Origin of the sequence: Sagittula sp. S175 (assembly GCF_049800975.1) — a bacterium.
Taxonomy (GTDB): Bacteria; Pseudomonadota; Alphaproteobacteria; order Rhodobacterales; family Rhodobacteraceae; genus Sagittula.
In genome coordinates this window covers 14,911-109,275 of record NZ_JBNAGB010000003.1, presented here as the reverse complement: position 1 = coordinate 109,275, position 94,365 = coordinate 14,911, and the positions used below count along the sequence as shown (strand labels likewise).

Below are 94,365 nucleotides of genomic sequence, written 5' to 3'. Positions count from 1 at the left end.
TGGCTGGGTGTGTGCCCGCGGCCCCCCCCCCCCGGGCGCCCCCCCGGGGGGGGCGCCCGCGATTGGGGGAAGCTCTGCTTCCCCCCAATCCCCATCGCGGTATTTTCGTCAAGATGAAGCAGAAGGGCCATCGCCCTGGTCAATTGGCCCAGCCTTCATTTCTGCAACAGCCGTTGCCAGATTGCACCCGCTCTCGCCTGCGTGTTATCGTTTCGCCTGATCCAGAGGCAGAGCAGCGCCCGCATGACCGCATTGACCAAGTTCCAACGGCTTGAGGCCACTGGCCTCTGGCGCCCCGATACCGAGGCGCAGCGCCGCGAGGTCATTGTCTCGCTGGGCGATGCAACCCTGACAATGACATCGACTGCCGGCGAAGTGCTGGCGCATTGGTCGCTGGGTGCCGTTACACGCGCCAATGGCACGCAGCTTCCTGCGATTTATCATCCTGACAGCGCCCCGGAAGAGACCCTCGAACTGGACGAGGGCGAGACCGAGATGATCCAGGGGCTCGACCGCCTGCTGAAGGCCATCGACCGCCGCCGACCGCGACCTGGCAAGCTGCGTTTTCTCTTGTCTGGCGCCGCCGTTGCGACGCTGGTCGGGCTGGCGGTGTTCTGGCTGCCGGATGCGCTGGAGCGTTACGCCACGACCGTCGTCCCGCCGGTCAAACGCGCTGAAATCGGGTCGCGCCTGTTGACCGAAATCACGCGCCTGACCGGACAAGCCTGCATGAGCAATGATGCACGCGAGCCTTTGCGCCGCTTCGCCCTGCGCATCCAGCCCACAGGCAGCGTTGTGATCCTGCCCGGCGGCGGCTTTACCAGTGCGCATCTGCCCGGCAAGATCATTCTGCTGAACCGCAAGGTGGTGGAAGACTACGACGATCCGGACGTTGCCGCGGGCTTTGCCCTGGCGGAATCCACCCGCGCCATCGCCACTGATCCACTGGGCGAACTTCTGGACAGCGCCGGTCTGATGGCGTCGCTGCGGCTACTGACGACAGGCGAGCTGCCAGAGAGCGCGTTGACGGCCTACGCAGAACACATCATGACCACGCCCCCGGCGCCGCTGTCTCCGGCCAGCCTGTTGCCGGCGTTTGCAGCGGCAGAGCTGCGCAGCTCGCCCTATGGCTATGCCGTGGACGGGACGGGCGAAAGCACCCTGCCGCTGATCGAGGCCGATCCACGGAGGGAAGAGGGCTCACGCATGGTTCTGTCCGATGCCGATTGGGTGCGTCTGCAATCGATCTGCGGCTCCTGAGCCTTGCTTTTCATTCAAGCATGAAGAAACCCGCGAGCCGAGGCTGCGGGTTTCTTCGTTTCGGTTCTGATCAGTGTCAGCGGATGTAGGCCTGCGTGTATCCAGTGCGATGCACCGCTGCCAGGGCAGCGTCCACGGCCGTTTCGGTTCCGTAGGGGCCGACCCGCAGGCTCTGCATCGCTGCGCCGCCACGGGTCACAGAGGCTTGCTGCACAGGAAACCCTGCTGCCGCCAGACGCGCTGCCGCCGCCTGTGCCTTGGCCGGAGTGGAGAAAAGCCCGATCTGGACATAGCCTCCGCCCGAGGTCGTGGTCGAACTGCGGGTGGAGAGCACGTCGGTCCGGTACGGTGCCTGCGCCGCGTAATCCCGTTGCACTTCGGCAGGCGGGTACCCTTCGGCTGCGCGGTAGGCAATCACCGGCTCCTGCACGGAATGCTTGTACTTGCGCGTCCAGAGATTCGCGGGGAAGCGCTTCTGCTTTTCCGCCTGGTTGATCAGGCGGCGCGGCACCTGATTGGTCCAGACCTCCTGAGTCTCCATGAAACCGGCAACGGTCTGGATGGCTCGGTAGGGGTTCAGGCGATCATCTTCCCAGGCCGGACGGTAGCCGGCCGGCACCGTGGCCACCTGCGTGTCGCGGTTCTCGTAAACGTGGCGCGGCACGATGCGCGTCTGCGGCGCAAGGTTCGAATCCTGCCAGGAACTGCGATTGTAGTGGACGTTCTTGCCCGGGGCGGGCGCTTCGCCACGGCGCACGATGGTCACATGCGGCTGGGTCTGCGGTCCACAGCGGACCTCGACACGGGTGTTGCCGACCATGCGGTAGGCCTTGCCCGACTGGCAGGCATCCCGCGAGGGGATCCGCACGGTGGTCGGGGCAGTGACCGAAGGCGTGACCGGAACCGGACGTAGAACACGCGGCGGTTCGGCTGCGACCGGCTTGGAGGCAGGGGCCATGATGACGCGCGGCGCCGCGGGCACGGCCACGCGGGGCGCGTTGGTTGCCGCCGTGCGCATGACCGGCTTGGGTGCCGTACGCACAGGCGCCGGTGCGGGCGCAGTCGGTGCAAGAGTAATCTGAACGGGGGCAGCCGGCGCAGCAGGTGCGGGAGCCGGTGCAGGCGCCGCAGCACGCGGAGCAGGCGCGGCTGCGGCGGTCACGGTTCGGCTACCACCAAATGTCGGCGTCTGGCCGCAGATCGCCTGACGCTGGCGGGTCACGCGCGGCACCCAGGTCACATGGCCATCGAACCCGGCACGTACAAAGACACAGCCCGCGTTATCCACAAACTGGCGACCCGTGTAATCGGCGGGTGGGAAGTTTGTCGGAATGGCCGTCTGCTGCGCAGAGGCAGGCTGCGCGAAACCGACGAAATAAGTCATAAATGTGGCGCACAGCGCCAGGTTCTTCATCATCATATCTGCCCCCACAGATGGTCAACGCACCATGCCGCACCAGCTTTAGCCTGTAAAGCTTTGAAAAAACACAGCTTGCCTAGAATCCTCTGGACTCCGGGCGTGAAACAAGCGGTGGTAGCCGCCCGCCTTAGAATCGCCTTATTTTGGGGCCGAGATAAAGATGGTTAATGGAAACGGTGTATTTCTGGGGGCGAATTGCGCGGCAATAAACGCGCCAAAAAGGCCGTTTCGCCAGCGGGAGCGATTCTCTGAAGCGATGTGGCACCGGGGGAAAACCTGTCCCGGGAATCACCCGGGCCCGGGCATTTTCGTGCCCGCCCGGGGCAACTTCAGGACGCCGGGGCGACGGCAACGGCCTCCCAGAGCCGGGCGGCGGGTGTCCCTGCAAAATCGGCCATGCGGGTCTCCAGATCGACGAGCCACGGCCCGGCAAACGCCTGGGCATCGGCGATGGCGCGTGCGAAATCTGCCCGCGCGGCATCGTCGCGGCCCAGCTGGGCCTGTGCAATGCCACGTTCAAGATAGAGAGAAGCGCTCCGCGCCCTCTCCCGGGCATCGAGGCGCGTCCACCCGCCCAGCGCCAGCGAGATGGAGCAGTAGCGCAGCTTGGCCGCGCCCTCGTAGCGATCCTTTCGGCAGCCCGCGCCGGTCAGGCCGGAGGTCATGGCCAAGGTCCAGGCGGTCACGAACAGTGCCGCCCAAATCCCGATCAGCCAGCGCTTTGCGCGTGGGCTCACTTTGTCCCGAACATCCGGTCGCCCGCGTCACCCAGACCGGGCACGATGTAGCCCTTCTCGTTCAGGTGATCGTCCAGCGAGGCGGTGACCACGGGCACGTCGGGGTGCGCTTCTTTCATCCGCGCGACGCCCTCGGGCGCGGCCAGCAGGCAGAGGAAACGGATGTCCTTTGCGCCCGCCGCCTTCACCAGATCGATGGCCGCCGCCGAGGAATTGCCCGTTGCCAGCATCGGGTCCACGACGATGGTCACGCGGTCCTCCATGTTGGCGGGGAGCTTGTTATAATATTCCACCGGCTGCAAAGTCTCCTCGTCGCGGTACAGCCCGATGAAGCCCACGCGCGCCGCCGGGATCAGTTCGAGGATGCCGTCCAGAAGCCCGTTGCCCGCCCGCAGGATCGACACCAGCGCCAGCTTCTTGCCCTCGATCATGGGGGCGTCCATCTCGCACAACGGCGTCTCGATCTTCACGTTGGTCATGGGCAGCGAGCGCGTGACTTCGTAGGCCAGCAGGTGCGAGATCTCGCGCAACAACTGGCGGAAGGACGCGGTCGAGGTGTCCTTGTCGCGCATGATCGACAGCTTGTGCTGCACCAGCGGGTGATCGACGATTGTCAGGTGTTGGTCGAGATCGGTCATGTCTGCTCCAGTCGTTTCAGAACCGCCTCGCGCGTGGCCGCATCGCAGAATGCGGCTTCGATGGCGGTCTTGTTCAGGTCCCTGAACACCTCTTCGCCCCACTGGAAGGTGCTTGCAAGGTCTTCGTATTCCTTGTGCATCGTGGTGTGGAAAAACGGCGGATCGTCCGTCGAAACGGTCACTTTGACGCCGCGCTCGCGCAGCTTTGCGATGGGGTGGTCTTTCAGCGAAGGGAACACGCCAAGGAAAACGTTCGAGCCGGGACAGACCTCCAGCGTGATCTCGCGTTCGGCCAGCATGTCCAGCAGCGCGAAATCCGTATGCGCCCGCACGCCGTGGCCGATCCGCTCGACGCCAAGGTCCTCGACCGCCTCGCGCACCTCCTGCGGCCCGTTCCATTCGCCCGCGTGGGTGGTCAGCCTCAGCCCCGCCTCGCGGGCGCAGTCAAAGGCCCATGCGAAGTCGCGCTGCTTGCCCTTCTTCTCGTCGCCGCCCATGCCAAAGCCGGTGATGAAATCGCCCACGGTTTCGGCGGCACAGAGCGCCGTGCGCCTGGCCTGATCCGGCCCAAAGTGACGGATGCAGGTCACCGTGCCGCGCAGAAGGATGCCGTGATCGCGCTCCGCTTCGCGCGCAGCGTCCTGGATGGCGTGCAGGTATTCCTTCCAAGCGCTGACGTCACCGCCGCCGCAGAAATCCGGAGACATGAATGTCTCGGTATAGATCACGTCATTCGCGGCGCTTTCCTCCAGCACCGCCGTGCACAGCCGCGCGAAATCCTCGGGGCTTTTCAGCACCGAGGTCGCTGCCTCGTAAACCTCGAGGAAATGCCAGAAGTCGCGGTAGTCATACGACCCGTCGGGGCGAAAGATCTTCGACAGGTCGACCTTCTTTTCCTTGGCCAGCCCACGGATGAAGGCAGGGGGCGCCATGCCTTCGAAATGGGTGTGCAGCTCCACCTTGGGCAGGCGCGAGATGTTGTGGATTTCCTCTTCGGAAAGCGGTTCGTTCGGGTCACGGTCGGTCACAGAAAGCTCCTCCCCGGCCCTTGTGCCGGGACATTCAGATGTGCGGCGATGGAGGCAGCGACGTCGGCAAACGCCACCTGCCCCAGCGACCCGGCCCCTGCCCCGTGCACCAGCACTGGCACCCGTTCGCGCGTGTGGTCTGTGCCGATCCATGTGGGATCGTTGCCATGGTCGGCGGTGATGACCAGTAGGTCGCCGTCGCGCAGACGTGGCAACAGGCGGCCCAGTTGCTTGTCGAACCATTCGAGGTGACGCGCGTAGCCCGAGACATTGCGGCGATGGCCATAAAGGCTGTCGAACTCGACGAAATTGGCGAAGGTCAGCGATCCCTCGGGCATGTCGTCGACCGCCTCGAACAGGTGGCGCATCAGGTCCACATCCGCGCCCTTCACCACCGTGTCGATGCCGGACATGGTAAAGATGTCGCCGATCTTGCCGATGGCATGGACCTTGCCCCCGGCGTCCTGCACCCAGTTCGTCAGGATCGGCTTGGGCGGCGTGATGGCATAATCGTGGCGATTGGTCGTTCGGGTGAACCCGCCCACATCGCCCACGAAGGGCCGCGCGATCACCCGCCCGACCTTCATGGCGTGCAGCATGGGGGCCAGCCCCTCGCAGAGGTCGTACAGCTTTTGCAGGCCGAAATGCTCCTCGTGCGCGGCGATCTGGAACACGCTGTCGGCGGAGGTGTAGCAGATGGGCCGCCCCGTCTGAACATGCTCCTCGCCAAAGCGCTCGATCATCACGGTGCCCGAGCCGTGGCAATTGCCAAGGATGCCGTCGCTGCCCGCCAGTGCGCAAACCTTCTGCACGACGTCATCGGGAAAGGCCGGCACTTCGTCCGGGAAATAATGCCAGTCCCACGGCACCGGCAGCCCGGCCAGTTCCCAATGCCCCGACGGCGTGTCCTTGCCGATGGAGGTCTCGGTCGCAGCCCCCCAACGGCCCGTGGGCGCGCCACTGGCCCGCGCGGCACCGCTGGCAAGGTCCGCCGCGCGATACAGCCCCAGCCCGGCCATGACGGGCAGGTCGAGCGGCCCGCTGCGCCCGTCCTCGGCCGTACCCGCCGCGCAGGCATCAAGGATATGTCCCAGCGTGTCCGCCCCGGTGTCCGGGTGGCCGTTGTTGAAAAACCGGTCCGCATCCGGCGCGCCGCCGATGCCCACCGAATCCATCACCACCAGAAATGCGCGCATCAGGCGACCCTTTCGATGACCAGAGGCACATCCTTCGGCGCCTCGCCATAATGAATGGCCGCGCGGACTGCGGCGGCGGCCCGATCTGCCTGCCCCTCGCGCGCCGCGTGAACCCGCGCGAGCGGCTGGCCTTTTTCGACCCGGGTGCCGACCCTGACCACCTCGGTCAGGCCGACCGCCGGGTTCACTACGTCGGTCTCGACCCGGCGTCCGCCACCAAGGTCGACGACCACCAGCCCCAGCGCCTCGCCGTCGATGCTGGCCACCGTGCCGGCGTCCACCGCCGTGACCTCCTGGATCACCGGGGCCTCGGGCAGGAAGCGCCGCCAGTCCTCGGTGAAACTCAGCGGCCCGCCCAGTTCATAGACCATCTTGCCGAACCGCTCCGCCGCCGCGCCGCTATCCAGTGCCTGCTCCAGCTTGGCCGCGCCATCGGCGATCCCGGCGGTCTTCAGCAGTTCGACCCCAAGGTCGATGCTGAGCTGACGCAGCGGCCCCTGCCGCGCGCCGGTCAGCACCTCCATGCAGAGGTCGACCTCCAAGGCATTGCCAAGCGAAGGCACCAGCGGCTGGCTCATGTCGGTGATCAACGCCGAGGTCGGGCACCCCGCCGCATTCGCCGTGCCCACCAGCGCCTGCGCCAGCGCGCGGGCGTCATCGACCGTCTTCATGAAGGCACCCGATCCGCATTTCACGTCCAGCACCAGCGATTGCAGCCCCGCCGCCAGCTTCTTGGACAGGATCGAGGCGGTGATCAGGTCGAGGCTCTCGACCGTCGCCGAAATGTCGCGGATCGCGTACAGCCGCTTGTCCGCAGGCGCGATGTCCGCCGAGGCGCTGACAATGGCGCAGCCCACCTCGCCCACGATCTGCCGCATCCGGTCCTCGTCCGGCGACACGGAATAACCCGGGATCGCCTCCAGTTTATCCAGCGTCCCGCCGGTATGGCCAAGACCGCGCCCCGAGATCATCGGAACGTAGACCCCGCAGCAGGCCAGCATGGGCGCGAGCACCAGCGACACGCAGTCGCCGACGCCGCCCGTGGAATGCTTGTCCACCACCGGGCCGTCCAGGTCCCAGTCCAGCAAATGCCCCGAATCCCGCATCGCCAAAGTCAGTGCCACGCGCCCCGCCTCGTTCAGGCCGCGCAGGCAGACGCCCATGGCAAAGGCCCCGGCCTGCGCCGCACTGACCTGCCCGTCGGCGAGGCCTTGCGCGAACCACGCCAGTTCCTTGGGCGACGGGTCCTCGCCGCGCCGCAGATGCGCGATGACCGTGCGGGCGTCCATCAGCTGCGGTCCATATGCTCGGTCGTAAAGGCGCCGGGCAGCAGGTCGCCCACCGTGGTGACCAATTCCGCGCCGTCCACCGTGGCCAGCGTGACCTTTGCGCTGGATTTCGCGAATTCCATCAGCTTCTGGCGGCAGCCGCCACAGGGGGGCACCGGGTGCGGGCTGTCGGCGATGACATAGGCTTCAGCGATCTCGGTTTCGCCCGCCGCGACCATGGCCGCAATCGCCCCCGCCTCGGCGCAGGTGCCTTCGGGGTAGGCCACATTCTCGACGTTGCAGCCGACGTAGACATTGCCCGCAGGGGTCAGCAGCGCCGCGCCCACCTTGAAATGCGAATAGGGAACATAGGCGTTCTCGCGCACCGCGCGCGCGGCGTCTGACAGCGACATGGGAGTCTCCGTGGCTATAGGGTTCGGCCATCGTGCGAGTCCGATACGCCATTTGCAAGCCCGTCCTCGGGGAAAGCGGCCCGCCTGCTCCCCATCGGCCTGCTCCGCAACGGGCTTGATTAACCTCTTTCGGGCGCAGACCCTCTATCCAGAGGAGAATCGCCGCCACCGCCCGCGAAATATCGCTGCGTTAGCGCAATCAAACAGACACACCCTTGGCAACGCATGGCCCGCCCTGCTATCGCCGCGCCAGACGCTTTTACATGATAGTTTAATGCTGAACTATCGCCGCACCGCCACGCCGGAGACCCGCCAGATGACCGAGACACCCGCCGACAAGGACACCCTGCGCGACGCCGCGCTGTTCTACCACGAGAACCCGAAGCCCGGGAAACTGGAGATCCGCGCCACCAAGCCCATGGCCAACGGCCGCGACCTGTCGCGCGCCTATTCCCCCGGCGTGGCCGAAGCCTGCCTTGAAATCCAGGCCGATCCGGCGAACGCGCGGCGCTATACGACCAAGGGCAACCTCGTCGCCGTGATCTCTAACGGCACCGCCGTTCTGGGCCTCGGCAACATCGGCGCGCTGGCGTCCAAGCCGGTGATGGAAGGCAAGGCCGTCCTGTTCAAGAAATTCGCCGGCATCGACTGTTTCGACATAGAGGTGAACGAACCGGACCCGGTCAAGCTGGCAGAAATCGTCTGCGCGCTGGAGCCGACCTTCGGCGCGGTGAACCTCGAAGACATCAAGGCGCCGGATTGCTTCATCGTTGAACAATTGTGCCGCGAGCGCATGAACATCCCCGTTTTCCATGACGACCAGCACGGGACGGCCATCGTCGTGGGGGCCGCGGCGGTGAACGCGCTGCACGTGGCGGGCAAGGCGTTCGAGGACATCAAGGTCGTCTCCACCGGCGGCGGCGCGGCGGGCATCGCCTGCCTCAACATGCTGCTGAAACTGGGCGTGAAACGCGAAAACGTCTGGCTGTGTGACATTCACGGGCTGGTCTACGAGGGCCGCGCCGAGGACATGAACCCACAAAAGGCGGCCTTTGCCCAAGCCTCCGACAAACGCGCGCTGGACGAGGTGATCGACGGCGCGGACCTCTTCCTGGGCCTGTCGGGACCGCGCGTCCTGAAGCCGGAACATGTGAAGAAGATGGCCGAGCGCCCGATCATCTTTGCCCTCGCCAATCCCACGCCGGAAATCATGCCCGACCTCGCCCGCGAGGCCGCGCCGGATGCGATCATTGCCACGGGCCGCAGCGATTTTCCCAACCAGGTCAACAACGTCCTGTGTTTCCCCTTCATCTTTCGCGGGGCGCTGGACGTGGGCGCAACCACCATCAACGACGAGATGGAGGTCGCCTGCGTCGAGGGCATCGCGGCGCTGGCCCGCGCCACCACCAGCGCCGAAGCGGCCGCCGCCTATCGTGGTGAACAGCTGACCTTCGGCGCGGATTACCTGATCCCGAAACCCTTCGACCCGCGCCTCTCTGGCGTCGTCTCCACCGCCGTGGCCAAGGCCGCGATGGAAACCGGCGTGGCCACCCGCCCGCTGACCGACCTCAAGGCCTACAAGCAGCAGCTCGATGCCTCGGTCTTCAAATCCTCGCTGTTGATGCGCCCCGTGTTCGAGGCCGCCGCCACCGCCTCGCGCAAGATCGTCTTTGCCGAGGGCGAGGACGAGCGCGTGCTGCGCGCCGCGCAGGCGATCCTCGAAGAGACCACCGAACAGCCGATCCTCATCGGCCGCCCCGAGGTCATGGAGGCGCGCTGCGAACGCTTTGGCCTGAAGGTCCGGCCCGGCGTCGATTTCCACGTGGTGAACCCGGAGAACGACCCCAGGTATCGCGACTACTGGGAGACATACCACAACATCATGGCGCGGCGTGGCGTGACGCCTGACCTTGCCAAGGCGATCATGCGCACCAACACCACCGCCATCGGCGCGATCATGGTGCATCGGGACGAGGCCGACAGCCTGATCTGCGGCACCTTCGGCGAATATCGTTGGCACTTGAACTATGTCCGGCAGGTGCTGGGCACCAAGAAGCTGCACCCGCAGGGCGCGCTGTCGCTGATGATCCTCGAGGACGGCCCGCTGTTCATCGCCGACACCCATGTGCACAGCCGCCCCACCCCGGAGGAACTGGCCCGCACCGCCATCGGTGCCGCGCGCCACGTCCGCCGCTTTGGCCTGAAACCGAACATCGCCTTCTGCTCGCAGTCCTCCTTTGGCAACCATGTCGAAGGCTCGGGCCAGCGGCTGCGCGAAGCGCTGGAGATCCTCGACGCGCAGGATTGCGACTTCTGCTATGAGGGCGAGATGAACGTAGACGCCGCGCTCGACCCCGATCTGCGGGAACGTCTGCTTCCCGGAAACCGCATGAAAGGCGCGGCCAACGTGCTGCTGTTCGGCCATGCCGACACGGCCTCGGCGACGCGCAACATCCTGAAAATGAAGGCCGGTGGCCTCGAAGTCGGGCCGATCCTCATGGGCATGGGCAACCGCGCGCATATCGTGACGCCCTCGATCACCGCGCGCGGGTTGCTGAACATGGCGGCTATCGCGGGCACGCCGGTGGCGCAATACGGCTGATCTACTGCGGCAGGGCGGGGGCCAGTTCCCCGTCCTGCAACGCCCAGACCTGCTGGCATTCCCCCGCGCCGATCCGCCCGCACAGCGAGCCTTTGAGTGTCAGGCGCAGCGCGCCCGGCCGCTCCGCCGCCACATCCTGCACGGCATTCAGGAAAACGCGGGTATAGCCGCCCTCCTCCTCCGCCTGCCAGACCGAGGTCAGGCACCCGGCCGGACCGCAGACCAGATCGTCGACGGTGGAGCAGCTCAGTTCACCATGCCGCAGAACCAGATCCTCGGGGTTCACGCCGTCCAGGTCGATCGCCTCAGTATAGCGCGCTCCTTCCGTGACCTCGCCGCCCAAGGCGGCACAGGCCGCGCGCATATCCTCCAGCACATGCGACGCCGGATCGCGCAGGGTCAGCGCCGCGCGCTCCTGCGCGTCGAAATCCGGCAAGGGACAGGCGGCCTCGACCGCGGTGATGGCCTCGCGCGACCCTTTCAGCGAAAGGAAACGCCGCACCGGCATGTCATCGGCTGTCTCCCAATAAAGCACCTCCATCTCGACCCCGGCCTTCAGCCGTTCGATCCCCCGCAGCGCGTCGCGGGTCAGCTTTGCCTCGAAGGTGCCCGGCCCGATGCTGCGAAACGCCAACGGCGGCAGGGCCGTCCCGCCGACAAAGACCAGCGCGTCCAGATCGGGTCGCGCGGCCAGATCCGCGTCGTCCTGCCCGCTCAGCCCAAAGCCCAGCGGCCCACCCGCATCGCAGGACAGACCGACGCAGAACCCCTCGTCGCAGATCCACGCCGCGTTGCGTCCCGGCTCTGGCCCCTGCTGGAACGTCCATTCCTGCGCCGTTCCGGGCGACGCCAACATCATGGCCGCCGCGATCACCCATCCTGCCCGCATGCCCACTCCTTTTTTTGACAGGACACACCGACCAGCAGGTAGCGTCAAGCGTTGCAGAGGCGACTCAGCTGCTTTGCAACAGGGTCATGGCGAACTTTGCAAACCCGCGCCAAGTTTGCAGATAACCTCCGTTAATTCGGACGGTTTGCAAATATTTGCAGGCCGATTCTCTTCAAATTCGCAAACTTCCTGCGATAATCTGTCCTTGGCAGCGCCAACACACTTGCGAGAGCGACCTGCCTCGCCCTAAGCCCTGAGGCGAGGGAACATGAGGAGGGACCCATGGGGTACAAGGACGTTTACGACAGCTGGAAAGCCAACCCGGATGCATTCTGGATGCAGGCGGCCGAGGCCATCGACTGGGAGACGAAACCCTCCAAGGCGCTCTTTGACAAGGGCGAGAACCTGTACGAATGGTTCGCTGACGGCATGGTGAACACCTGCTGGAACGCCGTGGACCGCCATGTCGAGAACGGTCGCGGCGAGCAGACGGCAATCATCTACGACAGCCCCATTACCCATACCAAGCGCGAGATTTCCTACGTCGAGCTGCGCAACCGCGTTGCCATGCTGGCCGGTGCCTTGCGCGCCAAGGGTGTCGAAAAGGGTGACCGCGTCATCATCTACATGCCGATGATCCCTGAGGCGCTGGAGGCGATGCTCGCCTGCGCCCGTCTGGGGGCCGTGCATTCCGTGGTCTTCGGCGGATTCGCCGCGCACGAACTGGCCGTCCGGATCGACGATTGCAGCCCGAAGGCGATCATCGCCGCCTCCTGCGGGATGGAGCCGGGCCGCGTCGTCCACTACAAACCCTTGCTGGACTCCGCCATCGAGCAGTCCACCCACAAGCCCGACTTCTGCGTGATCTTCCAGCGCGAACAAGAGGTTGCACAACTCATCGAAGGCCGCGACTACAACTGGCACGGCTTCCAGTACGGCGTGCAGCCCGCCGAATGCGTGCCGGTCGAGGGCAATCACCCGGCCTATATCCTCTATACCTCCGGCACCACCGGCCAGCCCAAGGGCGTCGTGCGCCACACCGGCGGCCATCTGGTCGCGCTGAACTGGACCATGAAGAACCTCTACAACGTCGAGCCAGGAGAGGTCTTCTGGGCCGCCTCCGATGTGGGTTGGGTCGTCGGTCACAGCTACATCTGCTACGGCCCGCTGATCCACGGCAACACCACCATCGTCTTCGAGGGCAAGCCCGTGGGCACCCCCGACGCGGGCACCTTCTGGCGCGTGATTTCCGAGCACAAGGTGAAGAGCTTCTTCACCGCCCCCACCGCCTTCCGCGCCGTGAAACGCGAGGACCCGAAGGGCGAATACGTCAAGAAATATGACCTCAGCGGGCTGCGCGCGGTCTACCTGGCCGGCGAACGCGCCGATCCCGCGACCATCGAATGGGCGCAGGAACAGCTGAAGGTGCCCGTGGTCGATCACTGGTGGCAGACCGAAACCGGTTGGGCCATCGCCGCGAACCCCGTGGGGATCGAAGAACTGCCGATCAAACTCGGCTCGCCCACCGTGCCGATGCCCGGCTACGACGTTGTCATCCTCGACGAGGCAGGCCACCCGGTTCCGGACGGCGAACTCGGCGCCATCGCGGTGAAACTGCCGCTGCCTCCGGGCACGCTGCCGACGCTGTGGAACGCCGAAGCGCGGTTCAAGAAATCCTACCTCGAGCATTTCCCCGGCTACTACGAAACCGGCGATGCGGGGATGAAGGACGAAGACGGCTACGTCTACATCATGGCGCGCACCGATGACGTCATCAACGTCGCGGGCCACCGCCTGTCGACGGGCGCCATGGAAGAGGTCCTTGCCTCTCATCCGGACGTTGCGGAATGCGCGGTGATCGGCGTCACGGACGACCTCAAGGGCCAGCTGCCCATGGGCTTCCTCTGCCTGTCCTCCGGCGTGAACCGCCCGCATGACGAGATCGTCAAGGAAGCTGTCCGGCTGGTCCGTGACCAGATCGGCCCGGTCGCGGCGTTCAAACTGGCCTGCGTGGTGGACCGCCTGCCCAAGACCCGCTCGGGCAAGATCCTGCGTGCCACCATGGTCAAGATCGCCGACAGCGAAACGTTCAAGATGCCCGCGACCATCGACGATCCGGCGATCCTCGACGAGATCAAGGAAGCGCTTCAGGGCCTCGGCTACGCCAAGTAAGGCAGGACCCCGGACAAACAGAAAAGGCCGCGTCAGCATATGACGCGGCCTTTTTCGTTCCAACCTTCGGGCCGCTCAGATATCGACCTCTTCCGGCACCACCCGCAGCGCCTTTTCCTCGTCGAAGAAGCGCACCGCCTCCTCGCCGTCCGGGATCGGTGTGCCGTCCTGCATCGTCGTCACCGACACGTAGCCGCCCGCCTCCAGCTCGTAATACGAGGTGCACAGCGTCCCGAGCGATTCCAGCATGGCCATCAGCTGGCTTTCGGCCATCTTGTTCATCTCGGGATCAGGGCTGTCGAAGGTGAAGGTGACATTCTCGGGGGCCATGCAGATGCGGTTGCCATCCAGCACCCCTTCTCCGGTGATCGTTCCGGGAAATCCTTCGGAATACAGCGCCTTGCCCGCGCCACCGATCTTGTCTCCGTCCACTTCGAGAACGGTCAGCACCTCGCAGGTGTCACTGTCGTCGGCGTAATTCGAGCACTCGAAGGGCGTTTCCGCGATGATCTCCTTCAGCTCCTCGCTGGTGACCAGCCGACGGTCGGTGGGACCGTCAATATCCTGCGCCACGGCGGCGCAGGCGCTGGCACAAAGGGCAATACTCAGGGTCAGGGTCTTCATGGCGGCTCTCCTGTCTGTCTGACAGAAGAACGCGCCGCGCCCTACTCCGTTCCCTTTTTCGCAACCGGAGACCCGATCGCCGGGGCGAACCACAAGATCACCGACCCCGTCACCGCCGCCGCCGTCGAGGCCAGAAGGACCGCCAGCTTCACCCCTTCCAGCTCGCTGCCCGAAAAGGCCGCCGAGCTGATGAAGATCGACATGGTGAACCCCACCCCGGCAAGGAACCCCGCGCCGATCATCTGCGTCCAGCTGATTTCCGACGACAGCTTGGCCCAGCCCAGCCGCGTGGCGATCCAGACGATGCCGACGATCCCCAGCGGTTTGCCGATATAAAGGCCAAGGATGACCCCCAGCGACTCCGGTGCCATGGGCGAAAAGGTCGATCCGAGGATCAGCAACCCGGTGTTGAAGAAGGCAAAGAGCGGCAGGATCAGGTAGTTGGAATAGACCTCCAGCGCTTCCTGCAAGTGGAACCCCGGCTCGCGCAGACGTTCGACCGCATTGGTCAGACGGCGCACGGCGGTGTCGCCCATGTGCTCGGGCTCGTCCTCGCCCTCGACGATGGCCACCGCCTGCGCCGCCACGCTGCGCCCGTCCGCCGGGCGGCGCGAGGGCAGCATCGCCGCCGTGATGACCCCGGCCAGCGTCGCGTGCAGCCCGCTTTCGTGGATGTAGAACCACAGCACCACGCCAAGGAACATGTAGGGCATCCGGTTCCAGACCTTGCCCCAGTTCAGCAGCCCCATCACGGCGACCACGGCCACGGCGATCAGGAATGGTTCCAGATGGAACCCCTCGCCGTAGAACAGCGCAATGACGAGGATCGCGCCAAGGTCATCGGCAATTGCCAGCGCTGAGACGAAGATCTTCAGCGATGTCGGCACTTTGGACCCGAGCAAAGCCATGATCCCGAGGGTAAAGGCGATGTCGGTGGCCATGGGCACACCCCAGCCGTGGATATACTCGCCGCCCCAGTTCACCCCCGCATAGATCACCGCAGGCACCACCATGCCGCCCACCGCGCCGATGATCGGCAGGATCGCCCGGTCCCAGGAACTGAGTTCTCCAAAGATGATCTCGCGCTTGATTTCGATCCCCACCAGCAGGAAGAACAGCGCCATCAGGCCGTCGTTGATCCACATCTCCAGCGGCAGGGCGAAACTGTGTTCGCCGAAACTCAGCGCGAAGTCCGTTTCGCGGAAATGCTCGTACTGGTCGTGAAAGCCGATGTTCGCCACCAGCAGCGCCAGTAACGTGGCGAGGATCAGCACCAGCCCCGCCGAAGCCGCCCAATGAAAGAAATCCTCGGAGGCCAGTGACAGCCGCACGCCCAGCGGCTTCTCGATGGCGTCGAGGATTGCGTCCTCGTCCCAAGCCCCGTCATAGAACCGCCCGTCGATGAAGATCAGCGGCATGTGCAGGTGCGTCGTGTCGCCCAGGGACCGGCGGTCGAACTCAAGCTTCTCGTCCGTCTCGTCCGACGCCATGTCGGCCCGGAACTGCGCCACGTCCAGACCCATCTCGGCGGCCAGCGCCTCCAGCCCGTCCTGCGAATAGTCGGGCCGCTGCTCGAACAGCGCGGTGTTCATCTCGCTGAACCGATCCTGCCGCGCTGCCGCGATGGCCGCCCGTGCCGCAAGTTCCGCGCCCTGGTCGTCGTTGTTCGGCAGGATGAAGCGCACCACGATGGCGGTACTCTGCGCGCCGAACCTTTGCGGCGAGCGGCCAACGATGTCGCGGATTCGCCGCGTGTGGCGGCAGGTGTAATCCACGTACCAGATGATCTCGACCCGGCCGCCGCCGTCCAGCAGGAAATCGCGATCCGGCACGTAGGTGCAGTTCAGGTGTTGCGCCATGCGCGGGCCTCTTCGTCGTCCGGGCGTCTCAGGGCCCTTTGACGGAAAGATGACGCAAACCACGCGGGGAGCAACCCCGACCGGCCCGCATGACGGTCATGCCGCAGTCGATTGGCGGGAAATCAGCCGCTGGCCTGTTGCGCATCGCCCTCGGACACCCGCGACGGCACCACCAAAGGCATCCGGCATCGCATCGACCGCTCCACCAGCTTCTCGGCCTTGCGCATGGACAGGACCGGCAAGGCCCGCGCCATGTCCTTCATGCTGAACTCCGTCCAGCCCAGCGTCTCCGCCAGCTCGATACGCTGTTCGGCACCCAGTTCCTGTATCGCCAGCGGCTCCGGCAGGATGCTTTCTACCCCGGCGCCCTCGGCCACCAGCAGAACATGGCGCGCGCAGGCCACGTGCACGTAGTCCAGCCCCGGCAGCGACGGCATCATCCGCACCCCCGGCAGGCCTGTCAGCGCCAATGCGGGCACGAGCGCCTCGTGCTGCCCGGCAAGGCGGCTGACCTGCGGCGAACGCACCAGCACGCGATGCTGTGGCGAGATCAAAACCGCCCGCGACGGCATCCCCGGCCCCAGCGCGTCCTTGCCGATACGGATCGGGCGCTTGCGCGGATTGCCCATCTGCTCGGCCCAGCTGATCCGGGACGTCCCGACCCACAGCACCGGCTCCGCCCGGCCCGACATCGTCGTCACCAGGTCACCGGGGCGGATGGCCTCCACCGTCCTTGGCCCGCCGGGCGTTGCAATCAGACATCCGGTCACGAAACACATCGGCGCCCCCTTTGTGTGCATCACCCATGGCCACGGGACCGCCTTGCGCGCCCCGCCCAGGGATTGCGCCGGACTATCCGTCAGCGGGGTAAACCCGAAGTCAACGCGCCCCGATTTTTGCGTCCTCAAACGCAACAATCTGTCTCAGGGTAAAGACATGCTTGCCAGATCGGGATCAATCCGTGAACACGACCGACACCTTGGGATCGCCCGGCAGGCCCGCGTAGGTCACGCTGGCCCCGCCCCCGGCCTTCGCAGGCGGCAACAGCGGCCCGATGGAGCCGACGGAGATCAGATCCCCTGCCTTCATCTGGTAGCCCGCCTGCATCAGCCACAGCACCGAATTCGCCGGGTTGCCCAGAACGGACGCCCCCGGCGCCTCCGCCATGACCTCGCCCGAGGCCGAGCGCACCGTCACCTGCATCGCGCCCAGCGCCTCCAGCATGGCGGCGGGGTCCTCCACGGCGATCTCTGCCCCCATGACGCCCAGCCGGGGCGCGACGCCAATCGCCGTCAGCGTCACGCCGTTGATCGGCTGATCCTCTGCCAGCGTCAGGTCCGGCAGCTCGATGAAGGGCCGCACGCCCGACACGTGCTGCATCACCTCTTCGGGCGTGGTCGCGCCATTCACCGCGTCATCACCGATCACCAGCAGCAGGTCCGCCTCGAACAGCGGTCGCGCGCCAAAGGCCGCCGGAACCGAGGCGCCGTCCTCCAGCAGCATCTTCTCGTACAGCACGCCACCCACCGGTTCCGTCACCCCGAACCGGTCCTGCGCGGGTTTCGACGTCAGCCCAGCCTTGTAGCCCACCACCGGACCAAGGTTCACCTGCATTGCTTCGGACAGCTTCTCCTGCGTGCACAGCGCATCGTCCATCGTGCCACCCGGCACCAGCGCCTGCGTCGGCACCTTGGCCTGGAAATCCGCGACGAATGCGGCAATCGCCTCGTCGCTGGCGCAGTCCGCGCCCGCCGCCCCGGCCATCCCGGCGCAGATCACCGCCTCACAGGCCATCGCCAAGATCATCTGCAACTTCATCCATCCAACTCCCTGAAAAGGCGCGCTGCAGCAGCCCAGCCTGACCACCGGACACAACCATTGCACTACCAATCAACCTCCAAAACAATCAAAAAAAGGAATTGCCTTGCGATATTTGGCGTCTCGTGGTCTCGTACGCCAAAGTCAATTTGATCGGTATTGCCATGGCCATTCGTACCTTGCAGTTCTCAGGCAATCACGTGGGCCTTGTCGTTCGGGGAAAGACCTCGGCAGATCACAAGCCCGGCGTCATGGAGCAGCACGCCGATTGCATCCTGTCCAATGGCGCCCCCATGGGATTCTTCGGCGAAGGCGGCGGCAATCTCTCCAGCGGCAGCACCAGCAGCAGCCGGGGTGGCAGGTCATCCGGCAGCCGGCCCTCCTCCGCCGACAGCAGCTCCAGTTCATCGGGCGGCAGCGTCGGCATGGGCCTGGACGGCGCAGTCTACGATTTTCAGGAAATGATGCAGAAACGGCCCTACTACGTGAACGACCAGCAGGCACAGACCTACAAGGTCATATCCGCGGTCATGCGCATTCCCGTATCCGCAGCCGCAGCCAAGATCTTCGACAGCTACTGGACCAACCTCGACAAGAATCCGGACACTTTCTATATCCTCGGCGGCAATTGCTCGACCCGGGCCTCCGGGGCCTTCATGGCGGCAAACCTCCTGGCCGGGGGTATACCGGGGCTGGACACGCCCTCGAACCTCTGGGACCAACTGCTGCGCGTCTTCGGCAAACAGGCCGATTGCTGCTACGGCCGCGTCAGTTTCCAGCCCAACGCAGGCGGGCAATCCTACAACGTCAAGGTTGCCGAATGAAACGTTTTACCCTCCCCCTTCTGGCGGCCCTCGGGATCGCGGTTTGGGGCATTCCGAATACGGGAGGAGCCTGGGACATGGCCAAAGCAAACTATCGGTGGGAATGGCCCGCAGGCCGCACGGCCTCAAACAAGCTTCTGGTCCGGGTCACGGATGTCTCAAAGCAAAGCCAGGGGCTGTTCGGACTGCGCAAATCTCCGTCCATCGGTGACAGCTACCCCGACCCGATGGTGCTGACGGGCCATATCATCGCTGCCCTGCCGCACCCCGGCACCGGCGATGTCCAACTTGCCCTGCCCGCCGTCGAACTGGGCGGAGCGCAAACAGGCTCCATGGTCGCCCTCGGCCTCATCGACGACGGGATCGTGATCTGTCTTCAGCCTGTCGATGCCGATATGACCGAGGACGCCGCGACGAGCTGGCTCGACGGTTGGACCTGCACCGGCTGAACGCCGCTGGCAAAGGTCGACGGACAGACGGGCAAGGGTCGGCGGGCGGGCGCTTCTGCCGACAGGCAGACAGAGCCGCCCCCGACCCGTCCCCCTCAGACGAATTGTTCGCGGATCAGCCGTTCTTCCAGCCCGTGACCGGGATCGAAAAGCACGCGGTGCTCCACCTCCGGCTGCGAGCGCACGTAGACCTGCACCACATCGCGGACTGATACACTGTCCGCCTCCGCCATCACCGGACGCTTGTCGGCCTCCAGCACCTCGAACCCCACTTCCGCCGACTTCGGCAGCAACGCACCGCGCCAACGCCGGGGCCGGAAGGCCGCAACCGCCGTCAACGCCAGCACATCCGCGCCAATCGGCAGGATCGGCCCGTGAGCGCTGTAGTTGTAGGCCGTCGATCCGGCGGGCGTCGCCACCAGTGCCCCGTCGCAGACCAGTTCCGGCAGGCGCACCTTGCCATCCACGCTGATCCGCAGCTTCGCCGCCTGCGGCCCGGCACGCAGCAGCGACACCTCGTTGATCGCCAGCCCGCGATGCTCCGTCCCGTCCGCGCACAGCGCCCGCATCCCCAGCGGGTTGATGACCGCCTGCTCGGCGGCCTCCAGCCGCTCCGGCAGACCGTGTTCCGAATACTCGTTCATCAGGAACCCGACCGTGCCCCGGTTCATCCCGTAGACCGGCACCGCCAGTTCCTGGGTCCGGTGCAGCGTCTGCAACATGAAGCCGTCACCGCCCAGCGCCACGATCACATCCGCGCCGCGCTCGTTGTGATCGCCGTAGCGCCGCGTCAACCCGGCCAACGCCGCCTGGGCGATGGGCGCGCGTGAGGCGCAAAAGGCAATCCGTAGCGACATGGCGTCCCCTCCCGTGGCGGCGGTTTCCTGTCCGCGTCCATTCGAGCGGATCGAACCACAGAAGCCCTCAAAGCACCACCCGGGACGCAAGATAATTACACAAGGTCGCTTTGCCGCCTTTGCGACCCCCGTTCCGCCCGCTATGAGAGCGGTTAACGCGAATCCTGACAGGAGGCCTCTCCCATGACGACCAACGGTTTCTTCACCGAAGACCTCGCCGACCGCGATCCCGAACTCTTTGCCTCGATCACCGGCGAACTCGGCCGCCAGCGCGACGAGATCGAACTGATCGCCTCCGAGAACATCGTCTCCCGCGCCGTCATGCAGGCGCAGGGCTCGGTGATGACGAACAAGTACGCCGAAGGCTACCCGGGCAAGCGCTACTACGGCGGCTGCGACTGGGTCGACGTGGCGGAAAACCTCGCCATCGAGCGCGCCAAGCAGCTGTTCGGCTGTGAATTCGCCAACGTGCAGCCGAACTCCGGCTCGCAGGCCAACCAGGGTGTGTTCAACGCGCTGCTGAAGCCCGGCGACACCATCCTCGGCATGTCGCTGGACGCCGGTGGCCACCTGACCCACGGTGCCGCCCCGAACCAGTCCGGCAAGTGGTTCAACGCGGTCCAGTACGGCGTGCGCAAGCAGGACAACCTGCTGGACTACGATCAGGTGCAGGAGCTCGCCAACGAGCACAAACCAAAGCTCATCATCGCCGGCGGCTCGGCCATCCCGCGCCAGATCGACTTCGTCAAGATGCGCGAGATCGCGGATAGCGTCGGCGCGCTGCTGCATGTGGACATGGCCCACTTCGCCGGTCTGGTGGCAGCGGGCGAGCACCCCTCGCCCTTCCCGCACGCCCATGTCGCGACGACCACCACCCACAAGACCCTGCGCGGCCCGCGCGGCGGCATGATCCTGACGAACGACGAGGCGCTGGCCAAGAAGTTCAACTCGGCCATCTTCCCGGGCATCCAGGGCGGCCCGCTGATGCATGTCATCGCGGCGAAGGCGGTTGCCTTCGGCGAGGCGCTGCGCCCCGAGTTCAAGGACTACATCAAGAACGTCATCAACAACGCGCAGGCGCTGTCGGACCAGCTGATCAAGGGCGGTCTGGACACCGTGACCCACGGCACCGACACCCACGTCGTGCTGGTGGACCTGCGCCCCAAGGGTGTGAAGGGCAACGCGACCGAAAAGGCCCTCGGCCGCGCCCACATCACCTGCAACAAGAACGGCGTGCCGTTCGACCCGGAAAAGCCGACCGTGACCTCGGGCATCCGTCTGGGCTCCCCGGCGGGCACCACGCGCGGCTTCGGTGAGGCCGAGTTCCGCCAGATCGCCGACTGGATCATCGAAGTGGTCGATGGGCTGGCGGCGAACGGCGAAGACGGCAACGCCGAGGTCGAAGCCAAGGTGAAGGCCGAGGTCGAGGCGCTCTGCAAGAAGTTCCCGATCTACCCGACGCTCTGATCGGGCGCGGGGCGGGAATATCCCCGCCTTCCCCCGAACAACAAAACCGCCGTGGACCCCCACGGCGGTTTTCATTTTTCAGCGACCATCAGTCCGTCACGCCTCGGCCACCGCTGCGACCATCCCGCAATCCTCCGCCAGCACACCCAGCGCCTTCAGGAATCCCTCGGCAGCGTTGCCCTCGCACAGGATCGCGGCAAACCCCTCTGCCGCCGCCGCGTCACCGCGCACCACGGCGCGCAGCGTGTTCAGGAACAGCTTCTCATGATCGCTGACCCAGGCCGAACACGCCGGACAACGGGCCGAGTTGAAGCGGAACACCCCCTCCCGCGCCTGCCGCATCGCCTGCACCGCGCACAGGACGGACAGCCCGGCACGCGGCCCCCTGTCACTGCCGAAACAGGCCAGCGCATCCGAGGTCGCCGCCAGCCAGCCATGCGCACCCGGCTCGGCGAAGGTCTCGAAGTAGTGGCGCGCGATCGACAGCACGATGAACTCCGGCGGCGCCAGTTTCAGCGCCTCGATCCGCGTCCCGCGCCGCGCCTCGGCGCATCCCCTCGACTGCATGCCCATGGGTCAAACTCCTGAAACCAACGAGGCCCGCGCCCCGCAGATTATTTATAAGTAAAATACTCAGGTATTCGCAACGGGCAAAATCATGTCGCTTGATCGACGATCACCGCCCGGTCGAACCGCCACTCCGCCAGGTCCTCCTCCGGCACCATCAGGTACAACTCGGCATCCCCGGCACTGACGAGGTAGCGATCGGTTGCGAAACCCTCCGCGCTGAACGTCATGACATGCCGCCAACCGCTGCGGCCCGGCTGCCACGACCGCTCGTACAACCCCGGATCAATCTCCAGCTCCGGAAGCGTCTGCAAACCGTCAGCCCAACCGCCAAACTGCTCGCCGAAATCCTCCCCCGCGCCCTCGGCCCGGAACGGATCATACCCCCATAGGCTCTCGATCCACTCCGCCAAAGCATTGCCGCGCGACAGAAGGGGCCAGTGTTCCGGTATCGAGACGCAGGGAGACCCACTCAACACGGCGCAGTCCGTCATGCCGGCCCAGGGACGGCCCGTCTCGGTTGCATCCCAGAACCGGATCAGCGCCTCGGGAACGTCGCGCCGTTCCAATCGCTCCGTCTCGGCGTGATGGAACACGCGCACAGCGCCCTGCCACGTGGAGGTATCGTAAAAGACCGACAGCAGGCCGTGATCCGGAAACTCCGGCGGCAAGGACCCCGCCGCCGCCATCTGCGCAAGGTTGATCTGCCCGACAAAGCCCAACGGCATGGGACGGAACAGCGCAGGCCGCTTGATCGCGTGAACCGCATGCATGCCCGCCACGACATCCTCTACCATCCTTGACTGGGCTTCCTTCTGGTCTACAGCCGCGTCCCCTTCGGCATCTGCGCCGTCCGGCAGGAAAAACAACGGAGGGTTCCTCCAGACCTGTTCCTGAAGTTCAAGCGCCTCGTCCATAAGCCGTCCCCGCTCCGCGGCATCCGGCAAGGGCCCGCGCACCGGCCAGGCCACCCCCGGCGGCAAGGCCGGAAGCCCGCCCAGCCGCGAGGCCAGCAGGTGCTCCGGACCGTCCGGCACCCGCTGACGCAGCATCGCCAGCGCAGGCAACGCCGTCGCCACGACCGCCTCGACCTGCCCACCCAACCCGGCCTCTGCCATCATCGCCCGCAGCTGGGCCACGTCCCGAAACAAGGGCATCACGCACTCCCCCTTACATCCTGAAGCAAGAGTCCCACCATCCGAATACAATCACAAGACATCCCGCTTCTTCTTGGCCGAAATCCTCCGGGGGGAGGCCGCAGGCCGGGGGGCAGCGCCCCCCCCCCCCCCCCCCCCCCCCCCCCCCCCCCCCCCCGCCCCCGCCACCCGCGCCCCCTCCCCTCGCCCCCCGGAAATGATGTGCAGGAACCGTGCAGGCCGGGCGGGCCGGGGTTCACGCCGCCGCCCTTTCGCGCTACTCCATCGCCAAACCAATGCAGGCGATCCCAGATCATGAAACCCATCCGCCTCCTCTCGGGCGTGCTCACCGTCGGCTTCTGGACGCTTGCGTCCCGCGTGCTCGGCCTCGTCCGCGACATCCTCATCGCCACGCTGATCGGTCCCGGACCGCTGATGGATGCCTTCGTCGCCGCCTTCCGCCTGCCCAACATGTTCCGCCGCTTCTTTGCCGAAGGCGCGTTCAACGCCGCCTTCGTGCCGATCTTCTCCAAGAAGGTCGAAGCGGACGAGGACCCGCAGCGCTTTGCCCGCGACGCCTTCAACGGGCTGGCCTTCTGCCTGCTGATCCTGACCGCGCTGGCGCTGATCTTCATGCCCGCGCTGGTCTGGGCCACCGCCGGGGGGTTTTCCGGCGACGAACGCTTTGACCTCACCACCGCCTTCGGGCGCGTGACCTTTCCCTATATCCTGCTGATCTCGCTGGCGGCGCTGTTTTCCGGCGCGCTCAATGCCATGGGCCATTTCGCCGCCGCCGCAGCAGCACCCGTGATGCTGAACATCCTCGTGGTCACTGCGCTGCTCTTCGGCCCCTCCTACCTCGGTGGCGAGGCGATCTGGTGGCTGATCTGGTGCATTCCCATCGCCGGCGTCGCGCAGCTGGCACTGGTCTGGGTCGCGGCCTCCCGCGCCGGGCTGCGCGTTCGCCCCGGCCTGCCGCGCTGGACCCCGGACATGAAGCGCCTGACCCGCATCGCCATCCCCGCCGCGCTGGCCGGGGGCGTCATGCAGGTCAACCTCCTCGTCGGACAACAGGTCGCCTCGCACTTCGACAAGGCCGTCAGCTGGCTGTTCAACGCCGACCGCCTGTATCAACTGCCGCTGGGCGTCGTGGGCATCGCCATCGGCATCGTCCTGCTGCCCGACCTCTCGCGCCGCCTGAAGGCCGAGGATCACGCGGGCGGGCGCGCGGCCTTCTCCCGCGCCGGGGAACTCAGCCTCGCCCTCACCGTCCCCTGTGCCGTGGCGCTGGTGGTCATGCCCGTCCCCCTCGTGTCGGTCCTGTTCGAACGCGGCCGCACCGGGCCAGAAGACGTACAGGCCATGGCGCTGGCCGTGGCAATCTACGGCCTCGGCCTGCCCGCGTTTGTCCTGCAAAAGGTGCTGCAACCGCTGTATTTCGCGCGCGAGGACACCCGTTCCCCCTTCCGCTACGCCGTCTGGTCCATGGTGGTGAACGCCATCGCCGCCATCGGCCTTGCGCCCTACATTGGCTGGATCGCCCCGGCCATCGCCACCTCGCTGGCGGGCTGGACCATGGTCGTGCAACTGGCATGGGGCGCGCGCCGCATGGGCGACGTTGCCCGCTTCGACAGCCGCTTTCACGCCCGCGTCTTCCGCATCATTGCCGCCTCGCTGGTGATGGGCGCCGCGCTCTACGGTGCGGAACTCCTGCTGCGGCCATGGCTGGAACAATCCTTCGTCCGCATCTTTGCCCTGCTTCTGCTGATCGTCATCGGCAGCATCGTCTACGGCATCGCCGGACAACTGCTCGGCGCCTTCCAACTGTCCGAATTCCGCAGCATCCTGCGCCGCAGGAGGGCGTCATGACCCCGGCACCGCAGCTCAAGGCCCTGCTCACCCGCGACGACACCCTCGCCGCGCTCGAAACCCTCGCCGCCGACGCGCAGTCCGAGCTGATCCTCGCCTTCCGCAGCTTCGCGCCCGACACGCCACTGCAAACGGAACGTCTGCGCGAACTCGGCCTGTCCACATGGACCGACCTCATCCCCTGGCTGACCCGTCGCGGTGTGCGCTTGTTCGTGGCCTTCGGAGACGACGATCCCCTGCTCGACTCCGCCCGCCACAGGCGCGCCTGGCTGACGGCCTCGGGTTTCGCCAATGTCGCGCAAGGCGATGCGCAGATCCTCTGCGCGCCCCATGGCCAACAGGCCGGGGCGGTCTGGCGCTGGCGCCTGCGCGGCCCCCTGCGCCGCGCGCTCAAACGCCTGAGGCAGGACGAACCGCGCCACCTCACCATGCCCCAGCGCGCCACCCTGAAAGGCACGCACCCGCTGCGCAGCCAACACATCAACCAGTCCTTCGCCATCGCCGACGGAGAACGCGCCCTCATCGGCGGCTTCAGCCTCGACGCCCGCCGCTCCGACACCGCATGGCACGATGTCGCGGCCCTGATCGAAGACGCGGATTTCGCCGGAGCCCTGCGCGCCCATTTCGCCGACAGCTGGGCCGCCGCCATTGCGACCAAAGCCCCGCCGCTGGCCACGCCGGCGCGCCCCTTCCATAGCGTCACCCGCCGGCAAAGCCGCCCCGAACTGCGCCTCCTGCGCACGCTGTCCGACCCTCGAACCGACCCGTTCCGCCTGACCGCACAGCCGCGCGACACCAGCTTTGCCACGCAGCTGGCCCGCCACTTCGCCGCCGCACGCGACAGCGTCTACATCGAGACCACGGCCTTCCGCGATGCCGCGCTGACCGAGGCCCTGACCCGCGCCGCGACATCCGCCCCCGACCTGAATGTCGTGCTGATCCTCGACCCACGCGCCGACCGCCTGCCGCTGGCCGGAGCCGCGGGTGGCGTGAACCACGCCCGCGCCCTGCAAGACGCTCAACTCTCCCGCCTCTGCCGCGCCTTCGGGTCACGGCTGACAATCCTCACCCAGGCGTTGGGTCAGGCACCTGCCACTGGCCCGGATCCCCTGCCCGGACGCCTCGCGGTGATAGACCGGACCTTCGCCATCCTCGGTTCGCATGTCCTGACCCGCCGCGCCTTGGCTCTGGACACCGAAGCCTCCGTCCTGGTCCGCAACCCGTCCTTTGCCGCCGACCTGCTGGATCGCCGCGCGCAACACTGGCTGGGCCAGACGCCCGACTCCTTCAGCGCCTCCGCCTGGCGACAGGCCAAGGCACCGCTTGAGGCCGTGACGCCCCCGTCGGCCCGTCCGCTGCGCCATCGCCTGCCGGACATCCTGTTCTAGCAACTCGCCCGGGAAATCCCGTTGCCGGGAACCTGACCCTAGCTCTTCTCCGCTTCGGGCTTGGGCGTCTCCTGCGGCACCACGTCCTTGCCGGACTGCGCATCCACGATGGACTGAAAGTCGAACCCCGCGTCGATGGCCTGCAAATGCTTGGCAATCTCTGTGCTCAGGCTCGCCTTGCCGTCATTGGAAAACAGCACGATCCGCATCAGGCTCTCGATCGAGGTCTGCCGCTTGCGATACGTCGAATACAGCGCGAAACTCAGCGCGAACAGCGCCGACAGGGTGGTCAGGGCCACGGTGGACTGGAACAGTTTCACCTGTTCGTAATAGGCCCCCAACAGCGGCCAGCAGATGACCGCCAGCGCAAAGACCATGCTCAACCAGAAGGCGGGCTTGTTCATCAGCGCGTAGGACCGCGCCTTGATATACAGGTCACACATCAGGACATAGCGGAAATCCAGCGCCGCGCCGTCGTCGCGCCCGGTCACGAACTGCCGCTCTGCCGCGTCCAGCAGCAGCTTTGCACTGATCCCATCGGTCGTCAGCGGTTTCATCCCGGCGCTCCCATCGCTGGACACATTCCCCTTGTGGAAACCGTCCTCCCCGGCGTTGCGCCTGTCAAGATCGCGCGGGACGAGTGCGACCTACTGCCCGCGCAACTTTGCCAGCAACCGCGCCCAGCCGCCGGGGATCAGTACCATCGACAGGGCGAACCCGGTGACAAAGCCCGCGATCTCGGCGATCCAGCTGTCATCCGTGCCGAACAGCAGCCCGAACACCAGCTGGATGCCCATCAACATCCCGATCAGGCTGAACGCCCGCAACTGCGGTGCCCCAACCGCGCCCAGCCGCAACCACAGTAGATAGGAAAACCCGCCAATCAGGCCAAAGGCCGACGGATAGGCCCCGATCAGCCACGGGCTGTTGCTCAGCAGGCCAAAGGCCACCGCCCCCACTGCCGCACTGGCGAAAAAGATCACCACGAAGGGGATCGCCCCCATGGCCTCCACCACGACCTTCCCCATGGCGAGGACAAAGACCATGGCAAAGGCCGCCTGGTAGAACGACCCATGCAAAAACGGGTAGGAGAAGAACCGCAGCAGGTGCTCCACCGGCCACGTGTTGTTTTCCAGCATCCAGTCGAACAGCTGGCCGCTGAACCCGAACCGCTGGATATAGTCGATGCGCAGACCCACCGCGTCACGACCGCCCACCAGCCCCATCTCGGACAGCGAAAACACCGCCTCGACCCCCAGCAGCACGAGGAACAGGGCCACCACCACGGGAGGCAGCGGGTTCACGGGGGCTTCGTTGTGCGGATGGGTCATGGCTTCTTCCTTGACGGTGCTCGGCCCCCTCGGTACGCCAGCCGGGCACAAACTTCCAGATGGAGTACCGCCATGACCGAGGGGGTCCAAACCTCTCCCGCCTTCAAGCCCCGTGTCTTTTCCGGCATCCAGCCCTCCGGTGGGCTGACGCTCGGCAATTATCTCGGCGCCCTGAAGCGTTTCGCCGACAGCCAGAACAACGGCGTCGAATCCATTTTCTGCATGGTCGACCTGCACGCGATCACCAACGTGCTGAACGACGCACAGGCGCTGCGCCACAACACGCGCGAGCTGTGTGCCGGGTTCATCGCCTCGGGCGTCGATCCGGAAAAGTCGATCCTGTTCAACCAGTCGCAGGTGCCCGGCCACGCCGAGCTTGGCTGGATCTTCAACTGCGTCGCCCGCATGGGCTGGATGCAGCGCATGACCCAGTGGAAGGACAAGGCGGGCAAGAACACGCAGAACGCCTCGCTCGGGCTGTTCGCCTACCCGGCGCTCATGGCCGCCGACATCCTGCTCTACCACGCCACCCACGTCCCCGTGGGCGAGGACCAGAAGCAGCACGTCGAACTGACCCGCGACATCGCGTTGAAGTTCAACCATGACTTCGGCGTCGACTTCTTCCCGATCCCCGAGCCGGTGATCGAAGGCACGGCAACCCGCGTCATGTCCCTGCGCGACGGGTCGAAAAAGATGTCGAAATCCGACCCTTCGGACGCCTCGCGCATCAACCTGACCGATGACGCCGACGCCATCGCCTCCAAGATCCGCAAGGCGAAAACCGACCCCGACGCCCTGCCGTCAGAGGCCGAAGGCCTCGAAGGCCGTCCCGAGGCGCGCAACCTGGTGAACATCTACGCCGCGCTGAACGACCAGACACAGGCACAGGTCCTGTCCGAGGTCGGCGGCAAGCAGTTCTCCGAGTTCAAGCCCATGCTGGCAGAGCTGGCCGTGGCGAAACTCTCGCCCATCTCGGGGGAAATGTCGCGCCTCATGCAGAACCCGGACGAGATCGACGCCATCCTGCGCCGCGGCGCCGAGCGTGCCCGCGAGATCGCCGACCCGATCATGAAGCGGACGCTGGACATCGTCGGCATGGTGCGCTGAGCCCCCCGCCAGACGGACAAACCAAAAGGGCGGGTCCTCCCCCGCCCTTTTTCATGCCCGCTACGCCCGTGCTGCGACCCCTTCGCGCACCCAGGCCCGCGCGGCGTCCAGGTCCTCCAGCCGGTAACTGCGCACCTGTATCCCGGCCATGCCCGGCGCCTTGGACAGGATCGGACAGAACCAGCCGATATCGGACACCAGCGCCACGCGCCCGACGCCCTTCAGCGCCGCCGGATCGACACCCAGCTCGATATCGCCATCTTCGAAGCCCGCGAAACTCTCCACGACCTCCACGACTCCAACCCTGTCGTGACGCGCCATCAAGGCCGCCATATGTGGCAGCACCGCAGCATAATCCGCGCGCGACAGCATTCCGCGAATGGTCAGTTCGACCACACCATCCGTGTCGTCTTCACTATAGAACAGGGGCAAGGGGAGGCATCCTCGGCACATGTGCAGGCAGCGCCCGCAGAGTTGACGGGACCTCCGACAGATGCGTCAAGTTTTTGGCAAATTTGAGGCAATCCTCGCATAAAGCCGCAAGGCGTGGCTGGCATCCGCCCCCACCGCAGGCATCACCGGGTCATATGCCGCGCAAATCAGCGCCGCGATATCCGGTCGCAAAACGACCCGCCCAGCCGCAACCGCCAAGGGCGACCGGACGGCAAAAGCCGCCTCGCCCCAGCTCAGCATGATCCGCACCACCTGCCCAAGCGCCAGTTCCTCGGCGGGCACAGCCGCCAGCGCCCGGTCCATGCGCAGGAACACGAAAGCCGCCCGGATCGACCCATCCGCATCAAAGCGGAACACCCGGTACTGGTTCGCCGCCTCGGCCTTCAGCCGCGCCAGCATCTCCGGCAAGCCCTCGACCAGTTGGCCAAGGTCCGGCACCGCCAGCAGCTCGTCCCACGCGCGGAAAAAGAACACCATCAGGTTGGTGCCCTGCTCCGGGTCGGTCTCGGCCATCTGGTGCCCCGCCAGCGCACAGACCGCCTCCAGCGCGCCCTTCACCACCGCCAGCGTCTCGTCCTGCACGCCGAAAACGATCGGCGCAATCGGCCGCCCCCAGCGCGCACAATGATACGTGCCATCCGCGCGGGTAAACAGCGCCTCGACATCCGAAGGCGTCAGCGCGCCCTGTGCTTCTTCATGGTCCAAATACTCGATCCCCGCTGTCTGCCAGCGCAACGCAGATAGGTCGCGTAGGGCGGGGTTATACCCCGCCGCCCCCTCAGGACAAGGTCAGCCGTCGAACAGCGTCCCCTGCGACGGCGGACGCGGCGGCTCCAGCCCGATATGCCGCCAGGAGGCCTGCGTCAGCATCCGTCCACGCGGCGTCCGCTGGATCAACCCCTGTTGCAGCAGATACGGCTCCACCACCTCTTCCAGCGCATCGCGGCTCTCGCTCAGCGCCGCCGACAGGGTCTCGATCCCCACCGGCCCGCCGCCATAGCTCTCGGCGATCAGACGCAGATAGCGCCGGTCCGCACCATCCAGCCCCAGCCCGTCCACGCCCAGCCGCGTCAGGGACGAATCCGCGAGCTGACGTGTCACCACGCCGCCACCCTCGACCACCGCGAAATCCACCACGCGGCGCAAAAGCCGCCCCGCGATCCGCGGCGTGCCCCGCGCTCGCTTGGCGATCTCCATGGCACCGTCGCCCTCGACACGCACCCCCAGCTTGCGGGCATTGCTGGCGACAATCGTCTCCAACTCCTGCACCGTGTAGAAATTCAACCGCGTCGGAATGCCAAACCGGTCCCGCAAGGGCGTCTGCAACAGCCCCAGCCGCGTCGTCGCCCCCACCAGCGTGAAGGGCTGCAACTCGATCCGCACCGTGCGCGCCGCAGGCCCCTCCCCGATGACGAGATCCAGCTCGTAATCCTCCATCGCCGGATACAGCACCTCCTCGACCACCGCGCTCATGCGGTGAATCTCGTCGATGAACAGCACGTCCCGCGCCTCGAGGTTGGTCAGGATCGCCGCCAGATCGCCCGCCTTCGCCAAAACGGGACCAGAGGTCATGCGGAACCCCACACCCAACTCGCGCGCCATGATCTGCGCCAGCGTGGTCTTCCCCAGTCCGGGCGGGCCGTGGAACAGCGTGTGGTCCATCGCCTCGCCACGCTGACGGGCCGACTCGATAAACACCCGCAGGTTCGCCCGCGCCTCCGCCTGGCCCACGAAATCGTCCAGCATCTGCGGACGCAGCGCGCGATCACGATCTTCCGGCATCGGGTCCGGGCGCAATGTCGGATCAGGTGTCTGGCTCATCAGTTCGCATTCAATCCAAAACGGCGCGTGTGCAGGCGCTCTTTCCACAGGCTTTCCAGCGCCACAACATCCTCTGCCCGGGCCGTCGGCGCAACCAGTTCGAGGATCGAAAACCGGAAAGTCGCCGGATCGCGCCGTTGCAATTCCACGGTCACCCCCCTGTCACGCGCCACGTGTGACCGCCAGCGCCCCAACAGGTTCTCTGCACCATAAGCCGAACCCACGTACCGGGCCCCGTCCCGCTCATCCACGATCAGGTATACGCCGCGCCACTCCCGCAGGCGCGCCGCCCATGTTGATGGCAGGGACCGCACCAACTCGGCCGTGACGACGAACCCCTGCCAATCGGGCGCGGGCGGGGTCAGACCCCAAGTCCGGCGCAATTCCAGAACCGGCAGGCACGTCGTTTCCGCCAATCGCATATAGGCCCGGCCACCGGGATCAGCGACGACCAGACGACCACGCAACTCGGCCATCTCATCCATCCGGTCAAAGGAGAACCGCGCCCGTGTCGCAAGGCTTTCAAGCTGCACGTCAGGATCGACAGCCGCCACCATACGCATGAAGGCCGCATCGCCCCGCAGCCCCTCTACCGTCACCGGCGCCTCGCCCCTGCGACGGTACAACCCGACAAAGCACAGCTCCCCATCCGGCAAAGCCAGGAAACTCGCCATGATCGCGCGCTTGCGGACCGTCGCCTCCGGTCCGGCTGCGTGGGTGGACTGGTAAGCCTCGAATGCGTCGATATCCGTCTCGACAAGCCCCGCCAGGGCAACCCGTCCCGACGCAGTCGGCACCTTGTGCAGGGCCAGAGCCACGTCCCGGCGCTGCAGGCCGTTCTGGTCCAGGATGTCGGCAAACTCCAACCTTGGTCCTCGCGTAGGTCGGGGTTACACCCCGACTCCCCCTTACCCCTTGGGCGCCAGCAGTTTCAACGCCGCGCGGATCAGCCCGGCGGTGTCCGCTTCCGGAGCCTCCCCCGCCGCCTGCGCCACGGCACTCGCTGCCTCTCCCGGCGCATAACCGAGGTTGCCCAAGGCCGACAACGCCTCCGCCTGCGCCGAAGCACTCGGAGCAGGCGCAGCCGTCACCGCCACCGGCGCCACGTCCTCGATCACCGCCTCGTCGTCCAGCGCGGGCGCGGGCGTGCCCGCCACCGCGCCAAAGCCCATGGCCATGACCATCGGCGCCTTGTCCTTCAGCTCGTTCACCACCCGCTGCGCCGTCTTGGGGCCGATCCCCTTGGCCGCCTTGATCGCGTTCCAGTCGCCCAGCGCAATGGCACGGCTGACCCCATCCGCGCCCAAGGCCGACAGGATCGCCAAAGACGCCTTAGCCCCCACGCCCTGCACCGACATCAGGAGCCTGAACCACTCCTTTTCCACCAGCGAGGGGAAGCCGAACAGCTGCAACAGGTCCTCGCGCACCAGAAGGTCGGTGAACAACGCCGCCGCCTCGCCTGCGCGGCCCAGGGAGGCCAGCACCCGGTCGGTGCAATAGACCACGTAGCCCACGCCCCGCACGTCGATCAAAACGTGGTCGTCGCCCTTGTAGACGATCACCCCGGCAATGCGCCCGATCATGACAAAGCCCTCATGCCCTCACCCTCATCCGCTGCATCCCCGACTGATGCGCATGGCAGATCGCAATCGCCAGCGCATCCGCCGCGTCCGGCCCAGTCAGCACGACCCCCGGCAGTTGCATCTTTACCATGTGCTGGATCTGCTTCTTGTCGGCGTGGCCCACGCCCACGACCGTCTTCTTCACCTGGTTCGGCGCGTATTCCCCGACCGAGATACCGAACTGCGCCGGCACCAGCAGCGCGACACCCCGCGCCTGCCCCAGCTTCAGGGTGCCCACCGCGTCCTTGTTCACGAAGGTCTGCTCGATCGCCGCCTGCTCGGGCGCGTATTGCCGGAACACATCGGTCAATTGCCGATGCAGCGACAAGAGCCGCATCGCAAGCTCGTCGCCACCATCCGAGTCGCAGGTTCCGTTCGCCACATGCCTGAGTCGGCTGCCCTCGACGTCGATGACGCCCCATCCGAGGTGTCTCAACCCCGGGTCAATGCCCAAAACCCGCATCCTCGCCCACTTTTGTTGTTTTGCCGTCACGATTAGCACGAAACGCGAACATTTGCCAAGGTTAATACCGCCAGGGCGAAAAACGACAACACCATCACCGTCCGCGACAAACGCTCAAAAACGACGTCGAAAATCGTCATTCTGCAGCGCAGAAACGACCCCTGTTTCGGCGGATTTTAGCCTTGTTTTAAAGGCGATTAACCGCTTATCGAGCCATGCAAAAACCGCATGAGAACCATGCAGAAACTTCGGCTTGTCCGGGCCGCCTGCACATTTTACGTGCGCTTTGAAAACAAACACACCCCCCTATCGAGAGCTTCCAAAATGTCCGCATTCGACACCACCCGCATCCATTCCCACACCGGTTCCGCCGCCCGCATCGGCTCCATGTTTACCGCCGCCTTCGGCGCGCTGCACCACTGGAACGACGCGCGCATGACGCGCAAGAGCCTGTCCTCGCTCACCGACCGCGAGCTCGAGGACATCGGCCTGTGCCGTGGCGACATCGACCACGTTTCCAGCCGCTACTAAACGGCCGGGACCGCGCAGCCGGGGAAACCCTCCAACGGCTGCGCCCCTCCTGCCGATCAGTCTGCCCGGAAAAGAAAGGCCGCGTTCCCATCAGGAAACGCGGCCTTTTGTTCCGTGAGCAGCGGAGACAGAGAGATCAGGAAACCACGAGAGAGACGATTTCAGCCAATTTTGCGGTGATCGGATCAACCTGCATGAACCATGCGCCAACACGTTCGTACATCGTGCCCTGCGCCAGTGTTTCGACATTTGCGAGATATTCGGCCTGGCCGAGGAACCCCAGCACCAGCACCTTGAACCCAAAGAAGGCGAGCGCCGCCCAGACCAGCGTCCGCAGGGACGACCCCGTGGCCTTGGCTGCCCTGTCGGGTTCCTGAACGTAGACGCCGGTTTTCTTGTCCAGCTTGGTGACGTAGCCCTTCGCCATCCGCTCGTGCTTGCGACGAACGGCGTCCTGGCGGCGGTTATAACTGCGGAGCGCGTCTTCCATGACAGCCTCGTGTGTACCGGCCCCCACCGGTTAAACACATTTTTAGCCAAAGAATGTGGCGAGATTTGGGCAGGTGCCGCAGGTTTTACGCAAATCTGACGTTAACCAAACTTATTTTCCGCCGAAGCCCGCCGGACCTGCCCGATCACCGCCACATGCGGTGGTATCGGGCCATCCGGCGACCTCCATATACAGTCACACCCGTGACGACCGCCTTATTTGCGCAGCAGCAGCGTCACCCAGTCGCCGATCACACCGCGACGCACTTCGCTGATTCCCTGTTCCGCGTAGGCCGCGACCACCTCGTCGGCCTGCCGCGTCAGGATGCCCGACAGAATCATGTAACCGCCCTCGGCCACATGCGCCTTCATGGACGGTGCGAGGTCGATCAGCGGCTGCTTGAGGATATTGGCAAAGACCAGATCATAAGGCGCCCGCGCGTGCAGCGCGTCGTTCTCAAAGCCCGCCGCCTCGACGCAGATCACCTTGTCCGTCAGCCCATTGGCCGCAACGTTGGCCTCTGCCACCTCGACCGCGACCTCGTCGATGTCCGACACGATCACCGGGTTCGGCCAGATGCGCGCTGCACCCATGCCCAGCACCGCCGTGCCACAGCCGATATCCGCCACGTTCTGCCCCACGAACCCCTCGTTCGCCAGCGCGTCCAGCGCCTCCAGGCAGCCCTGCGTCGTGCCGTGGTGGCCCGTGCCGAACGCCATGGCCGCCTCGATCAGCAGCGGTTCCGACCCCTCGGGGATCTTGTCCGCATCATGCGAGCCATAGACAAAGAACCGCCCCGCCACGACCGGCGTCAGTTCGCGGCGCACCTTGTCGACCCAATCGGTGTCCGGCACCTCGGAGATGACAAAGGCGTTGGACTGGAACGCCGCCGCCAGCAGCGCCAGTTCCACGTCGTCCGGTTCCTCGATGAAATAGGCACCGACTTCCCATGTGCCCGACCCATCCTCGATCTCGAACACGCCAACGCCGGTCGGCTCCGGCCAGACCTCTTCCAGCGCCTCGCCCAGCGCCTCGGCGCGGGCCTTGTCATCAAGCTTGGTAAAGGCGGTCCAGGTGGGCATCTGTATCTCTCCGGTGAAGTTGCACGGCCCTTACACCAGCTTGCCCGCCTGCGCCAGCACGACAGACCCGACCCGCAAAGATGAAGGAATCCGTTGCCGGGCGCGCGGTCTTGGGCAATCCTTTCCTCATTATTTAGGAGTATTGCCATGAAAACCTTCCTCAAGATCGTCGGCGGCTTCGTCGGCTTCATCGTCGTTGTGCTTGTTGCGGTGTCCTTTTTTTCCTCTGGCGCGCGGGACATCGCCAAGGATTTCGTCCGGAAATCCAGTTCCGGCGACACAGCCGGGGCCCATGCGCTGATGCATCCCGGCCTGCGGGACCAGTTCACACAGGAGAAATTCGCCCAGATGTTCGCAGGTGCTAAGCCATACGAGAAGGTGACGTTCAACAGCGCCTCCGTCACGGCAGGGGCGCCCACGGTGCTGGAGGGCACGGCCACCACCGCCACCGGCTGCATGTCGAAACTGAAATTCGAGGTCTACAACGACCAGATCACCAGCTTCGACATCCAACCGCTCTGCCGGTGATGCGGGCAAAAGGTTAAATTGCCAGCTGACAATTTGCCCCCGCAATCCGGGAAAACCGCTTTAAAATCAAAGCACCCCGGATCGCAAAAGGTTAACGTCACTCCGCCGGGGCCGGGACGAAGCGTGCGAACCGCGTCTCGTTCCCCGGTTCCGGGTGGCGCGGGATCATGAGCGCCAGACCCAGCGACACCAGCGCAAAGCATGTCGCCATGCCAAACACCGCCCCCGGCGCCACCAGCCAAAGGTAGCCCAGCGCGGCCGGCAGAAAGACCGCCGCGATGTGGTTGATGGTAAAGGCCACTGCGGCGGTGGGCGCGATGTCCCCCGGATCGGCGATCTTCTGGAAATAGGTCTTCAGCGCCAGTGCCATGGCAAAGAACAGGTGGTCGACGACATACAGAACCGCCGCCAGCACCACGCCCCAGCCGAACCAGTAGATCCCGCCGTACAGCGCAAAGACGATCGCCAGCCCGGTATATTCGAACACCAGCGTATTCCGCTCGCCGAACCTGAACACCGCCTTGCCGAACACTGGCCCGATCAGCATGTTGGCGACGAGGTTGATGAGGTACAGCCCCGTCACCTCGTGCACGTCAAAGCCAAAGCGCTCCACCATCATGAAGCCCGCGAAGACCACAAAGATCTGTCGACGCGCCCCGGCCATGAACTGCAACGCGTAATACAGCCAGTAGCGGCGGCGCAGCACGAATGTCTTCTTCTGCGGGTTGGGGCTGTCGAACTGGGGGAACATCACCGCGCAATAGGCGACGATCACCAGCGTCAGCCCGCCCGACACCATGAACACGGTGTCATAGGACAGGTCCAGCGTCTCCCACGTCATGACGATGATGCCATAGGCCACCAGCGTCGCCGCAGACCCGGCGGCGATCAGCCAGCCCAGCACCTGCGGCGCGCGGTCCTTGGGCAGCCATTGCAGCTGGAGCGACTGGTTTACCGTCTCGTAATAATGAAAGCCGATAGACGAGAAGAGCGTCACCATCAGCAGCCCGCCCATCGTCGGGAACCACGCCGTCACCGCCGTCGCCACACCCAGCAGCGCCAGCGACACCAGCGCCAGCACCTGCTCGCGCATCACCATGATGACAAGGATCACCCCGATGGCCAGAAACCCCGGAATTTCGCGCACCGAATGCAGCCAGCCGATATCCGACCCGTCGAACTGCGCCACCTCGATGACAAAGTTGTTGAGCAGCGCCGACCAGGTGGCAAAGCTCAGCGGCATGGCGATGGCCATGAGGAACAAGAGCGTGATGGGCCGCTTGTGCAGCGGCAGGTCACGGGCGTCGGAAAGCGGAATCGGTGTCATGATCCCCGATTACGCCTGTCACGCGACCTTGGCGAGATAAAATCCATGCGCGGGGCATGTTTCCTGACGGGCAGCCCGTCACACCGCCTGTGCGGAAAACCGGTATCCGACCTCCGCGAACCGGTCGCGCGGAAAGACGTACCCCCACCGGCCCGGCCACCGTGCCGTGCCCGGCATCCGAATGCACATACAGCGCCACACCCGGCGATATCTCATGCGCGACGCCGTCGATGGTCACCACGCCGCTGCCCGACAGGCCAAAGTATATCTCGCCGGTGGTATGGCGATGGGGCAGCAGCGTACCCTCCGGCCCGAACTCCGCCACGCCCGGCACCATGGACGAGGTCGCCGTCTTGTCACCGTCGAACAGCGTCTTCCAGCGCACCGTGCCAAAGGCCGGGTCCTCGCCCCCCTCGAGCGGCGCATGGTCGGCGTTGGCGATCACCGGCATGGTCTGCAACATGGCCGCCGTCAGGTCGAACTGCATCATCGCGGTCGCGTCGTTCATCCCGGTCATGGTCCTGCCACCTGTGCACGTGTCCCGTCCCGTGCCCCGTCCCGCGCGAGGCTGCCTGTGACAGCCCCGCGATTCTCTCTTGAAAATGACCCCGCGCGTCGTCCATGGAAAACCGCCTGCCCGCCGCCCCTGCCCTCCCTGCGAAAGCCCGCCATGTCCGCCCGTCACAACCCCTACGACGCCGAGAACTTTCACGCCTCGGCCATCGCCGAAGGACGCCACCGTTCCATCGTCGGAGGCCGCTGGGACGAGACGGGCCGCATCCAGATGGAGATTCTACGCGACGCAGGGCTGCGCCCCGACCACCACCTGCTCGACATCGGCGCGGGCGCGCTGCGGCTGGGCTGCAAGGCCGTGCCCTACCTTGATCCGGGCCACTACTGGGCCACGGACGCCTCGCGCGCGCTACTGCTGGCCGGTCACGCACAGGAGCTGGAGGACCCCTCCCGCCTGCCGGAAACCCAGCTGATCGAGGACCAGTCCTTCGACTTCCCCGGCGTGCCGGACACCATCACCCACGCCATCGCCTTTGCGGTCTTTCCGCACCTGCCCATGGCCTACCTGCGCCGCGCGCTGACCAACCTGCGCCGCTTCCCGGCGCTGGAGCGCGTGATGTTCACCGTATTCCTCGCCCCGGACGCCGGTCACGCCGCGCGCCCCTTCCGCCAGCCCGACGGGGTGGTGACGCACGACCTCCGCGCGCCCTACCACGTCCTGCCCGAGGACGTGACCCACATGGCGCAGGTCACAGGCTGGGCGGTGCAGCGGGACGACCGGATGCTGCCCCGCGGACAGGTTCTGTTCACCGCCACGCCTGCCTGACGTGGCAAACATTCACGTCTTCTGATCTGTATCAAGACATCCTTGTCGATTCTCGGGCATCACCCTGCGCAACACGCGTGAGAGGAGCCCACCCATGGACGTCGTCCCCCTGATCGACCGGATCGGAGAATCCCCGACCGCCGCGCTCTTTGGCCTCATCACCGGGGTGATCTTCGGCGTGGCGGCGCATCGCTCGCGCTTCTGCCTGCGCGCCGCCACGGTCGAATTCGCCCGGGGGATGATGCAGGACAAGGTGGCCGTCTGGTTGCTGACCTTCTCGACCGCCGTGGTCTGGGTGCAGGGCGCGCAGCTCCTGGGACTTCTCGAAACCGCCGATGCCCGCATGATGGCCGTGCCGGGCAGCTGGTCCGGCGCGGTGATCGGCGGGCTGCTGTTCGGCGCGGGCATGGTGCTGGCACGCGGCTGTTCGGGCAGGCTGCTGGTGCTGGCCGCGACCGGGAACCTGCGCTCTGTCGTCTCGGGGCTGATCTTTGCCGTGGTGGCCCAGATGTCGCTGACGGGCTGGCTGTCACCGATCCGGGACTACCTTGCCTCGCTCTGGATTACCTCGGGCGGGCGGAACATGGACCTGCTCGCCGCGCTGCACCTCCCGCGCGAGGCGGGTCTGGTGATCGGCCTCATCATCGCGCTGCTGGCGCTGGAACTGTCACGCCGCAACCGTATCGGGTTCTCCCGTCTGGTCTTTGCTTCTGGCGTGGGGTTTGCCGCGGCCGTGGGGTACGGGCTCACCTACATGCTGTCCCAGTCGGCCTTTGAGCCGGTGCAGATCGAAAGCCTCACCTTCACCGGCCCCTCGGCCAACACGCTGATGTTCTTCCTCGACCGGAATGCCGGACTGGAGTTTGACGTGGGCCTCGTTCCGGGCGTGGTGCTGGGGTCCTTCCTGTCAGCACTGGTCGCCAAGGAGCTGAAATTCCAGGGCTTCGAAGGCCCCACTCCCATGCGCAATGCCATGATCGGCGCGGTCCTCATGGGCTTTGGCGGCATGCTGGCGGGTGGCTGCGCCATCGGCGCAGGGGTCTCCGGCGGGTCGATCTTTGCCGGCACCGCGTGGCTGGCCCTGTTCTGCATGTGGATCGGCGGCATGACGATGGACTGGGCCATGGGCGGGCGCGGCCAGCCCGCAACGATCTGACCCGTCACCCCCAGGCGCGGTCCAGCACCGACAGGGCACGCGCCAGCAGCGCCGCGTCGTCCAGACCCGACAGGTCCCGCGCCGCCGAACCGCCGTTGAACGCCACCAGCACCGGCACCCCCAGCAGCGCCTGAAGGTTCAGCCACTCGTTGAATTGCCCCTCCGGCAAGCCCGTCTCCGGCGTCTGCAGCCAAGTCGGGCCCACATCCCAGAACGGCGCATCAAAGCGCAGGTAGAGCTTGTCCAGCACACCCATCCCCAGACGGTCTATGGCAGCCCGCTTGTCCTCCGGCAGCGGCGGATCAAAGCGGATGGCTCCCGATTTCAGAACGCCCAGCGACACCGTGACGATGCAGGCGTCGAAGGCCTCGCCCTCTACGCTCACCCCGCCCGCCGTCAGCCGGACCTGCGTGACGGGCGACCCGGTGCGGATCGCGTAGTCCCCGTCAAAGGACCGCAGGATGCCGTCGTAGCCGCCCGGAAATACCTGCTCCGGCCCGTCGTAATCCGCCGCATCCCGCGCCTCGGTCCGGTCGACATCCACCTCGTCCGCATCCGCGCCCAGGCCGTGCTGAACCGAGGCGACCGCCTCCAGCCAGTCGGGCGCGTCATCGTCCGCGATCAGCCGCCCGTCTCCGCCCCGGATCAGCACCTGCTCGCCTGTCTCGACCCGTTCCAGCCCCAGCGCATCGGCCCGCTGCGTCAACGGGTTGCCCGCAGTGCCATGCAGCCAGCTTGCCCCTAGGTCCAACGGCAGCCCAAGGCTTCGGTCCGTCAGGATGCGCCCGCCGATGCGGTCGCGCGCCTCGATCACCGTGACGTCCAGCCCCTCCATCGTCAGCATCTGCGCCGCAGCCAGCCCGGCCACGCCCGCCCCGATCACCGCGACCCGCTCCGCCTCGGTCTCCATCAGCGCCTCGGCGGCCAGTTCGCCGCTCTCCAGCGCCGCGTGCACGGTGGAATTGTATTCCGGGTGCGCCGCCTCCCCGGCAAAGAACAGCCGCCCCGCGACCGGCTCGGCCAAGGCCGCGCGGTCCCCGGCCCGCGCCCCCGCCGCGTCAAAGGAATAGGACCCCAGCGCCAGCGGATCGCGGCTCCAGTTCGTGCGCAGGTAGCCCGTCGGCTGCCGCGTGCCCGCCCCGACGCCCGTCGGCAACGCCGCCCACAGAGCCGCCGCGCCCATGACCCTCAACCCGTCCCTGCGCCGCATCTCCCGCCTCCGTGCCGCGACTCCGCCCGCAGCATGCGCCCGGACCGCACGGCAGGCAAGATCACGACCGGATGCGCCAACCCGTGCGGAAGATCCACCAGATCACCGCAAGGCACAGCAGGAAGAACCCGAAGATCGCCAGCAGCGACAGGCCCACCGGCACGTCTGCCAAACCAAAGAACGCCCAGCGGAAGCCCGAGATCAGGTAGACCACCGGGTTGAACAGGGCGACCGTCTGCCACGCCCCCGGCAACATCGAGATCGAGTAGAACGCGCCCCCCAGGAACACCAGCGGCGTCACCACCAGCATGGGGATCAGCTGCAACTGCTCGAAGTTCTTCGCCCAGATGCCGATGATGAAGCCGAACAGCGAGAACGACAGGCAGGTCAGCACCATGAAGGCCAGCATGGCCACCGGGTGCAGGATCGTCAGGTCCACGAAGAGCGCCGAGGTGGCAAGGATCACAAGCCCGATGAACAGCGCCTTGGTCGCCGCCGCCCCGACGTAACCCATTACGATCTCGAGGAAATTCACCGGGGCCGAGAGCAGCTCGTAGATGGTGCCGACGAACTTCGGAAAGTAGATGCCGAAGGAGGCGTTGGACAGTGCCTGCGTCATGACGCTCAGCATGATGAGGCCCGGCACGATGAACGCGCCGTAGCTGACGCCCTCGACCTGGTCGATGCGCGACCCGATCGCCGCGCCGAAGACCACGAAATACAGAGAGGTCGAGATGACCGGAGAGATGAAGCTCTGGAACAGGGTGCGGAAGAACCGCGCCATTTCAAAGCGATAGATCGCTGCAACCGCGCGCCAGTTCATGCCGCGTCCTCCTGCTCGGCCACGAGGCCCACGAAAATGTCCTCGAGCGATTTCTGCCCGGTGGCGACGTCACGCACCACCAGCCCCTCGGCGGCGACGGCGGCCATGAGCCGCCCGATCCCGGTCCTCTCGGCATGGGAATCGTAGCGATAGACAAGGTCGCCGCCATCGACCACCAGCCCGAAATCGCGCAACGCATCAGGCACCGCGTCCAGCGGGCTGCCTAGTTCGATGCGCAATTCCTTTTCGCCCATGCGCTTCATCAGCGCGTCCTTCTCCTCCACCAGCAGGATCTGGCCGCGGTTGATGACGCCCACGCGGTCGGCGATGGCTTCGGCCTCCTCGATGTAATGGGTGGTGAGGATGATGGTCACGCCCTGCCGTTTCAGGTCGGCCACCACCTCCCACATGTCGCGGCGCAGTTCCACGTCGACGCCGGCGGTGGGTTCGTCGAGGAACAGCACGCGCGGCTCATGCGCCAGCGCCTTGGCGATGAGGACACGGCGCTTCATGCCGCCCGACAACTCGCGGATCGCCGCATTGCGCTTGTCCCACAACGAAAGCTTGCGCAGCACATCCTCCAGAAGCGCCTCGTCCTTCGGCTTGCCGAACAACCCGCGCGAAAACCGCACCGTGTTGATAACCTTCTCAAAGGGTTCGAGGTTGATCTCCTGCGGCACCAAGCCCACCAGATTGCGCGCCGCGCGATAGTCCGTGACCACGTCATGCCCGCCAACGCAGATGGTGCCTTCGGTCGGCAGGGTGATCCCGCAGATGGCCGAGATCAGCGTCGTCTTGCCCGCACCGTTGGGGCCAAGCAGCGCGAGGATCTCGCCCTCGGCAATGGACAGATCCACGCCGCGCAGCGCCTCGAACCCGCCCTCGTAGCGTTTCCTGACGCCTGAAATGTCGACCATGGCCATGGGAATGCCTCCTGTTTGCGCAATCACATCTAAACCGGGTCGTTCGGAAAGCAATCGTGCATTTGCGCATATGACCTATTCCTGTCGTTTTCCGACAGGACGTGTCGCGCCTGACGGCTTACCCCCGAAGGATGACCAACAGCGAAGACAGACCCGCCCTCGGAATCCTCCTCATCTGCCTCGGCGTCGTGGCCATCTCGGTGAACGACCTGCTCATCAAGTGGCTGTCCGGCGGTTACCCGCTGCACCAGATGGTGTTCTTCCGCTCCGCCATCGGGCTGATCTTCACCCTGGGCTTCGTGCGGATGGAGGGTGGCCTGTCAATCCTGCGCACCACCCGCCCCTGGGCGCACGCGTTGCGCGGCCTGCTGGTGGTGCTGGCGAACATGACCTATTACGCGGCTGTGGCGGTGCTGCCCTTGGGACAAGCCACGGCGCTGTTCTTTGTCGCCCCCCTATTCATCACGCTGCTGTCGATCCCCATGCTGGGCGAAAGGGTCGGCCCGCTCAGGATCGGTGCCGTACTCGCAGGCCTTGCCGGGGTCGTCATCATGCAGCAACCGTGGAACGCCTCGGTCGAAGTCAGCCGCACGGTCCTCCTGCTGCCCGTCGTGGCGGCGCTGTTCTACGCGGTGATGCAAGTCCTGACGCGGCGGCTGGGCGTGACCACCCGCGCTTCGGCCATGGCGGTCTACATCCAGGGGACGTTCCTGCTCGTCTCGATGGCATTCTTCGCGGTGGCAGGCGACGGGCGCTTCGCCGAAGGGGTCACCAACGAAAGCCTCATCTTCCTGCTGCGCGCATGGGTCTGGCCCACTGCCGAAGACTGGCCCGTCTTCATCGGCCTCGGCCTGTGCTCCGGCATCGTCGGCTACTGCCTCAGCGCCGCCTACAGGCTGGCGGACGCCGCCACCATCGCTCCCTTCGAATACATCGGCCTGCCGCTGGCGATCTTCTGGGGCTGGCTGACGTTTGCCGAATGGCCCACCCCCGCCACCTGGACCGGCTGCGCGCTGATCATCGGCGCCGGGCTCTTCGTCTTTCTCAGGGAACAAGCCCGCGCCGCCCCCACTCCGGGTCGAAGGTCGCGCTGGGGGCGCAGGTAATTGCAAAAAGGCGGGGAGGCGCTGCCTCCCCGCACCCCTCCGGAGGTATTTGCGAAGCAAAGAAGCATGACGCGCGGCACCCTGTTTCTCTGCTTCGCAAATACCTCCGGGGGGAGCGCGGAACGCGCGGGGGGCAGCGCCCCCCTCTGCCCTTACCGCCCGCGCACCGCGTCGATCATGCTCTGCACGTTCTCCGGGTCGGCGTCCGGTGTGATGCCGTGACCGAGGTTGAAGATATGCGGGCCGCCCGACAGCGCCTTGACCACGCGCTTCGTCTCGTCGATCAACGCCTGTCCGCCGGTGACGAGATGCGTGTTTTTCAGGTTGCCCTGCACGCAGCCGCCGGGCTGGACGTGTTCGGCCACCCATTCCGGAGTCACGGTGTCATCGACCGCGACGCAATCGACGCCGGTGGCTGCGTGGAAGCCGATGTACTTGTCCCCCGCCTGGCGCGGGAAGCCGATGACCGGCAGGCCCGGGAACCGGGATTTCAGTTCCTGCGTGATGATGCGCGTCGGCTCCAGCGCGTATCGGTCGAAATCCTCGCCCTTCAGCGAGCCAGCCCAGCTGTCGAAGATCTTCACCACCTCGGCCCCGGCCTCGACCTGTTTCGACAGGTAGTCGATGGTGCCCTCAGTCAGCCGGTCGATGATCTTCTCGAACAGCGCGCGGTTCTCCGCCTTCAGCGCGTGGGCGGGCCCTTGGTCCGGCGTGCCCTGCCCTGCAATCATGTAGGTGGCCACGGTCCATGGGGCACCGGCGAAACCGATCAGGGTCGTCTCGGCGGGCAGTTCGCGGCGCAGGATCTTTACCGTCTCGTAGACCGGGTTCAGCGTGTCGTGGATCATCTCGCCCCGGCCGAGCTTGTCAAAGTCACCGTCGGACCGGATCGTCGACAGGCGCGGGCCTTCGCCGGTCACGAACCACAGGTCCGCCCCCAGCGCCTGCGGCAACAGCAGGATGTCGGCAAAGAGGATCGCCGCGTCGAACCCGTAACGGCGGATCGGCTGCAGGGTCACCTCGGCGGCCAATTCCGGGTTGTAGCACAGCGACAGGAAATCCCCCGCCTCGGCGCGCGTCGCCTTGTACTCCGGCAGGTAGCGGCCCGCCTGACGCATCATCCAGATCGGCGGGGTTTCGAGCGTCTCGCCTGCCAGTGCGCGCAGAATGGTCTTGGTCATCGGGGCCTCCCACTTGGTCGTTGCGTCGCACTTAGGGCAATACGGTCCCGGTTGCCAGTCACCTGCCTGAGGCATAAAGCTGCGCTCATGACCATGCCTTCTGCTTCCGCCCCGCTGAAAATCGGCACTCGCGGCTCGCCGCTTGCCCTCGCCCAGGCCTTCGAGACCCGCGAGCGCCTGCGCGCGGCCTTCGACCTGCCCGAGGATGCCTTTGAAATCGTCATCATCAAGACCTCGGGCGACGACCGCGCCCTGATCGAGGCGGACATCCCGCTGAAGGTGGTGGGGAACAAGGGTCTCTTTACCAAGGAGATCGAGGAGGCGCTGCTGCGCGGCGACATCCACATCGCGGTGCATTCCATGAAGGACATGCCGACGGTGCAGCCCGAGGGGTTGGTGCTGGACTGCTACCTGCCGCGCGAGGATACGCGCGATGCCTTCATCTGTTCGCATGCCGAGACCATCCACGACCTGCCGCAGGGGGCCGTTGTCGGCACCTCGTCGCTGCGCCGTCGAGCGCAACTGCTGAACCGGCGACCCGATTTGAAGGTGGTGGAATTCCGCGGCAACCTCCAGACGCGGCTGAAGAAGCTCGAGGACGGCGTCGCCTATGCCACCTTCCTCGCCTGCGCGGGCCTGAACCGGATGAAGATCCCCGGCGTGTCGAAGCACCCCATCGCCACCGAGGACATGCTGCCCGCCATTGCGCAGGGGGCCATCGGCATCGAGCGGCGCGCGGATGACGAGATGTGCGCAAAGCTGCTTGAGGCGCTGCACGACCGCGACACCGGGCTGCGGCTGGACGCGGAACGCGCCTTCCTTGCGCGGCTTGACGGGTCCTGCGAGACCCCCATCGCCGGGCTGGCGGAGCTGGACGGCGACAGCCTGCGCCTGCGCGGCGAGATCCTGAAGACCGATGGCTCGCAGTCCTTCGCCGGAGAGGTCAGCGGCGCCTCGGCGGACGGCCCGGCGCTGGGGCGGCAACTGGCCGAGCAACTGCTGGCCGAAGCGGGACCGGATTTCTTCGACCACGTCTGACGCCCTTCCAACCGCTCCGCGGCCCTTTCCGGGCCGCTGATGCCTCGCCCCCCTTTCTTTGGTTTTCCAAATACCCTCGGGGGTCCGGGGGCAGCGCCCCCGCCGGCGCGAGGCGCAGCCGAGCGCCAGTCGCCTGAGCGCAGCGAAGGCGAAACCACCCAAGAACAGTCGACTGAGCGCAGCGAAGGCGAAACCACCCAAGAACAGTCGACTGAGCGAAGCGAAGGCGAAACCACCCAAGACCGACCAGGCCCGGCAACGGCGAAAAGGGGCCCCCTGGCCCCTTCCCTGCTGTCTGTCCGGGCCGAGGATCACTCTTCCCGCAGGGCCTCTTCGAGCATGCGCTCGTTGCGGGCCTCTTCGATGCGGGACAGGCGGTCTTCGGACTGGCGGAAATCGAAGCGGTATTTCACCACGTTGATCAGGCTGATGGTCAACATGAAGACCCCCATGGCCCAGAAGCCCTTGGTGCTCAGCGGCACCTCGGTGGAGAGCCAGAGCGAGGCGCCGAGCAGGATGTAAGCCAGTGCGATGCCTGCGCCGTTGATCATCAGGATGAGCGAGTTGTCGTTGCGGTTCATGGGTTTGGTCCTTTGGATTGGGGTTTGTTTCTAACGGTTTGATTAGGTCAGTCGGCGGCGCGCAGGCGGGCCAGCACGTCGGAGGCGGTAGAGCGGGTGGCCGGGCCAAAGCCCGCGTCGGCGAGGCGGTCGCCCACGTCGGCCTGGTTCAACCCGGCGTCGATGTCGCGCAGGATCTGGCCCTGCTCGAAGGGGTCGTCGCGGTTCAGCACGCGGGCGATCAGCGCCTCGGCTTCCTCGAAAGCGGTGTCCTGCGCGATGTGGCGGCCAAGGCGTTTTTGGATGTCCTGCTCGCGGCGGGCGGCGCGGGCGGCGACGGCGCCTTGCTTCAGGTCGATGAGGCGGCGATGTGCGGCCTCGACCGACTGGCGCAATTGCAGCACGCGGGTTTCGAGGCGGGCGACCGTCTGGCGGCGCATCTCCTGCTCGTTCTCCAGCGTGGCGATGGCCTGCGCGGCCTCCTGCGCCAGATCCTCGCGGCCCGCGCTCAGGGCCTCGCGCGCCCGGGCCATCAGGTCGGGGGTGCGGCTGGTGAGCGCCTCGACCTGGCGGCTCTCGGCTTTCTCGCGCTGGATCAGGCTGGCGAGGCTGTATTTCGCGGCCTTCAGCGAGGCCTCGGCTTCGCGGATCTTCTGGTCGATCAGCTCGATGCAGAACTGGTCGCGGACGGCATCCTCGGCGCGGGCATTGGCACCGGCGATGAGGGTCTTCAGGGTTCCGAACATGTCGCTCTCCGTTTCTTGAACATCGTTCATGAAACATGGATAGCGATTCTCTGAACGTCGTTCAAGAATTATTTTGAACGGCGTTCACGATGGTAGGGAATACCCTACCTTTGCCCGCCGCTGAGGGCGATTGCACTGACCACAAGCGCGATCATGTCCTGCAAACGCGCTGTCGGAACGCCCGAGATGCGCTGTTCGAGGCCCAGCAGGACGATTCCATGCACCGAGGAAAACAGCCCGCGCACCGCGAGATCGAGGTCGCGTTCGCCCATTCCCGGATGCAGTTCCCCCAGCGGACCGGCGATATGGGCAAAGAGCGCACCCAGCGCGTCGAGATACCATTGCGGCACGTCGCCCCCCTCGGCGCTCATTTCCACGTCGAACAGCGCCCGCCAAAGACGCGGGTCCTCGGCGGCAAAGGCAAGGTAGGCGTGGCCCATGGTGATCAGCCGTTCCACCGGGGTGCCGGGGTGCTGTGCCACCGCAGTGGCGACGGCGGCGCCGAGGCGCTGGAAGGTGCGGCCATTGACGGCGAGGGTCAGCGCCTTGAGGTCATCGAAATGGGTGTAGATCGCGCCGACGGCACAGCCTGCGTCGCGGGCAAGATCACGCGCCTTGAGCGCCTCGAGGCCACCGCTGCGGATCGCCGCCTCGGCCAGGGTGATGAGTTTCTCGCGCAGCGCCGCCTTGCGCTCTGCCACCGTGCTGGTCATGTCGGCCCCCTTTTGAACTTTGTTCAGGATTATGGGAGGGGTCGTCGCTGTGCAAGGTGGGGTTTCGCCTTGGCTGCGCCAAGGCGACCGGGGGGGGGCGGGGGGGGGGGGGCGGGCGTTGTTTTTTTTTTTTGTGGGTTGTGTTTGGGGGTGGGCGCGCCCGGGCGCCCGGGCGCGCCGGGCCGGGGCGCGCGACTGATTTTGTTTGTCATGCTTTGCATGACGGATGGGGGCTCTGCCCCCAAACCCCCGAGGTATTTGCGAAACCAAAGAAGCGGGAACGTAGCGTTTGCGTCAGGCGGCCAGCACGAGGGTGATGACGGAGGCGGTCAGCACGGCGATGCCGAGGACCTCGCGCGCGGTGACCTTTTCGCGGAACCACAGGACCGAAGCGGCGAGGCTCAGGATCAGTTCCACCTGCCCCACCGCATAGACGTAGGCGGCGGTTTGCAGAGTAAAGGCGGTGAACCAGCTGAGTGTTCCGGCGGCCGAGCTGAGGCCCAGCCAGAGGGCGGTTTTCCTTGCGGCCCATGCGCGGGTGATTTCACCGGGTTCGCGCCAGCGCAGCCAAAGGGCCATCCCCAGCGCCTGCCCGGTGGTGATGCAGGCAAGGCCCATGGCGGCGCGCAGCAGCGGGTCGTCGGAAGCGACGGACAGCGTGGCGGCGCGGTAGCCAACGCCTGCAACGGCAAAGAAGAAGCCCGATCCGAGGCCCAGCAGGACGGCGCGGCTGCGCAGCTGCGTCCAGAGCGAGGTGGTCAGGCCCGGCGTTTTCGACAGCAGCAGAACGCCCGCGAGACCGATGCCGATGCCGAGCCAGCCGAGGGGGGAGACGGTCTCGCCCAGCAGCAGCAGGCCAAGGAGCGCGGTCTGGAGGACTTCGGTCTTTTTCAGGGTGATGCCGACGGCGAAGTTGCGTTCCTTGAAGGCGAGGACGACGAGGACCGTGGCGAGGATCTGGCCCATGCCGCCAAAGATCGCCCAGCCCCAGAAGGCCGGGTCGAGGCTCGGGACGGGGCTGTTGGTCCAGGCCAGGTAGCCCGCCAGCACCAGCATCCCCGCCGGACTGGCATAGGCAAAGCGGGCAAAGGTGCTGCCGGTGGCGCTCAGCCGTCCGGTGGCGAGCACCTTTTGCAGCATGAAGCGCACGGTCTGGAAGGTGGCGGCGCTGAGTGTGGCGATGATCCAGAGGTCCATGACCGCCTCATGCGCCTGTGTGTCGCCTTCGTCCAGTGATTAACGCGGCCAGAGGGGATGCGGCACCGGGTCCTTGGCCTTCAGCAGGTAGCGGCGGAAGACCTCGGCGTAGCTGCGGTAGCGGTAGCCATCGTTGCGCGACAGGTAGCGGTCGCGGTTGTTGCGATAAAGCACCGGCAGGCGATACCACGGCACGGCGGCGTGCATGTGGTGGACCACATGCAGGTTGTTGTTGAGGAAGATCAGCGCCAGCGGGCCGCAGTCCTCGATGATGACGGTGCGGCCACGGGCATCGAGGTGGGCGCGGTGTTCCAGGAAGGTGCGGATCTTGAGGATGGAGAGCGCCGCGTAGACCGAGACGGCGAAGGCCCACCACGGCATCTGGCCGAGGGTCCCCATCCAGACCAGCACCACCGCCACGGCGGGGAGATGCAGCAGGTAGCCCGCCAGAACGCGGCGGTCTCCCCCCGCGAGCAGGCGCAGGTCGGACAGGGTGAAGGACCAGGTCCCCAGCGCCGGGCCGATCAGCAGCCGCCCTGCCAGAGTGTTGTTGAACCGGTGCAGCGCCTGACGCCAGCGGGGCAACGCCGCCCAGACTTTGGGGTCGAGGTAGTTCGTTTCCGGGTCGTCATAGGGATCGGTCAGGATGGAATCGCGGTGATGGGCCAAGTGCGTGTCCTTGAACCGCAGGTAGGGGACGACAAGGGACAGCGCGGGAAACACCAGCGCGCCGTTCCAGAAGCGCGACCGGAACGGGTGGCCGTGCAGCATCTCATGCGTCAGCGACGAATGCAGCGCCGTGGTGAAGACCACCAGCGCCATGCCTGCCGGGAGCCAGAGTTCCGCCACCGAGGTCGTCCCCAGCGCCCACAGCCCATAGCAGATCGCCAGCAAAGCCAGCGTCGGCCATTCCACTCCGCGCCAGCGCGCAACCTTGTTCGTGCTCATCACGGTTCCGTTATCGTTCTGCGCCCTTGATATGCCCAACCGCACGTTCCAGCCATTCCGAGAACAGTTCACAAAACCCTCGAAACGTGACAAAAGTCACACCATGCAGATAACCGGCACGCCGAAAACCGACAAACGCCACCGCGCCGCCCTCCTCCGGTCCCGCCTGACGCTGGCCATGGCCCAGGCCGGGACCAACCAGACCGCCCTGGCGCGCGCCATCGGCGTCGACCGCTCTACCCTGTCGCAACTGCTCAAGGACGAGGGCGCGCGCCTGCCCAATGCGCATGTGGTTGCCTCCTGCGCGCAGGCGCTTGGCGTGTCATCGGACTGGCTGCTGGGGCTGTCCGACCGCCCCGAGCGTGCCGCCGACCTGCTGGCCAATGCCCTGACCCTGACCGAGGCGCCGCGCGCGCTGATCGACGAACAGATCTTTGCCTGGCATCAGGAGGCCGAGGGCTACAAGATCCGCTACGTGCCGCCCTCGCTGCCCGACATGCTGAAAACGCGCGAGATACTGGCATGGGAGTACGAGCCGCACCTGGGCAAGACCACGGAACAGGCGATCAATGCCTCCACCGACCGGCTGGAGTGGATGCGCGCCTCGCAGTCGGATTACGAGATCGCCCTGCCGCTGTCCGACCTGCACGCCTTTGCCGAAGGGTCGGGCTATTACGCGGGTCTCTGCCCCGACAAGCGCCGCGCGCAGCTGGACCAGATGGCCGAGCTGACCGAGGCGCTTTATCCCCGCCTGCGCGTGACGCTGTATGATCCGCGACGGCTGTATTCCGCACCGCTGACGGTGTTCGGTCCGCTGCTGGCGGTGCTTTACCTCGGGCGCAACTACCTGGCGTTCCGCGACCGCGACCGCGTGGCGACCTTCACCGCGCATTTCGACCATCTGGTGAAACAGGCCGAGGTCAGCGCCCGTGCCCTGCCCGCCCACCTGAAGGGCCTGCGCGACGCGATCTAATGCAGGGTGACGTAAGAGGTATCCGGCAGGACCGTCACCGCGCTGGTAAAGATGCGCAGGGTGCCCCGGGTATTGGCCAGGTCGATGCGCACGCAGGTCACGTCATCGGTGCCGAACTCCTCGGCGATGCGGGCCAGCCGGGGGTGGTCTTCTTCGATGGTCAGACCGGCGATGGATTCCTCGGCGATGACGCCGAAACCCATGTCCAGTTCCAGCGCGTAGCAGTCGTGGAAATCCACGAGGGACACCGGCTCCAGCGGGCGATTCTCGGCGTCCGGCCATTCCACGACAAGGCGCACCACGTCGCGATGCCCCGGCTCGGTGCGGTCGATGTAGATTTCCAGCAACCAGGCGTCCTGCCAGGCAAGAAAGCGCAAACTGTCGGGAGAGGTGTCCGTATCGGACTCGCTGAAATCGTCGCGCAGGTCATCTGTTGTCATGAGGCCACCAGATCACCGTTTCGGGACAAGGGCAATGCGCCTTGGCATCGCCTGCCCCTTGGGCAGGGTGGAGGTCCCCCCCCCCGCACCCGACTGCTGATTGTCATGCAAGGCATGCCCAATTGTTGTGTGTCATGCAAAGCATGCCCAATTGTTGATTGTCATGCAAAGCATGACGGGTGGGGGCGCTGCCCCCACACCCCCGAGGTATTTGCAAAACCAAAGAAGCAGGGGGCGGTCCTCCTGCTTCTCTGTAGCCCACGCTCAGGCGGTGAGGCCTTCGGGTTCTGACAGGGCGTTTGCGCGGCAGCAGGCGGTGACGGTGTTGGCCAGCAGGCAGGCGATGGTCATGGGGCCGACGCCGCCCGGCACGGGGGTGATGGCGCCCGCGACGTCGGCGCAGCTGTCGTAATGGCAGTCGCCGACGAGGACATTCTTGCCGTCGCGCTCGATGCGGTTGATGCCCACGTCGATCACCGTGGCACCGGGCTTGATCCAGTCGCCGGGGACCATCTCGGGGCGGCCCACGGCGGCGACGACGATGTCGGCGCGGCGGACGACCTCGGGCAGGTCCCTGGTGCGGGAATGCGCGATGGTCACGGTACAGCTGTCACCCAGCAGCAGTTGCGCCATGGGTTTGCCGACGATGTTCGAGCGCCCGATGACGACCGCGTCCATGCCCGAGAGCGAGCCGTGATGGTCGCGCAGCATCATCAGGCAGCCCAGCGGCGTGCAGGGGACCATGCTCTTTTGCCCGGTGCCCAAGAGACCGACGTTGGAGATGTGGAACCCGTCCACATCCTTTGCCGGGTCGATCGAATTGATCACCAGGTCCTCGTTCAGGTGCTTTGGCAGGGGCAGCTGCACGAGGATGCCGTGCACGTCCTTGTCATTGTTCAGCTTGTCGATCAGCGCCAGCAGATCGGCCTCCGACGTGTCGGCGTCGAGCTTGTGCTCGTAGGAGTTCATGCCGACCTCGACGGTCATCTTGCCCTTGGAGCGGACATAGACCTGGCTCGCCGGGTCCTCGCCCACCAGCACCACGGCCAGGCCGGGCGTGATGCCGTGCTCTTCCTTCAGGCGCGCCACATGGCCCGCCACCTTGTCACGGACCTTGGCCGCAAAGGCCTTGCCGTCAATCACTGTCGCCGTCATCCGTCGTTTCCTTCCACAGTCCCGGCCCGTCCCGGGCCATGTTCCCGCGCCCCTGGGCGCCTAGATATCCGTCCGCGCGTAAGCCTCGCGGTAGTGGTCCATCTGCATCCGCGTCGCCAGCACGGCGTTTTTCATCAGGGTCGCCACGGTCACCGGGCCAACCCCACCCGGCACGGGCGTGATCCAGCCTGCCACCTCGGCGCAGCTGTCGAAATCGGCGTCACCCACGGTGCGCCCCTCGACCCGGTTGATGCCGATGTCGATCAGCGCCGCGCCGGGTTTGAGCATGTCGCCCGTCACCAGCCCCGGCTTGCCCACCGCCACGAACACCGCATCCGCCGCGCGGCTGTGCATCGCCACCGAGCGTGTCATGTGATGGCACACCGTCACGGTCGCGCCCAGCCCCATCATAAGGAAGGCGATGGGTTTGCCGACGATCTCGGAATGGCCGATGACAGTGACGTTCAGGCCCTCGATGGGCAGCGGCAGGGTCTTGAGGATTTCGACCGCCGCCACGGCGGTACAGGGGCCAAGCGCCAGGTCGTTATAGACGATGTTGCCGATGGACGCAGGGTGCATGCCTTCGACGTCCTTGAGCGGATGCACCAGTTTTTGCAGCACCTTGACCGGGATATGCGCAGGCAAGGGCCGCTGGATGATGATGCCGTTCACCCGCGGGTCGGCGTTCAGCCCCTGCAGGATGCCGGTCAGCTGCTCCAGCGAGGTCTCGCCCGGATAGGCGCGCGCCTCGAACTGCACCCCGGCGCTTTCGGCGTGCTTTTTCTGGTTGCGCACATAGAGATCCGCCGCCGCCGTATCGCCGACGCTGATCGAGACCAGCCGGGGCTGCCAGCCCGCCTCGGCCAGCTCGGCCGCCTCGGTCGCGATCTGCGCCCGCATGTCGGCCGCAATGGCCTTTCCGTCGATCAGCGCTGCGCGCATCCGCAAAACCTTTCCGTTTCGAAGCATGTCTCCCGCCGGTTGCCCGGCGGGAGCACCTGGAGCCGAAAGGCCTTAGAAAAGACCTTCGATCAGGCCATCCGCATTCAGGCGGATCGATTCCGCCGCAGGCACGCGCGGCAGACCGGGCATCGTCATGATCTCGCCGCAGACGACGACCACGAAACCCGCACCCGCCGACAGGCGAACCTCGCGGACCGGGATGTCAAAGCCCGTGGGCGCGCCACGCTGGGCCGGATCGGTCGAGAAGGAATACTGCGTCTTGGCCATGCAGACCGGCAGGTTGCCGTAGCCCTGCGCTTCCCATTCCTTCAGCTGGCCACGGATCTTGCCATCCATGATGACATTGTCGGCGCGGTAGATCTCGCGGCACACCGTCTCGATCTTCTCCGCCAGCGACAGCTCGTCACTGTAGAGCGGCGCGTAATTGGCCGAGCCGCCTTCGCAGAGCTCGACGACCTTCTTCGCCGTCTCGGTGATGCCGTTGCCGCCATCCGCCCAGTGGGTGTTCACAATGGCATCGACGCCCAGAGACGCGCAGTAGTCCTTCACCGCCTGCACTTCGGCCTCGGTGTCGGTGACAAAGTGGTTGATCCCCACCACCGCCGGCACGCCGAACTTCTTCATGTTCTCGATGTGACGGCCGAGGTTCGGATAGCCGTCCTTCACCGCCTGCACGTTCTCGGTGCCCAGATCGGCCTTGGCCACGCCGCCGTTCATCTTCATGGCGCGCACGGTGGCGACGATCACCACCGCATCGGGGCGCAGGCCCGCCTTGCGGCACTTGATGTCCATGAACTTCTCGGCACCGAGGTCCGCGCCGAACCCGGCCTCCGTCACCACGTAGTCGGCCAGCTTCAGCGCGGTGGTCGTCGCGATGACCGAGTTGCAGCCATGCGCGATGTTCGCGAACGGGCCGCCGTGCACGAAGGCGGGGTTGTTCTCCAGCGTCTGCACGAGGTTCGGCTGCATCGCGTCCTTCAAGAGCACGGTCATCGCGCCTTCGGCCTTGATGTCGCGGCAGAAGACCGGGGACTTGTCGCGGCGATAGGCCACGATCATGTCACCCAGCCGCTTCTCGAGGTCCTTGAGGTCCTTCGCGAGGCAGAGGATCGCCATGACCTCCGACGCCACGGTGATATCAAAGCCATCCTCGCGCGGGAAGCCGTTGGACACACCCCCCAGGGACGAGGTGATCTGGCGCAGCGAGCGGTCGTTCATGTCGACGACACGCCGCCAGGTCACGCGACGCTGGTCGATCTGCGCCTCGTTGCCCCAGTAGATGTGGTTGTCGATCATCGCCGACAGCAGCGAATGCGCCGAGGTGATGGCGTGGAAGTCGCCGGTGAAGTGGAGGTTCATCTCCTCCATCGGCACGACCTGCGCGTAACCGCCACCCGCGGCCCCGCCCTTCATGCCGAAGTTCGGCCCGAGCGACGCCTCGCGGATGCAGATCATCGCCTTCTTGCCGATCTTGTTCAGACCGTCGCCCAGACCCACGGTGGTCGTGGTCTTGCCCTCGCCCGCGGGCGTCGGGTTGATCGCCGTCACGAGGATCAGCTTGCCATCAGGGCGCTCCTGCACCGAGTTGATGAACTGCTGGCTGATCTTCGCCTTGTCATGGCCATAGGGCAGCAGGTGCTCGGTCGGAATGCCAAGCTTGTCGCCAATCGCCTGAATCGGCTGTTTCCGGGCTTCGCGGGCAATCTCAATGTCGGATTTGTAGGCCACGGTGTCCTCCCTTGCGGCGCTAACGTTTGCCGAAGGGATAACGGGACACGGTATCGCCTGTCACCGCAATACCGACATTCTGCGACATCATCGCGGCGTGGGACACACCTATTTCGAACAAGGTTACGCAAATCGGAAATTGGGTTTCCGATACATGTTTCCGGATGGTCGGCGGCTGGTCGATTGCGCCTCAGGGCTTCCAGCGGCGCTGGTCGGGAATGTGCAGGGTCAGCACGTCGCCGACCTTCACCACGCCCTCACGCGCCACCCACGCCGTCACACCGCGCTTGCCCTTGGCGGCGTCCTTGAACCCCTTGGCCGCGTCGCCCATCACGTGCTTCATGCTTTTGGCCGGGAATTGGCAGGGGCGGTTTTCCATGTCCACGACAACCGTCGCCCCCGAGGGCGCCTGAAGCCGTGACGACGGCGGCACATGGGTGAAATCCGGAAGGCCGCGCACCACCATCGACGCGCCCATGCGCGCCGGGTCGATGCTGTCGACGCCCATCTGTTCGGCGATCTGCGCCAGTTCCTCGGCGCTGACGATGCTCAGCTGGCGTTCGTTGCGGATCGGCGTGCCGATCGGATACTGCGATTTCACCCGCGAACAGGACGGCCGCGTCAGACCGCCATGGAACGACCGCGCGATCCCCTCGAATGTCAGGTCCACCTGCTCCAGAACCTCGGACAGCAATTCCTTGCGGTCGTCATTGGTGACGACACCCAACCAGATGACTTCGCAGGTGTACTCGGTCGGCTTCAACGCGGGCATTCTTGTCTCCGTAGGTCAGGCTGGCCGGATCACAGTGAAGAACATGCGCCGGAAAGGAAAGAGGACGGACCCGTTGTCGGAAACGGGATAAGCGCTGCGCACCACCTCCTCGTAGGCGGCGATCAGGCGCGCCTGCTCCGCCTCGCTCAGCGCTTGCAGGATCGGGCGCGCATAGGTGCCTTCGGTAAAGCGGCGGACCGGGTTGCCGCCGTCCTCGCAGGGCGGAAGCACTTGGTAATACTCGGTTTCCCACAGCGAAAGCACACCAAGCGGCGACAGCAGATGGTGATACTGTGCGGGTTTCAGCACCTCGGGCAACCCTTCGGGCAGCGGTCCGCACAGCTCTTCGGCCAGGGTACGCCACATGCGGTGCGACGGCGCGTTGTTCTGGTGCGGCACCTGCACCGCCAGCACGCCACCGGGCGCGAGGCTGTCCAGCAGGCGCGGCAGCAGCAGGTCGTGCCCGCCCACCCATTGCAGCGCCGCATTGGAAAAGATCAGCGCGGGCGCCTCCTGCGCGGCCCATTCGGCGATGTCCGCCTGCACGAGGTCGTCATAGGCATCACCCGCATCGGCCAGCATCTCGGCAGAGGCATCCACCCCCACCAATCGCCGCCCCGGCAGCAGCGCCCGCAGCGCGCCGGAAATCGCCCCGGGGCCACAGCCCAGATCCACCACGCAGCCCTCCGGCAGCGTCGGCAGCGCGCGCAGCAGGTCGATGGCAGGGCGCAAACGCTGACCCCGGAACCTGTTATAGGTCCCGGGGTCCCACGAAATCTGTGTACCGTCCGTCATCTACGGATCACGCTTTCAGGCCGAGGGTTCCGGTTCCATCCCACCCTCGCCCGAGGTCTTCTTGGGCTTGGTCTTGGGGATGGCGGTCAGGCTCGGCTTTTCCTCGACGGCACCGGAGCCACCGTCGGAATCGTCTGACTGGGGCGGCTCGCCGCGCACGACGCGCTCGATCTCCTCGCCGGTCAGGGTCTCGTATTCCAGCAGGCCCTTGGCCAGACGCTCCCAGTCGTCATGACGCTCGGTCAGGATCTGGAACGCGCGGTCATAAGCCTCGGAAATGAAACGCTTCACCTCGGATTCGATCATCTCCTTGGTGTGGGCCGACACCGACAGACCGGCAGTGTTGCCCGAGTATCCCTCGGCCGCCTCGCGGTAGTCGATATTGCCCACCTTGTCGGACATGCCCCATTGCAGGACCATGGCCCGTGCCAGCGCAGATGCCTGCTGGATGTCGCCCGCCGGACCGTTCGAGACATTGTCGGCACCATACTTGATGATCTCGGCCGCCTTGCCCGCCATGGTCATGGCCAGCTTTTCCTCGCATTCGGACTTGTGCCAGTTCAGGCGGTCGATTTCCGGCAGAGAGACCACCATGCCCAACGCGCCGCCGCGCGGGATGATCGTCGCCTTGTAGACCGGGTCGCACTGCGGCAGCGTCAGGCCGACGATGGCGTGACCGGCCTCGTGATAGGCGGTCTTTTCCTTCTGGTCGTCGGTCAGCACCATGCTGCGGCGCTCGGCGCCCATCATGACCTTGTCCTTGGCGTTCTCGAAATCCACCATGGTGACAAAGCGGCGGCCATAACGCGCGGCCATCAGAGCCGCCTCGTTCACGAGGTTCGCCAGATCCGCACCGGAGAAGCCCGGCGTGCCACGCGCGATGATGCGCAGGTCCACATCCGGCCCCAGCGGCGTCTTCTTGGCGTGCACGCCCAGAATCTTCTCGCGCCCCTTGATGTCGGGGTTGCCCACGGTCACCTGCCGGTCGAAACGGCCCGGACGCAGCAACGCGGGGTCCAGAACGTCGCGGCGGTTGGTGGCGGCGATGATGATGACACCCTCGTTGGCCTCGAAGCCGTCCATTTCCACCAGCAGCTGGTTCAGCGTCTGTTCACGCTCGTCATTGCCGCCGCCGTAGCCCTGGCCACGGGCACGACCCACGGCGTCGATTTCGTCGATGAAGACGATGCAGGGCGCGTTCTTCTTGGCCTGCTCGAACATGTCGCGGACACGGCTCGCACCGACACCCACGAACATCTCGACGAAATCCGAGCCCGAGATGGTGAAGAACGGCACACCCGCTTCACCGGCCACGGACCGCGCCAGCAGCGTCTTACCGGTCCCCGGAGGGCCCACCAGCAGCGCACCCTTGGGGATCTTGCCACCCAGGCGCGAGAACTTCTGCGGGTTGCGCAGGAATTCCACGATCTCTTCGAGCTCTTCCTTGGCCTCGTCGATGCCCGCCACGTCGTCAAAGGTCACGCGGCCATGCTTCTCCGTCAGCAGCTTCGCCTTGGACTTGCCAAAGCCCATCGCGCCGCCTTTGCCGCCACCCTGCATGCGGTTCATGAAATAGATCCACACGCCGATCAGCAGCAGGAACGGCAGCAGGTTCAGCAGGAACACCTGAAACCCCGAGGATTCCTGCGATTTCGCGGTGACGGGGATGTCCTTTTGCACCAGCAGGTCAGTGACCTCGGCGTCCTCGGGCTTGATCGTCACCATGTCCTTCTGGTCGGTGGTCCGGTAGCGCACCTGTTCACCGTCGATGGTCACGCTGGCAACATTGCCCGCGTCCACGGCATCGACAAACTCGGTATAGCTGGTCTCACGGCTTTGCAGCGTCGTGGTCCCACCCGAGAACAGGTTGAAAAGCGCCAGGATCAGCAGGAACAGGACGACCCAGAAGGCGATGTTGCGAGCGTTGCCCAAAGTGGCGACTCCTTAATCAGGGAAGCTTTCGGCCCGAAGGCGCGTTTGCCGCATAACATAGACATATGTACAGCCGGTTCAATGCGTCATCAGGAACTGACGGAAACTCAGCGAGCGTGTGCCCATGGGCAGAAACTCCAATGGGCCGGTGGTTCGGGTTGCCAGACCCAGCGCCGGACAGGCCACAAGCCGGTCGCCCTCCCAGAGCGAGGGCAAGGACCGCGCCGCGCGGAACGGGTGGCGGGCGCGGTTTTCTTCGGCCAGCAACTGCCATCCGTCCTCGCCAAGGGCGCGCAAGCCATGGGCGTCGCAGGACCAGCGGCCATCCCAAAGCGTCCCCCGCGCCACACCAAGTGCGGACAATTCGCGAAAGACACGGATCTCGCTGCGCTCGGCCACCGCCTCGCACCCATGCAATGTGCCGGCGCCCCCCGACAGCAACCTGTCCATCAGGGCTTCCAGCGGCGCGATCCGGGGTCGCAGGGGATTGCCCGACACCCACATCAGGGCCGCAGCCAGCAGGCGCAGCTGGGTGTCGCGCTCGATGCGCTCGAATACGCCGCGGTAGAACAGGATTTCTCCGGTAGGGACGCCGTCATTCGCGCCTTCCCGGCCCGCCTGCTCCCACGCATCGGCGGCGCGCATCGCCAGAGCCTCACGCGCGCGCCCCATCCGGCCCGCCGCACCGGCCAGCACCTCGGCCCCAAGGCCCTCGTCCTGCAAGACAGCCAACAGCCGCCGCATGCGCGCCCGGTCATAGGAGGGATCGTCGTTCGACGGATCGTCCACCCAACGCCCCTTCAGCACCGTCAGGTAATGGCGCAACTCGGCCCGCCCCATCCCCAGACAAGGCCGCACCACGTCGAACCCATGCACCCGCCGCCGCGCCGCCATGGCGGACAGCCCGTCCACCCCGGCCCCGCGCGCCAGCCGCATCAGGAACCCCTCGGCCACGTCATCGCGCGTATGGGCGAACAAGACATGCCGCAACGATCCGCGCCAGCCCTCGATCTGGCGCAAGCGCCCCTCGCGCGCCGCCTCCATCTTGTTGCCGCGCCCGTCCCAGGACCAGCGCAGCACCGCGTGTGGCCAGCCCAGAGCGGCACATTCCTCGCCCACCATGGCGGCCTCCTCCGCCGCCTCGGGGCGCAGGCCATGGTCCACCGTTACGACCCGCAGGCCGACACCCCAGTCCCGCGTCCAGTTGTGCGCCATCAGCAGCATCGCCATGGAATCGCCCCCGCCCGAGACGGCCAAGCCGATCTCGGATGGAAAAGAGGGCCCCAGAAGGGCCCCCATGCTTTCCGCGAAACGTCGATCCAGGCTCATGCGCCCCTGCTTCTTTGGTTTTCCAAATACCCTCGGGGGAGTCTCCGCAGGAGACGGGGGCAGAGCCCCCGGAAACCACCTGCCAGAAAAACCTTACTGGCAGGACAACGCGGTCCGGCTGTCCGCCGCCGCCTGCACGAAATCCGACCCCGGATAGCGCGTTCCGACCTCGGCCAGCGTGACGCAGGCCTCCGGCACCGATCCCAACTCACCCAGCTTCACGCCCAGCCGCCACAGCGCCTCGGGGGCCACCTGGGCGTCCGGGAAGCCGGAATAGGCGTCCAGATAGCGACGCGCGGCCTCGCGCGTGTCGCCCAAGCCCTCCAGAGCCTGCCCCTCGCCCACCAGCGCGGCGGGCTCCAGCGGCCCCAGCGGGTAGTTCTGGCGGAAGGTGGCAAACAGGTCCGACGCGCGGGCAAAGTCCCCGCCGTCCAAAGCCTCCTGCGCGGCGCGGAAATCGGCCTCTTCGCTGATCGCAAGTTCGCCTTCGAACGGCAGGTCATCGGTGCCCTGGGACACCGGCGGCGCGGCAGGTGTCGCCACCTCGCCGCCCAATGGGGCCTGCTGCCCGACGGTGGACAGGTCACAGCCCGGTTCCAGTTCGCAGACCCGGAATTGCAGGTCGCCCAGCCGGTTGGCACCGTCCTCGGCGACCCGGCTGACGCGGAACCCCAGTTCCTCGGTCTTTGCGGTGACGCGGGCGAGCTCCGATTCAAGCGTGTTCAGCCGTTGCAGCACGTCGCCCGAGACCTGCACCTGCGACGATCCCGTCGTGGACAGTTCCCGTTTCAGCTTCTGCAACTCGACGGAGAGGACGGTCAGATCCTGCTGCACATCGGCCAGGGTCTCGGCGCTGGCGGGAACCGCCAGGCCAAGCGCCACGATCAAACCCAAAGCCCCCCGCATCGGATCAGCTCGTCAGGCCGCCAGCGGCCAGCACCGTCACGGCGCGGCGGTTCTTGGCGTAGCAGGCTTCCTCGGAACAGATTTCCAGCGGGCGTTCCTTGCCGTAGGACACGAACTTCAGCCGGTTGGCGGAGATGCCCTTGGACACGAGGTATTCCATCACCGCGTTTGCGCGGCGACCACCCAGCGCGAGGTTGTACTCGCGGGTGCCCTGCTCGTCGGCGTGACCTTCGATCACGGCCATGTAGTCCGAGTTGGTCAGCAGCCACTGCGCCTGGCCGTCCAGCACGGCGCGCGCTTCGGCGCTCAGCGTCGACTGGTCGACGGCGAACAGCACGCGGTCACCGACACGTTGCTGGAAATAGGCGGTGGAGGTCGGATCATCGACGCTGCCCGGCAGGATGCCGGAGGTCACGCCCGTGTTGTTCATGCTGGCGTCGTTGCCGCTGCCGTTCCCGAACCGGTTCGGGTTGGTACAGCCTGCAGCGGCCAGCGCGGCAACCAGCATCAGGGCCTTGGAAAGGTGTTTCATCGGTCTGTCCTGCTCTATCGCGCGTTCATGCGCATATGTTGTTGTGGACCTTGTACCACACACAACGGGATATGGGAATCGGGGTTATTGCAGCGGGCCCCAGCTGGGGTCCGAGGCGCCCGCCGGGGTGCGTACCCGCTTGAGGTTCCGGCCGGAGATGTCGACGGAGTACAGCGCCGAAGCCCCCTGCGCGCCCTGCGTCTCGCGGGTGAACATGATGACGCGGCCATTCGGTGCCCAGCTCGGCCCCTCATCGAGGAACGACGCGGTCAGCAGGCGTTCTTCCGATCCGTTGGTGTTCATCACGCCGATGTGGAACCGGCCCTTGTTCTGCTTGGTAAAGGCGATGCGGTCACCGCGCGGCGACCAGACCGGCGTGCCGTACCGGCCTTCGCCAAAGGAAATCCGCGTCGCCTCGCCGCCCATGGCAGGCATGACGTACAGCTGCTGGCTGCCGGAGCGGTCGCTTTCGAACACGATCTGCGAGCCATCGGGCGAGAAGCTGGGCGCGGTCTCGATCGCCGGGGTGTCGGTCAGTCGGCGGGTCGCGCCAGAGGCCACGTCCATGGCCCAGATGTCGGTATTCGACCCTTGGGTCATCGAATAGACCACCATCCGCCCGTCCGGCGAAAAGCGCGGGGCAAAGCTCATCTCGCCGCCCTGCGTTTCGATGATGCGGCTTTGGACAGCGCCCACGTCGAGGATGTGGATGCGCGGGAACCCCGTGGCGTAGGAGGTATAGAGCACCTGGCTGCCATTGGGCGAAAAGCGCGGTGCCAGCACGATGGACGCGCTGTCCGTCAGGTACTGCACGTTAGCGCCATCGTAATCCATGATGCCCAGGCGCTTCTGGCGCTGGTCCTTCGGCCCGGTCTCGGACACGAACACCACGCGGCTGTCGAAATACGGCTGTTCACCGGTCAGGCGCGCATAGACCTGATCGGCCACCTTGTGCGCCAGCCGCCGCCAACCATCGGCAGAGGACGCGAACTGCATCCCCTCGCCCAGCTCACGCTCGGCAAAGACGTCCCAGGCGCGGAACTTCACCACGACGCGCCCCTGCCCGTCGGTGCTGACCGCCCCTGTCACCAGCGCCTGCGCGTTGATCGCCTTCCAGTCGGCGAACTGGATCGGAGAAGCAAAGGCCGACACGCGGCTGATATGCGCATCACGCGGGATCTCGCGGAAGAGGCCAGTGCCGACGAGGTCTTCGGCCACCACGCGGCTGATGTCTTCGGCGAACTGCTCGGAGCCGGGCGTCTCGGCAACAAAGCCCGGGACGGCGACGGGCATCGGTTCCACGATGCCACGGTCGATCTCAAGCCGCAGCGGCTCCTGTGCCGTGGCGGGGAGGCCCGCCAACAGACCAAATGCCATCATCAGCCACATCATGGCTTTCTTCGTCATGGAATCCCTCCTAGGGAACTGCCCGTTACTGCCCTGCGGGTCTGTTGCCCGCGTTATTTCCTAATACAGTGCATTTGAAGCCCGCAAAACACCCTTCAAGGGCCGTTTCAGCGGGGAATTGCCGAAATTCATGCGCCAAGGGCAGGTTTCGCGGCGAAACCTCCGGGTTTTGACATGGGTCGACATGCCGGTGGCGAAAACGTGAAGGCGGCGTGAGGCACAAATGGGTTGCCGAACCCTTTGCGTCGCGGCTGCTGCGGGACCCGAAACGTCATCCCGTCAGGCCCCGGGCCAACTCTGGGCCAGCGGTTTCGAGCCTCGTGTCGACCGCGTTGTGGAGGATAGCGCCTGGAAGCCGAGCGCCAAGTCCCACGCCTGCGGGCTGGACCTGTCGTGTACCGGTGCCGGGCGCGGTCGGCCAGCGTCGGGATCGCGGGAATCCGGTTTAGGGGTTCTGGAAGTACGTGCGCGGGTTGGACGATGACTGGAAAGGCTGAGTCGCGCGCCATGGTCCGGACCTGAGGGCCCGCTTTACCTTGTACCCATCCCTGACGGGTCGAAGGTCAGCTCGACCTCTTTCCACAGATCGTATTTTTCGGGCGGCAGGGCATAGCCGTCGCCCTGACAGCGCAGCAGCGCGCGGCGGGCAGATTGGAATGCCTCGGTCTCGGCCTCGGCGGACCCTTCGGAACCTGCCCTGCGGGTAACGTCGCCCGTGATGCGCCCATCGCGGTCGAGGGTGGCGTGCACGGTGACAGAGAGGGTCGCGGCCTCGCTGCCGGGCGTGACCCTCCAGCATCCCTGCACCTGCTGGCGAAAGCCGTCCATCTCCGCGCGGGTCATGCGCTGGTCCTCGGCCCGGGCCGTCGCGGCAAGGACCAGCGGCACAAGGAACAGCAAGGGCCGGAGCCGGGCGGCCGGGCCCTTTGAAAGGGTCCGGGTCGAAGTCTTTCCAAGACTTCGGGGCGTCCGGGTCATCGCAGCCTCATGTCCTCGGGGTTGAAGGTGATTTCGACCTGTTTCCACTGGTCGTACTTCTCGGCGGGCAGCTTGTAGCCGTCGTTCTGGCAGCGCAGCACGGCGCGGCGTGCGGCCTGGAAAGCGGTTTCCACCGCCTGCCCGGAGCCGCCTTCGGAGCCGACGAGGCGGATGTTGCCCACGACCTTGCCGCTGCGGTCCATCTCGAAGCCCAGCGTGACGGTGACATCCGCCGCCTGCGACCCCACGTCCACCAGCCAGCAGGCCTGAACGGCCAGCTTCATGCCCTCGCGTTCGCCTGCGGTCAGCGGCGGGCCTTGCGGCGCGTCGGCCCCTGCCCCGCCGGAGGACAGCTCCTCGGCCAGCGCGGCGGCCAGCGCATCGGCGACGGCGTCCGACGATGAATCCGTGGCAGGCTCCGTTGCCGGTTCTGGCGTCTGCGCGGTTTCGCGCGGGGTTTCAGCCGCCTGTGCCGCCTGCGCCGGGCGCGTCCTGGGCCGCATCGAGGACGCGGGGGCCAGCGCGCCTGCGGGTTCCTCGGCCTCTGTCACGATCTCGGTGGCGGTTTCGGGCGGCGCGGTGGCCTCCTGCGCCTCTTCGGCGACGTCGGGGGATTGCGCATCGGGATTGGCGGCCTGCTGGGTTTCCTCGGCGGTCACGGCGTCGGGGTCCGGAGGGGCCACGGGGGTATCGGCCACGCGCGGCGCGGGGCGCGGCTTGGGCCGTGTCGAGTTCTCGGGGGCGAGGACGCGCGGAATCGGCGCCGGTGCCGGGGGCGCCGGGATCGGGTCGGGTTCGGGGGCCGGGATTGGCGCGGGCAGCGGTTCCGGGATGGGATCGGGTTCCGGCGCGGGGGCCGGTTCAGGAACCGGCTCGGGGATGGGTTCAGGAATGGGTTCGGGCGACGGTTGCGGTTCGGGCTGGGGTTCCGGTGTCGGCTCGGGTTGCGGTTGCGGTTCCGGGGCAGGCTCCGGGACGGGCGCGGGCGCGGGTTCGGGAGCGGGCTCCGGGGTCGGCTCCGGCTCCTGCGCCGGTTCCAGCGCGGCGGTGTCCATGGGCGTAGGCGTCGAGAGCGCGGCGAACTCGGCCTCGGAAATGACGGTGACGTCCGCGACCGACATCTCTGGCGGCTTCGCGTCGAAGAGGTCCCCCAGCATCAGCCAGAGGAAGACCAGGGCGTGCACCCCGGCGGATATGGCAAGAGGACGATTCAACGTCTGACCTCAGTTCCCGCCGTTCAGCGCGGGGCCGCCCACGTCGGTCACCAGACCGATGGAGGAGAAGCCACCCGCGTTGAGCGCGCCCATCACCTGGGCCACTGCTTCGTAAGGCACGGTGCCGTCGGCGCGCAGGTAGACGCGGTCGTCGGCCCGTTCGGCGGCGATGGCGCGCAGCCGGTTGACCAGATCCTCACGCGGGACCTCGGTGTTCATGATGAGCACCGTGCCGTCCTGCTGGAGCGTGACCGAAAGAGGTTCCTCGGTGTCCTGCGGCAGCGCCTGCGCGGCGGTTTTCGGCAGTTCCACCGGCACCCCGACCGTCAGCATGGGGGCCGCCACCATGAAGATGATGAGCAGCACCAGCATCACGTCGACAAACGGCGTGACGTTGATCTCGGACATGGTTCCCGACTTCGAACGGCGGCGTCCGCGACGCTTGCCGCCGCCCCCGCCGCCTTTCATGACACCCGCGCCCATGGCTCAGGAATCCAGCTGGCGGGAAAGGATGGTCGAGAACTCGTCGGCGAAGGCCTCGTAGTTGCCGACGATGCGGTCGGAGTCGGCGCTGAACTTGTTGTAGAAGATGACGGCCGGGATGGCGGCAAGAAGGCCGAGACCGGTGGCCAGCAGCGCCTCGGCGATGCCGGGGGCCACGACGACAAGCGAGGTGTTCTGGCTTTCGGCGATCTGGATGAACGAGTGCATGATGCCGAAGACCGTGCCGAAGAGGCCGATGAAGGGCGAGGTGGAGCCGACGGTGGCCAGGACCGGCAGGCCCTTTTGCAGCGCATCGGCTTCCTTGGTGATGGCCACGTCCATGGAGCGGTCAATGCGGCTTTGGGCGTTGGCGATCAGCCCGCCGTCCTCGCGGTGCGAGCGGCGCCATTCGATCATGCCGGCGGCAAACACCCGTTCCGAGCGCCCGTCCGGTTCCGGCCCGAGCTGGTCGAACAGCTCGTCCAGCGGCTCGCCCGACCAGAACATGCGATCAAAGGCCTGCGCTTCGAGGCGCGCTTTGCGGTAGGTGACAAATTTCTCGATGATGATCGCCCACGACCAGACCGAGGCCGCGATGAGCATCATCATCACGATCTTCACCGTCAGCGTGGCGCGCGCGAACAAACCGAAAAACGAGAAATCGATCCCCTGCGCGAGGGTGGCAACATCTGCTTCCATGAACCTGCTCTTTCCTGTCGGCCCCTGTCATGACGCGGTCTGAGTGCGTCTTTCGAGGCTCTGATTACCCTCCGATTTATCCGATTTGCAGAGCGAACACCATGGGATTGGCGCAAGCGCGCCGAAATACCGGGGTTTGAGCAAATCGCCGCCGAATCTGGCAGGATCGAACAGGAGATCCAGCCCGCCAATCGCGCGTAAGGCGACTGCAACTGACGTGACTCGCAATTTACGTAAAGCCGTTAATGTTTCGGTAACTTTGGTAACCTATTCCTTTACGCCGACACTCCGGAATTTTGACTGGACGATTATGCTCGACAGGCTCGTTGCCCCCATGACAGTCCGTCGGCGGACAAACGGACCACGCACCGCCCTTCGGCTGGTCGAGAACCTGCGGCAATACGGTCTGGCGCTGACGGTTGCCGCCGTGTGCCTCGTGCTGGTCGACTACGCGACCGGCTGGCAATTGAAGATGTCGCTCCTGGACCATCACCCCCGCACGAACCCTCTGACGCTGCTTTTGATGGTGATGTCGCTGGCCGCCCTGCTGATGCAAAGACCCAACCGGCCCGCGCGCAAGCTGGAACTGGCCGTCTGGATGGCCGTGCTGTGCCTCGTCGCCCTGACGCCCATCTCCGCCAGTTTCGCGGATGCAATCGCACCCGACGACTGGCTCAGGAAAACGGGAGGCAACACGGCGCTGGCCTTTGGCATGCTGGGCCTTGCCCAGATCGCCCTGGCCCGCATCCCCGGTATCGCGTCGCGCATCCTGCTGCTGTCCCTCGTGCCCGCCATCATCGCGTTGAACGGCCTCGTTCTTGGCTCGCCGCATTTCCATGGCGAGATGGCGCTGACCACGGCACTGGGGTTCACCGGGCTGTGGATGGCCTCGCTGCGGCGGCTGGCGCGGCGGCACCCGGTGCGTCTGTTCCTCGCCGAGAACCGCGCGGGACGCCTGCTGCGATTGCAGATCGCGCTGTGGCTGGTGGCCGACATCGCGATGCTTCTGGGCCTGCGCCTCTTCGACCTTCCTGGCGCCAGCTTCTACCCGCTGATCCACTCCGGCCAGATGCTGCTGACCTGGGTCATGTCGTTCTGGTTCTCGGTCAAGTTCGCCGATCTGCTCAGCGAGGCCGGGCAGCGACACACCGCGCTCAGAGACGAAGCAGACCGCGACCACCTCACCCAACTCGCCACGCGTCGTGCCGCGAAGCGGTTCTATGACGACATTGCGCAAGAGGGGCAGTCACATTGCGTTCTCCTGATCGACATCGACCACTTCAAGCAGATCAATGACCGTCTGGGCCACCCCACCGGCGACGAAGCCCTGAAGTGGCTGGCAGAGTGCGTGCGGAACACGCTGAGGATCTCGGACTTTTCCGCGCGTTGGGGCGGGGAGGAGTTCCTTGTCATCCTGAACCGCGCCCCCGCCATTTCGGGCGTCGTCTGGGCGGAACGCCTGCGCACGACGCTGGCCATCGGGAACCGCCCCTCGGCCATTCCCGATTTCACCGTGTCGATCGGCGTCACGGCACCCGGAGCAAATGACGGCATGACGCTGGACCAATTGGTCGAGCGCGCAGATCAGGCGCTATATGCCGCAAAGGAAGATGGTCGGAACTGCGCATGGTTCGCCGATCCGGACCTCGACTTCGCCACGAGACGCACGTCGCCGCGCCCCCGCTCGTCCGCTGTCGCGATCCGGGCCTGATCGGAGACTGATCGGGGCCAGATCGGGGCCAGATCGGGGCCTGCTTCCGACGCAGCGGCTCAGTGGACGTGGCGGCGCAACTTCAGTGGCAGCCGCGTGGGATGCCCGTCGGTCGTGACGCAGACCGCCGTGACCTCGGCCCTGAACAGGACCTCTTCGCCGCGACAGACCTCCTGCGTCATCACCAGCCGCACGCCGGTCATGCTTTTCGTCAGGGTGCGGATTTCCAGCAGGTCGTCGTATTTCGCCGTTGCGAGGTAATCCGCCTCGATCCGCCGCACGACAAACACGATGCCGTCCTTCTCGCGCATCTCGTTCTGGTCAAGGCCCTGCTGCTTGACCCAGTCGGACCGGGCGCGTTCGATGAATTTCAGGTAATTGGCATGATAGACGATGCCCGCCATGTCGGTGTCTTCGTAGTAGACCCGCACCCGAAAGATATGCATGTCGCCCCCTGCCCCTTTGCTGTTGGTCAAAGTGTTAACGCAGCAAGCGCCGCCGCGCCACCGCGCAGGCCGGGCCGGATCGCCGCAGTGCGTCCGGTGCCCAAAGGCTGTGCAGCGGGCGGTTGCGGACCTTACATGTTAGCGATAGCGTCCCGCGCAACCGACCCCAGCCGGAAGTTCCGCCATGAAGACCCTCGTCGCCCACGCCGCCCGTGACATCCGCATCGAGGAGCGTGACATGCCGACGCCCGGCCCCGGCGAGGTGCTGATCCGCATGGAGCGCGGCGGCATCTGCGGCTCTGACCTGCATTACTACAATCACGGCGGTTTCGGCGTGGTGCGGTTGAAAGAGCCGATGATCCTTGGCCACGAGGTCTCGGGCCGGATCGAGGCCTTGGGCGCGGACGTCGACCTGCCCACCGGCGCACTGGTGGCGGTGTCGCCTTCGCGGCCCTGCTACGCCTGTGCCTACTGTCTCGAAGGGCGGCACAACCACTGCGTCGACATGCGGTTCTACGGCTCTGCCATGCCCTTTCCGCATATTCATGGGGCGTTCCGCGAATACATCGTCGCCGACGCGCGGCAATGTGCCGTGGCCGATGGCCTGACCGCAGGCGAGGCCGCGATGGCGGAACCGCTGTCGGTGGTCCTGCACGCCGCGAAACGCGCGGGCGACCTGATGGGCAAGCGCGTGCTGGTCACCGGCTGCGGCCCCATCGGGCAGCTGGCGGTACTGGTGGCCCGCGCGGCGGGCGCGGCCGAGATCGTCGCCACCGACATGGCCCCCTTCACGCTGGACAAGGCGCGCGAGGTCGGCGCCGACGCCACGCACAACGTGGCCGAGGACCGCGAGGCGCTGGGGCGCTACACCGCCAACAAGGGCCATTTCGACGTGATGTTCGAATGCTCCGGCGCGGCGGTGGCGCTGGCGGGCGCGATCCCGGCCCTGCGTCCCGGCGCGGTGGTGATGCAACTGGGGCTTGGCGGCGACATGACCCTGCCTGTGCAGGCCATGACCGCCAAGGAGATCGAGCTGCGCGGCTCCTTCCGCTTTCACGCCGAGTATTTCACCGCCGTGACGATGATGCAGGCGGGGCGTCTGGACGTGACGCCGCTCATCACCCATACGCTGCCCCTGACGGATGCCGTCGCCGCCTTTGACCTCGCCTCCGACCGGACGCAGGCGATCAAGGTGCAGTTGCAGTTCCAAGACCCTCTCGCGGAGCCCGATAGATGAAAGCCGTCCTTTACGAGTCCTTCCAGACCGCCCCCAAAGTGGTCACGGTAGAGGATCCCACGCCCGAACCTCATGGCGTCGTGCTGAAGGTCGAGGCCACCGGCGTCTGCCGCAGCGACTGGCACGGTTGGATGGGGCACGACCCGGATATCGAGCTGCCGCATATCCCCGGACACGAGCTGGCCGGAACCGTGCAGGCGGTGGGCAAGGACGTGCGCAACTGGAAGGTGGGCGACCGCGTCACCGTTCCCTTCGTCGGCGGCTGCGGGTCCTGCCCGGAATGCCACGCCGGACACCAGCAGGTCTGCCACGCGCAGTTCCAGCCGGGCTTCACCCATTGGGGCTCGTTTGCGGAATACGTTGGCCTGCACAAGGCCGACCTGAACCTCGTGGCGCTGCCCGAGGACATGTCCTTTGCCACGGCGGCGAGCCTCGGCTGCCGTTTTGCCACCTCTTTCCGGGCGGTGGTGGACCAGGGCCGCGCGGGCGCGGGACAATGGGTGGCGGTGCATGGCTGCGGCGGCGTCGGCCTGTCGGCGGTGATGATCGCAACGGCCTTGGGCGCGAATGTCGTGGCCATCGACATCGACGAGGCCAAGCTGGCGCTGGCACGTGATCTGGGCGCAGTGGCCTGTGTGAATGGCGCAACCGTGGCCGATGTGGCGGAGGCCGTGCACGAAGTGACCAAGGGCGGCGCGCATGTCTCGCTCGACGCGCTGGGGCACCCGGCGACCTGCTTCAACTCGGTCAATTCCCTGCGGCGGCGCGGCAAGCATGTGCAGGTCGGGCTGATGCTGGCAGACCACGCCACGCCCGCTGTCCCCATGGCCCGCGTCATCGGCTGGGAGCTGGAAATCCTCGGATCACACGGCATGCAGGCGCATCGCTATGGCGCGATGATGGAGATGATCTCGTCCGGGAAAATGGACCCGGCGCGGCTGGTGGGGCGGCAGATCAGCCTCGAGGAGTCGGTGGAGGCGCTGACCTCCATGGACAGTTTCCAGTCGGTTGGCGCCACCGTCGTCACCCGGTTCTGAGCGATGTTCGAAGCCGTCGAGGACTACCCCGTCGACCCGATCATGATCGGCATGGACCTCTTCGCGCAGGACCCGCGCAAGGACAAGCTGAACCTGACCGTCGGCATCTACGAAGACGCCGAGGGGCGCACCCCCGTCCTGAACGCCGTCAAACAGGCGGAACGGCTGCTGGTCGAACGCCAGGAGACCAAGGCCTACACCGCGCTGACCGGCGATGCGGCCTATTGTGACACGCTGGGCGACGCCCTGTTCGGGTCGCTGCACGACGGGGTGGTGACGGCGCAGACGGCGGGCGGCGCGGTGGCGCTGCGGGTGGCGGCGGACCTCTTGGCGCAGATGCCGTCGCGCCCGACGGTCTGGGTGCAGACACCCACCTACGGCAACTACATCCCGATCCTGAACGCCGCCGGAACGCCCTGGCAGGCGGTGCCCTACTACGATCAGGCGCGCGCCCAGGTCACCTTTGACGCCATGCTCGACGGGCTGAAGGCCGCCCGCCCCGGCGATCTGTTCCTTGTCCAGGGTGTCTGCCACAACCCGACCGGCGCCGACATGACGCCGGAACAGTTCGACGCGCTGCTCGATCTGCTGGAGGCGCGCGGCATCGTGCCGTGGATCGACCTCGCCTACCTCGGGTTTGCCGACAGCTTTGACGCCGATTGCCAGATGGCGCGCAAGGTGCTGGCGCGCTTTGACGAGAGCATCGTCTGCATCACCCTGTCGAAAAGCTTTGGCATCTACCGCGACCGCGCCGGGGCGCTGTTCCTGAAAACACGGCCCGCGCAGCGCGCGCGGGTCAAACGCGCCATCACGGCGATCATCCGGTCCAACACCTCGCACGCGCCGGACCATGGCGCATCGGTTGTGCGGACCATCCTGGGCGACTCCGCTCTGAAAGCCCTGTGGCTCGGGGAGCTGGACGCCATGCGCACCCGCGTCGCCGGAGTGCGGCAGGACATCGTGCGCGAGGCCCGCGCGCGGCACAACCGCGACGACCTAGATTTCCTCGCCGGTCAGCGCGGCATGTTCTCGCTCCTGCCCGTGACCACCGCCGAGGAAGAGGCCCTGACCCGCGATCACGGCATCCATGTGGTCAAGGGCGGTCGCGTCAACGTCGCCCGCCTGCGGGGCGGCGATGTGGCGACGCTGGTCGACGCCGTCTTTGTGGTAAAGGCCCTCTAGCCCCGCGCAAAGGTCTGGCGCAGCCAGTCCAGCACCCGGCCCGCATCCGGGTTGGACCGGCCCGACACTGCCCGCAGCACGTAGCCCCGGCGGCTTTGCAGCCGCTCCGGCACCGCGCGCACCAGCCCTGCATCGGGCGCATCGAGGTCCACCAGCCCCTCCCAGCACAGCGCCACGCCCAATCCCGACCGCGCCGCACGGATCACGTGGTCGAAGGAGTTGAAGGCGATCACCTCGCGCCGCTGGCCCAAGTCGACGCCCAGTTCCGCCAGCCATTGCCGCAGGCTGTACCACGGCGCGTCCTCCCGCGCCGCAAGGTCGATGAACGTCGCCTTGGGCAGGTCCGCCGCCCGCATCCCCGGATGCCGCGCGGCATAGTCCGGGCTGCACACCGCCGAAACCGTTTCGCGAAACAGCAGCACACCCCCTGATCCGAACGCTGGCCCCGGCGCGGAACAGTCCTCCATGCGGATCACCAGATCGGCCCCCGGCACCTCGCGCGGGTCGGGCATCTGCCGGGTCAGCACCGAAATCGCCACCCCCGGAAAAGCCGCGTTCAGCGAGGCGAACTCCGGCAGCAGCAAGAAGCTGGCAAAGGCGATGTCGGTCAGGATCACCACCTCGGCCCGTCCCCGCTCGCGGGAATAGCGGTCAAAGGCATCGGACGCCTCGGTCAGGGGACCATTCAGCGCGGCCATCAGGGCCACGCCGTCCGGGGACAGCGACACGCCGCGCCGTTCGCGCACCAGAAGCCTGCGGCCCAGACTGTCCTCCAGCGCCCGCATCCGCTGGCTCAGGCGCGGCTGCGACAACCCCGCCTCGCGCGCCGCCGCCGACAGCTGCCCGCTGCGCGCGACCAGAAGGAACAGGCACAGATCGGCGCTGTAGCGCCCAAGGTTGGCATAAGGATTCCGAATGTCTGGCATAACACGTATCCCCAAGACGTCTTTGCCCTGTATGGGTAACGTCCCGGCGACACCCGTGCCATTGCGAATATCTTCTTTCCGACGAATTGCCGCGACGGCGCGCGCCGGGCGCGGTAGAATCCCGCCGACGACCTCATGCCTTGCAAGGACATCATGACCCCCACGCGCCGCCCCAACATCCTCATCATCATGGTCGACCAGCTGAACGGAACGCTGTTCCCGGACGGCCCTGCGGACTTCCTGCATGTCCCGAACATCCGCGCCCTTGCCGACCGGTCCGCGCGGTTCCGGAACAGCTACACCGCCTCGCCGCTGTGCGCGCCGGGGCGGGCGTCCTTCATGTCGGGGCAGTTGCCCTCGGTCACGGGCGTCTATGACAATGCCGCCGAGTTCGCGTCGAGCATCCCGACCTACGCCCACCACCTGCGCCGCGCGGGCTACCACACCTGCCTCTCGGGCAAGATGCACTTTGTCGGCGCCGACCAGCTGCACGGTTTCGAGGAACGCCTGACCACCGACGTCTACCCGCCCGATTTCGGCTGGACGCCCGACTACCGCAAACCCGGCGAGCGCATCGACTGGTGGTATCACAACATGGGCTCGGTCACCGGCTCGGGCGTGGCCGAGATCACCAACCAGCTGGAGTACGACGACGAGGTCGCCTACCACGCCACGCGCAAGATCTATGACCTTGGCCGCCGCCACGACGACCGCCCGTGGTGCCTCACCGTCAGCTTCACCCACCCGCACGACCCCTACGTGGCGCGGCGCAAGTACTGGGATCTTTACGAGGATTGCGCCCATCTGATGCCCGAGGTCGGCGATCTGGGCTATGACAATCAGGACGCCCATTCGAAACGCATCTTCGACGCCAACGACTGGCGCAACTTCGACATCTCCGAGGATGACATCCGCCGCTCGCGCCGCGCCTATTTCGCCAATATCTCGTATCTCGACGACAAGATCGGCGAGATCATGGAGGCCCTGCGCGGCACCCGGCAGGAGGAGGACACCGCGATCCTCTTCGTCTCGGATCACGGCGACATGCTGGGCGAGCGCGGCTTGTGGTTCAAGATGAACTTCTTCGAAGGCTCGGCGCGCGTCCCGCTGATGGTCTGCGCCCCGCAGGTCCCCGCAGGCCGCGTTGATACGCCGGTCAGCAACATCGACGTCTGCCCGACGCTGTGTGATCTGGCGGGCGTGGACATGTCCGAGGTCATGCCCTGGACCGAGGGCCAGTCGCTGCTCCCCGTAGCCAATGGCGTTGCGCGCGGCCCGGTGGCGATGGAATATGCCGCCGAGGCGTCTTATGCACCGCTCGTCGCCCTGCGCGAAGGCCGGTGGAAATACACCCGCTGCGCGCTGGACCCCGAGCAGCTGTTCGACCTGGACGCCGATCCGCACGAGCTGACGAACCTCGCAGGCGACCCCGCCCATGCGGAAACCCTGACACAGTTCCGCACCATGGCCGACGCGCGCTGGAACCTCGAACAATTCGACGCCGATGTCCGCAAAAGCCAGGCGCGGCGCTGGGTGGTCTACGAGGCGCTGCGCAACGGCCAGTATTTCCCGTGGGACTACCAGCCGCTGCAAAAGGCCTCCGAGCGCTACATGCGCAACCACATGGACCTCAACGTGGTCGAGGAAAACGCCCGCTACCCGCGCGGCGAATAGCGCAGGCGCCCTCAGCCAAACATGCTGTCGGGGATCCAGAGCGCGATCCCCGGCACCGCGATGATCGCCAGCAAGGTCACGATCATGGCGATCAGAAAGGGAACCACCCCGGCAAAGACCGTCGCCAGCGGCACATCCCCCGCCACGCCGCGCACGACAAAGACGTTCAGCCCGACCGGAGGCGTAATCATGCCCATTTCGATCACGATCACCGCCACCACTCCGAACCAGATCGGGTCGAACCCGAGTCCAAGGATCACCGGGTAGTAAATCGGGATCGTCACCACCAGCATCGCCAGCCCGTCAAGGAACATCCCCAGCACCACGTAGCTGAGCAGGATGACCACCAGCGTGCCATAGGGGCCAAGGCCAAAGGCCGTCAGCATGTGCCCCAGCGCCGCCGGAATGTCGGTGATGGCCAGAAAGGGGTTCAGCACGTTCGCACCGACGACGATCATGTACAGCATGGCCGAGGTCTTGACCGTGTCCCCCACCGCTTTGGTGAAGGCGAACCTGTTCAGCTTGCCCGTGGCCAATGCCAGCAGGATCACGAGGCCCGCACCGATGCCCGACGCCTCGACCGGGGTGAACATGCCCAGGTAGATGCCCCCGATGCTGACGAGGATCACCGCCAGCAAAGGCGCGGCTTTCAGGAACAGCGCGAACCGCTGCGCAAAAGGCACCGCCTCGCCGCGCGGCCCCCTGGACGGATCGCGCCATGTCACCACCCAGATGGCCACGATGAACAGCACCGACATCAGCAGCCCCGGCAGGATACCCGCCATGAACAGCCGCCCGATGCTTTCCTCGGTCAGGATGGCGTAGATCACGAACCCGGTAGAGGGCGGGATCAGGAAGCCCAGTGTGCCCCCCGCCGCGACGGCCCCGGTGGCCAGCCCGGAGGCATAGCCGAACCGTTTCATCTCTGGCAGAGCGACGCGTCCGATGGTGACGGCGGTCGCCACCGACGACCCCGACACGGCGGAAAACGCCGCGCAGCCGATGACCGAGGCCGAGGCCAGCCCACCCCGGAACCGCCCGACCCAGGCATGTGCGGCGTCGTAAAGCGCGCGGGAAAACCCCGCCTCGGAGGCGATATTGCCCAGCAGGACGAACATCGGCACGACGATCAGGTTGTAGTTCGACACGCTCGAATAGGTCTCGGTGAACAGGATCGCCGAAGCGCGGCGCAGCCCGTCCATCCACCAGACGCCGAAAAAGCCGGTCAGCAGCATGGCAAAGGCCACGGGCGTGCGCAGGATCATCAGCGCGAACAGCCCGCCAATGCCCAGCACGCCGATCATTACGTCAGTCATGGGTCCATCCCAGCAAAAGCGCCCCGATCTGCGCGCCAAAGACCAGTGCGCACAACGCCATGCCCGCAAAGATCGCGCCGTAGACCGGCCAGAGCGGCAGCTCCAGCATATTGGTCACGTCACCGAACGCGGCGGCCTCGGCGGCCTTGTCCCAGGCGCGTTGACACAGGTGCCACAGCACCGTCACTGACAGCACACGCGCCAGGACATCCCCGAACGCCCGCCCCCGGCGACCCAGCGGCCTGTCGAACAGATCGACCCGGACGTGATGGTTCCCGGCGGTGGTCAAGGGCAGCGCCAGCATGGCCAGCGCCACGGCGATCAGTTGCACGATCTCGTTCACGCCCAGAAGCGGTGCCCCAAAGGCATAGCGCAGCACGACACCCGCGCAGACGGTGACGACCATGGCCAGAAGGCACAGCCCCGCCCCCACCGCCAGCCACAGCGGCGCCCGGGCAAGTGACCTTGCCCAGGCGGGTGCAGCAGGTGCAACCCCTGCCATCACTCGGCCTTCATCGCATCGACGATGGCCTGCGCGCCTGCGCCGGTCTCGGCGACCACCTGCCCCACGATGGGCGCGGACAGCGTGTTGAAGGCCTCGGCCTCGGCGTCCGACAGGCGGATCACCTCGCCGCCCATGTCCTCGAAGGCCGCGATCCCGCCCTCGGCCACCTTCAGCTGGGTCTGGTTGGCCAGAAAGGACGCTTCCTTGCCGGCCTCCAGAACCGCGGCCTGCTGGTCGTCGCTCAACCCGCCAAAGGCATCGCGGTTCGCCACGATGAAGAACGGCGAATTGGTCGCGTCAAAGCCCAGCGTCAGGAATTTCGCCACTTCGCCCAACCGAAAGGGGCGTGTCGCCGTGGTGTCGATCATCGCGCCGTCGATCACGCCGGTCTGCATCGCGTTGTAGATTTCCGTCACCGGCATGGACACCGGGTTCGCGCCCCATGCCTCCACCTGCAGGCCCGCATTGCGCGAGGGCACGCGGATGTTCATCCCCTTCACGTCCTCGGGCGCACGCACGGCCTTGTCACGGGTGTACAGCACGTTGGGCGCCGACGACCACAGCGACACCAGCTCCACGCGGCGGTATTCACCCTTCAACAGGTCGATGTTGTCCCACAGGTCCTGCGTCCCGGTCTCGGTCCGCGTGACACCCGGCAGTTCGGCGCTCAGTGTCAGCGGAAAGGACGAGGCGGTGTAGCCCGGCAGCGAAATGGCGAAATCCGCCACGCCGTCCATGGCGCGGTTCACCTGCTCCACCGGCCCCGGCCCCAGTTCGCCGCCGTTGTACAGCTTGACTGTCACCTCGCCGCCGGTCTTCTCGGCCACCCTGTCGGCAAAGGGCTGGAACGCGCCCGCAACGTAGGGATGCCCCGGCGGCATGAAGTTGGCAAAGCTCAGTTCCTCGGCCAGGGCGCTGGTGGCCCAGACGCCGGACAACAGGCTGGCGGCGGCACAGAGGGTGGTGACGATACGCATGGTGGGTCCTCCCGATGGTCCCCCGCACGGGGGATGAATGGTGCCATCGGACGTGCCAGAGAGATCGGCGCCATGGCCAATTCAAGGCGGCGGCTGCGGGATAAGCCTGCGCTATAGCGGCGCCAGATCGGCGGCGGCGGCGCGCAGCTGGCTTATGAACTGCGCCTGCGCCGCCGTCGGCAGCCAACCCGCCCGTGTGGTCAACCCGATGGCGCGCGCGGGCCAGTCCACCCGCACGTCCAGAGGCACCAGAAGCCCCGCCGCCACCTCCGCTTCGGCCTGCCGCGCCGAGATGCAGCCCAGCAGGTCCGAGCGCCGCAACAGCTCGCGCATCATCAGGATAGAGCCGCATTCCACCAGACTGTCCGGCAGCGCCAGCCGTCGGCTTTCGAACAGCGCGTCGAACTGCTCGCGCGAGGGGGTGCCGGGACGCGGCACCGCCCAGGGGTGCTGCACCAGCACATCCAGATCCACGGGGCCGCCGCACAGCACGTGCCCGGGCCGCGCCAGCACCACCAGCCCGTCATCGAACAGCGTCTCCTGCACCACGTCCCCGATGGGCAGCGGATCACGCATCGCGCCGATCAATACGTCGATCTCGCCCCGCCTCAGCCTGGCCAGCAACGCATCATAGGTGCCGTCGATCACCGTGATCCGCTGCTTTGGCCGCAGCAGCCGGAACCGGGCCAGCGCCTGCGGCAGCACCACGGAGCGCGACAGCGGCAGCGCCCCGATCACGATCCGCCCCACCTCGCGCCCGTCAAAGTCCGCAAGTTCGGATTCCGCCTGATCGAATTCCGTGAACGCCAGCCGCGCCGCCTGCGCCAGATCCTGGCAGGCCCGGACGGGCACCATGCCAAAGGACGTGCGCTCGAACAGTGCCCGGACGGCATCGCGCTCCAGCTGGGTGATGGCGCGATGGACCGTGGGCTGCGCCACGCCCAGCGCCCGCGCGGCAAGCGTGAAGTTCTGCGCCTCCGTCATGGTGATCAGCGCCTGCAACTGCGGGGCGCTCGCGGTCAGCACAAGGCGTGGCGACACATCGCCCAGCGCAACATCCAGCCGCTCCATCGCGCGGCGCAGACGCCCGTCCAGCAGCCGGCCCCGCTCGGTCAGGAAAAACCCCTGCCGCGTGCGATCGAACAAGGCGCCGCCCGCCTCCCGTTCCAGCTTGGTCAGCGATTGCGTGACGGCGGGCTGCGACACGCGGCACCGCTCTGCCGCCAGCGTCGGAGACTGCAGGTCCGCCACCGCGAGGAACACCCGAAAATGCCTGAGATTGCGCGACAGCATCCGAATCCCCGCCTTGTCCCACTGGTTCCCCTGTTGCCACGCGCCAGCGGCCCGGACCACCGGCTATAGCCAAAACTTATCCAACCAACGCGGAAATGAAATTGCGCCGCAGCGCAATGCCATGGGATGCCTGCACGGCATCTACAGCCGGAGAGCCCTCATGACATCACCCCGAACCGCCCTCGTCATCTCGGCCCACGCCGCTGATTTCGTCTGGCGCTGTGGCGGCGCCATCGCGCTGCACGCCGAACAGGGGGTCGAGGTCACCGTGGCCTGCCTGTCCTTCGGCGAACGCGGCGAGAGCGCGCGGCTCTGGAAGGAAGGCAAATCGCTGGACGAGGTCAAGGCCATCCGCCGCGCCGAGGCAGAGGCGGCGGCGGACGCGCTGGGGGTCACGCGGCTGGAATGCTTCGATCTGGGCGACTACCCGCTGCACCTCGATCGGGACGACAAGTTCAGGCTGGTCGATCTGATCCGCGCCGTGCAACCCTCGTGGATGATGTCCCACAGCCAGTATGACCCCTACAACACCGACCACATGTACATGACGCAGGTCGCGCTGGAGGCCCGCATGATCGCGCAGGCTTGGGGCCACAACCCCGGTGAAAAGGTGCTGGGCGCGCCGCAGCTTTACCTCTTCGAACCGCACCAGACCGAGCAGATGGGATGGAAGCCCGACACCTTCCTCGACATCACGCCCGTCTGGGACAAGAAGCGCCGCGCCATGGAACACATGAACGGCCAGGTCCACCTGTGGGACTACTACACCCGCGTCGCCCAGCAACGCGCCAACCATTTCAAGCGCAACTCGGGCGGCCAGTCCGGCGGGCGCGATTGCCAGTATGCGGAGGGCTTCCAAAGCGTGTTCCCGCGCTGCGTGGACAGCCTCTGAGGGAGGGGAATACAGATGACCGTGACCAACCCGAGCTTCGACATCGCCCACCTCGGCCATGTGGAAATGCTGACCGACAAATACGACGAGAGCCTCGACTTCTTCACCCGCGTCTACGGGTTGCACCTGTCGCGCGAAGACGAGACCAGCGCCTACCTGCGCGCCTGGGACGACTACGAGTTTCACACGCTGAAACTCACCCGCGCCCGGACGACAGGGGTGGGCCACATCGGCTACCGCTGCGCCTCGCCCGAAGCCCTGGAGCGCCGCGTCTCGGTCATCGAAGCCTCGGGCTACACGACCCACGGCTGGGTCGACGGCGACCTCGGTCACGGACGGGCCTTCCGGTTCGAGGACCCCTTCGGCCATGTCTTCGAACTCTACTACGACACCCGCTGGTTCGAGCCGCAACGGGACGCCGACCGCGCCGCGCTGAAGAACACCGCCTCCGCCTTCACCGGCGCCGCACCGCGCCGGCTGGATCACCTCAACCTGCTGTCCAGCGACGTGACCGAATTCCGCCGCTTCATGGAAACCTGCCTCGGCAGCCGGGTGACGGAATACATCCAGCTGGACAACGGCCGGATCGGTGGCTGCTGGTTCACCGTCAACAACAAGACCTACGACCTCGCCTGCACCGAGGAGCACGGGCGCGGCAACGCCCGCCTGCACCACATCACCTACGCCACCGACCAGCGCGAAGACATCCTGCGCGCCGCCGACATCTTCCTGCAGAACGGCGTCCACATCGAAACCGGCCCGCACAAGCACGCCATCCAGGGCACCTTCTTCCTCTATGTCTGGGAACCGGCGGGCAACCGGGTCGAACTGGCCAACGCCGGCGCCCGCCTGATCCTCGCCCCCGACTGGCAACCGGTCTGCTGGACCGAAGCCGACCGCAGGAAGGGTCAGGCCTGGGGCCTCAAGACCATCGAGACTTTCCACACCCACGGCACGCCGCCCGTGGCGGACTGAGCCGGGGCTCTGCCCCGGACCCCGGAGGTATTTGGACCAAGAAGAAGAACAAGAAAGCGAGCCTGCTGCTTCTTCTTGGTCCAAATACCTCCGGGGGTGAGGCCCGGAACGGGCCGAGGGGGCAGCGCCCCCCTGCCACCCCAAGACAAGGGAGACCCGCCATGGGGATCGTCAGGCAACACATTGACCGCGCTCCGAAGGATCTGATTGCGCGGCTCGGAGCGGCGGGCGTCGCCACGGTGCATGAATCGCAGGGCCGCACCGGTCTGATGGGCGCGCAGATGCGGCCAATCCAGCAGGACGTGTCCTTCGCGGGGTCCGCGGTGACCATATCCGCCGCGCCGGGTGACAACTGGATGCTGCATGTCGCCATCGAGCAGTTGCAGGAGGGGGACATCATGGTGCTCGCCCCGACCTCCCCTTGCGACATGGGCTATTTCGGCGACCTTCTGGCGACCTCGGCCATGGCGCGGGGGTGCCGCGCGCTGGTCATCGACGCCGGGGTCCGGGACACGCGCGACCTGCGGGCCATGGGGTTTTACGTCTGGTCCACCGCGATCTCCGCGCAGGGCTGCATCAAGGAGACGGTCGGTTCCGTCAACGTGCCCGTGGTCTGCGCCGGGGCTGTCGTGAACCCCGGCGATGTGATCGTCGCCGATGACGATGGCGTCTGCGTGGTGCCTCGGGCCAATGCCGAAACCGTCATGACCGCCGCGCAAAAGCGTCTCGACGCCGAGGAGGCCAAGCGCCAGCGCTTCGCTTCCGGTGAACTGGGCCTCGACATCTACGACATGCGCGGACGACTGGCCGAAAAAGGTCTCAGATATGAGTGATTTTCAGGACGGCATCCCCTGCCTCTGGATGCGCGGCGGCACGTCGAAAGGCGGCATCTTTCTCGCCTCCGACCTGCCCTCCGATCCCGCCCGGCGCGACGCGCTGCTGATGCGCATCATGGGCACCCCCAGCGCGACCCAGATCGACGGCATGGGTGGCGCCGATCCGCTGACCTCCAAGGCGGCGATCCTCGCGCCCTCGACCCGCCCCGACGCGGATGTGGACTATCTCTTCCTGCAGGTCTTCGTGGATCAGGCCATCGTCAGCGACGCGCAGGCCTGCGGCAATATCCTGGCCTGTGTCGGCCCCGCCGCCATCGAACGCGGGCTGGTCGCCGCGCAGGACGGCGAGACCCCTGTGCGCATCCACATGCTGAACACCGGCGAGGTCTCTGTCGCGCGGGTGCAGACACCGGGCGGGCGGGTCAGCTATGACGGAGACGCCCGCATCGACGGTGTCCCGGGCCAGCATGCGCCAGTGCCGCTGATGTTCACCGGACTGGCCGGGTCGATGTGCGGGGCGATGCTGCCCACGGGCCGCGCGGTCGACCTGATCGAGGGCACCCGCGTCACCTTGATCGACTTCGGAATGCCCTGCGTGATCGTCAGGGCCACTGACCTTGGCGTCGCGGGCGCCGAGGATCGCGCCACCCTCGACGGCAACGCCGCTCTGAGGGCCCGGGTCGAGGCGATCCGCCTGCAGGCCGGTCCCTTGATGGGTCTGGGCGATGTGAGCGGGAAATCCGTGCCCAAGATGGTCCTTGTCTCGCCGCCGCAGGCCGGCGGCGTGGTGACCACGCGCTGCTTCATTCCGCACCGCTGCCATGCCTCCATCGGGGTCTTTGCCGCCACCACCGTCGCCGCCGCCTGCACGCTGGCCGAAGGACCGGCGGCAGAACTCGCGGTGCTGCCCGACGACACCCGCTTTGCCATCGAACACCCCGGCGGCGCGGCGGAGGTGCTGCTGGACCGCGCCCCCGATGGCACCATCACCGGCGCGGGCACGCTGCGCACGGCCCGAAAACTCATGGACGGGCGCGTCTTCCCGGCGCCCGCCTGACAGCACCGCAGACAGCAAAACGCCGGGGCAAAACCCCGGCGTTTTCCATTCAGAACCAGGCCTTCAGCGCGAAAGGCCACCGTGCAGCGTCGGCACGTCCAGCGACGCAAACCCGTAATGCCGCAGCCAGCGCAGGTCGCTGTCAAAGAAGGCGCGCAGGTCGGGGATGCCGTATTTCAGCATCGAGATCCGGTCGATCCCCATGCCAAAGGCAAAGCCCTGCCACTCTTCCGGATTCACCCCGGCAGCGCGCAGCACCTTGGGATGCACCATCCCCGAGCCCAGAACCTCCAGCCAGCCATCGCCCTGGCCGATCTTCAGCTGGCCATCTTCCCAAGAACACTGGATGTCCACCTCGGCCGACGGCTCGGTGAAGGGGAAGTGCGAGGCGCGGAAGCGCGTCTTGATCCCGTCGATCTCGAAGAAGGCGGAGAAGAATTCTTCCAGCACCCATTTCAGGTTCGCCATCGAGATGTCCTTGTCGATGGCAAGGCCCTCGACCTGGTGGAACATCGGCGTGTGGGTCTGGTCGTAGTCGGCGCGATACACACGTCCCGGCGCGATCACCCGGCAGGGCGCGCCGTGCTTTTCCATGTGCCGGATCTGCACCGGCGAGGTATGCGTGCGCAGCACATGCGGCGGGCGGTTATCCCCCTCGGCGCGGTGCATGTAGAACGTGTCCATCTCGGCCCGCGCGGGGTGATGCGAGGGGATGTTCAGCGCGTCGAAATTGTAGAAATCCGTGTCGATCTGCGGCCCTTCGGCCACCGAGAACCCCATCTCGGCAAAGATCGCGGTGATCTCTTCGGTCACCTGGCTGATCGGGTGGATCGTCCCCTGCCGCTGCGGGCGCACCGGCAGAGTCACGTCCAGCCATTCCGTCCGCAGGCGCTCGTCCAGCGCCGCATCGGCCAGCGCGGCCTTCTTCGCCGTCAGGGCGGTGTTGATCTCGTCCTTCAGCGCGTTCAGCGCGGGGCCGGCCGTCTGGCGCTCTTCCGGGCTCATCTTGCCCAGCTCGCGCATCATCAGGCTGATCTCGCCCTTCTTGCCCAGCGCCTGGACGCGCAGGTCCTCCAGCGCACCCTCGTTCGAGGCGCCCGAGATCAGCTCCAGGTATTTGCCGCGTAGATCGTCCATCGCGCTCTCCTTTGGTCTTGGTCGCCTGTTAGCCGGGGCAGGTCGCAAGGGCAAGGGTCAGAGACCCGCAGGCACCCTGCTTGACCCATGTGCGGTGCATTAACCGCCCGTTAACCAAATTCACAAATCCTACCAAGTGTCGCGTTGACCTATGGTAAATCGCCCAGATCATGATACCCTACCTAAAAGTAGAGATTTGCACGACACCTTCGGATAGCGAAGGGGCATTGGTTAAAGGGGATGAGCAGAATGCGTGAGGACGCAGGCGGCGCCGTTGTGCGCATGATGACCTATACTCTGGCCGGTATGGCGGTGGCCACGGCGGGATATGTCGGGCTGGGGCTGCCGCGAAACGACGGCAGGGCCGATGCGGCACCGCAGGTCGCATCGTTCCAGCCCGCCGCACAGGCCGCCCCCGTTCAGATCGCCCCCGTCCAGATCGCCCCCGTCCAGATCGCCTACACCGATCAACAGTCATCGCGCCCGCCGGGCCTCTCCGCCCCGGCTGTCGATGCCAGACCTCAGCCCCGCCCGGTCTGGACCGAGCCCGTCGTCCACATGACCAAGAACGCCCCGCCGGATACCTCTTTCGACGGCGAAGACCTCGTGACGCGCGGCAGTGCCTCTCCGCTCGCCTCCGAGCCCGCCAAACCGCTGCGCCTGAAGGCTACAGCGGATGCCACGCCTGCGACCACGCCGGAAACCCCGTCGGACACCCTCCCCGGCACGGACCAGCGCGTCATCCTCTCGTCTAACAGCCCGCAGGTGCAGCCTCTGGCCGCGTCGCGCATCCCCGCAACGCCGCCCATAGCCCGTCCTGCCGCGCTCACCCACCCGCTACCGGACACATACGACAGCCACGCTGCCCTCCAGATCCCCGCCAGCACTGCCTGCGTCGCCGAGCTGCAACAGGTGGCCGACCGCACGCGCATCTACTTCGACGAGGCCTCTTCGGCGGTGACCGGCGAGGGACGGCTGCGCATCGCCGCCTTTGGCCGCATGCTCCGCGCCTGCCCCGCCGCGCAGGTCACGATCTACGGCTTCACCGACCCGACCGGGAACCCGACAGCCAACCTCTCGCTCAGCTGGCAGCGGGCGCGCAACGTGCATGACACGCTGATCGCCCAGGGCATACCCGCCAGCCAGGTCACCGCGAAATCCCACCTCGAAGGCCACAGAGAGAACTGCGAACACTACGACGTGGTGGACCGCCGCGTCGAATTCGAAGTCACGCAACAGCCCACCGGGCGCGGCTGACAGCCCCGCACCCATCAACGCCCGAAAGGCCAGCTTCCCGTGATCATGGTTGACCGACCGCGAGCATGGCCGTTGACCAAAACCCTGATCCGCCGCCTGCCGCGCGCCTGCCTCACCGGACGTGAGCCGATCACCGTCGGGGCAAGCCTCACCTGCCGACTGGCCCCGTCTGGCCCAGTCTGGCCAGCCTGCCGGGCACCGGCATGCCGCTGCAAGTCGTGACGCGATCACCCTCCCCCGTCGGTCGACGACCGTGGCGCCTGCGCGCGGGGCGGTTCGATATGGTCGAGGCCACATAGGACAACAGCTGAAACGCGAAAGGGCCGCCCCAACTGGGACGGCCCTTCCGTATTCTCTGCTCGAAAGGCTTACGCCGCTTCCAGCGCGCCCTTGGCCTGAGCGACGATGGCAGCGAATGCCTCCGGCTCGTGCACGGCCAGGTCGGCCAGGACCTTGCGGTCGACTTCGATGCCAGCCTTCGACAGGCCGTTGATGAAGCGCGAATAGGTCAGCGATTCGTCGTTCAGACGAACAGCAGCGTTGATCCGCTGGATCCACAGCGCGCGGAACTGGCGCTTGCGGGCCTTGCGGTCGCGGGTTGCATACTGGTTCGCCTTGTCGACTGCCTGTGCCGCCACCTTGAAGGTGTTCTTGCGGCGGCCATAGTAACCTTTGGCCTGGTCGATGATTTTCTTGTGGCGCGCGTGGGTGACGGTACCGCCCTTGACTCGGGACATATCTGTATCTCCTGACTAGCGGTTAGCGGTCGTAGGGCATGTAGCCCTTGACGATCTTCGCGTCGGGGGCCGACAGGGTCGTCGTGCCGCGCGCGTCGCGGATGAATTTCTTGTGGCGCTTGATCATGCCGTGGCGCTTGCCCGCCTGGCCAGCGATGATCTTGCCGGTCGCCGTGACCTTGAAGCGCTTCTTGGCGCTCGACTTCGTCTTCATCTTGGGCATTTCGGATCTCCGTTCTTGGCGCGACTCGGCATGCCTAAGAAGGCCGGCCGCGCGGTTGGAGCGCGCCCTATACGAAGGACCGGAGGGTTTGGCAAGGGTCAATTCCCGCACCTTCCCTCACCGGGAAGGAATCCGGGCCAGCTCAGGGCCAGCTCAGGGCAGGATGCGGGCAATCGTTCCGTAGATCAGTTCCGGCATCTGGTCCAGCGAGTAGCCACCGGGCTTCATGCGCCAGGCCCAGACCGCCAGAGCGCAGCCTATGAACAGCAACAACGTCCCGATGACGGGCAACCGTTTGTCCGACCATGCCGACAGCAGCGCGGGAATGGACAGAACCACCAGCAGCATGCCGCTCACCAGTGCCGTATCGCTATCCATGCCCGGTTCCCCTTCCCTGCCGCTTTGCCAGCTTGGCAGGGCCGGAGCGGCAAGGCAAACCCCGAAAGCAAAAAGACCCCGGACCGTGGTCCGGGGCCGTTCATGCCGTGTTGCGACGATCACTCCGGATCGGTGCGGAAGATCAGTCGTTCGTCGCAGGGGGCCACGCGCAGGATGTTCGTCGTCCCCGCCTGGTTGAAAGGCACACCCGCCGTCACGACGATCTGGTCCGTCTCGGTGGCAAAGCCCAGCGCCCGCGCCGCACGCGCGGAATTGACCACCGCCTGCTTGAACCGCTCCAGCTCGCCGGCGATGACGCATTGCACGCCCCAATGCAGGGTCAGCCGCCGCGCGGTGCCACGCTGCGGCGTCATGGCGATGATCGGCACGCGCGGACGCTCGCGCGAGGTCAGCGCCGCCGTGGTCCCCGAGGAGGTAAAGCAGCAGATCGCCTTGATGTCGGTGGTTTCCGCGATTTCACGCGCCGCCGCGACGATACCGTCCGCGATGGTGTGCCGCGCCGCCGAGCGCGACGCCTCGATCACGGACCGATAGGTCGGATCGCTCTCGACCGACTTCGCCACGTTGTCCATGGTCGACACCGCCTCGATCGGGTACTGGCCCGCCGCCGATTCCGCCGACAGCATGATCGCGTCGGTGCCCTCGTAGATCGCGCCGGACACGTCCGACACCTCGGCCCGCGTCGGCATCGGGCTCTCGATCATCGATTCCAGCATCTGCGTTGCCACGATCACCGGCTTGGCCGCCGCGCGGCACTTGCGCACCAGGCGCTTCTGGATCGGGGGCACGGAGTGCACCGGCAGTTCCACGCCAAGATCGCCCCGCGCCACCATGATCCCATCCGCCGCCGCGAGGATCGCGTCGAAATATTCGACCGCCGAAGGCTTCTCGATCTTGGCCATGACCGCCGCACGGCCCCCGGCCAGCTGACGCGCTTCCTCGACATCCTCGGGACGCTGCACAAAGGACAGCGCCAGCCAGTCCACGCCCAGCGCACAGGCGAATTCCAGATCCCGGCGGTCCTTCTCGGACAGCGCCGCCAGCGGCAACACCACGTCGGGCACGTTCACACCCTTGCGGTTGGAAATCGTCCCGCCCGCCTCGACCGTACAGGTGGCGTGCTCCTTGTCGCAGTCGGTGACGCGCAGGCGGATCTTGCCGTCGTTCACCAGCAGATGCGCGCCGGGCTCCAGCGCGGCGAAAATCTCCGGGTGCGGCAGTTGCACGCGCGTGACGTCACCGGGGGTGTCATCCAGATCCAGACGGAAGGTCGCGCCCCACTCCAGCTCTTCGGAGCCGTTCTTGAACTCGCCCACCCGCAGCTTCGGCCCCTGAAGGTCGGCCAGGATGCCGATCGGGCTGTCCAGGTCCTTCTCCACCTGCCGGATGATCTTGTGCCGCGCCTCGATATCCTCATGGGTGCCATGCGACATGTTCAGACGGAACACGTCCGCCCCTGCCTCGTGCAGCGCGCGAATCATCTCGTAGGTCGAGGAAGCCGGGCCCAGCGTGGCCACGATCTTTACATTACGGTCGCGTTTCATATGTCCCTGCCTTCCTCACATCGGTCCAGTGGCGCGCGCGGCAGTACGTTACCGCTAACACGCCCGGCTTATCGCGTATTTCCGCAGCACACGCAACGGAACATCCCTTTTCGTCGTCCATTTTCATCCGCGTGCCCATCGCCTAGATGTAACGGGACAGAGATGACGAGACCATGACCTACCAGCCATTCTTTATCGAAGGGGAAACGCGGCCCTCCCGTTTTCTCATCACCTGTGACCATGCCACGAACGTTGTCCCGCCGGACTGCGGCGGCACGCTCGGCCTGCCCGAAACCGACATGGCCCGCCACATTGCCTATGATCCGGGCGCCGCGGGCGTTTCCCGGGCACTGGGCAAAGCGCTCGACGCCCCGGTGATCCTGTCCAACTTCTCGCGCCTCGTGATCGACCCCAACCGGGGCGAGGATGACCCCACGGTCCTGATGCGCCTCTATGACGGCTCGGTGATCCCCGGCAACCGCCCCACCGACGGCCACGAGAAGGAACGCCGCCTGAACGCCTACCACCGCCCCTATCACGCGGCGCTGGAACGGCTGGCGGGTCGGCAGCCCGATACGGTGATCGTCGCGGTGCACAGCTTTACCCCGCAACTGCGCGGCCGTCGCCCGCGTCCCTGGCACATCGGCATCCTGCACGCCTGGGACGCCCGCCTGTCCGATCCGCTGATCGCCACACTCGAAGCCCAGCCCGACCTCGTGGTCGGCCGCAACGAACCCTATCCCGGCCACCTGCCCGGCGACAGCATCGACACCCATGCCCTGAAACACGGACGCGCCAACACGCTGATCGAACTGCGCCAGGACCTGATTGCCACGCCCGACCAGCAGCAGGACTGGGGCGAACGTCTCGCGCCGATGCTGGCCGAGGCTCTTACCCACGTCAAAGCCTGAGGAGACCCAAGATGGACGACCAGACCCGCCTCGAAATCGAAGCCGCCGCCTTCCGCCGCCTGCGCCAGCACCTGATGCAGGACCGGCCCGACGTGCAGAACATCGACCTGATGAACCTCGCCGGCTTCTGCCGCAACTGCCTCAGCCGCTGGTATCAGGAGGCCGCCAACGAGCGCGGCATCGACATGTCCAAGGACGCGGCCCGCGAAATCTACTACGGCATGCCCTACGACGACTGGAAAAACCTCAACCAGACCGAAGCAGGCCCGGAAAAGCAGGCCGCCTTCGAAAAGGCCTTCAAGGAAAACGTCACCGACAAGGCCTGACGGCCACCCGGACCTGCGGCCCAGAGGGGGCAGCGCCCCCTCCCCGGTCGCCGGGGCCACGGGTCACAGGTCACGGCGAAACCAGGCTACCCCAGCGCCTTCTGAAAGGCCGGACGGTTGCGCAGCCGGTCGAGATACTCGGCAAAGGCGGGGATCGGTTCGGGGAAGTTCGCGGTATGTGCCCAGCCGCCGCAATGGCCAAGGATGAAATCCGGCACCGTCAGCGCCTCGCCCATCAGGAACGGCCCCGTCACCTCGGCAAACAACGCCTCCACCGCGCGGGCAAAGTCGCTGCGGCAGGTGGCCTTGACCTCGGGCACCCGGTCTTCGGGCATCAACACGAACGTGTGCCGCGTGGCGAACCACAGCGGCGTCTCGATCTCGTCCAGCACGCGAAAGGTCATGGCATCCTGAAGCGCGCGCTCAACGGTTCCCGCAGGCGCGGTGAACTGCCCGTGCCGGTCCGCAAGGAACGTCAGGATCGCCGCGCTGTCGCGGATGCAGGTGCCGTCCACCTCCAGCACCGGCACCTTCCCGGCGGGCGAAACCGCGCGGATCTCCTCGGACTGCGGCGCCGACGGCACATGCCTGTACGCCTCCCCCAGCTCTTCGAGCATCCACAGGACGCGAAAGGCGCGGCTGCGCACAGCGCCGTGGACCGTGTAAGCCATGTCTACTCCCAATGGTAAGATCAACCGCTTGATACCGCAATCATTGTCCCGGAGGCGCGAAAGTCAGGCAAGCATCGCTTTACAGCACAGGCGGCTTGTCGCCCATGCCCGTAGGGCAACTGCCCCCCATACCCATAGGGCAACTGCCCCGCCAAGGCACCCAGCATCAGAAAAGGCTCAGCGCCGCCCCGCCAGATGCGCCAAACGGACAAAGGCACGCTCCACCAACGCCAGCGCCGGTGCCTTCTGCCCCGCCGACCGCAGCGTCAGGTCGGTGTCCATCAGCAGGGTCAGCGCCTGCTCCAGCCGGTCCACCGACCAGCCCTGCGCCTGTCTCAGGATGCGATCCCGGCGCTGGCCGTACAGCGGCGGCCTCAGCCGCCCGATCCCCGCCGCCGGTCCCCCCTGCGCCGAGGCCAGCGTATACAGCGTCCGGAAATGCCGCGTCCCCATGATAAGCAGCGTCACCGGAGTCACGCCCTGCGCCGCAAGCCGCTGCATGATCGGGGCAATCTCCCCCGTCCTGCCCTCGGCCAGAACGTGAAACACGTCGTCCATATCCGCCTCGACCGAAGCCGGGGCCATCAAGTCCACGTCTTCGACCGACAGCGGCGCGGTGTCCCCCAGCTTGTACAGCGCGACCTTCTCCAGCGTCTTGCGAAAGTCGCCCGGCGTCAGTTCCCGGCCCAGCACCTCCAGCGCGCCCATGGCGTCCCGCCCGACCTCTGCGATCCCGGCGCGCTTCAGTTCGTCCTCGATCTCCGACCGGGTCAGCGGGTTGTCGTAAAGCGCCGCCGCCAAAGCCTTTTTCGAACTCTCGAACAGCTTGCGCACCGCCGAGGTGTTCTTCAGCGCGCCCGCCGTGACGATGATCGTGGCATCCCCCTCGCGCCAGTCGTCCAGCGCGGTCTTCACCACCGGCGCAAGGTCGTTGCTGACCTCTTCGACCAGCACCGCGCGTGGCCCGGGAAAGAACCCCACCGCCTTCACCGCGTCCAGCAGCGCCGCCTTGTCGGACTTCAGATCGCTGCCGGTCAGCCGGGTAAAGCGCATCTCCGCCTCGCCCTCCGGCCCGATCAGCGCCAGCACCATCTCCTGCCGCTTCAACGCGACCTTCATGGTGTCCTCGCCATAGATCAGCACACCCGGCACCTTCGGGTCGGGCTTGCGAAAGAATCCATCGGCCTCGCGCGGGGACAGCTTCATGAGGCGCTGTCGGTAAAGTCCGGCGCATTCAGGATCAGGTCGTCGATCACCTGGTCCGCAAGGATCACCATCAGCCTTTCGCGCGCATCCCGATAGGCCGCCCGCGTCGCCACGGTCGACCCGGTGGTGGAATACCCGGTAAAGGCATTGGTCCGCCCCTCGTGCAGGACCTTGCCCGTCGCCTTGTCCTTCAGCGCAAAGAACGCCCGCCCGACCAGCCGCACCCGCGTCGTGTTACCGGTCGATGTGATCGCAATATCCTGCGGCGTCATCTGCAATTGCAGGGACAGGTCATAGATCGCCGTATCCCGCACGCGCCCCAGCCGCTCTTCGAACCGCTGGTTGAAGATATAGGCCTCGTCGCCGCCCGGTGCGGGCAGCGCAATGGCCCCCAGCAACTGGGTGCCGCCGCCCTCCGGCCCGTAAACCGGGGTAAAGCCGCAGCCCGCCAGCACCAGAAGCCCCAACAGGGCTGCACGCCGGGCCATGCACCGGCTCTGGCCCGGCGCCGTCTTCCTGTCAGTCTCAGACCACCACATTCACGATCCGCCCCGGCACCACGATCAGCTTCTTCGGCTGGCCCCCGTCGAGGGCCTTCACCACAGCATCGTGGGCAAGGACGAGCTTTTCAACCTCTTCCTTGGGCATGTCCTTCGGCACGTCGATCTCGCCGCGGCGCTTGCCGTTCACCTGGATCGGCAGCGTCACCGTATCCTCGACCAGCATCGCCTCGTCCGGCTTGGGCCAGGGCGCATCGGCAATCAGCCCCTCGCCACCAAGGATCTGCCACATCTCCTCCGCCAGGTGCGGCGTCATCGGGGACATCAGCTGCGCCAGCGTCTTTGCCGCGAACCGTTTGGTTTCGGTGCCTGCGCGCGATTTCGACAGCGCGTTGGTAAAGGCGTAAAGCTTTGCAATCGCCGCGTTGAAGCCAAAGGATTCCACGCCGGACGTCACATCCTGCATCGCCTTGTGGGTTTCCTTGAGCAGCGCCGCGTCTTCCGGCGTCTCCGGCACATCGGACTCCGCCACCTCGGCGGCGATGCGGTAGACCCGCGCCAGATGCTTCGCCGCGGCCTCGGCCCCGGCGGCGGTCCATTCCACGTCCCGCTCGGGAGGCGAATCGGACAGCACGAACCAGCGCGCCGTGTCCGCGCCGTAGGTGGCGATGATGTTCATCGGGTCGACGACGTTGTTCTTCGACTTCGACATCTTGGCCGAGGGGATGATCTCCACCTCCGCGCCATCCTTGAGAAAGCCCTTGCCCTCGCGCAGCTCCACATCCTCGGGATAGTGGTAGACCGGGCGGCCCTCGGCGTTCTTCGTCTGGTAGATCGCGTGCGTGACCATGCCCTGCGTGAACAGCGCATTGAACGGCTCGGCGGCGGTCTCCGGCAGGTGGCCGGTGCGGATCATCGCCCGCGCAAAGAAGCGCGAATAGAGCAGGTGCAAAATCGCGTGCTCGATGCCGCCGATGTACTGGTCGACGTTCATCCAGTACTTCGCGTCTTCCATGTCCGTCGGGGTCTCGGCGCGCGGCGCGGTGAAGCGCGCGTAATACCAGGACGAATCGACGAAGGTGTCCATCGTGTCGGTCTCGCGCTTCGCAGGCTTGCCGCAGGACGGGCAGGCACAATCGCGCCAGGTCGGGTGGCGGTCCAGCGGGTTGCCGGGAATGTCGAACGACACGTCATCGGGCAGCGCGATGGGCAGGTTTTCCTTCTTCTCCGGCACCACGCCGCAGGTCTCGCAATGCACCACCGGGATCGGGCAACCCCAATAGCGCTGACGGGACAGGCCCCAGTCGCGCAGGCGGAACTTCTCGACGCCCGTGCCCAGACCACGCGCTTCCATCCAGTCGATGGTCACGTCCACGGCCTCTTGCCCGGTCGCCTCGTCCAGCCCCGCGAAGTGGTTCAGCCACTTCACCTTTTCCGACTTGAGCGGGATGAAGGCGGTGTCCGTCACCGGCTTCGGGTCGCTCAGCGACAGGAAGGTATCCTTCACCGGCAGGCCATACTTGCGGCAGAAATCCAAATCGCGCTGGTCATGCGCGGGCGAGCCAAAGATCGCCCCGGTGCCGTAATCCATCAGGATGAAGTTCGCCACCCAGACCGGAATTTCCCACGACAGATCAAGCGGATGGCGGACCTTCAACCCGGTGTCATAGCCCAGCTTCTCGGCCTTTTCCAAAGCCTCTTCTGTGGTGCCACCCTTGCGCATCTCCGCCACGGCAGCGGCCAGACCCGCGTCGTCCTTCTCCAGCGCCTTGACCAGCGGATGATCGGGCGACAGACCCAGGAAAGACGCCCCCAGAAGCGTATCGGGCCGCGTCGTATAGACATCCAAAGTGTCGACCCCATGCGTCGGCGCCGTCAGCGACCATGCGAACTGCAACCCGCGCGAGCGACCGATCCAGTTGGCCTGCATGGTCTTCACCTTGGCGGGCCAGTCGTCCAGCCCTTCCAAAGCGTCCAGCAGCTCCCCCGCCATGTCGGAGATCTTGAAGAACCACTGCGTCAGTTCCTTGCGCTCCACCGGCGCGCCCGAGCGCCAGCCGCAGCCGTCGATCACCTGCTCGTTGGCGAGCACGGTCATGTCGACCGGGTCCCAGTTCACCACGGCGTTCTTGCGATAGACCAGCCCCTCGGCCAGCATGTCGATGAACAACGCCTGCTGCTGGCCGTAATACTCCGGGTCACAGGTCGCGAACATCCGCGACCAGTCGAGCCCGAAACCAAGCGGCTTCATCTGGCCCACCATGGTCTCGATATTGCCGTAGGTCCAATCCTTCGGATGCCCGCCGGACGCCATGGCTGCGTTCTCCGCCGGCATCCCGAAGGCGTCAAAGCCCATCGGGTGCAACACGTTGAACCCGTTGTTCTTCTTGTAGCGCGCGATCACGTCACCCATGGTGTAGTTGCGCACATGGCCGATGTGGATGCGGCCCGAGGGATAGGGGAACATCTCCAGCACGTAATACTTGGGCTTGCCGCCCTCGCGCGTGGCCTTGAAGGTCAGGGCCTCGTCCCAGGCCTTCTGCCACTTCGGTTCGATGCTGGCGGGATCATAGCGCGACATGGGCAGGCTCCGGACGGCTGGGAAAGAAACTGTTATCGCGCCGCGTGATAGGCCTTAGAAAGCCGATCGTCCAGTGCCAGCATAAGCCCTTGATTCTGAACAGTTGCGGATTGCGGCCCCAAATTGCCGGCTGACAATTTGCCCCCGCAACCCGACCCGGACGCCCTGACGACGCCCGCCAAAGCCGCGCCCCCCTGCTTCTTTGGTTTCGAAAATACCTCGGGGGCATGGGGGCAGCGCCCCCATCCGCGCGGGCCGACAGGCCCGCGCCGGGGGCGGTTGGGGGGCCCAAACACAAACCCACCCCCCAAAAACCATAAAAATAGA

94 protein-coding genes are annotated in these 94,365 nt (G+C 66.1%); 28 read left to right on the top strand and 66 right to left on the bottom strand.

Annotated features, from left to right (window positions below; genetic code table 11):
• Positions 1 to 243 precede the first annotated feature (243 nt).
• A complete protein-coding gene (locus tag ACP16H_RS05375) occupies positions 244 to 1,260 on the top strand; it encodes a hypothetical protein (RefSeq protein ID WP_425071235.1) in 1,017 nt (338 codons plus the stop codon).
• 76 nt (positions 1,261 to 1,336) lie between these two features.
• Here the strand turns inward: ACP16H_RS05375 and ACP16H_RS05370 are convergent, their stop codons facing one another.
• The 7 genes from ACP16H_RS05370 to ACP16H_RS05340 form a co-directional block, all read right to left on the bottom strand.
• Complete coding sequence (locus tag ACP16H_RS05370; protein WP_425071234.1) at positions 1,337 to 2,680, bottom strand: SPOR domain-containing protein; 1,344 nt, start codon at positions 2,678 to 2,680, stop codon at positions 1,337 to 1,339.
• A gap of 329 nt (positions 2,681 to 3,009) precedes the next feature.
• Complete coding sequence (locus ACP16H_RS05365; RefSeq protein WP_425071233.1) at positions 3,010 to 3,417, bottom strand: hypothetical protein; 408 nt, start codon at positions 3,415 to 3,417, stop codon at positions 3,010 to 3,012.
• Entirely contained in the window at positions 3,414 to 4,055 is a 642-nt protein-coding gene (gene upp / locus ACP16H_RS05360; RefSeq protein ID WP_425071232.1) for a uracil phosphoribosyltransferase, read from the bottom strand. The genes ACP16H_RS05365 and upp overlap by 4 nt, the downstream gene beginning before the upstream one ends.
• Positions 4,052 to 5,083 carry an adenosine deaminase gene (locus tag ACP16H_RS05355; protein WP_425071231.1) on the bottom strand — a complete coding sequence of 344 codons (1,032 nt, stop codon included), beginning with the start codon at positions 5,081 to 5,083 and terminating at the stop codon, positions 4,052 to 4,054. The genes upp and ACP16H_RS05355 overlap by 4 nt, the downstream gene beginning before the upstream one ends.
• Positions 5,080 to 6,282 (bottom strand): phosphopentomutase, encoded by a 1,203-nt coding sequence (locus ACP16H_RS05350; protein ID WP_425071441.1) that lies wholly within the window; start codon positions 6,280 to 6,282, stop codon positions 5,080 to 5,082. Before ACP16H_RS05350 ends, ACP16H_RS05355 begins: the two co-directional genes overlap by 4 nt.
• Positions 6,279 to 7,568: a thymidine phosphorylase gene (locus tag ACP16H_RS05345; RefSeq protein WP_425071230.1), complete on the bottom strand. Its 1,290-nt coding sequence runs from the start codon at positions 7,566 to 7,568 to the stop codon at positions 6,279 to 6,281. The genes ACP16H_RS05350 and ACP16H_RS05345 overlap by 4 nt, the downstream gene beginning before the upstream one ends.
• Positions 7,568 to 7,960, bottom strand: coding sequence for a cytidine deaminase (locus ACP16H_RS05340; protein WP_425071229.1), 393 nt, complete (start codon positions 7,958 to 7,960; stop codon positions 7,568 to 7,570). The genes ACP16H_RS05345 and ACP16H_RS05340 overlap by 1 nt, the downstream gene beginning before the upstream one ends.
• A 316-nt stretch (positions 7,961 to 8,276) precedes the next feature.
• Here ACP16H_RS05340 and ACP16H_RS05335 point away from each other — a divergent pair, with 316 nt between their 5' ends.
• Positions 8,277 to 10,562: an NADP-dependent malic enzyme gene (locus ACP16H_RS05335; protein WP_425071440.1), complete on the top strand. Its 2,286-nt coding sequence runs from the start codon at positions 8,277 to 8,279 to the stop codon at positions 10,560 to 10,562.
• A gap of 1 nt (position 10,563) precedes the next feature.
• Here ACP16H_RS05335 and ACP16H_RS05330 read toward each other — a convergent pair whose 3' ends face one another.
• Positions 10,564 to 11,451 (bottom strand): hypothetical protein, encoded by an 888-nt coding sequence (locus ACP16H_RS05330; RefSeq protein ID WP_425071228.1) that lies wholly within the window; start codon positions 11,449 to 11,451, stop codon positions 10,564 to 10,566.
• 282 nt (positions 11,452 to 11,733) lie between these two features.
• On the opposite strand from ACP16H_RS05330, the gene prpE reads away from it, so the two are divergent.
• Positions 11,734 to 13,623 carry a propionate-CoA ligase PrpE gene (gene prpE, locus ACP16H_RS05325; RefSeq protein WP_425071227.1) on the top strand — a complete coding sequence of 630 codons (1,890 nt, stop codon included), beginning with the start codon at positions 11,734 to 11,736 and terminating at the stop codon, positions 13,621 to 13,623.
• 75 nt (positions 13,624 to 13,698) lie between these two features.
• On the opposite strand, the gene ACP16H_RS05320 is transcribed toward prpE, so the two are convergent.
• The 4 genes from ACP16H_RS05320 to ACP16H_RS05305 form a co-directional block, all read right to left on the bottom strand.
• Positions 13,699 to 14,247 (bottom strand): hypothetical protein, encoded by a 549-nt coding sequence (locus ACP16H_RS05320; RefSeq protein ID WP_425071226.1) that lies wholly within the window; start codon positions 14,245 to 14,247, stop codon positions 13,699 to 13,701.
• Between the two features lie 41 nt (positions 14,248 to 14,288).
• Positions 14,289 to 16,106, bottom strand: a complete 1,818-nt coding sequence (gene nhaA / locus ACP16H_RS05315; RefSeq protein ID WP_425071225.1) for a Na+/H+ antiporter NhaA — start codon at positions 16,104 to 16,106, stop codon at positions 14,289 to 14,291.
• Between the two features lie 122 nt (positions 16,107 to 16,228).
• On the bottom strand, positions 16,229 to 16,885 hold the full coding sequence (locus tag ACP16H_RS05310) for a Hint domain-containing protein (protein ID WP_425071224.1): 657 nt from the start codon (positions 16,883 to 16,885) through the stop codon (positions 16,229 to 16,231).
• A 175-nt stretch (positions 16,886 to 17,060) separates the two neighbouring features.
• The gene (locus ACP16H_RS05305) at positions 17,061 to 17,924 is read right to left on the bottom strand and encodes a 2-keto-4-pentenoate hydratase (protein ID WP_425071223.1); all 864 of its coding nucleotides are present in this window, start codon (positions 17,922 to 17,924) and stop codon (positions 17,061 to 17,063) included.
• Between the two features lie 164 nt (positions 17,925 to 18,088).
• Between ACP16H_RS05305 and ACP16H_RS05300 the strand changes: the two genes are divergently transcribed.
• Together ACP16H_RS05300 and ACP16H_RS05295 are read left to right on the top strand one after the other, a co-directional pair.
• Positions 18,089 to 18,748: a hypothetical protein gene (locus tag ACP16H_RS05300; RefSeq protein ID WP_425071222.1), complete on the top strand. Its 660-nt coding sequence runs from the start codon at positions 18,089 to 18,091 to the stop codon at positions 18,746 to 18,748.
• A 77-nt stretch (positions 18,749 to 18,825) separates the two neighbouring features.
• Positions 18,826 to 19,197 (top strand): hypothetical protein, encoded by a 372-nt coding sequence (locus ACP16H_RS05295; protein WP_425071221.1) that lies wholly within the window; start codon positions 18,826 to 18,828, stop codon positions 19,195 to 19,197.
• 95 nt (positions 19,198 to 19,292) lie between these two features.
• Here ACP16H_RS05295 and ACP16H_RS05290 read toward each other — a convergent pair whose 3' ends face one another.
• Positions 19,293 to 20,054 carry an NAD kinase gene (locus ACP16H_RS05290; RefSeq protein WP_425071220.1) on the bottom strand — a complete coding sequence of 254 codons (762 nt, stop codon included), beginning with the start codon at positions 20,052 to 20,054 and terminating at the stop codon, positions 19,293 to 19,295.
• Positions 20,055 to 20,237: 183 nt separating this feature from the next.
• Here ACP16H_RS05290 and glyA point away from each other — a divergent pair, with 183 nt between their 5' ends.
• Positions 20,238 to 21,521 (top strand): serine hydroxymethyltransferase, encoded by a 1,284-nt coding sequence (glyA, locus tag ACP16H_RS05285; protein WP_425071219.1) that lies wholly within the window; start codon positions 20,238 to 20,240, stop codon positions 21,519 to 21,521.
• Positions 21,522 to 21,617: 96 nt separating this feature from the next.
• Here the strand turns inward: glyA and ACP16H_RS05280 are convergent, their stop codons facing one another.
• Positions 21,618 to 22,094 (bottom strand): hypothetical protein, encoded by a 477-nt coding sequence (locus ACP16H_RS05280; protein WP_425071218.1) that lies wholly within the window; start codon positions 22,092 to 22,094, stop codon positions 21,618 to 21,620.
• An 83-nt stretch (positions 22,095 to 22,177) separates the two neighbouring features.
• Positions 22,178 to 23,245, bottom strand: a complete 1,068-nt coding sequence (locus tag ACP16H_RS05275; protein ID WP_425071217.1) for a DUF1963 domain-containing protein — start codon at positions 23,243 to 23,245, stop codon at positions 22,178 to 22,180.
• A 294-nt stretch (positions 23,246 to 23,539) separates the two neighbouring features.
• On the opposite strand from ACP16H_RS05275, the gene murJ reads away from it, so the two are divergent.
• Complete coding sequence (gene murJ / locus ACP16H_RS05270) at positions 23,540 to 25,093, top strand: murein biosynthesis integral membrane protein MurJ (protein WP_425071216.1); 1,554 nt, start codon at positions 23,540 to 23,542, stop codon at positions 25,091 to 25,093.
• Positions 25,090 to 26,481, top strand: a complete 1,392-nt coding sequence (locus ACP16H_RS05265) for a phospholipase D-like domain-containing protein (RefSeq protein WP_425071215.1) — start codon at positions 25,090 to 25,092, stop codon at positions 26,479 to 26,481. The genes murJ and ACP16H_RS05265 overlap by 4 nt, the downstream gene beginning before the upstream one ends.
• A 38-nt stretch (positions 26,482 to 26,519) precedes the next feature.
• Here ACP16H_RS05265 and ACP16H_RS05260 read toward each other — a convergent pair whose 3' ends face one another.
• A complete protein-coding gene (locus tag ACP16H_RS05260; protein WP_425071214.1) occupies positions 26,520 to 27,038 on the bottom strand; it encodes a hypothetical protein in 519 nt (172 codons plus the stop codon).
• 90 nt (positions 27,039 to 27,128) lie between these two features.
• Complete coding sequence (locus ACP16H_RS05255; protein ID WP_425071213.1) at positions 27,129 to 27,812, bottom strand: rhomboid family intramembrane serine protease; 684 nt, start codon at positions 27,810 to 27,812, stop codon at positions 27,129 to 27,131.
• Between the two features lie 72 nt (positions 27,813 to 27,884).
• Here ACP16H_RS05255 and trpS point away from each other — a divergent pair, with 72 nt between their 5' ends.
• Positions 27,885 to 28,919 (top strand): tryptophan--tRNA ligase, encoded by a 1,035-nt coding sequence (gene trpS, locus ACP16H_RS05250; protein ID WP_425071212.1) that lies wholly within the window; start codon positions 27,885 to 27,887, stop codon positions 28,917 to 28,919.
• Positions 28,920 to 28,979: 60 nt separating this feature from the next.
• Here trpS and ACP16H_RS05245 read toward each other — a convergent pair whose 3' ends face one another.
• From ACP16H_RS05245 to ruvC, 6 genes are all read right to left on the bottom strand, one after another.
• Positions 28,980 to 29,351: an STAS/SEC14 domain-containing protein gene (locus ACP16H_RS05245; RefSeq protein WP_425071211.1), complete on the bottom strand. Its 372-nt coding sequence runs from the start codon at positions 29,349 to 29,351 to the stop codon at positions 28,980 to 28,982.
• Between the two features lie 66 nt (positions 29,352 to 29,417).
• On the bottom strand, positions 29,418 to 30,050 hold the full coding sequence (locus ACP16H_RS05240; protein ID WP_425071439.1) for a hypothetical protein: 633 nt from the start codon (positions 30,048 to 30,050) through the stop codon (positions 29,418 to 29,420).
• A gap of 111 nt (positions 30,051 to 30,161) precedes the next feature.
• Positions 30,162 to 31,193 (bottom strand): Holliday junction branch migration DNA helicase RuvB, encoded by a 1,032-nt coding sequence (ruvB, locus tag ACP16H_RS05235; RefSeq protein ID WP_425071210.1) that lies wholly within the window; start codon positions 31,191 to 31,193, stop codon positions 30,162 to 30,164.
• Positions 31,193 to 32,059 (bottom strand): GIY-YIG nuclease family protein, encoded by an 867-nt coding sequence (locus ACP16H_RS05230; protein WP_425071209.1) that lies wholly within the window; start codon positions 32,057 to 32,059, stop codon positions 31,193 to 31,195. Before ACP16H_RS05230 ends, ruvB begins: the two co-directional genes overlap by 1 nt.
• A gap of 42 nt (positions 32,060 to 32,101) precedes the next feature.
• A complete protein-coding gene (gene ruvA, locus ACP16H_RS05225) occupies positions 32,102 to 32,776 on the bottom strand; it encodes a Holliday junction branch migration protein RuvA (RefSeq protein WP_425071208.1) in 675 nt (224 codons plus the stop codon).
• 10 nt (positions 32,777 to 32,786) lie between these two features.
• Complete coding sequence (gene ruvC, locus ACP16H_RS05220; protein ID WP_425071207.1) at positions 32,787 to 33,278, bottom strand: crossover junction endodeoxyribonuclease RuvC; 492 nt, start codon at positions 33,276 to 33,278, stop codon at positions 32,787 to 32,789.
• 324 nt (positions 33,279 to 33,602) lie between these two features.
• On the opposite strand from ruvC, the gene ACP16H_RS05215 reads away from it, so the two are divergent.
• Complete coding sequence (locus tag ACP16H_RS05215) at positions 33,603 to 33,809, top strand: DUF1127 domain-containing protein (RefSeq protein WP_425071206.1); 207 nt, start codon at positions 33,603 to 33,605, stop codon at positions 33,807 to 33,809.
• 136 nt (positions 33,810 to 33,945) lie between these two features.
• Here ACP16H_RS05215 and ACP16H_RS05210 read toward each other — a convergent pair whose 3' ends face one another.
• Both ACP16H_RS05210 and ACP16H_RS05205 read right to left on the bottom strand, forming a co-directional pair.
• The gene (locus ACP16H_RS05210) at positions 33,946 to 34,299 is read right to left on the bottom strand and encodes a hypothetical protein (protein WP_425071205.1); all 354 of its coding nucleotides are present in this window, start codon (positions 34,297 to 34,299) and stop codon (positions 33,946 to 33,948) included.
• Positions 34,300 to 34,514: 215 nt separating this feature from the next.
• On the bottom strand, positions 34,515 to 35,381 hold the full coding sequence (locus ACP16H_RS05205; protein WP_425071204.1) for a 50S ribosomal protein L11 methyltransferase: 867 nt from the start codon (positions 35,379 to 35,381) through the stop codon (positions 34,515 to 34,517).
• A 147-nt stretch (positions 35,382 to 35,528) separates the two neighbouring features.
• Between ACP16H_RS05205 and ACP16H_RS05200 the strand changes: the two genes are divergently transcribed.
• Positions 35,529 to 35,909, top strand: a complete 381-nt coding sequence (locus ACP16H_RS05200) for a hypothetical protein (protein ID WP_425071203.1) — start codon at positions 35,529 to 35,531, stop codon at positions 35,907 to 35,909.
• 97 nt (positions 35,910 to 36,006) lie between these two features.
• Here the strand turns inward: ACP16H_RS05200 and ACP16H_RS05195 are convergent, their stop codons facing one another.
• Together ACP16H_RS05195 and ACP16H_RS05190 are read right to left on the bottom strand one after the other, a co-directional pair.
• Positions 36,007 to 37,239, bottom strand: coding sequence for an MFS transporter (locus ACP16H_RS05195; protein ID WP_425071438.1), 1,233 nt, complete (start codon positions 37,237 to 37,239; stop codon positions 36,007 to 36,009).
• Positions 37,205 to 37,753 (bottom strand): cupin domain-containing protein, encoded by a 549-nt coding sequence (locus ACP16H_RS05190; protein ID WP_425071202.1) that lies wholly within the window; start codon positions 37,751 to 37,753, stop codon positions 37,205 to 37,207. The genes ACP16H_RS05195 and ACP16H_RS05190 overlap by 35 nt, the downstream gene beginning before the upstream one ends.
• 153 nt (positions 37,754 to 37,906) lie before the next feature.
• Here ACP16H_RS05190 and ACP16H_RS05185 point away from each other — a divergent pair, with 153 nt between their 5' ends.
• Both ACP16H_RS05185 and ACP16H_RS05180 read left to right on the top strand, forming a co-directional pair.
• Positions 37,907 to 38,575, top strand: a complete 669-nt coding sequence (locus ACP16H_RS05185) for a class I SAM-dependent methyltransferase (protein ID WP_425071201.1) — start codon at positions 37,907 to 37,909, stop codon at positions 38,573 to 38,575.
• A 94-nt stretch (positions 38,576 to 38,669) separates the two neighbouring features.
• Positions 38,670 to 39,731 carry a YeeE/YedE family protein gene (locus ACP16H_RS05180; protein ID WP_425071200.1) on the top strand — a complete coding sequence of 354 codons (1,062 nt, stop codon included), beginning with the start codon at positions 38,670 to 38,672 and terminating at the stop codon, positions 39,729 to 39,731.
• A gap of 4 nt (positions 39,732 to 39,735) precedes the next feature.
• On the opposite strand, the gene ACP16H_RS05175 is transcribed toward ACP16H_RS05180, so the two are convergent.
• The 3 genes from ACP16H_RS05175 to ACP16H_RS05165 all read right to left on the bottom strand — a co-directional run bounded on the left by ACP16H_RS05175 (position 39,736) and on the right by ACP16H_RS05165 (position 42,687).
• The gene (locus tag ACP16H_RS05175) at positions 39,736 to 40,941 is read right to left on the bottom strand and encodes an FAD-dependent oxidoreductase (RefSeq protein WP_425071199.1); all 1,206 of its coding nucleotides are present in this window, start codon (positions 40,939 to 40,941) and stop codon (positions 39,736 to 39,738) included.
• 61 nt (positions 40,942 to 41,002) lie between these two features.
• Positions 41,003 to 41,764, bottom strand: a complete 762-nt coding sequence (locus tag ACP16H_RS05170; protein WP_425071198.1) for an ABC transporter permease — start codon at positions 41,762 to 41,764, stop codon at positions 41,003 to 41,005.
• On the bottom strand, positions 41,761 to 42,687 hold the full coding sequence (locus ACP16H_RS05165) for an ABC transporter ATP-binding protein (protein WP_425071197.1): 927 nt from the start codon (positions 42,685 to 42,687) through the stop codon (positions 41,761 to 41,763). The genes ACP16H_RS05170 and ACP16H_RS05165 overlap by 4 nt, the downstream gene beginning before the upstream one ends.
• Positions 42,688 to 42,818: 131 nt before the next feature.
• On the opposite strand from ACP16H_RS05165, the gene ACP16H_RS05160 reads away from it, so the two are divergent.
• A complete protein-coding gene (locus tag ACP16H_RS05160) occupies positions 42,819 to 43,793 on the top strand; it encodes a DMT family transporter (RefSeq protein WP_425071196.1) in 975 nt (324 codons plus the stop codon).
• Positions 43,794 to 43,945: 152 nt separating this feature from the next.
• On the opposite strand, the gene hemE is transcribed toward ACP16H_RS05160, so the two are convergent.
• Positions 43,946 to 44,974: a uroporphyrinogen decarboxylase gene (hemE, locus tag ACP16H_RS05155; RefSeq protein ID WP_425071195.1), complete on the bottom strand. Its 1,029-nt coding sequence runs from the start codon at positions 44,972 to 44,974 to the stop codon at positions 43,946 to 43,948.
• Positions 44,975 to 45,061: 87 nt separating this feature from the next.
• Here hemE and hemC point away from each other — a divergent pair, with 87 nt between their 5' ends.
• On the top strand, positions 45,062 to 46,012 hold the full coding sequence (gene hemC / locus ACP16H_RS05150; RefSeq protein WP_425071194.1) for a hydroxymethylbilane synthase: 951 nt from the start codon (positions 45,062 to 45,064) through the stop codon (positions 46,010 to 46,012).
• A 311-nt stretch (positions 46,013 to 46,323) separates the two neighbouring features.
• On the opposite strand, the gene ACP16H_RS05145 is transcribed toward hemC, so the two are convergent.
• The 5 genes from ACP16H_RS05145 to ACP16H_RS05125 all read right to left on the bottom strand — a co-directional run bounded on the left by ACP16H_RS05145 (position 46,324) and on the right by ACP16H_RS05125 (position 50,176).
• A complete protein-coding gene (locus tag ACP16H_RS05145) occupies positions 46,324 to 46,593 on the bottom strand; it encodes a hypothetical protein (RefSeq protein WP_425071193.1) in 270 nt (89 codons plus the stop codon).
• 47 nt (positions 46,594 to 46,640) lie between these two features.
• The gene (locus ACP16H_RS05140; RefSeq protein ID WP_425071192.1) at positions 46,641 to 47,318 is read right to left on the bottom strand and encodes a PspA/IM30 family protein; all 678 of its coding nucleotides are present in this window, start codon (positions 47,316 to 47,318) and stop codon (positions 46,641 to 46,643) included.
• A 104-nt stretch (positions 47,319 to 47,422) separates the two neighbouring features.
• Positions 47,423 to 48,031, bottom strand: coding sequence for a TetR/AcrR family transcriptional regulator (locus tag ACP16H_RS05135; RefSeq protein ID WP_425071191.1), 609 nt, complete (start codon positions 48,029 to 48,031; stop codon positions 47,423 to 47,425).
• Positions 48,032 to 48,325: 294 nt separating this feature from the next.
• Positions 48,326 to 49,228 carry an EamA family transporter gene (locus ACP16H_RS05130; protein ID WP_425071190.1) on the bottom strand — a complete coding sequence of 301 codons (903 nt, stop codon included), beginning with the start codon at positions 49,226 to 49,228 and terminating at the stop codon, positions 48,326 to 48,328.
• Between the two features lie 39 nt (positions 49,229 to 49,267).
• Positions 49,268 to 50,176 carry a fatty acid desaturase gene (locus ACP16H_RS05125; protein WP_425071189.1) on the bottom strand — a complete coding sequence of 303 codons (909 nt, stop codon included), beginning with the start codon at positions 50,174 to 50,176 and terminating at the stop codon, positions 49,268 to 49,270.
• A 103-nt stretch (positions 50,177 to 50,279) separates the two neighbouring features.
• On the opposite strand from ACP16H_RS05125, the gene ACP16H_RS05120 reads away from it, so the two are divergent.
• Positions 50,280 to 51,149, top strand: coding sequence for a helix-turn-helix domain-containing protein (locus ACP16H_RS05120; protein ID WP_425071188.1), 870 nt, complete (start codon positions 50,280 to 50,282; stop codon positions 51,147 to 51,149).
• On the opposite strand, the gene ACP16H_RS05115 is transcribed toward ACP16H_RS05120, so the two are convergent.
• The 15 genes from ACP16H_RS05115 to tolQ all read right to left on the bottom strand — a co-directional run bounded on the left by ACP16H_RS05115 (position 51,146) and on the right by tolQ (position 66,482).
• Positions 51,146 to 51,589, bottom strand: coding sequence for a hypothetical protein (locus ACP16H_RS05115; RefSeq protein ID WP_425071187.1), 444 nt, complete (start codon positions 51,587 to 51,589; stop codon positions 51,146 to 51,148). The two genes, ACP16H_RS05120 and ACP16H_RS05115, sit on opposite strands and share 4 nt — an antisense overlap.
• A 264-nt stretch (positions 51,590 to 51,853) precedes the next feature.
• A complete protein-coding gene (gene folD / locus ACP16H_RS05110) occupies positions 51,854 to 52,744 on the bottom strand; it encodes a bifunctional methylenetetrahydrofolate dehydrogenase/methenyltetrahydrofolate cyclohydrolase FolD (protein WP_425071186.1) in 891 nt (296 codons plus the stop codon).
• 60 nt (positions 52,745 to 52,804) lie between these two features.
• Positions 52,805 to 53,713 (bottom strand): bifunctional 5,10-methylenetetrahydrofolate dehydrogenase/5,10-methenyltetrahydrofolate cyclohydrolase, encoded by a 909-nt coding sequence (locus ACP16H_RS05105; protein WP_425071185.1) that lies wholly within the window; start codon positions 53,711 to 53,713, stop codon positions 52,805 to 52,807.
• Between the two features lie 45 nt (positions 53,714 to 53,758).
• The gene (locus ACP16H_RS05100; protein WP_425071184.1) at positions 53,759 to 55,435 is read right to left on the bottom strand and encodes a formate--tetrahydrofolate ligase; all 1,677 of its coding nucleotides are present in this window, start codon (positions 55,433 to 55,435) and stop codon (positions 53,759 to 53,761) included.
• 190 nt (positions 55,436 to 55,625) lie between these two features.
• Entirely contained in the window at positions 55,626 to 56,207 is a 582-nt protein-coding gene (locus tag ACP16H_RS05095) for an MOSC domain-containing protein (RefSeq protein WP_425071183.1), read from the bottom strand.
• A gap of 15 nt (positions 56,208 to 56,222) precedes the next feature.
• On the bottom strand, positions 56,223 to 57,002 hold the full coding sequence (locus tag ACP16H_RS05090) for a methyltransferase domain-containing protein (protein ID WP_425071182.1): 780 nt from the start codon (positions 57,000 to 57,002) through the stop codon (positions 56,223 to 56,225).
• Between the two features lie 15 nt (positions 57,003 to 57,017).
• Positions 57,018 to 58,934 carry an ATP-dependent zinc metalloprotease FtsH gene (ftsH, locus tag ACP16H_RS05085; protein WP_425071181.1) on the bottom strand — a complete coding sequence of 639 codons (1,917 nt, stop codon included), beginning with the start codon at positions 58,932 to 58,934 and terminating at the stop codon, positions 57,018 to 57,020.
• A gap of 78 nt (positions 58,935 to 59,012) precedes the next feature.
• On the bottom strand, positions 59,013 to 60,263 hold the full coding sequence (gene tilS / locus ACP16H_RS05080) for a tRNA lysidine(34) synthetase TilS (protein ID WP_425071180.1): 1,251 nt from the start codon (positions 60,261 to 60,263) through the stop codon (positions 59,013 to 59,015).
• Between the two features lie 93 nt (positions 60,264 to 60,356).
• Positions 60,357 to 61,169, bottom strand: a complete 813-nt coding sequence (locus ACP16H_RS05075; protein WP_425071179.1) for a tetratricopeptide repeat protein — start codon at positions 61,167 to 61,169, stop codon at positions 60,357 to 60,359.
• Positions 61,170 to 61,173: 4 nt separating this feature from the next.
• Positions 61,174 to 61,701 (bottom strand): peptidoglycan-associated lipoprotein Pal, encoded by a 528-nt coding sequence (gene pal / locus ACP16H_RS05070; protein ID WP_425071178.1) that lies wholly within the window; start codon positions 61,699 to 61,701, stop codon positions 61,174 to 61,176.
• Positions 61,702 to 61,785: 84 nt separating this feature from the next.
• Entirely contained in the window at positions 61,786 to 63,093 is a 1,308-nt protein-coding gene (tolB, locus tag ACP16H_RS05065) for a Tol-Pal system beta propeller repeat protein TolB (RefSeq protein ID WP_425071437.1), read from the bottom strand.
• 546 nt (positions 63,094 to 63,639) lie between these two features.
• Complete coding sequence (locus ACP16H_RS05060) at positions 63,640 to 64,008, bottom strand: hypothetical protein (RefSeq protein WP_425071177.1); 369 nt, start codon at positions 64,006 to 64,008, stop codon at positions 63,640 to 63,642.
• A 74-nt stretch (positions 64,009 to 64,082) separates the two neighbouring features.
• Entirely contained in the window at positions 64,083 to 65,300 is a 1,218-nt protein-coding gene (locus ACP16H_RS05055) for a cell envelope biogenesis protein TolA (RefSeq protein ID WP_425071176.1), read from the bottom strand.
• Positions 65,301 to 65,309: 9 nt separating this feature from the next.
• Positions 65,310 to 65,783, bottom strand: a complete 474-nt coding sequence (gene tolR, locus ACP16H_RS05050; protein ID WP_425071175.1) for a protein TolR — start codon at positions 65,781 to 65,783, stop codon at positions 65,310 to 65,312.
• Positions 65,784 to 65,786: 3 nt separating this feature from the next.
• Positions 65,787 to 66,482 (bottom strand): protein TolQ, encoded by a 696-nt coding sequence (tolQ, locus tag ACP16H_RS05045; RefSeq protein WP_425071174.1) that lies wholly within the window; start codon positions 66,480 to 66,482, stop codon positions 65,787 to 65,789.
• A gap of 334 nt (positions 66,483 to 66,816) precedes the next feature.
• Between tolQ and ACP16H_RS05040 the strand changes: the two genes are divergently transcribed.
• Positions 66,817 to 68,193, top strand: coding sequence for a diguanylate cyclase (locus ACP16H_RS05040; RefSeq protein ID WP_425071173.1), 1,377 nt, complete (start codon positions 66,817 to 66,819; stop codon positions 68,191 to 68,193).
• Between the two features lie 59 nt (positions 68,194 to 68,252).
• On the opposite strand, the gene ybgC is transcribed toward ACP16H_RS05040, so the two are convergent.
• Positions 68,253 to 68,639, bottom strand: coding sequence for a tol-pal system-associated acyl-CoA thioesterase (gene ybgC, locus ACP16H_RS05035; protein ID WP_425071172.1), 387 nt, complete (start codon positions 68,637 to 68,639; stop codon positions 68,253 to 68,255).
• 184 nt (positions 68,640 to 68,823) lie between these two features.
• Here ybgC and ACP16H_RS05030 point away from each other — a divergent pair, with 184 nt between their 5' ends.
• Genes ACP16H_RS05030 through ACP16H_RS05020 form a run of 3 tightly spaced genes read left to right on the top strand, consistent with a single transcriptional unit; the run spans position 68,824 to position 72,095 of the window.
• Positions 68,824 to 69,876, top strand: coding sequence for an L-idonate 5-dehydrogenase (locus ACP16H_RS05030; RefSeq protein ID WP_425071171.1), 1,053 nt, complete (start codon positions 68,824 to 68,826; stop codon positions 69,874 to 69,876).
• Complete coding sequence (locus ACP16H_RS05025; protein ID WP_425071170.1) at positions 69,873 to 70,913, top strand: zinc-dependent alcohol dehydrogenase family protein; 1,041 nt, start codon at positions 69,873 to 69,875, stop codon at positions 70,911 to 70,913. Before ACP16H_RS05030 ends, ACP16H_RS05025 begins: the two co-directional genes overlap by 4 nt.
• A 3-nt stretch (positions 70,914 to 70,916) precedes the next feature.
• On the top strand, positions 70,917 to 72,095 hold the full coding sequence (locus ACP16H_RS05020; RefSeq protein ID WP_425071169.1) for an aromatic amino acid transaminase: 1,179 nt from the start codon (positions 70,917 to 70,919) through the stop codon (positions 72,093 to 72,095).
• Here the strand turns inward: ACP16H_RS05020 and ACP16H_RS05015 are convergent.
• Positions 72,092 to 73,021, bottom strand: a complete 930-nt coding sequence (locus ACP16H_RS05015) for a LysR family transcriptional regulator (RefSeq protein WP_425071168.1) — start codon at positions 73,019 to 73,021, stop codon at positions 72,092 to 72,094. The two genes, ACP16H_RS05020 and ACP16H_RS05015, sit on opposite strands and share 4 nt — an antisense overlap.
• 153 nt (positions 73,022 to 73,174) lie before the next feature.
• On the opposite strand from ACP16H_RS05015, the gene betC reads away from it, so the two are divergent.
• Positions 73,175 to 74,695, top strand: coding sequence for a choline-sulfatase (betC, locus tag ACP16H_RS05010; RefSeq protein ID WP_425071167.1), 1,521 nt, complete (start codon positions 73,175 to 73,177; stop codon positions 74,693 to 74,695).
• Between the two features lie 11 nt (positions 74,696 to 74,706).
• On the opposite strand, the gene ACP16H_RS05005 is transcribed toward betC, so the two are convergent.
• From ACP16H_RS05005 to ACP16H_RS04990, 4 genes are all read right to left on the bottom strand, one after another.
• Positions 74,707 to 76,011 (bottom strand): TRAP transporter large permease, encoded by a 1,305-nt coding sequence (locus tag ACP16H_RS05005; RefSeq protein ID WP_425071166.1) that lies wholly within the window; start codon positions 76,009 to 76,011, stop codon positions 74,707 to 74,709.
• Positions 76,004 to 76,513 carry a TRAP transporter small permease gene (locus tag ACP16H_RS05000; RefSeq protein ID WP_425071165.1) on the bottom strand — a complete coding sequence of 170 codons (510 nt, stop codon included), beginning with the start codon at positions 76,511 to 76,513 and terminating at the stop codon, positions 76,004 to 76,006. The genes ACP16H_RS05005 and ACP16H_RS05000 overlap by 8 nt, the downstream gene beginning before the upstream one ends.
• Complete coding sequence (locus ACP16H_RS04995) at positions 76,513 to 77,493, bottom strand: TRAP transporter substrate-binding protein (protein WP_425071164.1); 981 nt, start codon at positions 77,491 to 77,493, stop codon at positions 76,513 to 76,515. The genes ACP16H_RS05000 and ACP16H_RS04995 overlap by 1 nt, the downstream gene beginning before the upstream one ends.
• Positions 77,494 to 77,604: 111 nt before the next feature.
• Complete coding sequence (locus ACP16H_RS04990) at positions 77,605 to 78,786, bottom strand: LysR family transcriptional regulator (protein WP_425071163.1); 1,182 nt, start codon at positions 78,784 to 78,786, stop codon at positions 77,605 to 77,607.
• A 160-nt stretch (positions 78,787 to 78,946) separates the two neighbouring features.
• Between ACP16H_RS04990 and ACP16H_RS04985 the strand changes: the two genes are divergently transcribed.
• From ACP16H_RS04985 to ACP16H_RS04970, 4 genes are all read left to right on the top strand, one after another.
• Positions 78,947 to 79,678, top strand: a complete 732-nt coding sequence (locus tag ACP16H_RS04985; RefSeq protein WP_425071162.1) for a PIG-L deacetylase family protein — start codon at positions 78,947 to 78,949, stop codon at positions 79,676 to 79,678.
• Positions 79,679 to 79,693: 15 nt separating this feature from the next.
• The gene (locus ACP16H_RS04980; protein WP_425071161.1) at positions 79,694 to 80,653 is read left to right on the top strand and encodes a VOC family protein; all 960 of its coding nucleotides are present in this window, start codon (positions 79,694 to 79,696) and stop codon (positions 80,651 to 80,653) included.
• Positions 80,654 to 80,814: 161 nt separating this feature from the next.
• The gene (locus ACP16H_RS04975) at positions 80,815 to 81,486 is read left to right on the top strand and encodes a 4-carboxy-4-hydroxy-2-oxoadipate aldolase/oxaloacetate decarboxylase (protein WP_425071160.1); all 672 of its coding nucleotides are present in this window, start codon (positions 80,815 to 80,817) and stop codon (positions 81,484 to 81,486) included.
• Positions 81,479 to 82,546: a 4-oxalomesaconate tautomerase gene (locus ACP16H_RS04970; RefSeq protein ID WP_425071159.1), complete on the top strand. Its 1,068-nt coding sequence runs from the start codon at positions 81,479 to 81,481 to the stop codon at positions 82,544 to 82,546. Before ACP16H_RS04975 ends, ACP16H_RS04970 begins: the two co-directional genes overlap by 8 nt.
• A 63-nt stretch (positions 82,547 to 82,609) precedes the next feature.
• Here ACP16H_RS04970 and pheS read toward each other — a convergent pair whose 3' ends face one another.
• Positions 82,610 to 83,683, bottom strand: a complete 1,074-nt coding sequence (gene pheS / locus ACP16H_RS04965) for a phenylalanine--tRNA ligase subunit alpha (RefSeq protein ID WP_425071158.1) — start codon at positions 83,681 to 83,683, stop codon at positions 82,610 to 82,612.
• A gap of 249 nt (positions 83,684 to 83,932) precedes the next feature.
• On the opposite strand from pheS, the gene ACP16H_RS04960 reads away from it, so the two are divergent.
• Complete coding sequence (locus ACP16H_RS04960; RefSeq protein ID WP_425071157.1) at positions 83,933 to 84,940, top strand: OmpA family protein; 1,008 nt, start codon at positions 83,933 to 83,935, stop codon at positions 84,938 to 84,940.
• Between the two features lie 368 nt (positions 84,941 to 85,308).
• On the opposite strand, the gene rplT is transcribed toward ACP16H_RS04960, so the two are convergent.
• The 4 genes from rplT to pyk form a co-directional block, all read right to left on the bottom strand.
• On the bottom strand, positions 85,309 to 85,677 hold the full coding sequence (rplT, locus tag ACP16H_RS04955) for a 50S ribosomal protein L20 (RefSeq protein ID WP_425071156.1): 369 nt from the start codon (positions 85,675 to 85,677) through the stop codon (positions 85,309 to 85,311).
• Positions 85,678 to 85,699: 22 nt separating this feature from the next.
• The gene (gene rpmI, locus ACP16H_RS04950; RefSeq protein ID WP_425071155.1) at positions 85,700 to 85,900 is read right to left on the bottom strand and encodes a 50S ribosomal protein L35; all 201 of its coding nucleotides are present in this window, start codon (positions 85,898 to 85,900) and stop codon (positions 85,700 to 85,702) included.
• A 153-nt stretch (positions 85,901 to 86,053) separates the two neighbouring features.
• The gene (locus ACP16H_RS04945) at positions 86,054 to 86,278 is read right to left on the bottom strand and encodes a hypothetical protein (protein WP_425071154.1); all 225 of its coding nucleotides are present in this window, start codon (positions 86,276 to 86,278) and stop codon (positions 86,054 to 86,056) included.
• Between the two features lie 119 nt (positions 86,279 to 86,397).
• On the bottom strand, positions 86,398 to 87,843 hold the full coding sequence (gene pyk, locus ACP16H_RS04940; protein ID WP_425071153.1) for a pyruvate kinase: 1,446 nt from the start codon (positions 87,841 to 87,843) through the stop codon (positions 86,398 to 86,400).
• A 173-nt stretch (positions 87,844 to 88,016) separates the two neighbouring features.
• Here pyk and ACP16H_RS04935 point away from each other — a divergent pair, with 173 nt between their 5' ends.
• Positions 88,017 to 88,754 (top strand): N-formylglutamate amidohydrolase, encoded by a 738-nt coding sequence (locus ACP16H_RS04935; RefSeq protein ID WP_425071152.1) that lies wholly within the window; start codon positions 88,017 to 88,019, stop codon positions 88,752 to 88,754.
• Positions 88,755 to 88,765: 11 nt separating this feature from the next.
• Entirely contained in the window at positions 88,766 to 89,080 is a 315-nt protein-coding gene (locus ACP16H_RS04930) for a DUF1244 domain-containing protein (RefSeq protein WP_425071151.1), read from the top strand.
• Positions 89,081 to 89,166: 86 nt separating this feature from the next.
• Here ACP16H_RS04930 and ACP16H_RS04925 read toward each other — a convergent pair whose 3' ends face one another.
• From ACP16H_RS04925 to leuS, 4 genes are all read right to left on the bottom strand, one after another.
• Positions 89,167 to 89,751, bottom strand: coding sequence for a glutathione S-transferase family protein (locus ACP16H_RS04925; protein ID WP_425071150.1), 585 nt, complete (start codon positions 89,749 to 89,751; stop codon positions 89,167 to 89,169).
• Between the two features lie 177 nt (positions 89,752 to 89,928).
• Positions 89,929 to 90,957, bottom strand: a complete 1,029-nt coding sequence (gene holA, locus ACP16H_RS04920) for a DNA polymerase III subunit delta (RefSeq protein ID WP_425071149.1) — start codon at positions 90,955 to 90,957, stop codon at positions 89,929 to 89,931.
• Positions 90,954 to 91,445 (bottom strand): LPS assembly lipoprotein LptE, encoded by a 492-nt coding sequence (gene lptE, locus ACP16H_RS04915; protein WP_425071148.1) that lies wholly within the window; start codon positions 91,443 to 91,445, stop codon positions 90,954 to 90,956. The genes holA and lptE overlap by 4 nt, the downstream gene beginning before the upstream one ends.
• A 37-nt stretch (positions 91,446 to 91,482) precedes the next feature.
• Positions 91,483 to 94,038, bottom strand: a complete 2,556-nt coding sequence (gene leuS, locus ACP16H_RS04910) for a leucine--tRNA ligase (protein WP_425071147.1) — start codon at positions 94,036 to 94,038, stop codon at positions 91,483 to 91,485.
• Positions 94,039 to 94,365: the final 327 nt, after the last annotated feature.

Bases quoted from the DNA above. Each gene is read 5' to 3' on its own strand.
- murJ (WP_425071216.1), top strand. From the start codon at position 23,540: ATGAAACCCATCCGCCTCCTCTCGGGCGTGCTCACCGTCGGCTTCTGG.
- ACP16H_RS05310 (WP_425071224.1), bottom strand. From the start codon at position 16,885: ATGTGTTTCGTGACCGGATGTCTGATTGCAACGCCCGGCGGGCCAAGG.
- ACP16H_RS05015 (WP_425071168.1), bottom strand. From the start codon at position 73,021: ATGCCAGACATTCGGAATCCTTATGCCAACCTTGGGCGCTACAGCGCC.
- ACP16H_RS05020 (WP_425071169.1), top strand. From the start codon at position 70,917: ATGTTCGAAGCCGTCGAGGACTACCCCGTCGACCCGATCATGATCGGC.
- ACP16H_RS05165 (WP_425071197.1), bottom strand. From the start codon at position 42,687: ATGGCCATGGTCGACATTTCAGGCGTCAGGAAACGCTACGAGGGCGGG.
- ACP16H_RS04945 (WP_425071154.1), bottom strand. From the start codon at position 86,278: ATGGATAGCGATACGGCACTGGTGAGCGGCATGCTGCTGGTGGTTCTG.
- ACP16H_RS05130 (WP_425071190.1), bottom strand. From the start codon at position 49,228: ATGGACCTCTGGATCATCGCCACACTCAGCGCCGCCACCTTCCAGACC.
- ACP16H_RS04935 (WP_425071152.1), top strand. From the start codon at position 88,017: ATGACCTACCAGCCATTCTTTATCGAAGGGGAAACGCGGCCCTCCCGT.
- ACP16H_RS05290 (WP_425071220.1), bottom strand. From the start codon at position 20,054: ATGTCGCTACGGATTGCCTTTTGCGCCTCACGCGCGCCCATCGCCCAG.
- ACP16H_RS05185 (WP_425071201.1), top strand. From the start codon at position 37,907: ATGTCCGCCCGTCACAACCCCTACGACGCCGAGAACTTTCACGCCTCG.
- ACP16H_RS05280 (WP_425071218.1), bottom strand. From the start codon at position 22,094: ATGGGCATGCAGTCGAGGGGATGCGCCGAGGCGCGGCGCGGGACGCGG.
- ACP16H_RS05175 (WP_425071199.1), bottom strand. From the start codon at position 40,941: ATGCGGCGCAGGGACGGGTTGAGGGTCATGGGCGCGGCGGCTCTGTGG.
- ACP16H_RS04980 (WP_425071161.1), top strand. From the start codon at position 79,694: ATGACCGTGACCAACCCGAGCTTCGACATCGCCCACCTCGGCCATGTG.
- ACP16H_RS05160 (WP_425071196.1), top strand. From the start codon at position 42,819: ATGACCAACAGCGAAGACAGACCCGCCCTCGGAATCCTCCTCATCTGC.
- folD (WP_425071186.1), bottom strand. From the start codon at position 52,744: ATGACGGCGACAGTGATTGACGGCAAGGCCTTTGCGGCCAAGGTCCGT.
- ACP16H_RS04995 (WP_425071164.1), bottom strand. From the start codon at position 77,493: ATGCGTATCGTCACCACCCTCTGTGCCGCCGCCAGCCTGTTGTCCGGC.
- ACP16H_RS05260 (WP_425071214.1), bottom strand. From the start codon at position 27,038: ATGAAACCGCTGACGACCGATGGGATCAGTGCAAAGCTGCTGCTGGAC.
- ACP16H_RS05295 (WP_425071221.1), top strand. From the start codon at position 18,826: ATGGCCAAAGCAAACTATCGGTGGGAATGGCCCGCAGGCCGCACGGCC.
- ACP16H_RS05180 (WP_425071200.1), top strand. From the start codon at position 38,670: ATGGACGTCGTCCCCCTGATCGACCGGATCGGAGAATCCCCGACCGCC.
- pal (WP_425071178.1), bottom strand. From the start codon at position 61,701: ATGAAACACCTTTCCAAGGCCCTGATGCTGGTTGCCGCGCTGGCCGCT.
- nhaA (WP_425071225.1), bottom strand. From the start codon at position 16,106: ATGGCGCAACACCTGAACTGCACCTACGTGCCGGATCGCGATTTCCTG.
- ACP16H_RS05330 (WP_425071228.1), bottom strand. From the start codon at position 11,451: ATGCGGGCAGGATGGGTGATCGCGGCGGCCATGATGTTGGCGTCGCCC.
- ruvB (WP_425071210.1), bottom strand. From the start codon at position 31,193: ATGAGCCAGACACCTGATCCGACATTGCGCCCGGACCCGATGCCGGAA.
- ACP16H_RS05370 (WP_425071234.1), bottom strand. From the start codon at position 2,680: ATGATGATGAAGAACCTGGCGCTGTGCGCCACATTTATGACTTATTTC.
- ACP16H_RS05115 (WP_425071187.1), bottom strand. From the start codon at position 51,589: ATGACAACAGATGACCTGCGCGACGATTTCAGCGAGTCCGATACGGAC.
- ACP16H_RS05030 (WP_425071171.1), top strand. From the start codon at position 68,824: ATGAAGACCCTCGTCGCCCACGCCGCCCGTGACATCCGCATCGAGGAG.
- ACP16H_RS05000 (WP_425071165.1), bottom strand. From the start codon at position 76,513: ATGGCAGGGGTTGCACCTGCTGCACCCGCCTGGGCAAGGTCACTTGCC.
- ACP16H_RS05025 (WP_425071170.1), top strand. From the start codon at position 69,873: ATGAAAGCCGTCCTTTACGAGTCCTTCCAGACCGCCCCCAAAGTGGTC.
- upp (WP_425071232.1), bottom strand. From the start codon at position 4,055: ATGACCGATCTCGACCAACACCTGACAATCGTCGATCACCCGCTGGTG.
- tolB (WP_425071437.1), bottom strand. From the start codon at position 63,093: ATGATGTGGCTGATGATGGCATTTGGTCTGTTGGCGGGCCTCCCCGCC.
- ACP16H_RS05320 (WP_425071226.1), bottom strand. From the start codon at position 14,247: ATGAAGACCCTGACCCTGAGTATTGCCCTTTGTGCCAGCGCCTGCGCC.
- ACP16H_RS04990 (WP_425071163.1), bottom strand. From the start codon at position 78,786: ATGCTGTCGCGCAATCTCAGGCATTTTCGGGTGTTCCTCGCGGTGGCG.
- ACP16H_RS05345 (WP_425071230.1), bottom strand. From the start codon at position 7,568: ATGGACGCCCGCACGGTCATCGCGCATCTGCGGCGCGGCGAGGACCCG.
- holA (WP_425071149.1), bottom strand. From the start codon at position 90,957: ATGAAGCTGTCCCCGCGCGAGGCCGATGGATTCTTTCGCAAGCCCGAC.
- ACP16H_RS04975 (WP_425071160.1), top strand. From the start codon at position 80,815: ATGGGGATCGTCAGGCAACACATTGACCGCGCTCCGAAGGATCTGATT.
- ACP16H_RS05125 (WP_425071189.1), bottom strand. From the start codon at position 50,176: ATGAGCACGAACAAGGTTGCGCGCTGGCGCGGAGTGGAATGGCCGACG.
- ACP16H_RS05305 (WP_425071223.1), bottom strand. From the start codon at position 17,924: ATGAAGTTGCAGATGATCTTGGCGATGGCCTGTGAGGCGGTGATCTGC.
- ruvC (WP_425071207.1), bottom strand. From the start codon at position 33,278: ATGCGGGTTTTGGGCATTGACCCGGGGTTGAGACACCTCGGATGGGGC.
- ACP16H_RS05265 (WP_425071215.1), top strand. From the start codon at position 25,090: ATGACCCCGGCACCGCAGCTCAAGGCCCTGCTCACCCGCGACGACACC.
- ACP16H_RS05205 (WP_425071204.1), bottom strand. From the start codon at position 35,381: ATGCCCACCTGGACCGCCTTTACCAAGCTTGATGACAAGGCCCGCGCC.
- betC (WP_425071167.1), top strand. From the start codon at position 73,175: ATGACCCCCACGCGCCGCCCCAACATCCTCATCATCATGGTCGACCAG.
- ACP16H_RS05095 (WP_425071183.1), bottom strand. From the start codon at position 56,207: ATGCCCGCGTTGAAGCCGACCGAGTACACCTGCGAAGTCATCTGGTTG.
- ACP16H_RS04925 (WP_425071150.1), bottom strand. From the start codon at position 89,751: ATGGCTTACACGGTCCACGGCGCTGTGCGCAGCCGCGCCTTTCGCGTC.
- ACP16H_RS05105 (WP_425071185.1), bottom strand. From the start codon at position 53,713: ATGCTTCGAAACGGAAAGGTTTTGCGGATGCGCGCAGCGCTGATCGAC.
- ACP16H_RS05255 (WP_425071213.1), bottom strand. From the start codon at position 27,812: ATGACCCATCCGCACAACGAAGCCCCCGTGAACCCGCTGCCTCCCGTG.
- ACP16H_RS05135 (WP_425071191.1), bottom strand. From the start codon at position 48,031: ATGACCAGCACGGTGGCAGAGCGCAAGGCGGCGCTGCGCGAGAAACTC.
- ACP16H_RS05275 (WP_425071217.1), bottom strand. From the start codon at position 23,245: ATGCCCTTGTTTCGGGACGTGGCCCAGCTGCGGGCGATGATGGCAGAG.
- ACP16H_RS04960 (WP_425071157.1), top strand. From the start codon at position 83,933: ATGCGTGAGGACGCAGGCGGCGCCGTTGTGCGCATGATGACCTATACT.
- ruvA (WP_425071208.1), bottom strand. From the start codon at position 32,776: ATGATCGGGCGCATTGCCGGGGTGATCGTCTACAAGGGCGACGACCAC.
- ACP16H_RS05120 (WP_425071188.1), top strand. From the start codon at position 50,280: ATGCAGATAACCGGCACGCCGAAAACCGACAAACGCCACCGCGCCGCC.
- tolR (WP_425071175.1), bottom strand. From the start codon at position 65,783: ATGGGCGCGGGTGTCATGAAAGGCGGCGGGGGCGGCGGCAAGCGTCGC.
- rpmI (WP_425071155.1), bottom strand. From the start codon at position 85,900: ATGCCCAAGATGAAGACGAAGTCGAGCGCCAAGAAGCGCTTCAAGGTC.
- prpE (WP_425071227.1), top strand. From the start codon at position 11,734: ATGGGGTACAAGGACGTTTACGACAGCTGGAAAGCCAACCCGGATGCA.
- tolQ (WP_425071174.1), bottom strand. From the start codon at position 66,482: ATGGAAGCAGATGTTGCCACCCTCGCGCAGGGGATCGATTTCTCGTTT.
- ACP16H_RS05200 (WP_425071203.1), top strand. From the start codon at position 35,529: ATGAAAACCTTCCTCAAGATCGTCGGCGGCTTCGTCGGCTTCATCGTC.
- ACP16H_RS05215 (WP_425071206.1), top strand. From the start codon at position 33,603: ATGTCCGCATTCGACACCACCCGCATCCATTCCCACACCGGTTCCGCC.
- ACP16H_RS05335 (WP_425071440.1), top strand. From the start codon at position 8,277: ATGACCGAGACACCCGCCGACAAGGACACCCTGCGCGACGCCGCGCTG.
- rplT (WP_425071156.1), bottom strand. From the start codon at position 85,677: ATGTCCCGAGTCAAGGGCGGTACCGTCACCCACGCGCGCCACAAGAAA.
- ACP16H_RS05170 (WP_425071198.1), bottom strand. From the start codon at position 41,764: ATGAACTGGCGCGCGGTTGCAGCGATCTATCGCTTTGAAATGGCGCGG.
- lptE (WP_425071148.1), bottom strand. From the start codon at position 91,445: ATGGCCCGGCGTGCAGCCCTGTTGGGGCTTCTGGTGCTGGCGGGCTGC.
- ACP16H_RS05190 (WP_425071202.1), bottom strand. From the start codon at position 37,753: ATGACCGGGATGAACGACGCGACCGCGATGATGCAGTTCGACCTGACG.
- ACP16H_RS04970 (WP_425071159.1), top strand. From the start codon at position 81,479: ATGAGTGATTTTCAGGACGGCATCCCCTGCCTCTGGATGCGCGGCGGC.
- ACP16H_RS05210 (WP_425071205.1), bottom strand. From the start codon at position 34,299: ATGGAAGACGCGCTCCGCAGTTATAACCGCCGCCAGGACGCCGTTCGT.
- leuS (WP_425071147.1), bottom strand. From the start codon at position 94,038: ATGTCGCGCTATGATCCCGCCAGCATCGAACCGAAGTGGCAGAAGGCC.
- ACP16H_RS05040 (WP_425071173.1), top strand. From the start codon at position 66,817: ATGACAGTCCGTCGGCGGACAAACGGACCACGCACCGCCCTTCGGCTG.
- ACP16H_RS05145 (WP_425071193.1), bottom strand. From the start codon at position 46,593: ATGAACCGCAACGACAACTCGCTCATCCTGATGATCAACGGCGCAGGC.
- ACP16H_RS05090 (WP_425071182.1), bottom strand. From the start codon at position 57,002: ATGACGGACGGTACACAGATTTCGTGGGACCCCGGGACCTATAACAGG.
- hemE (WP_425071195.1), bottom strand. From the start codon at position 44,974: ATGACCAAGACCATTCTGCGCGCACTGGCAGGCGAGACGCTCGAAACC.
- ACP16H_RS05005 (WP_425071166.1), bottom strand. From the start codon at position 76,011: ATGACTGACGTAATGATCGGCGTGCTGGGCATTGGCGGGCTGTTCGCG.
- ACP16H_RS05375 (WP_425071235.1), top strand. From the start codon at position 244: ATGACCGCATTGACCAAGTTCCAACGGCTTGAGGCCACTGGCCTCTGG.
- ACP16H_RS05340 (WP_425071229.1), bottom strand. From the start codon at position 7,960: ATGTCGCTGTCAGACGCCGCGCGCGCGGTGCGCGAGAACGCCTATGTT.
- ACP16H_RS05075 (WP_425071179.1), bottom strand. From the start codon at position 61,169: ATGCGGGGGGCTTTGGGTTTGATCGTGGCGCTTGGCCTGGCGGTTCCC.
- pheS (WP_425071158.1), bottom strand. From the start codon at position 83,683: ATGGACGATCTACGCGGCAAATACCTGGAGCTGATCTCGGGCGCCTCG.
- ACP16H_RS05300 (WP_425071222.1), top strand. From the start codon at position 18,089: ATGGCCATTCGTACCTTGCAGTTCTCAGGCAATCACGTGGGCCTTGTC.
- hemC (WP_425071194.1), top strand. From the start codon at position 45,062: ATGACCATGCCTTCTGCTTCCGCCCCGCTGAAAATCGGCACTCGCGGC.
- ybgC (WP_425071172.1), bottom strand. From the start codon at position 68,639: ATGCATATCTTTCGGGTGCGGGTCTACTACGAAGACACCGACATGGCG.
- tilS (WP_425071180.1), bottom strand. From the start codon at position 60,263: ATGAGCCTGGATCGACGTTTCGCGGAAAGCATGGGGGCCCTTCTGGGG.
- ACP16H_RS04985 (WP_425071162.1), top strand. From the start codon at position 78,947: ATGACATCACCCCGAACCGCCCTCGTCATCTCGGCCCACGCCGCTGAT.
- ACP16H_RS05140 (WP_425071192.1), bottom strand. From the start codon at position 47,318: ATGTTCGGAACCCTGAAGACCCTCATCGCCGGTGCCAATGCCCGCGCC.
- ACP16H_RS04930 (WP_425071151.1), top strand. From the start codon at position 88,766: ATGGACGACCAGACCCGCCTCGAAATCGAAGCCGCCGCCTTCCGCCGC.
- glyA (WP_425071219.1), top strand. From the start codon at position 20,238: ATGACGACCAACGGTTTCTTCACCGAAGACCTCGCCGACCGCGATCCC.
- trpS (WP_425071212.1), top strand. From the start codon at position 27,885: ATGACCGAGGGGGTCCAAACCTCTCCCGCCTTCAAGCCCCGTGTCTTT.
- pyk (WP_425071153.1), bottom strand. From the start codon at position 87,843: ATGAAACGCGACCGTAATGTAAAGATCGTGGCCACGCTGGGCCCGGCT.